Source organism: Companilactobacillus kedongensis (assembly GCF_003946625.1).
Taxonomy (GTDB): Bacteria; Bacillota; Bacilli; order Lactobacillales; family Lactobacillaceae; genus Companilactobacillus; species Companilactobacillus kedongensis.
The window spans coordinates 1-115,343 of the sequence record NZ_RHOR01000001.1 but is presented as its reverse complement, the minus strand read 5'-3'; the positions used below and the strand labels follow the sequence as shown (position 1 = coordinate 115,343).

Here is a 115,343-nt window from a genome sequence, read left to right as displayed (position 1 = left end):
ATGGTACAAAACACTTCCGTGTTTCAACTAACGAATTTGTCGACGAGAGCGACGTTTATGTTTACACACCAGTAAACATGGTCGTTACGACTCACGCCAAAACAACTGCTAGTCTTTATACAGCTAAAGGTGATCTCGTTACAAATAGATCACTTAGTGCTAACAGCAGCTGGAAGACAGACAGTATTACAACTATCAATGGCGAACAATATTATCGTGTTTCAACAAATGAATTTGTTAAAGCTGTAGATGTTGACGTTAATAACTAATGATTAAAAAATAAGCTAAATTCCTTTATGGGATTTAGCTTATTTTTATCTGGCATACAAGAAGGGAGTATCGAAAATTATTCGATACGCCCTTCTTTTAATTTTATTGTTGATTAGGATTCAAGTTACTCAAGACTTGTTCATAAGCAGTTTCATACTTTTGAACATCCCCAGCACCCATGAAGATAATAACAGCATTATGGTAATCCAATAATGGTGACATATCTTCTAGTTCAAGGACTTTTCCACCTTTATGAATCTTATCGCCAAGGTCTTTACTTGTAATATCTCCGTGCTTCTCACGAATTGATCCAAAGATATTTGTTAAGTAAACATCGTCAGCAAGATCCAATGATTTAGCAAAATCATCCATTAAAGCTAGAGTTCTTGTGTAAGTATGTGGTTGGAAAACAGCTACTACTTCGCGTTCAGGATACTTTTGTCTAGCAGCATCAATTGTTGCTTTGATTTCCTGTGGGTGGTGAGCGTAGTCATCGATAATAACCATATCAGCGACTTTCTTTTCGCTGAAACGTCTCTTAACACCACTGAATGTTTGTAATTCTTTGTTGATCAATTCATGGTCAAGATGTTCCATATGACCTACACCGATAACGGCTAGCGAATTGAGAACATTGTGTTCACCATACAATGGGATTTCAAAGTTACCGATATTTTCACCCTTGATAGAAACATCGAATGAAGAACCTTTAACAGTTCTATTGATGTTTGTAGCACGGATGTCATCTGATTCGCTCAATCCATAATAATAGATAGGAACGTCAGCTTTGATAGACTTAGCATGTTCGTCCTCACCCCAGATGAAGATACCCTTCTTAGTCTTACGTGACTCAGACTCAAAGGCATCAACAACGTCGTTGATACCACCAAAGAAGTAATCTGGGTGATCAAAATCGATATTGGTAATGATCAAATAATCTGGTGAGTAATCCAAGAAGTGACGACGATATTCATCGGCTTCAAAGACAAAGAATTTAGCATCCTTAACACCCTTACCAGAACCATCGCCAATCAAATATGATGTCTTAGCAATACCGCTTAGTGTGTGTGCTAGTAAACCGGTTGTACTTGTTTTACCATGTGATCCAGCAATACCGATCGATGTGTAATCTGAAACCAATTTACCAACCATTTGTGGGTATGTAACAACAGGCAAATGCATGTCGTTAGCTTTCTTGATCTCGACTTGATCATCATCAAAAGCGTTACCTTTAACGATTGTTAAACCTTCATGAATATTCTTTTCATCAAAAGGCAAAATCTTGATTCCTGCTTGTTCTAGTCCTCTTTGAGTAAATGTATATTTATCAATATCTGAACCTTGAACTGTATATCCTAAATCTTTCAAAATAAGTGCTAAAGCACTCATTCCTGTACCTTTAATACCAACGAAATGATAGACTGTATTTTCCATAAAATAACTCCTAATCGAACATTTTTGCTGCTTTATCAAAATCGAATGCTTCTCCAGCATTACCTGAATCTAATACTAAAATACCTCTTTTTTGTGGAGCATTAGGAATACCTAGTTCTTTAGCTGAACAAATCATTCCATAACTATCGACTCCACGCAATTGACCTGGCCAAATTTCTGTCCCAGTTGGCATTACAGCCCCTGGCAAGGCAACTACTACTAATTGACCTTGATCGATGTTTGGAGCGCCACAAACGATTTGTACGGGCTTCTCGAGTCCTACATCGGTTTGGGTGATGTGTAAATGATCAGAATCAGGATGTTCTTTCATTTCTTCAACGTGACCGATCACAAATTTAGGGCTTTCGTCAGCAACCAATTCATCACTGAAACCTGCCTTTGCGATAGCATCATTTAAAATTGCTACTTGATCAGAATTTAAAAATACCTGACCTTTTTCAGTCAAATTAAGCTTCTCACCTAGACCAAAAAAATTGAAACCAATGGCTTCATTAGTTTCATCATTAAAAATTCTCACTACGTCATTCTTATTTGCGCTTGATTGTGTAATTCCAGCGTCATCTGCTAGTTCCACGATCAAAATGTCACCTAGGACATCAGGGTTATAAAAGCTTAATAACATTATTTCCTCACTCAATTATTATTTATTTACTACTGAATTAATAAAGGTCTCAACTTCTTGTTTAGTTTTACGATCTTTATTTACTAGTCTACCAATTTCCTGGCCATTTTCAATAATAACAAAGCTAGGAATTCCCATAATATCCAATTCTCTAGCAATATCCATATTATTATCGCGGTTAAAACTTACCCAAGTGAAATCTGAATACTCTGATTCAAGTTCAGGAAGCTTAGGCTCAATAAATTTGCAGTCTGGGCACCAGTCAGCGTGGAAGAATAAAATATACTTTCCTTCTTTAGTTACTTCGTGCCAATCTTTTGTTCCATAATCCTCAAATTCTTTCATATCATTCACCTCTTGTAATTAAGATACTTTTTATTTTTAAATCGGTCAATTAAATGTCCTTGGCTAGTAGAATAATATATAATAGTGTTAATATATGGTTAATCAAACATCAAGGAGTGATTCAAATGAGTAAAAAAGGTTTCGGTTCTTTAATTGCTTGTGGTGCTGTGCTTGTAGCTAGCGCCGCTACTACTGTTTTAGTAAAACATCATTTAGATAGTGCAAAAATTATTGATAAAGTTAAATCAGTTCTTGGCGAAGACAGCAAAGTAATTGGTTCATGGGTTGAACCATTCTACCAACGTGTCGATATTAACGGCCAATCCTCATGGGGAATCGTTGGTGGCGTAACAACTATGGACGAATTCGATGTTGCTCAATACCATTTCATTGCCGATGCAGTATCTGGTGAATTACTAAACATTAAAAAGGTACAATAAATTGCACCCTACATACTTATTTTAAAACGAGGCTTTCAGGTAATTTATCCTGAAGCCTTTTTTTGAGAACTTTTCTTCATATTCAGTTTGAATATTATCCTCATTTAGCTTTTCATCGTTGTGTAAGTCTAAAGATAATTCCTCAAACTTCATACCAAAGTTATTCATGCTGACAAGTGAGTATTCAAATAGGCCTTGATTATCAGTCTTGAATTCAATCTTACCGTCATCTTGAAGGACAAATTTATATTGTTCCAAGAATGATTTATAAGTCAATCTTCTCTTAACATGGCGCGTCTTTGGCCATGGATCGGAAAAGTTTAGATATAATCCTGTCACTTCTCCTTCAGCAAATAAATCTGATAAATTTGAGCCATTAGCGAGCAACAATTGTAAGTTAGGCAATTTGTTCTCAACTTGTTTCTTCAAAATAAGCGCAATAGCACCTTCTTGAACTTCCATCGCAATATAGTTGTTTTGCGGGTTTCTTCTAGCAAGTTCTGTGATAAAAGCACCCTTTCCTGAACCTAGTTCAAGATATAGAGGTTGCTTTTTTTCAAATCTAGCCTGCCATTTGCCTTGCATGTTTTCTGGTTGGATCGAAATCAAGTCCAAATTGTCATTGATCATATCCTTAGCCCAAGGTTTGTTTCGTAATCTCATAAATCTAAATACACTCCACTATTAAAATATTTTTTTAAGTTGTCTAGGGATATAGAAATATCCTACAAAGACTAATACAGCTAATCCTGCTGCCACAATTATCAAGCCATTTACGCTGAAACCAAATTTATATAAGATGGCAAATGCGCTGACTACCCATTGAACGAACAAGACAAACATACTTAATTTGGTAAAATCTTTGATCTTATCCGACTGTTTGACCGGATAAATTCTTTGCATTAAATTCTGCATTGTTTCTTTAAAGTAAGGCTTTAATTGGAATCCAACTAAATATATAAACAACATTTCTACTATTAAAGAGATATAAAAGTTATCGATCAAGCATAACATAATCGCTTGAATGATCGTTAATCTCATAAATAAACCAATGTATTCGTTATTTCTGACGAATCCACGTGCAAATAGATATAGATAAGTATTCCCCTGTTCCTCTTTGATACCCTTGAACAAGAAATCCAACCATTTACGACGTCTGATCTTACTATTAACTCCGGGAACATCTGTAAATAAATTGTAGAAACGCTTAATTCTAAACATTCTCTGATTCTCTTTGGCAATCGCACTCTGCCATTGAAGTTGGCCCGACTCACAGATCGACTGACTTCTTGAAACTGCATATCCTAACAAAATTGCTGCAACAACGATCAAGATAAAGCTGCTTAGATAGGATGACAAAATCAACAACACGACTAAAGCTAAATTTACCCAAATTTTGATTGATAGACCTTTGAAATTCTCTTTACCATAGATACCAAAAATTTCAAAATTAAGCATGGCAAATTTATAAATGACCACACCTATTGTCAACATAATAATTGATAGGACTGACAAGCCAGCTGCCTTAAAAGCAAATGGTGACATTAAAAATCCAACTAAAGCTACTGCTACCACTGGCAACATGCTGCTGTAATTTCTAGCAGCCTTGAAATAGTCATAGAAATCCTTTTCTTTGACCAACAAGAAAGTACTATCAGGCTCCTCTAATAAAGTTGCCACACTTCCCGATTGTGCAATGAACCAGAATAAAATGATCACTACTGGCTTACCAAATACATTCACTTGACTGATAGTATCTAGAAAATTGGAATACCAAAATCCCAAAGCACCAATCAAAACGATAAATGCTAGGACAAAGTTATCATTAAAGATCAATCGCAGATATTTGAATTGATTAAGTTGATGTCTTCTTAATCGTTCTTTCCATAAATCTGTCATTATTGATCTTCGTTTGACATTTTAATGTAGATATCGTCTAAGTTACCATTCTGCATGTCAAACTTCTCCTTTAACTCATCAAGTGTTCCGTCAGCTCTAACTTGTCCATGATTTAATAGAATGAATTTGTCGGCATGATCTTGAACGGTTGCTAAAACGTGAGTAGACATCAATATTGAACAACCCTTTTGTTTCTTTTCTTCGACAATATTCAATAAATCGTTGACCGCTAGTGGGTCCAAACCAGTGAATGGTTCATCAATAATAAATAAGCGTGCATCTGTCATGAAGGCACAGACGATCATAACTTTTTGCTTCATACCTTTTGAAAAGTTCTGTGGGAACCAATCTAGTTTATTATCCAAACGGAATGTTTTTAAAAGTTCATGGGCTTTTTCCCAAGTTTTGTCGTGATCAAGACCATAAGCCATGATCGTCAAATTGATATGTTCTTTCAATGTAAGTTCTGAATAAAGAATTGGCATCTCTGGTACGTAAGCAATTTTCTTACGATACTCTTCGACATTGTCTTGCAAACTCAAACCGTCGATCAAAATTTGACCGCCACGAGGAGTAAGCAAACCAATAATATGTTTAATAGTTGTCGACTTACCAGCACCGTTTAAACCAATTAGTCCAACGACTTGTCCATCTTCAACTGTAAAGGTTTCTTTTTTTAAGACTGATACTTGACCATAACCACCAGTCAGTTCTTTAAGTTCTAGAGTCATAGATAACCACCTATACCTGTTTTAATTACAAAAGCACAATTCTAAGCCGACCTGACTTCGAACTGTGCTTATTATTACTACTTATTATAACCCAAGCGCTAATTAATTTAAATTATTGAAAGTTATTAACTAGATTTCCTAAATTACTTCTATTTTTGTGAATCCGTGAAACAATTTGTTGTTTGCCCTTTTCTGCAATGCTATCTTTATGTTGTTATAAGCATGAATGTCCAATATCTGATGACTAAAAAAGCTGAATATAAAGTGAGATTCATTTCAGGGGGAAGTTATGAAATCTAAAGACAAACGATTTTGTGTCCATTGTGGAAAAGAAATCGAGGAATATGTTGTTTTCTGTCCATACTGTGGCAAAGAACAACCAAAATTTACTATTGCGAAATCAAAACAAGCTCCGGAAAAAACAGAACCTAAGCTTTCTAAAGAAGGCCTTCAAAAAATAAAAAGAAAAAATCGTAATATATTGATCTCAACTGCGGTAATAGCAGTGATTGTTGTTATCATAATGATTGCTTGGATCGCTAGCTTTCATACTAAACCAACAATTTCAGTCGATACTAATCATGTTAAAATAACTGGTAAAAATACAACTGGTGCAGTCAGTGGTAAAACTTCAAAAGATACCAAAGTCACTGCCAGTAATTATGATGGATTTACTGATAACAAAAAGGTTAAATCCGACCACAGTGGACGCTTTACTTTAAAAGATCTTGAACCAGGTACAACTTACAAACTCCGTGCCAAGAATAAGTACGGTAAATCTGATATCAAGAAAATAAAAGTTGGTAACATCCCTAGCAGTGCACATACCAAATTAACTATTAAGGGACAAGACAGATTTGGCGACCTGTACGTTGATAAGCAGACAAAATCAATAAAAGTTTCTGGTACTGCACCCAAAGGATCAACGGTTAAAATCGAAGATAATCAAAAAGAATACAAAGTAGTTAAAAATATTAAAATCGGAAACGATAAGAAATGGTCGATTCAATTGGTCGATGACGGCAAAACAAGTAAGGACCTTATGTACACCACCTTCACTATCACCGCAAAAATCAAGGGTTTACTCGAAAGTGAACTTCACGAAGTCAATTTCACCAATGATAATTACGGCACTGATTACGAAAACGAAGAAAATTCAGATAACACTGCAACAACGGCTGACGATTCAAATCCTACCTCTAACGACAAAGACGCTCTCAAACGAGCCAAGATCTATGCAAAAGATATGAATATATCAAAAACTGGAATTTACGATCAATTAACAGCAAAATCTGGCGACAACCTCTCTACTTCAGTGGCGCAATATGCCGTTGATCATGTCAAAGCCAATTGGAACACGAACGCTTTAGCAACTGCTGAAACATATCGTAATATATCTATGTCAAAACGAGAAATTTATGAACAGCTTATTTCAAAAGATGGAGATAAATTTACATCTGACGAGGCAAACTATGCCACTGAACACTTATCTCACTAAGTTGCACAGAATTGTGTAAACAGTTTCAATCAATTATGATAGCATTAGTATAAATATACTTTTTGAGAGGAGATTTTTTATGGATGATTGTATCTTTTGTAAAATAATCAACAATGAAATTCCAAGTACTACTATATATGAGGATGACGATATCAAAGCTTTCTTTGACATATCTCAAGTTACTCCGGGTCATACTTTGATCGTACCTAAGAAACACGTTAAGAATATCTTTGAATACGACGAAGATCTTGCACAACGTGTCTTCAAGAAAGTACCTATGATTGCTCGTGCCATTAAGGAATCAAATCCTGATATTATTGGTATGAACATCTGCCTAAATAATGGTGAGATCGCCTATCAAAGTGTTATGCACTCACATATTCACTTAGTTCCTAGATATTCTGATAAAGATGGCTTTTCAATGAAATGGGCTGATAATACCGGTGTCGCTTCTGACGAACAAATGCAAGAGCGTGCTGATGCCATCAAGAAAAACTTGGAGGACTAGTCTATGAAGTTTACTACTGGCTTTGTAATTGGAGCTATTTCCGGTGTAGCACTAAACTACTTTCAAAAAGGTACGTTAACTGATGATGCCAACAAAATTTTAGTTAAAGTTTCAGCAATCAAAGATTCTTTAACGGAACTTTCTGACAGCGTCAAAGTGGTCCCTGGTGTCGTTAAAGGACTTCAAAAAGATTTTTCAGACTACACCAATGATATACAACCAGATATCGAGGGTTTACAGTCGACAATTTCTGAGTTACAAGGTAATCTTGAAGATATGAATAGCATAAATAGATAATTTGTGAAGTTTTTATGATTTTTTCCTGATTTATCCGACTTAAACTGCTATTTTATGGTATTCTCTTCAATTGTAGACATATTAAATAAGGATGTGTAAAAGGATGAATAAACGATTTACTAAGTGGATCCTAGCAATTGCTGGTCTTCTAATGATAACCGTTGTTGCTGGATGTTCCGGTAACAAGACCGTTGCTTCTATGAAGGGCGGAAGAATTACTCAACAAGAATATTACGATGAAATGAAGAGTTCTTCTTCTGGTAAGCAAACACTTCAAACAATGATCATCTCTAAGGCTCTTGAAGAACAATATGGAAAACAAGTTAGTGACAAGAAAGTTACTAAAGAATATAACAAGTACAAGTCACAATACGGTTCTTCATTCAGTTCAATTCTTCAACAAAATGGTATGACAGCAAAACAATTTAAGAAGAATATCCGTACTAACCTTCTTACAAAAGTTGCTTTGAAAGATAACAAGAAGATTTCTAACAAGAAACTTCAAAGCGAATGGAAATCATATCAACCAAAAATCACAGTTGCCCAAGTCCTAGTTAAGAAGAAGGCTACTGCTCAAGAAGTTATTGATAAACTCAATAACGGTGAGAAGTTTGCTGATTTAGCTAAAGAATACTCAACTGATTCTGCCACAAAGAACAATGGTGGTAAGATGGCAGCATTCGATAAAGACAGTACAACAATCGATTCAGACTTTAAGACAGCCGCATATAAACTTGACAAGGTTGGCGATGTTACATCAGAACCAGTTAAGACAAGTTACGGTTACTCAGTTATCAAGTTAGTTAAGAAACCTGCTAAGGGTAAGTTAGCTGACCACAAAGCTCTATTGAAATCTAAGATCTATGCAGAATGGATGCAAGATTCAACCGTTATGCAAAAGGTTATTTCTAAAGTCTTGAAGAAGGCTGATGTTTCAATCAAGGATAACGATCTTAAAGATATCCTTTCAGGATATGTTTCAGGTTCAAAAGCAAGTAAATAATTGAATTTAAAAAGGATTCGGAAAATTTCCGAATCCTTTTTTTTGCCCTAATGTTTGTAGAATGATCGATTATCCATACCAAAGATTCTTTCTGAGAACTTACCTTCTTCGGTCTTATCTAACGCCTTACTGATCATATTTATTGATGCATCTAATACGTCAATATCGTGCAACACTTCAGCCTCTAACAGTTTAGGACGCTCCGGAGAACCATATTCTAATAATCCGTGATGTGACAAGACCATGTGACGCAGCATGACCATATCCTCTGAATCAAGGTCGATCTTCATTTCTTGTGCAGCTTTAACGATCTCTTCATCAATAATTGTAATATGCCCCAGCATATTACCTTCAAATGTATATTCAACATCTAAGGTACCAGACAACTCGATCGTTTTACCTAAGTCATGCAAACAAGCTCCGGCAATCAATAGTGCTTTATCAATTTGAGGATATTGGTCTGAGATCTTTTCTGCCAAATGCACCATACTCAATGTATGATAAGCTAAACCACCTTGAAAATCATGATGGTTAACTTTGGCAGCAGCACTCGTAAAGAACTGATTGTGATACTTCTTGAATAGATATCTAACAATTCGATTCCAAGCACCATTAGTTATCTCTAAGAAGATATCCTCAAATTCATTTTCCATATCTTGTCGTTTGATCGGAGCCGTTTGAATAAACTGCGACATATCAACTGTATCTGGATCTAAGGTTCCTAAATGATTGATAATGACTTGAGGCTTACCTTGATAGATGTCTCTTTTACCATCTAATTGAACGACTGTTCCAACACGATACTTCTTGGCGTCTTCTTCACTGGCATCCCAAAACTTACCTGGGATCTGACATGATTTATCTTCAAATACTAATGATAAGAAGTTTTTTCCATTCTTTGCCAAACGATAATCAGATTTCTTGATAATTGCCTCTAAACTCATCTGATCACCATTTTTATAATCAATAATCTTAGGCATGCTTGCTCTCCTTTAATTTCAAAATATGTCCATTATCTATTTCAGATGTCAATCTAGCCGTGACATAAATAATTTGATTATTCTTTGATATATCTTTTACTAATTCCATTATATTTTCCGTTCTATTACTATCAAAGTCAACAAAAGCATCATCAATTAAAATAGGTAAATTTACCAAATCAGAAATTTCAGTAATGAAAGCTAATCTCAATGATAAATATAGTTGAACCGTTGTTGCTTTGGACAATTCGTGAACATCAAAGCTAGTTTTATCAGCTCTAACTAACTTCAATTTTTGATCATTTAATTCAATATTGACGTAATTACCATCAGTTAACACATTGAAATAATGCTTAGCCGTCTGTAACATCTTTGGATAACGATTCTCACTAGCTAAGTTAAGCATCCCCCGGATCCAATCGCTTGCTAATTTGTCAGCTAACCATTCATCATATAATTCGACTAAGTCAGCTTCATTTTGTGTAAGATCTGAAATCAGTCTTCGATAACTGCTGTCGTCAAAGATTTGTTCCTGCTTTTCTTTAAGTGATCCTAATTGGCGATTTGTCTGATTGTTAGCCTGTTCTAACTGTTTAACTTTATTGTTGACCTCATCTACTCTGTTAGACAGTTCAGACAAAGATTGAAATTGACTCAATTGTTTCATATCATCACCGATAAACACTTTATCGGCATTTAATTGATTAACTAAATTACGATTGTTTTTCTGATCTGTACGTAACTTGGTCAACTCATCCATTGTAGAAGCATGGTTACGCTCCAAAATGGCCTTTAGTGAACGTTGTAATGTTGCAATTCGATCCAGATGAGAATTTTCAGATTCAATTTGAGTTGAGTTTATTAAGTCAGCTTTAGCTTGAACAATGTTTAGTTGATCAAAGTAATTTTCTATATTCGTTAGTAACTCATTTTGATCATCCAAATTGAGCCTTTGGAGTCGAACTTGCCATTGTTTTAATTGTGCCTCAGATTCACGCAACGTTTTCTCTAAAGATTTCTGTGATTCACGTATGCGCTGTAATTGAACCAAACTATTCTGTAACTGTTTAACCGTTTGATTAGGAAGACCACTATATCCCTTTTGCTTTAGAAAATCATTTGATGAATTATTTGGTAATGCACGCTGTTGATAAATTGTCGCTATCAAACTAACTAGGAAGACCAATCCAGCCGCAAATCTAAGAAATCCTGACATGAAAAATACCATTAACAAAGCTACAGCAGAAACTGCCAATAATGGTGTATTCAGACTTTGTTTAATTGGTGTATCGTCTAGCTTCAGCATCTCATCTGGTGTTAATGGTTGCATATTCTCATCCATCTGAGGATTCTGTGAAAACAGTTGATCGATCTGATTATCATTATTATTCAGAGATTGATTTGTATCATTAATTTTAAATTGAAGCTGTTGCAGGTCATTTTTATGTTGCTTAATATCATCAAGTTCAAATTTATTATTTCGATAAAAATTTAATTGTGCCTGTTCGTCAGCAGTTAAAGTTGCAGTCTGTTGACTGTTATTTAAGGTGGTTAATTCTTGATTTAATCGCAAACTCTCTTCCCAATCTTCAGTCGTAATTGGGTTGAATTCAGTAACATTTTTTTTAGATAGCTGTTTATATTCTTGATATTTTGGCCATTTCTTCAATAATCCTGACAACAGATTCTGTTCTTCAATTGCCTCTTGGTATTGAAATTGATTTTTTGAGGCAGATGCTTGTAAGTTTTTTACTTGTTCTTTAGTGTCTTTAAAGGCTGTCTGTTGATTATCAAATTGAGTTTTTTGCTTCAGCAACTTTTGATTCTGATCCAATGCCTGAACTAAAGGCTGTTTCCTGCCCCGACTTTTATACAGTTGATCACTATCGTGTTCCAAATCGTCAGCTACTGACAGCCATTCCTTACTGCCAACCGCTCCAACAGACATTATTTCAGTTTCTAATTGTTCCGCTGTCAACTTATAGATAGAAAAAATACTTTTGTCGTTTAAAACATGTGTATTCTCGTACTCTTCCTTACTAAATCCACCGGTGATTTTGGAAATCAAATTGTTAGGTACCTGTTGTCTATCTTTGAATAAACTCAGGTCACCTCCGGATTTACCATCAACTCGAATCACGGTCCAGATTGAATTACCATCAGAAAATTCTAATTCACCACCATATTGCGTGCCGTGTTTCGGTTTGTACTGTTGATATTTATTTTCACCACGATTAGTCGCAAAGCCAAATAGAATACTTTTTATAAACGTCAGTAAAGTGGTCTTACCAGCTTCATTTGGACCAAAGATAACTTGATAATCAGCATTTATGGTAAATTCCTGATCGATCCATTTACCAAATCCATATATTTTTATCTTAGTTAATTTCACGATTATTCTCCGTTGTATTTCTTGTTTACAGTATTTTCAACAAGTTCTTGCATATGCTTGAGAAAATCCGGTTGATTGATATGTTTTCGTATAATTTCATTATTATAGAGCCGACTGTCAAGATCCTTGATATCATCTAAATCAAAGATGTTAGTTTTACTGTCATCCCAATATTTCTGATCTATTGTGGATAAATTGTTTTTTCGATTATATTTCGGATAAATTTTGTAGAGGATCGCTGATTTATTATTTCTAAAATGATGTAAGATTTCACCACGATCGATTGCTTTAACAACGTCATCGGACAATTTTTGAGCATTATTTATCGTTAAAGTCGTCATCGTATTTTTATTTACTAAAACATTGGATATTTTTAAAAGCAGACTATCTAATGTGTCGTCTTCTTCTGCATTGATAGTTTCCTTGTTCCAAACATAAACAGAACTAGGAACAAATTGGGCAGTTGTAATCTTATCTTTGACGGTCAATAAATAAAATCCTTTTTCTCCCAGATCATTTTGATTACGTCCTTGTGTATCTCCCGGATAAATTACATATGGCATTTTATTCAAGATCTCTCGCTTATGAATATGACCCAGCGCCCAATAATCATAACCTTTAGCTAGCAGATCCGTTACTTTAAATGGTGCGTAGTTATTATCCATCACTCCAGCGTGCAAAATACCGATTTGATAATCAAAATCACCACGACTTGGATATCTGGAAATCATATCGTCACTTACGTGCTGTTGATAATAGCTGAATCCTGTTATGCCAATTTTCATACCATCAGCTTCTAGTGTGGCCGTATTAACATCTGAATCAAATACAGTCACATTATCAGGAAAATTGATAACGGAATAATCATTCCGATAATAATCATGATTACCATAAACTAAATAAACTTTGATCCCAGATTTATTCAGTAGCTCAAATTGATCTTTTAAAAACGTCTGTGCTTCCAGTGATCTGTCGGTGTCATCAAAAGTATCACCAGCTAAAATGACAAAATCGACCTTTTGATCGATTGCTGTTTGAAATACCCTTCTAGCAGCTGTATACGTTGATTTTTGAAGTTTTTCTTGTAACTCACCGTAGAAACTATTAATGCTTGAGAATGGCGTATCTAGGTGCAGATCGGCCGCATGTATAAATTTCATATAACAAACTCCCTTTATAGTACAAAAGCCCGATATTTGCTAAGCAAATACCGGACTTTTTGGATAAGTATAATTATTTTTCGCCTTGATAAATTTCAGCAATTGGTTTTGAAATGATTTTATTCAATTCTTCCATCATTGAATTCATCTTTTGTTCTTTTTCCATCAAGTTGTTAATTTCTTTGTAGTTTTGAAGTTGGTCAGTTAATTGACGCATTCCTTCAACATCTTCATTAGTGATTTCTTGACCTGTTGCTTGTTTTTGTTGTAGTTCATATTGTTTGTTTTGAACCTTATCGAATAACTTAAAAGCCAAATCGTTAGCTTTAACAGCCTCAAAAGCAAGTTTTAAGTCGGCAACCTCGGGTGTCTGTCTTAAATCCTCTTCTAATTGATTGGCACTATCATAAATATTAACCATGTTGTCCTCCTACTGACCAAAAAAACTTTTAATATCATTATACCATTCCGAAGCCTTATCTTTAATGGTATTTACGCCATCTTGGAATGAATTTGTAGAATTATTGTTATCGCCACTATCTTCATTAGCAATATTGGCGGCATCTTTAACGTTAAATGACGTGTTATCCGTATCAGGCAAGATATTACTCATTTCATTCTTGAATAATGATGATAATCCAGTTTCACTATATCCATACAAGAAATGATTTTTATCGGTGTTGTCAAATCCGATCCAACTGGCTACTACAATATCCGGTGTATAACCGATCATCCATTGATCTTTAGTCCCAGGATATCCATACGAGTTTGGAACTTCTGTACTACCAGTCTTACCCGCTATCTTATAGCCTGCAGGTCTAGCAGTTTTACCAGTTCCCTCGTTATAGACTCCTAGCATCATACTTGTCATTTCCTTGGCAGTATCTTTACTAATGATCTGTTTATTAGAAGAACTGGTATTGTCGACGACAACCGTTCCTGTTGAATCAACGATTTTAGTAATAAAGTGTGTTTCTGACAATTTACCTTCATTGGCAAAAGCAGTATAAGCTCTAGCCATTTGCATTGGTGATACACCAGTTTCCAAACCACCAAGTGCCAAAGCTAGATTTTGATCATTTTTATGTACGTTGATACCAAAGTTCTCAACTGAATTGACACCTTTTTTAACACCAATTTTGTCCAACAAAGCTACTGCAGGGACATTTTCACTCTGTGCTAAAGCTTGATACATTGGTATTTTATCTTGATACAACCCATCAGCATTAGTAGGCGTATATTTATTTTTACCAAAACTAGTTATTTGATCGGGCAACTCTGAATCATAACTATAACCATTCTCTAATGCAGGTGTATAAACAGCTAATGGCTTAATAGTTGATCCTGGCTGACGCTTCATCTGTGTTGCACGGTTGAACCCTCTAAAGGTATGATCACCACGACCACCTACAACTGCTAAAACTCCGCCATTCTTAGGATCGACTGCGATCGATGCACCCTGAACAGTCGTACCATCACTGGCATTAGCTGGGAAAAGACTACTATTGTCAAAAGAATTCTCCATTGACTTTTGAATATCTGGGTCAAGTGTCGTATAGATCTTATAACCCTTATTCAATACATCGTCTTCCTTTAAGCCATATTTATTGACCGCTTCAGCAATTACCGCATCAAAGAAATAAGGATACTTGTATGAGTTTGCATCATTATAATTATCATTTAAGGTAATTGGTTGATTTTGATAATACTTAGCTTGTGATTCAGATAATTTATTATTTTGAACCATCAAATCTAAGACCAAATTACGTCTTGATTTAGAATTGTCGTAATTATCAATCGGGTTGTACATGTTGGAACCCTTTAAAGTGGCAGCCAAAACAGCGGCCTCACCAGCATTCAATTCACTAGCATTCTTACCAAAATATTTTTCGGAAGCATCTTGAACACCCCAAACACCATTTCCAAAGTAAGTATTATTCAAGTACATCGTCAAAATATTCTTTTTCGAGTAAACTCGATTGATTTCGATCGATAGGAACAATTCCTCACCTTTACGCGATAGTGTTTGCTTCTGAGTAAGTAAAGCATTTTTAGCTAATTGCTGTGTCAAAGTACTACCACCACCGGTAATACCATGATGGATCAAATATCCTAAAGCCGCTCTGGCATATCCTTTGATACTGAAACCAGGGTTAGTCCAAAAAGTTCTATCTTCAGTAGAAATAACTGCATTTTGAATATTTGGAGAAATTTTCTTTAAATTGACATAAGTCCCCTTGCTAGAATATAGTTCTCCAGCATCATGTCCGTCTTTATCTACAACTGTTGTCTTCGTCTGCAAAGATGACTTTAGATTCTCAACATCAGCCGTCTTAGCTTTAAATGTCCAAACAGAACTCAATACTAAAATCAGCGTCAAGAAAAGTAAAATCAGCCAGCGTGTGACTTGGAATCTTTTCCAATATTTTCTTATGAAGGCCCAAACAATGGCTAATTTTGGTTTTAACCATTCCCAAAACCTATTATTCTTATTCATCTTACATACCTCTGTAACAACAAATTTTATCATATAATTGCTTACTTTTTGAATTACAATTAAAATCTTAACCAGAGGTAAATAAATGTATCAAAAAAACATCACTTATAAACAAGCCAGAACAGAGAAATTATCGGTTCGCGAATTACTTCAAAAATGGCTTGTTCCCAAAAAATGGCAGCACTTTTTACGTGTTGAACAAAATATTTTAATCAATGGACAGTATCAAGCTTTCAATACGATCATTAAGAATAATGATTTAGTAACTATGAACTTCGACTTCGATCCGAGAACGAGCCAACACTATCTACCTGGAAGTGGAAAACTGAACGTTGCCTACGAAAATGACGATTTATTAGTCGTCAATAAACCAGCTGGCCAAAAAACTCATCCCAATCTGAATAGCGAGGACAATACCTTATTTAACGATGCTGAGAGCCACTTGAATAAATACGGTCAACATCCCTACATGGTCCATCGCATAGATCAAGAAACTTCTGGTCTAGTCTTGATCTCTAAAACGCCCTATCTGGTGCCGATATTTAATCGCCAACTCAGCAGTAAGACTTTGCAACGAGAGTATCTAGCCATTGTTGATCTGAAGCAGCCAATTGAAAATTCTGGTGTGATCGACCAACCGATCGGCCTTGACCCTGATGACAAAAGAAAACGAATGGTCAGAACTGACGGTCAAAATGCTAAAACCGAATATCACGTAATCAGTAAGAATTCCAAACAAGCACTATTAAACCTCAAACTTTACACTGGACGAACTCATCAATTACGCGTTCACTTGTCACATAATGGTTGGCCGATCGTCAACGATCCACTGTATAATCCACAGCCACAAAATGGACTTCTCAAATTGTTCGCCTATAAATTAATTTACCAGATTCCCTTTACTGATCTGACCAAAACCGTCCAAGTTGATATACCATATTTTATGAAATTAGACAAAGAAACAACCAACTAAAAATTTAGTTGGTTGTTTTTTAAACAGAAAAAATGTCTTTTACATAATTAAGTGCTTCTTCTCTCAATGATTTACTAACATGATCAGCATGTAGTTCATCATTAATTAAATTGAATATCTCTGTTGAAAAATAACTTTTCTACAAAATATTTTCTTTACCGACAGCACTTCCATTATCACCTATGTTAATTTTTTTAATAGCGTTTTTTAAATCATACTCTGGATGTTGCGCAAATAAATTCTTATGCACCGGAACGAAGGAAATAACCCCGTTATCATCCAACATGGGATTAAATTCAACATTTTCACCAATTTTAAATTCAGCTGGAACAGTAATAATCAAAGAATTACCTTGTTTTCTAGTTTTTATAGTCATATATTTGCTCTCCTCCCCATTCAACGTAATTATATAGATGTTCAATTAAGTTGTCTGCTATTCAACCTCAATTCCATCCATACCTTCAACAATTTGATAAACAAACATATAATCATATTCACTTGGCACTACAAACACTGGCACAGCATCCCAAACGGAAACATAAGCGTGTCTTCTCTTGCTCAAGAACTTCAATAATACTAATAAACCTGTCAAACTTGAGATAAATAAACTGATTTTTTGAATCAAAGTATGTTCATACTGCACCTTTACTGTTCCAGAACCAGTCAACATAATTTCAGCAAGGCCCGAATTTGATATTCTTGGTACAGTCGAATTTCCTGATCCATAGACTTCACTTTGATAGCCCTTATAGTAAATTAATGGCAACTGAATATTAGCTGACTTGCCATGAGTATCAAAGTTAAAAGCGATATACTGTCGATTTATAGTAGGATTTTGAATCGAGATATCTGACTGCTTATAATTGATAGTTCTATCTTTATGTTGTCTTATATCGTAGTAGTCAACTTGGCTAGGTAAATACTCGTGTCCTGCACCGATATAATAGCTGTCGATCGTATTAAAGTCAGAATAACTATCTAATCTATCCTTAGATGCGGCTACAGTTTGTTGCGATAAACTCAAGGTTAATAATGTGATAATCCCGACAAGTACATAGGGGAAGTATCTTCGATCCAACAAATGTAAATCATCATTGACCAACAAATATGCCACAATCAAAGAAATAACTGAGAAAAACCGCCATGGAAATTGAATTACCGCAAAAATTGAGTGACTCATAAATTTCCAAGGAAAAATATTTGTACAAGCAAAGAATAGAAATAATGCAATTATTGTTAAATCTAAATTCTTACGTTTAATAAGATTATAAATTGAATAAACTATCAAACTTATAAAAATTACTGTTCCAATATTTACCGTATCGCCGTGAAATACTGAATTTATCAATGAATTATTGATCAAGTCCTTGATAGAAAAAACTTGATTGGTAATGTTGATCAAAGGGTCAGTTGTCAAAGCATACTTCTGACCGCGCATCTGTTCCAGTATGGGCAAATAGATCATAGCCGTTGCACCAATAGTTAATCCCGCTGCTTTGATCAGAGCAATGATCTTTTTCTTATCCCAAAAATATTTAATGTTCAATAGTACATACATTGCTGCAAAAATAATCATCATAAATAGTGAAATCGTATGAGAAAAACCAATGCCAATCATAGCAAACGCTAAAAGGTACCACTGTCTAAAATAACCATTTTTGAAATTGATCAATTCTGATAAAACAAGTGGAAAGAAAATCATACCCAGTAACTCGCCTAGATCCTGTCGACTATACAACGTCTGCAAACGATATGGGTTTAATGTATATATCAATGTGAATAACAGTGCACGTCGTGTTGAAAAAGATGATCTTTTACCAGCAATATATCCGATCCACAGTGTGGCAAAATTTATCAACACTAAAGTAAATAAATAAGTAATCACTGGACTAACTCCAGCCACCCTCAATAATGCTGGAAAATACAAAAATACATCTGGATAAAAAAGGCTTGATGCATAGCCATATCCACCAATAAAATGACCATCGACTTTGGGCCAAAAATCAAAATGTTTAATGGAACTAGCCAAAGTTTCAATTCGATCAAGATGATAGTGATAGTCGCCAGTAGCAAATACGTATCCTACATGCCAATCTACTAAAGCAACTAATACTACACTGATCAAAACGAACAGTAACAGAATGAAATAGTTTTTCTTAATTAATTTACTCATAGCTATTCACATCTTTATCTCTAATTTGTTTAAACAAATTTTATACAAAGTTCCCAAATAATGCCAATATTAGCTACAAATTATTTATTATTCGTATTTGAAAAATAGCTCTGACATCCATATCAGAACGGATATCAGAGCTATTTTTAATTGATTCGATTGCGTTTCTTTAATGCTTTATTAACTTTAACAACACGTACATGTTGGTTGACCATAACTGCGATCCAAATAAAAATATATATTAAAATAAAGGACCACCAAAAGCTACCGGACGTCAACACAAATTTCCAGCCATTGTAAGTCAGCATAGAAATCACCAATACTAAAGTTCCACAAAAATGAATTCCTAAAGCCACGAGAAAAGCCAGTTTGTCATAGTCAAACACCATACTGATAATTCCAAGCAATGCACTCATAATTAAAACACTAAAGATACTACTAGAAGTAACTGCCATCGATTCAAAATCAATAGCTATTAATATTAAATACGTTACCGCTCCGTATCCCATACCGCGCATAGCATAATTAACAACTTTACTCATCACAAACCCCCTATATATTCAAACGTTCCATCAGGATTTTTACATATCTTCGACTGACATCTGTTTTAACATTATTTTTCAAAATTGCTGTCATATTACCTGAAAAGCTATCTTCAAGTGAGGTCAAATAATCTAAATTTAAAATGCCGTGTTTCGAAACCTGAACAAATCTAGAATCTCCCAGACGTTGGTATAAATTATGTAACGTTTCTCGAGTCTTTACTACGCCTGAGTTTGTGTATATCAATAATTCGGATTCCTGAATTTCGGCTAAAATGATTGTGGAAATTTTCGTTATCACAAGTCGATCAGTTGTTTTAATAGAAATGATATCTGAATGAGTATCTTGATAATTATTCAAATACGAAATAAGCGAAGGTACTTGCCCCTCTTTGTCATTTGCCTGAATTGTTAACAACGGATCTGATGAGTCAATTTCAGTGTTTTTCTCAAATTTTTGATGCACTAAAATATCCTCCATTCGTATTATTTTTCTTGTAATAAGTACATTTGTCGTCTGTTCTGCAACCATTGTGACCCAATCAGTAGAATTAACGCACCTACAAAAATTAATACCATTATCAGGTATGTCTCCTTTTGAGTCAACAAGTGCGACCATTCCAATCTTATCCCCATTAACCTATCAAAATGATTACGTGAAGAAACACTGTTTTTAAAAACGTTATTAAGTTTATTACCCATTAAATATTGGCGAAATAATGACGCTACATAGCTACCCGGAGTTATTTTAACTAAATTCTGTGCAAAATTTGGTAACGATCCAATCGGAATGTATGTTCCAACTAAGAATCCTGCACCTGTTCCTACTATTGTTCCTACCTTGTTTAGATTATCTGACTTGTGAATGTATCTAATGATCAATGAATTCACAGCCGTTGCCAAAAGCGAGCTAATTATCATTAATCCAAATATATCTATGAATTGTCCGCCAGTCACCGTTAATTTATCAGTAACATAAAAATATCCAAGCATAATTGCAAACATTATCAGCTGCATAAGAATTCCAATAATCGTAGAACTAAGTAAATAACTCATTTGCAGGCGAAATGGACCTGCATCGGTTAATTCAAGATCCTGAGTAATGTGTTTTTCCTTATCGATCACAGATTGCGACAAACTGCTTAAAGTTGTGGTGATACTCGTAATACTCAACGTCCCACCAATCAACCATAAATCTAATAGTATGGTCGAGTTTGGAACCTGACTCCAGCTAGATTGCATATTCTTCTTGAGAAATACCAAGTAAAGAATAAATGATATTAAAGCACCCATGAGTGAGAAGAACACTCCACTGTGATTTCTAAAATATAACAATAAATTACGTTTGATCATTGATTTCATATTAGTGCACCTCATTACCGGTCAATGCTAAGAAGGCATCATCCATAGTTCCTGGTCTAAATTCAAAATTTGTAATAAGAGATTTATTAGCAGTTAGAATTTCCAATGCATCTTTTGAATTAGACAAACTATAAATTACTTGTGTTGTTGTTTTACGAATCGGCGATATCTTCGAATTTTTACACAATCTATCTACATCACTCGTTGTTATATGAAGAATATCTTCAGCATATTGTTCCTTGATATCAGCCGCTGTCCCTTCAACAATTAACATTCCGTGATCAATTATATAAACGTCATCCGCTGAATCTGCTTCATCCAAGTAATGCGTTGTTAAAATAATCGTCAGTTCCTTTGATTGTTGCAATTCTTGTAATAAGTGCCAAATGGCAGTTCTAGTTTGAATATCTAATGCCGTTGTCGGTTCATCAAGAAACAAAATATCCGGATCATTTAGAAGTGCACGGGCAATATCTACTCGCCGCTTTTGGCCACCCGATAGAGTTCCATAGCGTTGACCTGTAAATTCATTCAAACCAAGTTGTTGAATAACTTCATTCACTTTATTTTTTGAAACATGTCGATATTGCTTAGCTCTGATTTGTAGATTCTCCTGTACCGTTAACATTTCATCCAAAACACTATTTTGAAAGACCACTCCAAGTTTTATTTTATCCGAATAAATCAACTCACCAGACGTAGGTTTACTTAGTCCAATTAACATATTCATAGTGCTGGATTTACCAGCTCCATTAGGTCCCAGCAATGCAGTAAAACTTCCCTTTTTAATTTTTAAATTCAAATCATTTACAGCGACATACTTACCAAAAGTTTTAGTTAAGTGCTTTGCTTCTAATAACATTTTCATCATCTCCAACACTAATATATGATTGGAGAATATCATCATCCGCTAACCGTGTATCAATAATTCAAGTAACTGGTAAATATAGATAGCCAAGTGGTCAAAAATAACTGATGAAAATATAATTAACAAACTAGCATCCGGTCATGAGAAATATAGTCAGCAATGAAGGTGGCGTTAGGACGAGTGCCTTTCTCGTTCTTACACCACGGATGACTTTTGAGATTCGCGTACTCTGCGAAGCTCAAAATCAAGGTCTGAGACCGCACTTCGGCTCAGACCGGTCCCATTGCAGACTATATTTCTCACGACCGGATGCGGCATTCCAATACCAACACAACATAAAAAAACAGAATCTATATCACACCTGAAATAATTCAAGCAGATACAGATTCTATTTAAAACTTAATTACAACTTTACCTTTACTGTGACCATTCGCAACTAAATCAAGTGCTTCATTAATATCGTCTAACTTAAATTCAGTTGGATCAACTGCAGGTCTGATATCATTATCCTCGACGATTTTAGTTATCTTTTTCAATTGTTCTCCACTACTTCTAACAAAAATAAAGTGATATTCTGCACCGGCTTGTTTTGCTTTCTTATCAATACCCTTACCAGCAATTGAAAATAACATTGTCTTCAAAAATGATAAATCATGATCTTTAGCAAAGCGGCGATTAGGCCCCATTCTCAATGATAAGATCTTCCCACCTGGTTTGATAATTTGTAATTCATGATCGTATTCATTTTTACCAATTGTGTCAATTACATAATCGACTGACTTTAAATGTTCCCAATAGTTTTCTTTACGATAGTCGAAATATTTATCGACACCAATTGCGATTGAAGATTCTTTAAAACGAGCATTTCCACTGACAAAAACATCTAATCCCATTTGTTTTGCCAAAGGAATTGCCATTTGTCCAAATGAACCAGAGCCACCGGGGATCATGATACTTTTTCCAGATTGTACTTGTAACTCTTCAGTCAATCCTTGATAAGCGGTTAATCCTGTTAATGGAACAGCAGCACTTTCAACGAAGTCTAAATTTTTAGGTTTAAGAGCAATTGCACGATAGTCGACTGCAACATGTTCCGCAAATGCACCAATTTTATTTAATGGTAAACGAGAATAAATTGCATCCCCCACTTTAAAACCAGATACATTCTTACCAACAGATTCAACTATACCTGATAACTCATTCCCCATGGTTGTTGGCTTATCGTAATCCTGGATCAACTTGACGCTACCAGTACCAATCAACATCTCTAATGGATTGACTGAGGCAACCTTAACCTTAACCAATACCTCATCATCGTTTGGCTTGGGAGTCGGTATATCTCCTACTTCCAATTTAAAATTCTTGTCATACTTTAATAATTGAGCTGCTTTCATTTTAAAGTTCTCCTCTAAATTTCATTAAGTAACTTTATTTGTATTTTGTAACTGATGACAGTTTATATCGTTTAGTTACAAAAGTCAAATAAAGTCACTAATTCTTATTTTGTGTTAGAATAAATAAAATTATAAAAGGAGTTTCTATTAAAAAACATCATGGCAACTACACAAGCTAAAATAATTACTACTGCAGAAAAATTAATCATGACTACTGGAAATTCCGAGGTTACTTTAGATCAAATTGCTAAAGAATTAGGACTTTCGCATGCAGCATTATATAAACATTTCCGTAATAAACAAGCACTTTGGGAGGCCGTTGCTGAATCATGGTTCAAGCGTGAAATCATCAATAGAATTCACGTATCAAGCTCTCTATCAAAAGAAAAAAAACTACATGACTGGTTGTGGGCCTTAGTTAACGCAAAAAAAGAAGCGTTCAATACAAACCCTAAAATGTTTGATTTGAACACTGAATATATTGATAACAACCCCGTTGCTCTGCATAATGTACTCATTAATGCATACCGAGAAATGGACACAATCATGGGTTACAATGACCCTACCTTTGAGAAATCAGAACTAATCTTAGCAGCCTTCTCGATCTTTACACTTCCTAATTTTAAAGACACTTGGAATGAAGCAAACTATGAACACAGATTTGAAGAAATGTGGAATTTAATTAAAAAAGGGGTTTAAAACCATCGAATTACAATGACAAAGACCCACACAAAAGCGGGTGCCTTCTTAAATTTGTACCGCTTTGAATTTCCATTTATCTTAGCAAGCTTTGCCATTGTATTTCTATTTTAATCACAAAAAAATCAGATCTCCTAACGGGAAATCTGATTTTTTTATTCCTATTAATCTTTATAATCTGCCATCATTTCATTAACTACATCCTCAACAGACTGAATTTCACGAATCATAGAAATCCCTGTACCAACAGAAACATAACCATGTTCCAAGTCACCTTCGAGCATACCTATACGCATTCCACTTGTTCCACCCATTAATTTGGCATTAGCATCAAGAACTTCCTGTCCAGATTTTTCCTGATCATTTTTAACCAATTGATTACGCAAAGTAGTTGGCAATGAACGATAATAAGCCGGCGCAACACGAAATAATTTTAAATCTTCTGACGTTGAATCAACGATTAATTTCTTAGTTACTTCAGCTGCAGGATTTTCAACTGTTGGAATCAGGCGAGTACCAACATAAACTCCCTCTGCTCCTAAGGCGAACGCAGCATTAACGGTTCTAACATCGCTGACACCTCCGGCCAATAAAACAGGAATATCAACACTATCGGCAATCATTGGCAAAATGGAAAATGATCCTAGAACTGCTCCAGGTAAAGTACCGCCTTCATCAAAACCTGTTGCTACATACATATCTCCACCCTGTTTTTGTACAGCTTGAGCATCGGCAATTGAAGGCTGCCATGCACGGACGATAATTTTAATATTGTGTTCCTTTAGTGGTGCAAGTAAAGATGTCTCAATTCCATAATCACCACCAGTCAATGCTCCAACTGAATTAACAAGTACAGCTGGTACATGTTCTTCAATTACTACATCCAATGTTTTTAGTGTGAATTCTGATGTTGGTCCACCATTTCCGCCAATTAAAGTTACAGCAAATGGTTTATCTGTTAGAGCTTGAACTTTTTTTATCTCACAACGCATACGTTCAGCTGTTTCAACAGGATCTGGAGTTACCGTATTTTGTCCGGCATTAGGACCTAAAATTCCAAGTCCACCGGCATTACTAACCGCCGCAACAAATTTTGCATTAGTTAGCCAAGACATTGCTCCTTGAATAAATGGATATTTAATACCTAATATTTCTGCTACTCTGTTCATCCTCAGTACCTCATCTCATTAAACTTTCAAAACTCAATATAATAAGTTTAGAAGACCGGTTCAATGGTCAAACGCTTGCCAAATGTGATTTAACTAACACCTACATGGTATAATGTCCTATAAAAAATAAAAAGAGTGATAATTTTGAATAAAAACGATCTAAGGTACCTCAAAACTGAAGACAATTTAAAACAAGCTCTTTTAACATTAATGAAAGATATGGCATTGAAAGATATTACCATCAAAATGATCTGTGAAGTGGCTCGTTGTAGTCGAAATACATTCTATCTGCACTATGAGGTCAAAGAAGATCTTTATAATACACTAGTTTCAAATGTACTAAGTAGTATTGAAGGCGCATTTACCAATCGAGTCGATCATATCGATCAAATAAATGACGCTCAAATTGACGAATATTCTGACAATATCATGGCCGGTGTATCTGCATATGAAGACACATTAAAAGTTTTAATTCTGAAAGATAACGGCTTATTTTTAAATCAGTTTACTAAAACTATTCAAGATACTGTGCTTAAAAGTTCATCCCAAATGTCAAACAACGCATACACCGTAAAAGGACAACTTTATTCGGCTTATCTGGCTGGAGCTATTTCTGGATTTATTTTTAACTGGTTTAAAAATCCTGTTTGTGATTTACAAACTGCGACAAAAGATCTTAAAACGATCCACCATGAAACTATCAAAGTTAGTTTAAAACAATTAAAGAATCAGGATTAACGACTAGTAAATTTTTTCTTTAAGTATAAAAACAATCCCAATATCAAACTGATACGTAGCAACTGAATAAATAAGTAAGAACTAAAAAGTAATATTACTAAATGTTCCATATGACCACCTTCTAATAACTCAACAGGATTCTACCTTGAGAATGTGAGTTTTTCGATTTATATTGAGCTTCTTTAACATCCCGATAATCAAATTCTTCCTGAACGTACGCCTGCAAAGACTTTTCACTAAGCATACTTAGTAGTTTCAGATAATCATTAGGCAAAATATTGGGTTGAATAAATTGTCCGAATCTGTCAGTTGCGATTGAAACTATTTTTACGGTTGGAAATATCTTAGAAATCATTTTTAGTAAATCTATGTTGCCGGCAGTATCGATCACTTTAGTAATGTCTGAAATGCTGGATAACTTTTTTTCAACTTCGTCTGTATAGTCAATAACCTCATCGGCTCCAACATTTTTTAAAAATCCAAGATTAGATTTATGACCCACTGCTACTACGTTCAAATTTTGAAGTTTCAACAATTGAATCAAATAAGTTCCAATCCCACCAGAGGCTCCAGTTATCAAAACTTTATCATGAGAATTAACTTGTGTTTTCTTTACTATCCCTAACGCCGTATCAGCACCTCCGATTATTGTTGTAGCAGCTGATAATTCTACATTGTTAGGAACTCTGAATAATAGTGGTGGAATTTTAGAATCGATCATTGTACTATTTGATCCTGACAATATAGCGCCGATAACCTTTTCTCCGATTAAATTTTTATTTCGAAGGCTGCCGACGCCTTTAACTATCCCGCCAAAACCATAACCGATAATTATTGGTAGTTTCACCGAACGGATATTTTGTAATTCCCCCTCTTCAGTCCGCCAATCATATGGCAACACCGGGGTATATTTGTTCTCTACTAAAACTGATAACGGACTTATTTTAGGATCAGAAACATCTTCAATTTTTAAATCAGAAATACCATTGTATGAATTTTGAATGATTGCTTGCATGATTGTTCTCCTTCTTGATTTAAAAACAATATAACAAGTGGTCATTTGTCTGGATAATAAGAGTTCTTATATTTTGCCGTCAAGTTTAATTCTGGATATACTTTTCTTAAATCAATTACACGTAAGGAAAAAGCATGAGTAATTTAGGTAAAATATTCAAAGAAAAAAGAAAAGCACTACATCTATCCCAAAAAAATACTTGTGAAAATATTTGTTTCCAGCCTATGTTGTCTTCAATTGAACATGGCAAATACATCCCGAATTCTGAAATTATGATACTACTATGTCAAAGATTGCATATAAACATGGATCAATTGAGCTTAGATAGTAACTATCAGATGAGTTCAATTAAGGATTTCAATAAACAGATAGATTCTCTCTGCAACAATCATGACTACGCGAAATTGAAAGACTTCTTATTATCTGAAAAAACAATTGAAAATATCTCTACCGATCGACAAACTCAAGCATATTATTACTACTTAGGTGTTGCTTATCTTCAAACAGATAACAACTTAGATCAGGCAGAATATAACTTCAAACTAGCTTTCTCTTCGCATGATAATTCCAATGTTTTAAATACACTTGATCGACTTATTTTGATATCAATGGCAGCTATTTATGCAAAGAAGAACAACGAAAAAAAGACCTTGGATTACATTACCCAGGCCTTTGATAAATTCACTTCTACCAAATTTGAAACTAATCAAATTGCTCTATTTTATTTAACTGCTTACGCTAATTTAATTTTAGAAAAAAACTTAGATGCCATAAATTGGGTCAATCAAGGTATCGACTTTGCTGCCAAAAATGATTCACATTATATGCTGGCAAACTTGTACTACCTTTTGGCACAATTATTAAACAAAACTGACAAATCAAATCTAGCTCTTGATCCACATAACCGAGCCAAGATCTTTACTGACTTATTCAATGAAAAAATATTCAAACTAGACTAATCAAAAATAGTCTGCCAGTTTTCACTATTATGACATTCAAATGCCATTTCAATATCTTCCGGCAAATTACGATGTAAGGATAATTTTAATTTTAAAGCTTCCTCAAGCGTGAAATACTCGGCATCACTCGTCTCTGAATTATCGACATTATTCAAATTATCATTATCTGGAATACATTCAATGAAATGTTTGTAGATATAATTCAGATTTTTTCTCTCATATGGATGAACTTGGATATCCTTTACTGCAATCAAGCGCTTGGGAGTAACGTGGATATTTGCTTCTTCGTGAGTTTCTTTAATAGCAACTTTACTTGGTGAATAACCGATATCTGCCCAACCACCAGGGATCGACCACGTATCTTCTATCTTTTCATGAACTAATAATATTTTACCTTCATGGTTAAAGGTGACCGCGCGTATATCAACCTTTGGTGTCACATATCCATTATCAGAGTCAAAGAAAATATCCATCTGCTTTGGAGTTGCACCAGTTAATTCTGCAGTTAATTTTTTGGCGACGTTCTCTAATTGATCATATCTTTCATGATCAAAAATATCTTTAGTGTAGTGTTGCCCAGATTGAGCTATTGCTTGTAGCTGTTGTAGTAATAATTCCAAATCGTCCATGCTTTATCTCCTTTATAAATTGCTGTAAAACCACTTACATGTAAAATTATCCTATAAGTAATAGATCAATAGTAGTGTTTAACGTAGATACAAAAATACAGTTATTAATTTTATCGTATCACTAATAAAGGGACCTTCTATCTATTCAGAAGGTCCCTTTTTGTTATTTTGCGTTTGCTAATAAATGGTTGTTATCTAAGTAATAATATCCACTTGAATCGTCAAAGATCATGTGCGAAATATGATCAAATAAGTTGTTAACAGTCACTTTACTGTTTGGTTCAACGACAATAACTTTATGCAGTCCTGAACTTATTTCCAGATCTGAATCATAAGAGTTCATGATAATAAATTTAGTTAAATAAAATCTAACATCTTTTTTAGAATCATTTTTAACAGTCATACTTACTGCGTAATCACTTTTAGATTTAGACTTATGAAACTTAAAATATATGTCCCGTTTTTCACGTTTTGGTAAACTCTGATAATTCACAGCTTGTTCTTTAGTATTTGACTCTTCAGGTGTTTTGGAGGTTGAACATCCAGCTAAAAATAACAACAAGAATATTGATAAAATTCCCGCAGTTTTTTTCATAGTCATTACTCCTGAGTGGCTCGTTATATCTGTCGTTCACATTGAACCACCATATGTTGCAAATAACAATAAATTAGCTGTCTTGTCGTGTAGCAGCAATATCAACTTCGCGGATATTAACTTCTTGAGGCATATCGTACATAAATTTCACTGTTTCAGCGACATGTTTAGGATCAAGTGTGATTCCGCCCATAGACTGCTTCCAATCTTCATATTCACTCAAGGCACTATCATCGGTAACATGTGTCAAAAGTTCCGTTTCAGCAGCGCCCGGTGCAACTAACATTACTCGAACATTCTCATCAGAAACTTCTTGTCTAACTGTTTCACTTAAACCGTGGACACCAAATTTGCTGGCAACATAGGCTGCATGATTTTGAAAAGCCTTGAAACCGGCAATAGATGATACATTGATAATTGTTCCATGATGGCGTTCCTTCATTTCAGGAAGGACTAATTGCATCCCATTTAAGACACCCATAACATTTGTATCTAACATTGTTTGCCATTCTGTTGCTGACTGTTTCCAAATATTACCAAGTAGCATTAATCCAGCATTGTTGATCAAAAGATCAACTGGACCATAAGTTGATTCCGCTTCTTTAATTGCCTTTGAAAGTTCATCTTGATCAGTCACATCAGCATGTCTGATCATAACTTCTCCACTAAGCTTTAGTGCTTCAATTTTTTCAGTGCGACGTCCAAGTAACAATAATGGATAACCATCAGCATTGAATATTTTGGCCATTTCAGCACCGAATCCTGAACTAGCACCTGTAATTACGATTAAATTTTTCATTTATATATCTCCCATATTTATAACTAAGTCTGTTTGACGACTACGAATTAATATTATAAACTGAGATAATTATTTTCCTAGTACGCACTTTTTGGTTACTGGGACGTCAGGAGTTAAAAAATGTACGCAAACGAGTTCGACGCTACAATGCAATTAATCCGAGGAAAGTGGAAAATACATATCCTTTATAAAATAAATTCCGATCCACACACTCGATTTAACGCCCTGCAACGTAATTTAAGTCCAATCACTCATAAAATATTGTCCGAACAGATCCAACAAATGATCAATGATGGATTAGTTAACCGTCATGACTTTCATGAACAACCATTGCACATTGAATATAATCTTACTACTAAAGGAAAGTCACTTATTCCAGTAGTCGATGCAATCTGTGATTGGGGTTTAGCTAATATAGACTCATCTGAGTTAAAACAAACACTTTGTGATAAATAAAAAATACCGTTATCTGAAATTACAGATAACGGTATTTTTAGAAAGAAATCTTAGGAGTGATCTCTTTTTTTACTATTATAAAATCGTTCTAACCAGCTTAATAATTGCCCCGACAGCAATCAAAAAGACATACGTATTGACCAATTTTACAACGGCTTTCATAACTAAAGGATAAGTCTTTTTCTTAACTTGTTCCTTCAAATAAGGATGATAATTATCCCAAATATTTGGGTAAAGTAGCACGGCTATCATTGTAATGTAAGGCACTACTTGTAAAACTACCAGTATCGGTATCAACAGGAATGTTAACCACCAACTAGCCTTGAACAAACTTAAAGCATTAGTTTTACCAATTTTGGAAACTAATGTCTTGCGACCATTTTTCTTATCAGCTTCTAAATCGCAAGTGTCATTGCACAATTGTGCCGAAAACATCGCAAACATATTTGGCAAGCAAACTATGATTGCATTAACGATTACACTAGAAGTCAATCTCCCACTGCTTACAGTCCCAAGATAGACGTAGACAACTGGAATCAAAATGGAAATGGCAATAGCCACCACTGCCGATCCAAACATAGTTGAATTCAATGGCTTTGGCCCTGCTGAATATGCTAAACCAATGACGACACAGATAATCCCGATTAAAAGTGTCCACCAATTAGTTCGATAAATCAGAAATGCACCAATCAATAATGGAAAAATGGTCAAACCGTACATCCATTTTTTGACTATTACCAATAATTCACGGTTTACACCGATAGTACTGATTTCATTTCGATAATTTTCACTCTTAGAATTTCTAAAATCCATATAGTTATTATGAAAGTTAATAATTATATGAATAAAAAACACAGCGACAAATCCTAATATACCGTTGATGAAGTCAAATGTTCCAATACTTAAATAGGAATAGCTTATAGCAAGAATAAACCAAGCCAAATCAAGTATTGTTGTTTTTATTTCAGATAATTCAAGGAAAAGTTTTCGATTCATAATTGTCTGCTACATTTCCTCTGGAGCCTTAACGCCAAGAAGGCCTAAGGAGATTTGCAAAACAGTTGTCACTGATTTAACAAGTGAAAGTCTGGCAACAAGTCCGGCATCCTCTGTCAAAATTTTACTATGTGCATAGTATTGATTAAAACTCTTAGCAAGTTTCAAAGCATATTTAGCAATTACAGATGGTTCATAGATACGTCCAGCACGTGAAAGAACTTCAGGGAATTCTTGGATCAATTTCAAAGTATCCCAAGCTTGTTCATCATCAAGTGATAGATCACCATCAAAGTTAACATCGCCAGCTTTTCTCAAAATGCTCAATGCTCTAGCATTTGTATATTGAACATAAGGACCAGTTTCGCCCTCAAAACGAACAACTTCTTCAAGATTAAAGTCAAAGCTGTCACGTCTTTCGTTCTTCAAATCGTGGAAGACAACAGCGCCGACACCAACAGCTTCGGCGACTTGATCTTTATTCTTCAAATCAGGGTTCTTTTCTTCAATTTGTTTCTTAGCTAAATCAACAGCGTCATTCAAAACATTTTCTAGTAAGATAACGCGGCCCTTACGAGTTGAAAGCTTTTTACCACCATTTGTGATCAAACCAAATTCGATATGGTGAATGTCATCAGACCAGTCATAGCCCATCATCTTCAAAACAGCTTTTAACTTCTTGAAATGTTCGGATTGTTCGCTACCAACTACATAAAGTGATTTAACAAATTTATAAGTATTCTTACGATAAATAGCAGCTGCAAGATCACGAGTAATGTAAAGTGTTGCTCCATCAGTCTTCTTGATCAAAGCAGGTGAAAGATCTAAGTCTGATAGATCGACGATTTCAGCTCCTTGACTCTCTTGAAGTAAGTTCTTCTCTTCAAGTGTGTCAATAACTGCATCCATCTTGTCATTGTAGAAAGCTTCACCGTTAAATGAATCGAATTCTACTCCCAAACGTGTATAGATCTTTTGGAATTCACTTAATGATAAGCTTCTGAACCAAGTCCAAAGAGCAAGAGCTTCCTTGTCGCCATCTTCCATCTTCTTGAACCAAGCACGAGCCTCGTCATCAAGTTCTGGCTTGTCTTCTGCTTCTTTGTGGAAACGAACGTAATATTTCAAAAGATTGTTGATAGGATCTTCTTCAACCTCTTCTTTTGAACCCCACATTTTGTATCCAACGATCAACTTACCAAATTGTGTTCCCCAATCACCCAAGTGATTGATCTTGATTGGTTGATAACCTAATTTAGAAATGATTTTAGCAATCGAATTACCAATTACAGTTGAACGTAAATGTCCCATAGACATTGGTTTAGCAATGTTAGGTGATGACATATCGATTGGCACATTGCCGCCATTACCTTCATTTTGGTTACCATAATTCTCTTGTTCTTTTAAAACGTCTTTTAGAACTGCATCTGAAAATGATGATTTATCTAAGAAAAAGTTGATATATGCACCAGTATTAACGATTTTTTCAAATCCATCTTGATCCATTTGTCCAACTAATTCTTCAGCAATCATCTTAGGTGCCTTGTGCATTGTTTTAGCTAAAATAAATGTTGGAAAAGCATAATCACCCAAATCTGATGTCTTAGGCTTTTCAATTAATTTTGTAATTTGTTCAGCAGTAATTTCTGCTGGTAAAACCTTGGCCAAGGCTTCTACTACTTGTGTCTTTGAATTCATATAGTCCTCCTCAAAATAAAAAAACGCCTCTTCCAAATAAAAAATTTGAAAGAGACGAGAATTCCCGCGGTACCACTCTAATTGATAAATATCCACTCAAAAATAGTATTTAATTGTTTAGAAAGGGTGCGACTTAATCTTTGAGACGACCAGCTCTCACCAACATCTGATCTCGCTTAGAATCATTCGATTAATTAATCCTTCTTTTGCATAAGTATATTAGCACAAAGAAAAATTAATTACAATTTAATTTTAAACTTCTGGAATGAACATGTGGCCTAATGTTGCGGCCATTATGGCTTTGATAGAATGCATTCTGTTCTCAGCTTCTTCAAATTGACGAGCATATTTACTTCTGAATACTTCGTCAGTAACTTCCATTTCAGTTAGACCATATTTTTCGTAAACATCATGAGTCGTAGTTGTCAAAGTGTCATGATAAGCTGGCAAACAGTGCATAAAGATCAATTGATCATCTGGCATCTGAGCCTTCTTCAACATTTCCATGTTTACTTGATAAGGTGTAAGCAATTTAAGTCTTTCATCCCACTTATCTTCTTCACCCATAGATACCCAAACATCAGTATAGATAACGTTTGAACCTTTAACACCTTTGTCGATGTCATCTGTGATCAGAATTTCACTACCGGAATCTTTGGCGAATCCCTTAGCAGTGTCGATAACTGATTGCTCTGGGAACAATTCTTTAGGAGCAAGAATATGAATGTTAACACCTAACATAGCGCTGGCAACTAAGAAACTGTTAGCCATATTGTTACGACCATCGCCGACAAAAGTTAAAGTAGTCCCTTTGATCTTGCCGAATGTTTCTTTAACAGTCATATAATCAGCAATCATCTGTGTTGGATGCCAGTCATCAGTTAATCCATTCCAAACTGGAACACCAGAGAATTTGGCTAAATCTTCAACTGTCTTTTGTTTGAAACCTCTAAATTCGATTCCATCATACATTCTGCCAAGAACTTTAGCTGTATCTTCAACAGTTTCTTTCTTACCTAATTGAATATCATGTGAACCCAAGAATTCTGGATGGGCACCCATATCAACTGCAGCTGTCGTAAATGATGAACGTGTTCTCGTTGAAGTCTTTTCAAAAAGTAAAGCGATATTCTTACCCTCCAAGTAATGATGTGGAATATTCTGCTTCTTTAATGCCTTCAAATGTAATCCCAAATTAATTAAATATTCTAATTCCTTTGGTGTAAAATCTTTTTCCTTCAAAAAGCTTCTGCCTTGAAATACTGATGATTCTTGTCCTTGATAAGCCATGATAAATCCTCCTAAAATTAAAATTAATTTCATAAAGTTAAAATCTGCCTGTAATGATAACGCAAAGATTTTAATAAATCTATATAAAAAAAGAACATTCTAAACTAAGAATGTTCTATAAACCTACTTCTTCAAGGCTTTATCACGCCAAATAAAAATTTCACTCAATACATTTCCACCGATAGTGCCAATTAACGATCCCAATCCAGTTTGTAATTTAAACATCGCGAATTCCCCTCAGTTTCATTAAGATGTTTTCATTGTAAGCGCTAACTGATTAATAATCAATTTATTTCTGCCGTCTCCAGAACTGAAAAATATGCACTGGCCGTGGGAACGAACCGAGTCGTTGTCTCGGTTCTCGGTTTGAAGCCTTGCAAGCAAGTCTTCAAACACGTCCGTGCTGTAAGAACGAGAAAATCACTCGTCCTAACACCACTGTCACTGCCTGTGCATATTTTTTCAGTTCCTCCGACTAGTTCTGTTACAGTTTGAACTAATATAATATTGGAAATATTCATGACTATCAGTAAAGAAATAATTTAAATAGATAATATTAAAGGAAGACATAATTGATGGATTATATCTCCCTTTTTGATTGATCAAAATAACAAAATCACCTAGATAATTTATCAATAATATGAATCTTACCGGCTTGATGACCATTGATGAATTCAGATATTTCTAACATTTTATTTTTGGATATCCGATTGGTCAATTTCACAATACTTCCCGGATAACGATGAAAAATGTGATTTCTTCTAAAATCTATCACTGCCTGATCGTATCCCATTTGATAGTCATCCCTAGGATCATCATCTTTGATATGTTTCTTAATATGGATAAAATCCTCTTGCACATCATCATAAATATTATTTTTAATGTAGTCATGTAAATTTTTAATAGATTTATATAAATGCATAATATCTACACTTCACTCTCTATTTTTTGACTACAGTATAATTCTATCGAGAAATTTGGGGATAAAGATTTGCACAAAAAAAGCAGATTTCATTTTCATGAAATCTGCTCGATCAATTTAATTATTTAGCGTTCTTTTCAACATGCTTTACAACGTTCTTGTGGCTACCTTCGTATAACTTCCACTTTTGACCGTCTGGAGTTTTAATTGTCGTCTTACCAACTTTAGTAAAGTTCCATGAGAAGTCAGGTTCAGCAATAATTCTGAATCCCTTGATCTTGAACTTCTTCTTATTGTCTTTGTTCATAACTAACTTAGACTTTTGAAAATATGTGATTGTCTTCTTTGAGCCATCTTTGTTGACACGGAAATACTTAACATCCTTCTTGTCTTTACCAGTGAAGAAAGTAATGTACTCGGCCTTGTTGTCCTTGCTTACACCAACGTAGTCATGTCCCTTGATCTCTGACTTAGTAATCTTCTTAGCTGAGTGGACATCCTTATTTTGAGTTGTACTTGTGTTTGAACAACCAGTAGCAACAGTTGTGAAGCCACCCATCAAAGTGATGGCAGCCATCAATGTAACTAATGTTTTTTTCATATTATTCTCCTCGATGCTCTTTAAAATCATTCATCATGTTTGATTCTATTGTAATCAGGAATAAAAATCAATTTATATTACAAACTTTCTTACGAAAATTATGAAAACTTTATTATTCTGTAATATTTTGTTGTATAATTAGTAATTGTAGTAAACGCGAACTTAGTTTAATGGTAAAATGCTAGCTTCCCAAGCTGGTGTCGCGAGTTCGATTCTCGTAGTTCGCTTATATATTCTGAATCGTTAGCCAGAAATGGCTAGCGATTTTTTATTGAAAAATATTATAATTATTTTCAACTAACAAAGTAAAACGTTGTTATTGATCTCCCGCTGTCTACGATAGGCAATATTTCCAGCTTAGAGATGAATATAAACAGACAAGAGTTGACTCATCATAAAACGGTCTTACATGTCAATTTCAGGCCTTGCAAACATAATCTATTATGTTGAATAATCCTTTAATTAAGAAATATAGCAGAATCAATTTAAATAATATTATATTAAACACTTTGCAATAGATTAAACACTACTAAATAAGTGGTGTTTTTTCTATCTTTATTTGCTAATTGTATTGGCTTTGTACGTTCGAGAGTGTAACATAATAGATGTAGAGTGGAGGAATAAGAAGAAAAGAAAGGAGGTAAATAATGAAAGGTAGACATAAAAAAAGCCTGATATTAACAAAGCATTAGTCATCTTAGGATTGATCACAGCAATCTTAGATTTAATCGACCACATACTTGATTTAATATCAAGACTTATATATAAAGGTACAAAGTGAGAGGTAAAGCCTCTTGCTTTGTGTACACTAAGTTATATCATACCTTTCATTTCAAATATTATGAAAAAGACACTTATTGTACTTCTAACGATTCTCATAGTCGTATTGCTAATATCAATAATATTAAAGTTAACCATATTATTTAAATGATAATTTACATGTACCTTATAAATAAGGAGTTCTTACTATGACAGAAAAATTAAGTGCTGCAAGAATCAAGGCAAACAAGAAATGGGACGACGAAAATAGAGAACGCAAAAGATACCTAAATAGTAGATCTGCTGCACGAGGCTTCATTAAAAACAAGGCTACCGCAGACGATATTGAGGAACTAACTAAACTGTTAGATGAAAGAAAACAAGAACTAAATTTAAAATAATAAAAACACAAAAAGGCCCCCTGTCAATTAAGACAAGGGGCTTTAAACCTATGAACAATTAATATTGTATCAGTTGAATATCGTTTTCACTATCGCCACAATGGCTAGTGATTCTCCCCGCCAATAGTGTAGTTCGCTTATATATTTTGAATCGTTAGTCAGAAATGGCTAGCGATTTTTTTGTTGAAAAATATTATAATTATTTTTACTAGTATCCCCTGCCTGACATGATCAATCAACTATAATGTAGACATGCTCCAATAATTAGTTGATTATAAAACGACATTACACGGAAAAATAACCTTTAAAAAATCCAAACACATTTATAAAATACTAATAGTAATGTCACTAATATCATCTAATAAATAATACGAAAACGAGGTCTCACCCATGAAATCTAATAAAGAGAAAAAAATTATTGCATTACTTTCCGCTACTATTATTCTTAACGTTTTAAGCATAATTTTTCGAATTATCGAATTAAGAAACGAAAACGATAACTAAACTTATTAATAACAAAAGGACACTTTAAAATGAAAACAGAAACCATTCAAAAAATTTCCCTTTTACTAAGCACCATAACTGTAATTCTATTACTAATTTTACTGTTCAAATAATCTCACCAAAAAATCCACCTACAAATAGTAGATGGATTTTTTAATGTTTACTCAAATTATGACTGTTCAAATATTTCTTCATAAACGACCTAGGCAACTTAACCAGACTGTTAACAGCAGTTCTCGCCCAACTTCGATCAGTTTCATGACCATAACGATCATTGTAATATTGCTTAGTTTGATCATCGTATTTCTTAACAATATCCAACTTATCAGTCTGATATTGGTTTTGATGATAAATTGCCTCAAATGGTAAGCGAGGTTTAATTTTGTTTAACTCACCTTTTGGATATCCAATAACCAATCCATAGACGGGAAATACGTGTTCAGGAATATTAAGTAGTTCTGAAACTTCCGAGATATTGTCACGAACTCCACCAATAAAACAAACACCTAATCCCATAGACTCGGCGGCAATAACCATATTCTGCGCAGCCAAGGTTGCATCGATCGTACCTGCAAGTGTTGCATCTGTCCCCTCAATTGTGTGTGAAACGTCAATACCCAAATTTTGGGCCATTTTATCATTCCTACTTAAATCAGCACAGAAGATAAATAAACGTCCTCCTTGATTCATAAAGCGTTGATTTCTGGATGCTTGTGTTACTTTTTCTCGTAAATTTGCATCAACTACATCAATGATTGAATAGGATTGTTGAAAGCTTGCCGTTGAAGCTGCCTGAGCGGCTGTGACAAGTGTTTTTACAACATCATCTGTTACTGGCTCATCTGTGAAAGAACGCACTGAAACATGCTTTAAAAGCTCATCAATCGTTTTATTATTTACTGAATCCATATCTTCACCCTCTCAATAAATTTAATTGTATCATGATATATTTTTTTACCCAATTACGTAGTATGCTTTAACTAAACTGTCGGAGGAAATGATATGAAGAAGGTAATAAATACTGCACATACACAAATGACTTTTGAAGCACACAAACCAACCAAAGCTTCACAATGGCTGGGATTAGCGGTGATTGCTTCTGGCGGTCTATATTTATTAGTAAAATTATATCAAGAATTACATTGTTTACTCAGCAACAAATGTGATCTATAAAAAAACGGATCAGCTCAAGCTGGTCTGTTTTTATTGTGTAAACTTTTTGATCAAAATATAATCAGTTTGACGATCACTACCCAAATTAAAATCATGCGCACCGATTTTTTTAAATCCTTGTCTCTTGTAGAATCTCTGAGCCTTAAAATTATTCTCCCAAACTCCCAGACAAATGCCATCCCTGTGTAAATCTATCGCTGCATCTTGTGCATATTTCATCAATGAACCGCCAAAACCATGATTCTGGTATTCCTTCAGCAAATAAATTCGTTCAATTTCTAAAATATTCTTTTGCTCGATCATATCTGCTTCCAATTTTATTTTTAAATAACCCATTTTCTTATCATTATCAACTAAGAAATAAAATTTAGAATTAGAGTTCTTTAGTTCCTCCGACAACACTTGGACATTATATGAATTATCCAAAAATGACTTCATATTCTCCTTAGTATTATCTTTTGCAAAAGTTTCTGAAAACGTCTGTACACTCATCTGACTTAATTCTTCCACGTCTGTCATTTTACACTCAACTATTTTCACCATATTAATATTTTCTTTTCCCTCCCTTTTTTACTAAATCCCAATCTGCTTCTACATTTTTTTCTACTTTAAGTAAAAGATCGTGAATCTGCTTTTTCTCATTATCAGTTAATCCAGTTAAGGCCATTTGATTAGAATAATCATTCTCTCGCTTGATCATTGGATAAACTGATCGTCCTTTTTTAGTCAAAAATAGCTTCTTGATTTTCTTGTTAGTTTCATCATTTTTTCGTTCAATAAAATCATTTTTCTCAAGTTTTTGAAGTGCACGTGCAGCTGTAGTCTTGTCAACTTTAATAATATTAGCTAGATTTTCTAAAATTATGCCGGGATTTTCAGCTATTCGGACAACATACAAATATTGACCCTTCGTCAAGTCAAATTCCTTAAATTCAATGTTACTGATCGAGTCTAAGGATCGTACAATAACCCCTAGTGGTCGCAATATTTCTGACATTTAATCACCTCTTTTAAAAGTAAATTTATTATAAAACTGTTTTGTTGCACTTACAACAAAAATATAAATTTGACCATAAGATAATATTAATCTATTATAGAAAGTGAAAACGTTAACATATTTGGAGGGCAATATGAAATTAGGTATGATTTTGGAAACTAAAGAGCACGAAAAGGCTTGGAATGGTTTTAGACTAGCCATTAAGTCACTTGAAATGGGAAATGAAGTTAAGATTTTCTTGATGGGTGAAGGCGTTGAGGTCGAAGATATTCATGACGAAAAACACAATGTTAGTGAAAAGATGCATGAGTATCTCGATAACGGTGGAGTTATCTTAGCTTGCGGTACTTGTATCGAAAGCAGACACCGCGAAGACACAACTGAATGTCCAATTTCAACGATGGTTGACTGTGTAAACATGATCGACTGGGCTGACAAGACTGTTACTATCTAAAACACAAATAAACACGATGATTCGTCTGGGGATCATCGTGTTTTTTTACAAAAAAAGACTGCAAACTTAATGGTTTGCAGTCTTTTACTATTAATTAATACAATTCCATGTATGTATCACGTTCCCATTGAGAAACTGTTTGTTGATATTGTGCCCATTCAGCATTCTTAGCAGCAAAGAAACTATTTGTTAGTCCCTTACCTAGTGATGCTTGAACGTATTCATCTTTACGCAATGCTTTCAATGAATTGTGTAATGTTGAAGGAAGATCGATAATGCCATCAGCAGCACGTTCTTCTTCTGTCATTTGATAGATATTTTCTTTAACTTCTGGTGCCAACTCATAACCGCTAGTAATTCCGTCAAGTCCAGCATCAAGAATGGCAGCAATTGCCAAGTATGGATTTGTTGTTGGGTCCACACTTCTCATCTCAACACGTTTTGACTTACCTTTAGCAGCTGGTACACGGATCAATGGTGATCTGTTCTTACCTGACCAAGCAATGTATGTTGGTGCTTCAAATCCAGGAACCAGTCTCTTATATGAGTTGATAGTTGGATTATTAACGGCAGTTAAAGCACGAGCATGCTTTAAGATACCACTCATAAATTGTTTAGCAACAGGTGATAACTTGTCATTTTCATCATCAAAGATATTTGTGTCACCATCGAATAGTGACATATTAATGTGCATTCCGGAACCATTGATTCCTTGTAGTGGTTTTGGCATAAATGTTGCATATAGTCCATGTTGCTTAGCAATAGTTTTAACAACTAATTTGAACATTTGAATACTATCTGCGGCTGAAAGCGCATCTTCATATTTAAAGTCGATTTCTTGTTGACCAGGTGCAACTTCATGATGGCTTGCTTCAACTTCAAAGCCCATCTTTTCTAATTCAAGAACAATATCACGACGGCAATTCTCGCCAAGATCAACTGGAGAAAAGTCGAAATAACTGCCGTCATCATTTAGATGAAGTGTTGGATTTCCTTTATCATCTGTATTGAATAAGAAGAATTCTGGTTCTGGTCCAATATTAAAGTTACTGTAACCCATACCTTTCATCTTCTTGATGATACGTTGCAAGTTAACTCTTGGGTCACCAGCAAATGGTTCACCATCTGTTGTATAGATATCACAGATCAATCTGGCAACCTTTCCATGTTCTGAACCCCATGGGAAAATCAACCATGTAGAAAGATCAGGATGTAATAGCATGTCACTCTCTTCAATTCTTGTAAAGCCATCGATTGATGAACCATCAAAAGTGATCTTATTAGCAAGAACCTTATCAATTTGAGAAACAGGAACTTCCACGTTCTTAATAATGCCGTTTATGTCTGTAAACATCAAACATAGAAATTCTACATTCTCATCAACAACTAACTTTTTAATATCCTCAGCAGAATACTTATGCACTTTTACCACTCCTATTTGTATATACCAGTTTTTAGCGAGTTATTAACCAGCGCCATTCTCATGGTGTTTTTTAATAATAGAACGATAATACCAATTTGACATTGGACTGTCAAATATATCATTGGAATTTTTAAAACTAATTTAATCTCACTAATAAATTGTACTAAAGATTCAACAATCTGAACAATCTTTTTTAACCAATTTAATTGACAATAAAGCAATTACCAGTTAAATTATAAACATACGAACGAAATCAAAAATAAAAATAATTATTGTTCGTTATTATGGAGTGATTGAGCAAATGCAAGTATTTGACTACGAAGATATCCAATTAGTTCCGAATAAATGTATTGTTGATAGCCGTTCAGAATGCGACACAAGTGTCAAATTTGGACCAAGAACATTCAAAATTCCGGTCGTCCCTGCCAATATGCAGACTGTTATTGACGAAAATCTTGCTGAATTACTAGCAAGTAACGATTATTTTTATGTAATGCACCGTTTTGAACCTGAAAAGAGAATTAAATTTATTCGAGATATGGAAGAAAAAAATCTCTACACTTCTATTAGTGTAGGTATCAAACAAGAAGAATTTGATTTTATCGACTCTTTAGTAGAACAAAAAATTATTCCCGACTATCTTACGATCGATATTGCTCATGGTCACAGTGATCGTGTCGTTAATATGATCAAATATATCAAAGAAAAGCTGCCTGAATCATTTTTAATTGCTGGTAATGTCGGTACGGCTGAAGCTGTCCGCGAGCTTGAGCACGCTGGTGCTGACGCTACTAAAGTCGGTATTGGTCCTGGTAAAGCCTGCATCACTAAATTAAAGACTGGTTTTGGTACTGGTGGTTGGCAACTAGCCGCTATCAGATTGTGTGCCAAAGCAGCAACTAAACCTATTATTGCTGACGGTGGCATTAGAACCGATGGTGACATCACAAAGTCGATCCGCTTTGGAGCTGACATGGTTATGATCGGTTCAATGCTGGCTGGTCATGAAGAATCTCCCGGTTCAGTCTATGTTCAAGATGGTAAAACCTATAAGGAGTATTTTGGGTCAGCATCTGAATACCAAAAAGGTGAATATAGAAACGTTGAAGGTAAAAGAATGTTGCTACCGGCCAAAGGTTCGATCATGGATACCTTAAAGGAAATGCAACAAGACCTGCAATCATCAATCTCTTATGCTGGTGGTAAAGATTTAATGTCACTACGTAAAGTCGATTATGTGATTGTTAAAAACTCGATCTACAATGGTGATTTACATTAGAATATAAAAAAAAGAAGCTGACGACTGGGTGTTCGTCAGCTTCTTTAAATGAATGGGATAGTTCATATTCAATTTGACAAAAGTTGCAACTCCTATCAAATTTACCATTACTGTACCATATTGCTCAAACTTTAAAAAGCATCTTACCCTTACTTTTCAAAATTTTACTAAGTTAATTAGGAGAATCAGATCTCACCTCCTTTTTTTGTCATTAGAATTGGTATCACTTGGCAATATCAACAGTCCTAAAGATATGAATAACGCTGAAATCATTAACCAGCTTTTTAAAATCATGGTCTCTATCTCCCTAGCTTTGTGACTGTCGGGCATGCAAATGATGTATGCCTTTATTTCGTTCCTGAAAACCTTCTGTCTCACTGACAATAAACCTTGGACGATCGTTAACCTGATCTAGAACCCGGCCTAGATAACTTCCCAATATTCCAACAGATAAAAGTAATAATCCTAAGGTAAATAAAAGAACAGTCACTCCTACAGAAGCTAAACTATAACTCCCGCTGATCAGTAAATATCCTAAACTAAAGATCCCACTGACTATCGGAACGACTGAGAAAATATTTGCCAATTGCAGAGGTTTCATAGAGAAAGAAGTAATTCCATCAATGGCTAATTTGATCATCTTAGATAGTGGATATTTAGTTTCACCGGCGATTCTCTCTTGACGATGGTACATTACACTCGTCTGTTTAAAACCGATCCAGGTCACTTGTCCACGAACGAAAGGATCCTGTTCATGCAGCTTACGAAGTTGTATGACAGCCCTTCGATCCATCAAGCGAAAATCACCTGTATCAAGTGGCATATCGATCGTCGCCATTTTTCTAAATATACGATAAAAAGCTGAAGCAGTGAATTTCTTAAATAAAGTTTCACCATCCCTTTGTATTCTTTTACCATAAACGATGTCATATTCTTCGTGCCATTTTTGAATCATCTTGGGTATTACCTCTGGAGGATCCTGCAAGTCAGCATCCATTACTACCACAGCATCACCTGTGGCATACTGCAGTCCAGCGGTTATAGCCAACTGATGTCCAAAGTTTCTTGAAAACTTAACTAATTTAATATTTTCGTGTTGTTCCATAGAGGTTTCAATAATTTTAACAGAACGGTCCTTTGATCCATCATCAACAAAGATAAATTCGTAACGTTCTTTTTGTTGTTCAACATAATTTAATAAAGTATCAATTGTTGTTTGAATTCCTGCTTCTTCATTAAAGACTGGCAAGATAATGGAAATTAATTGATCCATGTTTACCATTCCTTTCTAATCATAAATATTTGATAGATCATAAAGTGTTCCGGATTGACCACCAGGTCCACCTGACATACCTTCTGACATTCCACCGGGTGCATTATTACCTGATGGTTTCTTAGAAGGTTTTTTCATTTTCTTTTTGGAACTTGGTTTCTTCATTCCTTTAGGAGCACCGCCAGATCCAGATGGAGGTGTGCTGCCAGGTTGTGATCCACTTGGTGCACTAGCCGAACTATCAGTCTTGGTACTTGTTGTTATAGAGGAAACAGCAGATTCACTACTATTCTTTAAAGTTATTTTTTTAGCATGTTTCTTGATCCAGCTAACTATTTCAGAATTACTGCTACCAGTCTTACCTGCGGCGTAATAATACTTAAGTTTGCCTTCTTTAACTAATTTCTTGAACTGCTTCAATGTAATAGCTTTATCAGTACCATTAAAACCGCCCATCGCCATGACTGACTTACCAGTTTGAATGATATAGGGTGCAGCTGTACTTGAATCATCAGTAGCAAATAAGTATTCCGCACTACCTTGATGTTTTTCAAGATATTTTAATAAGGTATTGTTGACTGATCCACTGCCGACACCACCGCCGCCCATAGCACCAGAACTAAGTAATGACGGACCAGCACTAGGAATACCATCACTGGAACCGGCGATAGTTGGTGTTAATGACCACCAAGTAGGTGCTATCAACACTAAGATGACTTCCGCAATTGCCAAAGTTCTCTTAGATTTGAACTTGATCGAGATCCAAGGCAATACGAACAATGGTATTGATATTAAGACTCCTAAAGCTAATAAGATCCAAGCCAATATCTTATAGTCGTCATAGATATACCAAACTTGTAAAATTGAGGTTCCTAAAATAGCAATTGGCAAAAACATTGACCATTCTGATTTTTCTTTCCATTGCTTGATCATTGTGAAAACACCTATACCAGCTAAAACTGAAATGGCCGGTGCCAACATGATCGTATAATAAGGATGGAAGAAACTAGCAACTGAGAAGAAACCAAAGACTGGGACTAACCAACCAGTCCAAAGCCAAAGTTCTTTTCTCTGTGGTGTTAATGAATACCAGCGCTTCATCTTGGAACCACGATAATAGAAGTAACTGGAGATCAAACCTAACAAAGCTATAATAAGTAACCAACTGATCTGTGGCCCTAATTCTTTTTGGAACAAACGTAAGGGCCCAGCAGTACCAATGTTAAAGGCACCGCCTCCAGCACCACCAGTACCTGGTCCTCCACCTTGTTTAGCATTACCACCCGGCTTACCTCCTGGTGCATTACCTTTTTTACTACCACTTGGAGGAGTTGGTGCATTTTTAGAAGATTTTTTAGATGACGTTGTTGGAGGTGTACCAGCCGCACTCTTTTTAGATGAGCTAGAGCCCATGCCCGGAAAAGCACCACCAGTACCAGTTGTTTGTCCCAACAATCTTTGGGTCCCGTTATAGCCAAAGGCTAATTCCAAAGCCGAATTAGTTTCGGACCCACCTTCATAAGGACGACTTGATGAATTGGTCATATCAACTGACAATGGCCAAATTAACGTAAAAATTGTTAAAAATATCGTTGCGGCAGTCAAATGTATCAATTTCTTTTTCCAGCTTATTTTAGTAGCTAGCCAATAATACAAATATAAGGCTGGTAAAATCATAAATGCTTGCAACATCTTGACATTAAAAGCGATACCCATTAATGAAAAACAGATCCAGAGATATCGCTGCTGGTTTTTCAACACGGCTTTTTGAACAAAGTAAACTGACAATAATAAGAAGAATACTAAAGTAGCATCCATATTATTAGTTCTTGAGTCAGCAACTACGATTGGTGTTAAAGTCATAAACAGTGCGGCCAATCTTGCGGGAACTTTACCGAATCTCTTATGAACTAAGTTATAAATCAGATAAACTGATCCAATACCAAACAGAATTGAAGGTAAAACAACACTCCAGCCATGCACACCAAAAATTTTGGCACTGATGGTCATAAACCATAAGGCAACTGGAGGTTTATCGACCGTAATAAATCCTGCCGGATCAAAACTAGCAAACCAAAAATTCTTAAAACTCTTAGTCATACTTACTATGGCAGCAGTGTAAAAGTTATTAGCTTCCCCTGCTTCCCAAATATTCCACGCATACAGAATCGCGGCTAAAATCAAAATGGCAATCAACCAATAATCATATCTAATATTTTTAAATCTGGTTAAAAGTCCTGCCCTCTTGTTCTTAGTTAAACGCGTCGGTTCTTTTTGTTCCATCATTTATCAATCTCCAATTCCTAAAAAGTAATATTAATTAAGAAACAAATGATTGAATAAATAAGGAGTGAAAATATTATGGTTCTTGACTTCATCAACTTATCTTTCATTTGTTTAACATCCTTTCTTTACGACGAATCTAGATTATCCAAACTAACTTAAATTAAGCTTAAATTGGATTAATTGATTTATAATGAGAACATTGATCAAAGGAGTTAATTATGCAAAATAATATAAAAATTCTCGTCGTTGAAGATGACGAGAATTTAGCTAATAATGTTGCTACATTTCTTTCTGATTTTGCTCAAGTTGATATTGAAAACGATGGGCTTAGTGGAAAGTTTGCAGCAACTGAAGATGTTCATGATTTGATAATATTAGATTTGATGTTACCAGGAATAAATGGCTATGATATTTTAAAAAGTATCCGTGAGGATCAGATCAATACACCTGTATTGATTTTGACTGCAAAAGCTGAATTGGACGATAAAGTTCACGGATTTAATTTAGGTGCTGACGATTACTTAACAAAACCTTTCCATCGTGAAGAATTACAGGCACGTGTCAAAGCACTTTTAAAGCGCAGTGGAATCTCAGCCGATGAATCAATTTTGAAACTGCATAATATAGAAGTAAATTTAAATAATCACGAAGTATCGATCGACAATGATTCAGTTTCTTTGAACGGAAAAGAATACGATTTATTAGTCTATCTTTTGCAAAATAAAAACATTATTCTAACAAAAGATCAGATATTTGAACGTATCTGGGGCTTTGATTCTGATACTTCTATTACCGTCGTGGAAGTTTATATGAGTAATTTACGTAAGAAGTTACGCCCTTCTAAAAATGATTATTTCATAAAAACTATTAGAAATGTTGGGTACATTTGCCAGGATGAATAATAAAACTAAACAAAATAAAATCACTCGGCGGCAGCAATTAAGGCTATTTCTTTCGATAATGGCCACATTTGCCATTCTATTTTTGACATTAGGAATAATCATCTTCAATCGATTTCAAACTTCCACCTATCGCAGTATTGATCAGGATATTAAAAGCCAAGTCAGTACGATACGAAAACAGCCCGACATGCATCCAGTAGACAATGGCGGACCTCACGGACCAGACGATAATAAAGCCGTCAAACAACCTGAACCTAGAGCACCCTTTCAAACTTCTGTTTTAGTATTCAATGCTAAAGGAACTCTGCTAAATAAATCCAGCCTTGGTAATCGATATTCAGTTCTAAAAAAGGTCAAATTAAATAGGAAAAATCTCAATACTAAACAAACTCTGACCGTTAAAAAAATGAGTTTTAGAGCCTTATTGATCAAAGTTTCAAAAAAGAACAATAATCCTATGTATGCTGGGAATTACGTTTTGATCATGCAAAATATAGATACGCAGATCCAATCTATGGAAAACTTCCAAAAAATATTGATCATGACCTTCTTTATTTTCTGGATCATTGCCTTGATTTTGTCATACGTATTGACCCGCATAACCATGTTTCCAATCATCAAGTCATGGAAACAACAAAGTGAATTTGTTAATGATGCCGCTCACGAATTACGTACACCACTGACGATCATACAAGGAAAACTCGAGTATATGCTGACACGTCCAAAAAGCACAGTTATGGATGAAGCAGAATCTATTTCAGTATCTTTAGATGAAGTAAATCGCCTAAATTCACTGACTAATAATTTATTGATCCTAGCTCGAGCCGACCAATCGACAACTAAATTCAATTTTGAATTAACAACACCTGACTATTTCATCAAAGACCCGATCATGCCATTCAAAGACATCATCAATTCTCAATCAAAGGTCTTCCAAGAAAATATTAAACACCATGCAACGTTACTAGTTGATCGGGATAAAATAAAACAAGTTCTGATCATTTTATTGGATAATGCAACGAAATACACGCCAGAAAATGGTACGATCAGAATTTATGACAACCTGGAAGGATCAAAATATCAAATAATAATTTCTGACACCGGAGTTGGAATAAAGGATACCGACAAAAAGAAAATATTTGGTCGTTTCTATCGTGTGGATAAGTCAAGAAACCGCAACAGCGGTGGACATGGATTAGGCCTAGCTATTGCTCAACAAATTATGAATGAACATCACGGTAAAATTTTCGTTCGTGATAACCTACCACAAGGAAGCGAGTTCGTTATTGAACTTCCTATAAAACATAGTCATTAAAAAAGCACGATAAATCATTGATCTGATTTATCGTGCTTTTGCTATTTTACTGTCTCCAGAGATGAGAAATATTCGTAGCTGTGCGGGACGGCGCAAGCCGAAGTCTTGCTTCTCGGTTTTAAGCCTTGCAAAACCAGCAAGTCTCAAAACTCGCACGGTGCTGTAAGAACGGGAAGTTCACCCGTCCTAACACCACTTTCACTGCCACAAATATTTCTCATCTCTTCCGACTAATTAGTTTTGACAATTAGTTTAAATATATTGAAATCCTATTCCAATACCATTAGTAATACCTTTGAGGAAATAAATTATATTAATAATACCGTTATACAAAACGGAGATTATGAGTAATGGAACCAGTTGTGCAAGTGGCGTAGAACGGCGATTTTCCGTTCGTACACCACCGACGATTCTGAGATTTGCGAAAGCAAAGCTCAAAATCGAGACAGGAGACCTTGGCCCCTGTCGGTCGCATAACAGGAGGAATTACTCATAATCGTAGTGAAAACCTACATATTAAGTTCATATGCCAATCGACGATCGTCTTCTTTATCACCAACATAAATAATTCCACGATATTCAAAACCAAACTTCAAAGAAATATGCTGCATCCCTTTATTCATAGCATGTGTATCGATCCGGAAATTTCTGAATCCTTTTTCATAAGCGATGGTAAACAAATTAGAAATCATAAAGTCACTTAAATGCTTACCACGATAACCGTCAGCAATTGATACTCGATGTAGTGTCGCATACTTATCAGTTGTATTTACCCAACTGCCATCTTGAATAACATCATAATGTGGATCATCCGTTTGCATCAAAGCTGTATAACCAGCGACCTCACCATTTACGATCAAGACATATCCACGGCCTACTCTTAAATCTTCTTCCAAAACTGACTTACTTGGTTCCCCGTCTTGCCATTGTGGACTACCGGTACCTTTGATCAAATTTTTTGCATCATTTATCACCTTAATAATTTTAGGTAAATCATCATTTAAGGCCTTTCTAACGAACACATTAAACACAGTTTCCACTCCCCCTTATTTATCATAGAAAAAATATTATTTATAATGATAGACTTACCAGATAGATTGTCAACCTCGTTTGACCCTTATAACATGGGCTTTTATCGTAATAAAAACTATTCACTAATTTATATTTTAATCGCCAAAAATGGTAAGGCAAGCTATCAAATATCGAATCTGTTTAATCAAATAATCATGATACTATATCATGAGGTTAAATTTGAGGAGGATTTTTTTTAGATGAAAAAGAGCATTATCATAAGCTTATTCCTAGCTGCAATTGTGGGAATATTTTTTTTACTCTTTAACGGATATATTGGTCACGCAACTACCACTGAAAACAATAGTGAACCTACTGAATCAAACTTAGAAGAAGTAATAGATCAAGAAAATAAAATTGCCGAATCATTAGTCGAGCCAAAAGAAGAAAATGACGAACCACTTATTGAGGACGATAACGATGATACAGCAGATGAGGATTCTGATACAGATGAACCAGATACTGAAGAACTTACTTGGACTAGAAGTGACAGTTTACGAGTGAGTAAAGGACCTACTTTAAGACATGCTGATGGCACTTTAGCGGTACCATTCTTATACTTTGGTGACTACACTTATGCCTCTGCCGGTATGAAAATTAAGGCCGCCTTTGCTAAAGATGTACATAATGGTTATGCTCATGGCCGTTTCGACAGCTTGACGGCTCCAAATTCACTAGTGATCACTGTACCTCGAGGTGGAGATATTGATAACGGGCCAATTGACGGCGGTAACCACATTTATGGTAATGCCTATGGTGATGTCCATTCTTTAGATGGATCTTTGGGATCCAAAGGTGACTTTGTCACAACTGATATTTATGAATTAGAAGTACCTTCAGATAGATCTAATCGTCCTTCCGTAGCCGGACCTGGTGTTTTAGAAAAAAAGTACAGTATGGCTGAAGCACCTACTTTTTCTTACCGGATAGATCCTAAAACTGGCTTTGAAGAACAAAGAATGGTCTTCTTTCAACAAGTAAAACGTGGTCGTAATTTCTACGAAGTCGAAGTAAAAATCGTACAGAGTTTTGAAAAAAATGGCCGTGTTTTGACAAAAATAAACTATACAAATACTGGAAAATATCCAATTCAACGGTTCATGGGATTTGCCTTCAAAGACTTTTCACTAACTAAAGACTTTGCTGAGATCCGCGATGAAAAAGGAAAAAAAGCTGGTGACTTTGTTCCGATCAGAGCACTAGGAAATAATCGTGGGATTTACCTACAATCTAATATAACTGTTTCCAGATACAACCTATTCACCAACTTACCGAATGGACCATCAAGCTGGGCTGGACGTTCAATCAGTAAAGCCCATGATCAGCAAAAAGGTTATATAAATGGATTTTTGCTAGGCATAGGTGGTGGTGGACGTTTCCCTTGGGCCAATGGTGAAGGTTACACATCACATGGAAATTATGAATCCCCAGATGTTCCTAAAGGATTAAAAAATAGTTTTGCCGATATGAACGATCTTGGGGATGCCGGTTTGAATCTTAACGCCGGAGCAAGATTGGGTAATGTTAAAGAAAGTGAACGCCCTTGGGATTCAGGTTTTGCGATGCATACTAAAGTTCAAACATTAGAAGTAGATAAATCGGTTTCCATGCACTACGCCTCACAAATAGATATTATTGGAGCAAGATTTGCTCCTGCTATTGAACTGGATCAAAAAGGTACTGAAACATCACCTGATATTATTCAAGATGGTGCTCAAAATTATCGTGTAACTGGAACATGGTATGATTTTGACAGTACCGATGCCGAGTTATACTATACCGTCGATACCGATGACACTCATCAAGGTAAACTCATTAAGAAACTAAAACAATCCGAAAAGAATTCTAAAGCAGGTAAACCTCAAGAATGGTCCGATGCTATTTCAATAAAGGATTTAGAGGAAGGACCACATTACCTTCGACTTTGGGTAAAAGATAGTGATGGCAATCTGTCAGAAATTGCACAGACGGTTATTAAAATCAATCCACCACCAACAATCGTCCCGTCAATTGAGATCCTTAGTCCGGAATCGTCCGAGTTAAATCCTTTCGAACCAACTACCCACAATTTATCTCTGACTGGAACTTGGTCTGATAAAGATAGTAAAAGAATTAAAAATGCCACTTATAAAATCGACGATAATGAAGAAGAAATATTGTTCGAGGATATCGAAAATAAGCATCCTGGATCAACCTATTTCTGGGAATTGCCTGAACTTTCAATCAGTAAATTTAACGATGTAAAGCTTCACAAAATTGTTCTGACAATTACTGATTATGACGGCAACAGTGACAGCGATACTCTCTACTTTCAGCACAAGGATGGAACCTTTCAATTAGTAGCACCACACTCGATCGATTTTGGGGTCGAACAAACCTCTGAAGATAAAAGCACCAAAAAGATCAAGCCTGATATCAGTGGCTCTTTGCAAGTTCATGACTTTCGATCAAACAATCAATGTCCGCTAAAAGTTACATTATCGGTTAACGATTTTACTCACGATGATGAACAAACTCACAGTCTTGATCATAGATTCTATTGGAATGATCAACCAATGCAAGATACTGAATTGTTTGTTGGTAAGACACCTAGAGCTAGTAGTGAAGTATGGCTAACCACAACTAATATGACCGATATTATCAAAGATAATATTAAACTGGATTTTAAAAACAATAATTCTACTGTTCCTGGTAATTACACCAGCACATGGACATGGAAAGCTGTTGAGTCTGTCTAGGGTTTCCGCCTCCGATTTTGAGCAATGGGACCTGTTACGCGACCGTCTTCAGCCAAGGTCTGAAGACTCGATTATGAGCTTTGCTTACGCAAATCTCATAATCGTCGGTGGTGTACGAACGGAAAATCGCCGTTCTACTCCACTTGCGCAACTGGCCCATTACTCAAAATCTCCGGCTCATTATACTATGTAATATGATATAAAACAGACTAAGACTAGTGAGTAATTAAATCTCCAACGGAAGATTTAATTACTCACTTTTTTATTAACTCTCATACGATATTACTTTGGAGTAATCCTGCAAAGAAAATGCGTTCCATTACGCCAGATGATGATTTGTTTTACGACAATAAAAAAATCCCAGCAAATATAAGTGAAAGATATTTATAGAAAAAGGCGTAATTACGACATTTCTGTCGGAATTACGCCTTTTTTTTAATAGCATTCTATTTTAACTGTACACTTGAAGGAATATAGTTTTTATCCTACTGAAAATTTTAACCATTGTAATCTTCAACCATCCCAACAATTTGATTAATTTTATTTTGTAGACGTACCCCCGAAATTTTCTCTTTATGTGGGAAAGTTTTATCAAATTTATCAACAGCATCCATTTCAAAGAAATAGATCGAATCTTCAATATATCTTCCAGTGACACCTTTTAATGCTGTTTTCGAAAGAACAACGATTTGTTGGGCAGCCGCATATTTATTATCAACCGTCCGAATGCTGTATTGTTTTGAAGGAACAAAACCTTTGCGAGAATAAAAATCAGGATCACCTTGTAATAAGATTGCAGAATAGCCCATCTGAATTGCTAAATCACGCGTGTAATTGATAAGTTTCTCACCGATCCCATTTCCCTCGTATTCCGTCGCCACACAGATTGGTCCAATTCCAATTACAGGATATTTGATTCCGTCATCACCTTGAATATAGTTTTCCATATAAGCAATCTGACCAACGGTTTTACCTTGATATTTAGCTATTATATCTAATTTGGAAATGAATCTATCAGCATCACGCATGACATGAATCAAATAGTGTTCGATTGCTCCAGGTTGAAACTGATTCCAAAACGCATTCCTAACCAGGGTCTCAGTTTCACGGTAATCTGCAGGTGTTTCTTGTCTTAATGTAACTTCTTTTAAATCAATTTTTTTCAATTGTATTCTCCTAATTATTTGCAAAATGCCTTTCAGAATACAAAAAAAGTGCAGTATCAAACTGCACCAAGGATTATATCGAAGGAGTTCTAATATCGATATCTTCTGCAAGGCAGTTTGAGCGAGTCAAATAAACTAGTCTCCCAGCCAAAATTGCTCAAATTATTGTCCTTACATAGATACTGACACCAGTCATCCCTCCTTTATTTATTAACAAATTATCATGTTCTGAAACTACCGTCAAACTCGATTACATTTTCATGCCCTTTTTACGAAAAGAATCCATTCCTAACATTTTTAAGCAAAACAAAAGAACATTACTATTCTCATATTAGGATTTAAGCGACTAACCCCAATCCAAGGAGAGAATAATAATGTCCTAAAGCAATTTTATACATTCTTCACTAAACATAAAAGACAATAACCTTGTACACGTATGCGGCACTACCTAAATAATACCGAATCCTCACGAACGAACTCATCAGTTGACACTCGATAATATGTCACTTGACCAATATGAATAATTCTATCAGTCTTATAATCTGTATCTGGGTTCAACGTATGACCAACACTATTACCACGCTCATCATAAAGTTGTGTTGCTCGTTCAGAATGGACGATTTGATTTGTATCTTGATATTCATACACTTTATTAACAGGAACAAACTCATCGGTTGATACTCGATAATACTTTTGACCATTAAAAATCACATAACGGTCCGTCTTCCAATCAGTTGATACAGGCAATTTTCCATCAACTTTCATATGTACATCTTCCAATTGAGCAACTTCATCTTTATAAACTCTGACTTTTGAAATATGCTCCACATATACATATGCATCATCGGACTTGATCCATTCATCTGTCGATACCCGGTAGTAAGTTTGACCATTCAAAGTCATTATCTGATCATTCTTCCAATCACTATTAGGATCAAGTGTTTTTCCGAAGACTTCATTCCCGTTATAATCATAAACTTGAATTGCTGGTCCATCACTAAATGTTGCAATTGTTTGAGCTACACTTCTAACAGTACGGTAATCTGTTGTACCAGTTGTACTACCCGTTGAAGATCCACCGGTATTTTGATTAGCCGCATAAACTACATTTATAGGTAAAGTTACTGATTGTGTCACTACTTTACCATTACCTCCTCCTAAAATATTAATAATATCAAAAACCAATCCTTTAACCGTTTTACTTGGTGAATAGTTAGTTTGATAACTTTGATTAATCAAATTATAAAGATCTGTTTCTGAATAAAGTGTTCCAATACCAATATCTATTGTCGTTTTATCAGGATCAAGTTGTTTAACATTATCCAAACTACTTAAAACTGTATTTTCAGCAATCGCATCAGGATCATTGACTTCTAATTCAATCGGATCTTTTACATCACTTATTATTATTTTGAATGGTTCTATTTTTTTAACTTTTACAATATAAACAGTTGGCGTTTTGGCAGTTTCATCCGAATATGCGGGGAAAGTTGCTTTAACTGATCCAGAATAAGGAGAACCATTATAATAAATAGTTCCCGTATCGTATCCTGGTAATGAAAGATTTTGTTGCGCTAATGTTTCAATATCAAAACTCAGCCCTTCACGGCCTGTACCACTAATGTCATACGTATCTCCAAGATCAGCATCGGTATCATAATCTTCATATTTAACTACATATGGAACAAGTTTACGTTCAACAATTACCCATGTTTCGCTAGGACCCTTATCATTATTGTATAGCGCCATCATATCTGAACCCTTAAATAAGGAATCATTATCTTGATTAAGAATATCCGCCTCAGGATCATCAACGGTACCTGTACCAACATTACTCCAGCCTTTATAGATATCACTGTATGACAATTCAGTCCCATTAAGATTAGACTTACTATTTAAAACAAGCGTCTTAATATTATCAGAATTTCTTAACATTGCACTCCTGTTAGCATCAATTGGAACTACAAAATTAGTTAAATCTAGTTTAGATAAGTTGTTACAGTCAGAAATCATATTATTCATATTTAAGTAATCGGAAGCACTCTTGTTCTCAAATTTTGGCAACTTCAAATCTGTTAAGCTATCGCATTCACTAAACATGGTACTAAAGTCTAGTGCAGCTGATGCATCCCAGTTAGACAAATCTAATGAAGTCATATTTTGACAATTATTAAACATCCCACTAAAGTCTGTTACTTTGGATGTTTTAAATCTATCTAAAAATTTAAAAGAGTCTGTCGTCATAGATGTATCCCAACTAAACATACTACTAAGATCAGTGGCACTATCAGTATCTATATTGGGCCAGATTATTGTGGTCAATGCTTTATCATAATGGAATAAATTATTAAACGATTTTATTTTGGAACCACTAAAGGACGATAGATCAACAGACGTAAGAGCTGTACAATTTGCAAAGGCTTCTTTAATAGAATCACTAATATAGTATTGGTTATTATGTGTATCATTCATCATAGTTGATTTCAAATTTTTTAAATTAATTTTAGTTATTAATGATGCACCATTAAACATCCCAGATATAGATTGAAGGCTATCACCTGTAAAATTAGATAGGTCAAGTTCACCTTCAATTTTAGAATTCTGAAACATCGTCATCATTGAAATAACATTTGAGGTATCCCACGTACTTAACCCTGCTGGAGAAAAATTTACACCATCGAACATATTGTCCATTGACTTGACGTTGCTTACATCCCAGTTCTCAAGACCAATAATATCAACCTTACCCACATCAGAGCCAAAATTGTTAAACATACTGGACATATTAGTTACATGAGATGTATTAAAGTTTGAAACATCTAATTTTTGCAAACTTTGGTCACCCGAAAACATATCTACCATAGTTGTGGCACTACTAGTATCTAAACCTGATACGTCCAAATTTTTTAGTGCTAAAGCGCCCCAAAACATACCATAAAAATCAGTTACTTTTGAGGTATCAACCGTTTTACCAGAATCATCCTTCATCTTAACGTCAGTTAAATCAGCACAACCATTAAATATATTTCTCACAGTTGTGGCGTGGCTCATATCAAGTTTTGATAAGTCTACGGATTTTAAACTAGAATCACTAAAAAAGTTGTTAAAATTAGTAACATCCGATGTATCTAATTTTTCGATATTCTCAATACTGGTTGCTGGAACACCCATAAAGAAATTAGAAGCATCTCCGTGTAGAGTCACTTCTCCATCAAAAACAACTTTATCGTAATCTCTAGATACACCAATATTAAACGGACTAGTATTTACTGCGCCCGTTTCACTATACATGTGATAGGTGGATTCACTAATGTCCCCAGCGGTAACATGTAATGTCCTACTATCATCTATATAATACTTAACTTCTGGTCCTAATGAATGTGTATCATATGGTATATCATCAGGATCAGCTGAAGAGGCCTGTTGAACTTGGTTTGTATTAGTTTGTGTTGGGACAGGTGCTTGTGCACTTGCCTGCGCGACTGAACGCGTATTATTTTGTGGCGTCGTCACTTGAACAGATTGATTCGTCTGAACATTACTCTGACTATTTGCTACACCAGAACTTTTTTGTGCATTATCAGTTGTTGGTGTAACAACTGAGTTGTCTACGTTTTTTTCATTATTGCTATCTGTATTAACAACTTGTCTGTCTGTTGTCGCAGTAGAATCAGTATCTGTCGTTTGACTTGCCGATGCTGGTTGAATTTGACTATTCGTATTATCAGAATTTTCCTGTGTAGTTTGTGTTGGGTCTGTTGTTTCTGCTTTAACATTAACGACTTGTGTTGCTCCAAAAATCATTAATCCTCCAGCAAAACTTAAACTGGATTTTATGACCCAATTTTTCCCTGATTTATATAATTTCTTCTTTAATATAGCATTGGATCTACGTTTTAATTGTTGAAACCGCATACCAATCACTTACCCTTCCACCACCTATAATAGTCCCTTTACATAAATTAATTAATAAAAAAAGACGGAATATCCGTCTTTTTTTATTTAATCTATATCATTAGTTTTAACGAATTCATTTGACGAAACTCGATAATAAGGTTCACGGCCAATTTCAACAGACTTATCAGTCTTATAATCCGTATCAGGTGCTAAGGTAGATCCAACACCATTACCGTGTTCATCATATACCGGTGTAGCACGTTTTGAATGAATCACTCTATCACTATCTTGATATTCGTATACTTTATCATCTGGGATAAATTCATTAGTTGATACACGATAATACTTTTGACCATTAAATATCGCATAACGATCGGTCTTCCAATCAGTGGCTGGTGCCAATTTACGTGCATTATTTACATGTGCATCTTTCAATTGCACTTCACTACCTTGATAAGTTCTAACTTTAGAAATGTGTTCCACGTATACATACACATCATCAGATTTGACCCACTCATCTGTGGATACCCGATAATAAGTCTGACCATTTAAGGTCATTTCTTGATCATTATGCCAATCGGTATTGGTCCCTAATAATTTATTTTTAATGAGATTACCGTCAAAATCATACAATTGAACCTCTGGTCGATCACTGAACGTGGCGCTAGTTTGGTCGATATCCTGAACGATACGATTTACTGGTTCACTGTCTGAATTACCGGAACTGCTACTATTATTGCCTGTATTAGGTGCATACGAAACATTGATTGTTAGGGTACCAGATATTTGCACTTCTCCATCAGATACCAATCCAGAAAATTTAATAAATTGATCTACTAAATCTTTTACGTTTTTACTTATTGGAATGGATGTAGGCAGCACTCTGTTAAGACGATCAAAAAACTGCTGTTCAGTGTAATTCATCTCACCGCCGGTCATTTCAATACTAAGAGCTGTTTTATCTGGATCCAATTGCTTAGTCGTATCAAGATTTTTAAGTCCTACACTATCTTTAATTGCATTAGGATCTCCAGCATTTAAAACAATCGGCTTCGAGACATCACTTATTTTAATAATAAATGGAGCCTTACTCTTTACCCTGACCGTATAAACTAAATTCTTGGCTGCGGCTGTCCCGTAGCCTGGAATTTGAACTTCCAAATCGTATCCATCCGAATAATCTGTTCCATCGTCGCCATAATAATAAGTATCTAATTCATATCCTGGTATTGAAATGCCACGCTCACTAAATGTAGGAATACTAACATTCCAACCTTCACGAGTTTCATCGCTCAAATCATAAGCTGGGTTTAGGTCTTTGCCAGTATCATAGTCGACATACTTTACTTGATAATCAACATATTTACGTTCAGCGATGACCCATGTCTCATCAGGTCCATCATTATTACTGTATGTCTTCATCATTTCATTACCATCATGAAGGATCAAATTACCTTGTGGGTCTTCATCAGTACCATTACCGACGTTATACCAGCCTTTATAAATATCAAAATAACTTAGGCTAGAACCATTCAAATTTACTTTATCATTCAAAACCAATTTATAAAGATGTTGAGCACCACCAAACATACCATCTTTATCAGCAGTAGTCGGAATATTAAAATTAGAGAAATCTAGTAAATGTAATTTATCACACTGTGCAAATATTTCTTCCATACTTAAGCTAGGATCTTGAGGATCATCAAACTTTGGTAACTTTAAATTTGATAATGAAGTGTCAAGTGCAAATAAATTATTTAGAATTTTTGCATTATTAATACTCCACTTAGATAAATCCAAACTTGTTAGGGAAGTATCATTATTAAACATGTAAGAAAAATCTGAACCTGAATCAACATTCCAAGATTCCACAGGATGAAGTGTCGTTATACCTTGACATCCAGAAAACATGGATCTAAATATTTTAACATTTGAAGTATTAAACTTATTCAAGAAAGCTAAATTATCTGAAGTTAAGCTACTATCACCCGCAAACATAGAATCAAAATCATTTGCGTACTCTGTAGACACTTCGGGCCAAATGATCGTAGTCAAATTAGGACATTTTTGAAAAGCATCCGAATATCTTTTTACGTCATTAGTATTAAGTTTAGATAGATCGACCTTTACCAGATCGTGACAACCTTCAAAGGCACGCATAAATCCATATTTATTAAAACCGTTACTATCTATAGTATCTTTTAATTTAGCATTCAAATTGCTTAAATCTATTTCTGTTAACTTGGTTGCACCATCAAACATAGATGACATAGAAATAAGACTATCACCTACAAAATTTGATAGATCTAGTTTTCCTTTAAGATTAGAGTACAAAAACATACTGCTCATATCCTGAACTTTTGAAGTATTCCATTTTTGTAATTTAGAACTGTCAAAATCATCCTGTACAAACATAAACGACATATCAGTTACATTTGAAGTATCGAATTTCTCTAATCCAGCAATATCGGCAAAACCATTCCCCGAAGAACCAATTGCATGAAACATATTTGACATATCAGTTACATTTGAGGTATTAAAACTAGAAACATCTAGATAATGCAGGTTACTATTACTAGCAAACATACTATCCATATTAGTAGCTTTACGTGTATCCATTCCTATAAGATCTAATGAACTTAAATTTGTATTATAGAACATATCGGAAAAATCAATAACATTTGAAGTATTAAATATCTGACCATCAGCGTTCCTAGTATTCAAGCTAGTCAAACTGGTACAATTTTGAAACATACCTTTCATTGAAGTAGCCTTACTTGTATCTAGTTTTCCTAAATCAAATGATTGTATATGGCTATTTGCTAAAAAGTTAGTAAAATTAGTCACATCTGAAGTATCAAGATTTTCTATATTGTCAATCTCTGTAGCTTGTGAAAATTCAAAAAAGCTTGAGATATCTCCATGTGCTATAACTTTTCCATCAAAGGATATTTTGTTAAACGATTTATCGGTACCAGTGAAAATTGAGTTATTTGTATTATTTTTTTCATTTATTCGTTTAAAAGCTGCGTCATAATCTGACTGAGTGAATTCACCACCAGTAATGTGTAAAACTTGATTATCATCAACATAATAATAACAACTGCCCAAGGATATAGAACCTGCGGGAACTGTTTTGGGATCAGTCTCCTGTGTTACTTGAGTCTGATTTTGTGGTGCAATATTATTGTCTGTATTACTGACTGGTGACTGTGCACTTGCCTGTGCAACTGGTGTTGAAGTCTTAATATCATAATTAACTTTTACTTGAGGTGTAGAATTATTCGATCCTGTCTCCACAACTTGATTATTATTTTGACTACTGTTCTTGGTCACGGTTGTTGGATCAGTATTATCTGTATTTTGTTGAATATTTGTCGTATCTGGAGTCAGTGTACTAGTCTGCTCAGAAGTTGAATTTTGAGTTTCAGTACTATTCTCTGTATCAACTGGCTTGGCTGCTCCTTGTTGTGCTCCTGTATCGACACTTTGAGTTTGAACAGTTGGAACTGTATCAGCTGAAACATTGATAGCTTGTGTTGCACCGAAAAGAATCAACCCTCCGGCAAAACTTAAACTGGATTTTATCACCCAATTTTTCCCTGATTTGTATAATTTCTTTTTTAAAATAACATTTGACCTACGCTTTAATTGTTGAAATCGCATTCCAGTCACTTACCCTTCTACCATCTATAATAGTCCTTTAAATAAATTAATTAATAAAAAAAAGACGGAATCTCCGTCTTTTTTAAAATTAATCTATGTCATTAGTTTTAACGAATTCATTAGTGGAAACTCGATAATAGGGTTCATTGCCAATTTCAACATACTTATCAGTCTTATAATCTGTATCAGGATTTAAAGTACGTCCAATACTATTACCATGTTCATCATAAAGCGGTGTAGCACGTCTAGAATGAATGACTTTATTACTATCTTCATACTTATATACTTTATTAACAGGAACAAATTCATTAGTCGATACTCGATAATACTTTTGACCATTAAATATTGCATAGCGATCAGTCTTCCAATCAGAAGCAGGCGCTAATCCACGTGCATTATTTACATGCGCATTCTTCATTTGAACGGCACCACCTTGATAAGTTCTGACTCTTGATAGGGATGCTACATATACATAGACATCATTAGCCTTGACCCATTCGTCAGTCGAAACTCGATAATATTTTTGACCATTCAAAGTCATTTCTTGATCATTGTACCAATCTGTATTGACACCTAATTTCCTATTTGCAATGACATTACCATCAAAATCATAAAGTTGAACCGCTGGCCTATCACTGAAAGTAGCACTGGTTTGGTCGATATCTTGAACAGCACGATCCACTGTTCCATTACCTGAATTGCCATTATTGTTATTAGTATTAGGAACATAAGCTACATCAACTGATAAATTACCACCCGACAATACTTCTCCATTATTTAAAATACCATTCAAATCAAAAAACAGATCGATTAGATTTTTAATATTTGTAGGTGCTTTCTTTTGGTATCTATCAAAGTACTGTGTTTCAGTATAATCTCTATCAATATCACCTGACATTTGGACATGCAGCATTGTTTTATCAGGATCCAATTGCTTAGTGCTATTTAAACCTTGCAATCCTTTATTATCTTTAACGACTTCATTAACGTATAGAACAATTGGATTTGATACGTCACTGATTTTAATAGTAAATGGATCTACTTTAGGAACTCCAACTGTATAAACTAGATTCTTAGCAGCAGCAGTTCCATAATCTGGGATCGTTTCAGTTAGATTATTCCCATCCCAGTACGAGATACCCTTATCATCATAATATGTTTCTGCATCATAACCTGGTAACAAGATCCCATTTTGCTTAAGCGTTGGGATAGATAAATCCAACCCCTCACGGTATTGGCCACTTATATCATAATCCGGATTCAAATCTTTTTTCGTATCGTTATCAACATATTTAATCTGATAATCAACTATCTTACGTTCAGCAATAACCCAAGTATCATCAGGTCCACTGTTGTTACTGTACGTTGACATCATCATATTAGCATCATGCAGACCCAGATTACTCTCAGGTTCATCGTCAGTATCAGTGCCAACATTATTCCAGCCTTTGTAAATATCAAAATAGCTTAAATCAGTACCATCTAAGTTTACCTTTTTACTCAAAACCAACTTATAAAGGTGTTTAACATTGCTAAGCATTCCCTCTTTTTTAGCATCTTCTGGAATAATAAACTTTGAGAGATCTAGCAGATTCAACTTATCGTCAGCTTCTAACATATATTCCATATTTACATCGGAATTTTTAGGATCAAAGTTCGGCAATTTCAGATTGGTTAAGGAAACACAATTTCTTATGAAACGTTTTAAAATAATTGCATTATTAATATTCCAGTTTGATAAATCTAACTTCGTCAACAAAGAATCACCCTGAAACATGGATGAAAAGTCTGTTCCAGAACTAACGTCCCAAGACTCCACAGGTTCAAGAGTAGTTATACTAGTACAGCCATTAAACATATTATTAAATATAGTTACATTTGAAGTAACAAAGTTTTTCAAAAAATCTAACTCATCTGTCGTTAAACTACTGTCTCCACTAAACATTTGACTAAAATTAGTTGCCTTATCTGTCGTTTCATAAGGCCATTTAATTGTAGTTAATTTGGGACAGCCAGCAAAAAGTGTCGTGTAATCATTTACATTCTTACTATTAAAATTATCTAAATCGACTTCTTGTAAATTGGAACAATTATAAAATGCACTCGTAAGCGCCGTTTCAATATTACTTTCAGTCGGAACATCAACTAACTTTGAACCATCCAAATTACTTAAATTTATCTTAGTTAAGTATTTTGCTCCTGAAAACATATCTCTCATACTAGTAAGACTCTCACCAACAATATTGGGTAGATTCAATTCCCCTTTAAGAGTAGAGTCCTGAAACATTCCATTCATATTTTCTACTTTTGATGTATCCCAGTGTTGTATTTTAGCTGTATCAAAATTATCATTTGCAAACATGTTTGACATATCAGTAACTTTGGACGTATCCCATTTATCTAATCCTTTGATATCAACAAAACCATCTCCAGAAATTCCGATTGAATGAAATACATTACCCATATTAGTAACATTGGAAGTATCCAAGCCAGAAACATCAATTGTTTTCATTTTAGAGTTTTGAGCAAACATACCATTGATATTATTTGCACTACTAGTATCTAATCCTGTTAAATCTATTGATGTTAAATTTGTTTGATTAAACATATTGGAAAAATCGGTAACTTTTGAAGCATCAAATATTTTATTAGTTGAACTATTTATAGTATTCAAACTATTCAAATCAGTACATCCAGAAAACATACCTGACATTGATGTAGCCTTACTTGTATCCAATTTTCCCAAATCAAATGATTGTATTTTACTATTTGCCAAAAAGTTACTAAAATCGGTTACATCTGATGTATCAAAATTATCTATATTGTCTATTTCGGTTGCCTTTACACTGTTAAAGAAGTTTGCAATACTGCCATGTGCTATAACCTTTCCATCAAAAGAAATTTTATTATAAGGCTTAGCGATGCTATTAAAAATTGAACTAACATTTTTACTCGTAGATCCATGTATCCGGTCATACTCTGCATCATATTGCTCTTGGGTAAACTCACCAGCGGTAATATGTAAAACTTCGTTATCATCAATATAATAATAACAACTACCCAGCGAACTTTTATCAGCAGGAAGTGTTGCTTCCGTAACCTGAGTAGTTACTTGATTATTGTCAGTTTGTTCTTGTACTGGTGATTCTGCATTAGCTTGTGCTATTGGTGTTCTAGTCTGCACACTATAATTAGATTTTACTTGAGGTGTAATATTGTTAGATCTTGAATCAATAACCTGATTATTACTTTGGTTAGTATCCTTTGTGACAGTTGTTGGATCAGTATTATTTGTATTTTGTTGAGTATTTGAACTTACCTCAGACGGATCTGGAGTTGGCGTATTTATTTGTTCTGTAGTTGGATTTTGAGTCCCAGATTTGCTTTCATAATTCGGTTTAGAAGCAGTCTGTGGTACTTCAGTATCTACACTCTGGCTTTGATCTACGGGAACTGTATCAGCCGAAACATTGATAACTTGTGTTGCGCCGAAAAGAATTAATCCCCCTGCAAAACTTAAACTGGATTTTACTATCCAGTTTTTACCAGACTTATATAATTTCTTCCTTAAAATAGAATTTGATCTATGTTTCAATTGTTGAAATCGCATATCAGTCACGTCCCCCTCTTATACCCTTTATAATAGTTCTAATTTAGGACTGAAAACAAAAAAAGACGGAAATTTCCGTCTTTTTTTACTCTAATATACCTCATTAATCTTTACAAATTCATTTGTTAAAACAAGATAATAATTAATCCCAATTATCTTGATCAACGAATTCTTCAGATTATTTTATTATGCAAATTTAGCTTTACTAGTAATTTTAGCTTTATTTAATAACATTGAACTTGTCACAACAGACAAGGAACTAAAGGCCATTGCTAAACCGGCTAATTCTGGACTCAGGGTTAAACCGATTCCATAAAAGATACCCGCAGCAACTGGAATTCCTAGAATGTTATAAATGAATGCCCAGAACAAATTGAGTTTGATTCGATTAAAGGTTTTCTTACTCAATGCTAAAGCACGATCAACATCGCGTAAATCATTCTTAACCAAGACGATTCCACCAGATTCAATAGCAATATCGGTACCTGAACCCATGGCAATACCAACATCTGCGACGGTCAAGGCTGGAGCATCATTGATACCATCACCGACAAAGGCAACTTTACCATCTTGTTGTAGTGCTTTAACATGATCAGCTTTGTCACTTGGCAACACGTCAGCAATAACTGAATCAATTCCAACCTGTTTGGCAACTGCATCGGCTACACGTTTGTTGTCACCAGTTAACATAACGGTCTTTAATCCACGAGCCTTTAAATCGGCGATTGCTTCTTTAGACGTTTCTTTAGGAGCATCTTGAATGGCGATCAAACCAATAATTTTATTTTCAACTCCGACAAAGACAACTGTTTTGGCCTCTTCTTGAAGTTTGATAACTTGTTGCTCTAATTTAGCGTCAATTTTGACATCGTCTAACAATTTATCATTTCCAACAAATGATTCCTTATCATCGATCAAGGCTGAGACACCTTTTCCTTCAATTGCTTTGAATTGACTGACCTTAGGTACGGAAACGTTATTTTCTTCAGCTTTTTTAACAATTGCTGAAGCTAAAGGATGCTCTGAAGATTGTTCCAAACCAGTAGCCACCTTAAGAACAGCTTTTTCATTTCCAACAATATCTGTAACTTCAGGTTTACCAACTGTGATAGTCCCTGTCTTATCAAATACAACTGATTTGATGTCGTTAACAGCCTCAAGGACTTCACCATTTTTGATCAAAATACCCATCTTGGCAGAACGTCCAGTTCCAACCATTAGAGCTGTTGGAGTGGCTAATCCCAATGCACATGGACAGGCGATCACAACAACTGCTACAGCAAAGATCAATGAACTAGCAACGCTGGCACCCAAGAGAACGTACCAAACTACAAACGTTAAAATAGCGATGATCAATACTGCAGGAACAAAAATATCTGAAACTTTATCGGTTAAATTTTGAATTGGAGCATGACTGTTTTGAGCCTTCTTAACAAGTTCAACGATTTGTGAAAGCATCGTATCATCGCCGACTTTTTCAGCTTTAAACATGAAGGTACCATTGCTATTGATAGTCGAACCAATAACTTTATCCCCAGTTTTTTTAGAAACCGGCATGCTTTCACCAGTGACCATAGATTCATCAATAGTTGATGTTCCTTCAGTAATCATCCCATCAACGGCAATCTTTTGACCAGGCTTTACACGGATGATATCTCCTACAACAACATCTGAAAGTGGAATCTTAACCAATTTACCATCACGCATAACCTCAGCGTCCTTAGCCTGAAGATCAACCAACTTCTCAACTGCATTAGAAGCATTATTTCTCATTCGTTCCTCAAAAACTTGTCCTAATAAAACAAAAGTCGTTACAAAAGCAGCACTCTCAAAGAAAACCGGCTGTTTTGTTACCATAGCGTAAATACTGTACACATAGGCTGTAACAGTACCAATGGCAACTAATGTATCCATATTTGAATGATGCTTAGTAAAAGAAGCCCAAGCACTCTGCCAAAAAGGTCTAGCTGAAATAACCATGATAACTGTCGTTAAAATTAATTGTGTCCAATTACCACCCGGTAACATCCAACCAAATGGCATTAAAATCATATTGGCCAACATTGGTAATGAAAATATTAATGATATCCAAAAACGTTTTGTAATTGACATACTATGATCCCCTAACTATTTGATGATCAACTTGCCATGGAACATATCCATTCCACAAGCCCATTGATATTCTCCAGCTTTGGTAGTATCAATTTTGATCTCTTGCTTTTCATTAATAGGTAAAGCTTGATTGATTCCAAAATCTGAGAAAACTACACGATCCAAACAACTGGATTTATCTTTTCTCGTAAAATTAAGTGTGGCTGGAACGCCTTTCTTTAAAACAACAGTTTCAGGTGAATAGCCACCATTGACCTCAACATCAATACTTTGACCCTTATCAGAAACATCTGCAGATATTTCTGCGACTTCATGCTTACCAAAGAACCACCAACCTATAAATCCTATAATTGCTAAACCAACGATCAAAACTAAAATTTTTACCATAATGATTTCCTCTTTCCCTTGTTTACATTTGTAATCCTTGGTTATATATTATTCTTTGAGTTTACAAATGTCAACAACTAAGATGGATGTTTTGGTTGCCGCCTACGAGTTTGAGTAATTCCACCTGTTACGCGACCGTCTTCAGCCAAGGTCTGAAGACTCGATTTTGAGCTTTGCTACCGCAAATCTCAGAATCGTCGGTGATGTACGAACGGAAAATCACCGTTCTACATCACTTGCGCAACTGTTTTCATTACTCAAATTCTTCGGCTATACAGACTGGAAAATAAAATCCTTAGATACACAGAATTCATAAAAGTTTCTGTATAATTAAGGATTATTTATTTTTAATTTATCCGTGCAGAACGAGCCGGAGGAAGAGCGATAGTTGACCCGCAGTGACAATGGCGTTGAACGGCGTAGCCGTTCTTACGGCATCGGTGATTCTGAGATTTGCGAAGGCAAAGCTCAAAATTGAGATTCCAGACCTTGGCTGGAATCGGCCGCACAGCGGGTCAACTATCGCTCTCCCGTAGGCAGCAAAAAAGGAGCCTCTATTCGAGGACTCCTCTATTTTTCTGCCAACTCTAGTTTGGCTTGTTGGATTTGTTTCTTTACCTGTTCAAAACCTGTTCCGCCATATGAATTTCTTCTAGCTACAGCAACTTCCGGTTGCAGGACCGGATAGACATCTTCTTCAATCAATGGAGAAATTTTCTTAAACTCTTCCATTGTGATGTCTTGCAAGTTTCGATGCTCTTCAAGACCTTTCAATACCAATTGGCCAACTATCCCGTGGGCTTCTCTAAATGGAATACCTTTGGTAGCTAAATAATCAGCCAATTCTGTTGCATTAGAAAAATCATTAATAGTAGCGTGATACATCTTGTCTTTATTAACTTTCATAGTGGAGATCATTCCATTGAAGACTTTCAAGGCTGGCAAAAGAGTTTTGACTGTATCAAATGTACCTTCTTTGTCTTCTTGAAGATCCTTATTATATGCCAATGGTAATGATTTCATTGTCGAAAGCAATCCTAAAAGATGTCCGTATACACGTCCGCTTTTACCACGGATAAGTTCAGCCATATCTGGATTCTTCTTTTGAGGCATAATTGAGCTTCCGGTTGTATATTGATCACTCAATTCTAGATACTTAAATTCATAACTGACCCACATACTGATCTCTTCACAAAAACGTGATAAATGCATCATTAAAATTGACGCATTACTCAAGAATTCCAATGCAAAGTCACGATCAGATACGGCATCTAATGAATTAGTATAAATACTACTGAATCCTAATTCGTCGGCTGTGAATTGACGGTCGATCGGGAAAGTAGTTCCTGCTAAAGCTGCAGCACCTAATGGTGAAATATCTGCGTGTTTCATATTGAATTCAAATCTTTCAACATCACGTTTTAGCATTGAATAGTAAGCCATCAAATAATGACCGTATGAAATTGGTTGAGCATGTTGCAAATGAGTATATCCCGGCATAACTGTTTCAACGTTTTTATCCGCTAAATCAACTAAGCTACTCTGGATAGTTTTGATTTCTTCAATGATCTTAGGCAAACGATTCTTTACATAGAGATGGAAATCAGTTGCAACTTGATCATTCCGTGATCGGCCGGTATGAAGTTTACCTGCAACTGGTCCGATTTCATCAGTCAAAATACTTTCGAGATTCATATGAATATCTTCGTTTTCAACTGTAAAGTGAAGTTTACCTGCATGTAATTCTTCTTGAAGGTTTTCAAGTCCAGCGATAATTTGATCACTATCGGATTCATTCAAAATCTTCGTTTTCTTAAGCATTTTAACGTGTGCCAAAGAACCCTCAAGATCCTCATCAGCCATTAACTGATCGAATCCAATGGAAGCGCCAAATTCATCGACCCAAGTTTCAGCTTGAGCCTGGAAACGTCCACCCCAGAGTTTTTTAGTACCCATTATTTTACCTCGTCTTTATTCTTATCAGCATTTTTGGCAGCTACTTGAGCAGCAACTTCTGTTGGAAGACCCCATAATTTGATGAATCCTTCAGCGGCCTTTTGGTCAAATGAATCAGCTGATGTATATGTAGCAAGGTCAAGATCATATAGTGAATTCTCTGATTTACGTCCTTGAATCCAAATATTACCTTTAAATAATTGTAATTTGATAACACCGTTAACATACTTTTGACTTTCGTCTAAGAATGCTAGAAGTGATTTCATTAATGGTGAGAACCAAAGACCATTGTAAATGATCTCACTTAATTCTTTTTCAATAACTGGTTTGAAATGACCAAGGTCACGTTCAAGAGTTAGATCTTCAAGTTCTTTATGAGCTTTGATCAAGATCATAGCTGCTGGTGCTTCGTAAACTTCACGAGATTTGATACCAACTAATCTGTTTTCGATGTGGTCAATTCTTCCGACACCATTTTCACCACCAACTGTGTTGATTTCTTTGATGATATCAGCAAATTTCATTTCAACGCCATCTAGAGCAACTGGAACACCTTTATCAAAGGTAATTTCAATACTTGTTGGTGTATCTGGTGTTTCAGCGATTGGTTTTGTAATACCAAAGGCATCTTCTGGAGCTTCTGCCCATGGATCTTCAAGAACTCCACATTCATTAGCACGTCCCCAAATGTTGGCGTCAATTGAGTATGGTGAGTCCAAATTGATAGGAATAGGAATATTGTTTTCCTTAGCGTAATCAATTTCTTCTTCACGTGACCAGTGCCAGTCACGAACAGGTCCAAGAACATCAAGCTCAGGTGCTAAAGCGTGGATTGCTAGTTCAAAACGAACTTGATCATTACCCTTACCGGTACAACCATGAGCAATGGTGTCAGCTCCTTCTTGATGTGCAATTTCTACTAACTTTTTACTAATCAGAGGTCGGGATAGAGCGGAGAGCAAAGGATATGTTCCTTCATAAAGGGTATGTCCTTGTAATGCTACTAAAGCATATTCGTCGGCGAATTCGTCTAGGGCGTCGATTGAGAAAGCATCAACCGCACCCACCTGAATCGCTTTATTTTTAATAAATTCAGGGTCTTTACCCTCTCCTACATTAATACAGCAAGCAATAACATCGTATCCTTTGTTCTTAAGCCAAGGAATAGCAACTGATGTATCTAAACCTCCTGAATAAGCTAAAACTACTTTCTTTGTTTCTGTCATAATATTGTTCCCTCCGTTGATTAGAAAAAAATTAATTTTGTAAAAACACCCTAACATTAAATTGTTATGATTACAACCTTCTGAAGTAGTCATTTTTTGCAAGCGGTACCGAACCCCGTGGTATCAACGACTTCAAAAAAATATTTTTTTAGATATTTTACGAAATTGAAATCATTATAAAGTAGAAGAAGCAAATCTTCAAGTGAATACTAAGAAAATAAATTAGAAATAAATTAAGTAAAACCCTTGAAATCTAATTTTCTTGTGAATATAATATGAGCCATAAACAAAAACAAACGTTGAAGAAAAAAGTAGAAATCTCAACTACGCCCAGTGAGTCATGGTTAGTGTGAAGTGACCGTTAAGAGAATTTTGAAAATCATTTCTGAGTTCGATGTCGATAATGTAGATCATCGTGGTTGCCACCAATATCAGGCTAGCGGATAAGTTTGTCCGTTATTTAAAGTGAGTAGTTTTTTTGACTACTCAAAAAAGGTGGTACCGTTCTACTTGAGCCCTTTTCCTTAGTTGGAGAAGGGCTCTTTTTTTTCTTATAAATTTGAAAGAGGTGGTTGTTTTGGATTCTGATATTAGTGGCATTACGCAGATTAGGCTTTATAACATTAGGAGGGTTTGTTATGCAGAACGATTTAGTAGAAAAGAAATCAAACAAGAGTAAGTTTTTTCAATTATTAGTAGTTAGTTCCCTTATTTTCGGAATGTTTTTTGGATCAGGTAATTTGATTTTTCCAGTCCACTTAGGACAAATGGCTGGGAACAATTGGTTCTCAGCCGCAGTTGGCTTTGCAGTTTCAGGTTCACTCTTTCCATTATTGGCTATCTTGGCCGTTGTTGTCACCAAGAGTGATGGCCTATATGATTTGGCCAAACCAGTCGGCAGACATTATGCTGCCTTATTCTTAGTCCTAGTACATTTGACTATCGGACCATTCTTCGGTACTCCACGTACCGCTGCTACAGCTTACGAGATGGCCGTTAAACCATTTTTACCAGCACAATTTGATCGTGTCAGTATGTTAGTTTTCACCGCACTATTCTTTGGAGTTGCATATTTATTAACCGTTCATCAAAGTAGTTTATTGAAGTATGTCGGTAAATATCTGAATACAATTTTCTTGGTATTATTAGCTATCGTCTTCTTAGTAGCATTTTTGAATCCCATGGGTGGATTGAATCATATGCCTACTACCGCTTATCAAACAACCTCTACTGTCAGTGGTATGTTAGAAGGTTACAACACAGTTGATGCCGTTGCTCTATTGGCTCTAAGTGTCACTTTCGTGCATGCTGTTCGTAGTCTTGGTTATCGTGATAAAGAATTATCAAAAGTTACTGCTAAAGCTGGTACTTTAAGTATCGTTCTTGAAGTTTTGATCTATCTAGGTTTAGTTTTGTTAGGTGCTTTCAGTTTGAATAAAATGAAATTATCTGCCAATGGTGGTAATGCATTATCATCAATCGTTAATTTATACTTTGGCAATTTTGGAGCCGCATTACTTGGTGTCCTAGTTACACTGGGCGTCTTCACAACTGCAATGGGCCTTGTCGCATCATTTGCCCAAGACTTCCATAAATTATTCCCTAAGGTTAGCTACCTAGTTTGGCTACGTGTTACATGTTTTGTATCATTTGCTGTTGCTAATGCCGGACTAGATACTATCATCAGCTGGTCATTACCAGTTTTGATGTTACTATATCCTCTATCACTTGCTTTGATCTTAGTTTCATTAACGGTCCACGCTAAACCATACGCTGGAGTCGTTTATAAAATGACCATCGCCTTCACAGTTGTACCTGCAGTCCTTGATATGTTGAATTCATCACCTGCTGTTGTTACTAACTTGAGTTTCGTAAAATACTTATTAGGTGTTTACCATCAATATCTACCATTTGCCAGCTTAGGTCTCGGTTGGGTCACACCAACATTATTAGGATTTGCTGTTGGATTATTGTTAGGTAAGATGGGAGTATTTGTTACTAATAATAAACGCGTTACACAGGAGTCTAAGTATTAATTCCGACTCCGGTTATGAGTAATTCCACCTGTTACGCGACCGATTCGAGCCAAGATCTCTCATCTCCATTTTGAGCTTTGCTTCGAAAATCTCAGAATTGTCGGTGGTGTACGAACGTCTACGCCGTTCTACACCACTTGCGCAACTGGTTCCATTACTCATAACCTACGGCTCAATATCACTGATTTATAAAATATCTCTCTTTAGTTGTATGGAATGTTTAGATCATACTTCTATAGAGGGATTTTTTTATTCGTCTACAAAAATGAGAACATTCACCTACACAAAAATAGGATCTGTATCACAATTTAAATTAAAATGTGACACAGGTCCTATTTGAAAAGCCTTAAAATTTTTATTAACTATTACTAATTTTAAAATCAAACAAAACGGAGCGAGTGAGGATACTGGCCAGCAGTGACAATGGCGTTGAACGTCGCAGACGTTCTTACGGCATCGACGATTCTGAGATTTGCGCAAGCAAAGCTCAAAATCGAGATTCCAGACCTTGGCTGGAATCGTTCGCACAGCAGACCAGCATCCTCACTCGCGGAGGCGTAATCGGACAGACTACTTCAATACAACTCTCAACACTCCTAGAATCATATCATCCAAAACCTGACCATAATCATCGGTTTCAATCTCTTTTTTATGAAAGTTAATCACGATCAAAGAATCAAATAAACCGATAATTCTGGTCTTAGTCATATTAGGATTTAGTTTATCCTCAAGAAACCAGCGATCGATCAGTTTGCTCAAAATTGAATAAATCAAACTATCTTGTACGGCCATCTCATTCTGTGATGAAATATTTTTTTGATTTGCAAACCAATCTTTTAAGATAGCATTATTACTAGATAACTTGAAAATTTGATCAATTACTTCATGAATTAATCTAACTGGATCATCATCTAAATTAACCTTTTCCAAAATCAAGCGTTTGATCTCTTCGTTTTCACGATTATAAACTTGAGAAAAAACATCTTCTTTAGATTGGAAATATAAGTAAAATGACCCTACTGCAACATCGGCTAATCCTGAAATATCCGAGATACCGGTATCTTTAAATCCACGTTCCAAGAATAAAACATGTGCTGCATCGAATAATCTTTTTTTCTTATCATCCATTAAATCCACCGCCCTCTTTACTATTCAGTGAAGGTTTGGAAACAAACTAATTGGTCAGTTGAAATTTGCTGATACAATTCATTACCAACTTCACGACTAAACTTATTTGAAGCAACTTGCTCTTGAATGAAATTATGTTCATGTTGAAAAGCTCTAATCAACAGCTCATTTTGAGAGTTTTCCATATCTCTAGTACCAGACAAACGACGATGTGTTTGATCATAAGCACGACGCACAATACCTGTTTCTACCTCATTATCATCAGTCATCTGATTACTTAAATAAGAAGTTATTTCTTTATATGGTTCCACTTCTATCTCTTTAATACGTCCCCATACTTGACGATTCTGTCTCATAGCTTGTTCTCTTGTATGATTTTGTTTTCGATAATCACGTCTAATTTTTCTCAATTCACTACGACGATGACGGGATTTTTTACTCAATGACAATTTTGCCACAAAAACAAATTTAAGAATTAAAATAGCCTTCTTACCAAAGCGTTTCTGGTTATGGATCAGCATATGTTCGGCAACACGCATATACATACCGTATTCTTGATCTGTTACTTTACCTTCAACCAACATTTTATCTAACATAGAACGTTCAATATCATAGGTTTTATGAAACAGTTCATCGAGTTTTTCTCGATCGAGATTCCAACGTCCTGCATAGGTTCGTTGACCTTCTAAGGTACGAATAACTTCACCACATTCAGACGAATCATTAAATTCTCTTTGGATCATCTGAACAGCACTGTGAACCATTTCAGACTTAGCCTTTGACAACTCGTTTTCAGTGATATTTGGTACCTTTTTAGGTAACAAGAATGGCAATACCAAAGTTGGTACGATCAAACTGGTTAAGATGACCACTGCCGCTACGAAAATTATATCGTTTCGATAAGTAAAGTCATGACCTGATAATGTAAGCGGCAAAGAAAAAGCCATCGCTAAAGTAATAGTACCATGAACACCGCTTAATGCCATGATAGCACTATTCAGGATCTTATCCCGTGAACTCCAAGCTCTGATTTCTGCAAAGCCTAATTGCGTCCACAAAAATCTCATTAAAGTCATAATAATATACAAAATAATTCCTAATCCTACTAAAATGCCGACTGAACCGGTATCACGCTCATTTAAATGAATAATAACTTCTGGCAGTGATGCGCCTAATAATACGAAAACGATTCCGTTCAAAATACTAGCTATGATCGACCACGTAGTTCCCATAACGATCTGTAACCTTGAGGTAGTCAAGCGCAAACGATCTTGCTGCATTCCATGAATAAGCCCTGTAGCAACTACTGCTAAAATACCGGATACTCCGACCATTTCCGCTAATAAATAAACAATGAATGGCGTTAACAATGTATAAGGCACAATAACAGAAGGAGTATCAACACGCATATTGATCAACATGATCCTAATAGCAACAATAATATATCCCAAAACTAATCCCAAAATAATCCCGCCAACAAACACATATAAAAAGTTGCTTATCCCATCAGCAACTGAAAATCTTCCAGTAACTAATGCGGCAATTGATAAATTAAAAGCCACGATACCGGATGCATCGTTAAAAAGCGACTCATTTTCCAATGTATTCATCGCATCTTTAGGTACTAATACTTTACTAGTAATTGAAGATACCGCCACCGCATCTGTCGGTGTGATAATAGCACCTAAGGCTAAAGCTAATGGTAATGAAAATTGTGGGATCAATTGATGTGTGACCGTCCCCACCACTAGAACTGTCAATATCGCCAGAACAACTGACATTGACAACGTAGTACCCATTTGACGCATCAATTTTCTAATATTAGTATTCTGCCCATCATTGAACATCAAAACAGAAATAATCACCAACAAAAAAATCTCCGGTTCCAGCTCAAAATGCTTATAAATCGGTAAAAATGACAAAATATAGCCACCAGCCATTTGTAAAAATGCCACTGGTATTAAATCAAAACGCGAATAAATAGCATTGGCTCCAACTACCGCTGCTATCAATAATAAAATTATAAAAACAGTCTCCATATCAATTACCCTCCCTGGTAATTTTTAATCTGTTTAAGTTTAACGCAACAATTAATTTAATGGCATAAAAAAATAGGATTAGATGTTGCCGACTACGGTCGAGAGGTGGATGGTCTGCTGTCGGACCATCCACCTCTCGACCTCCGTCTCATTATAATTAGTATAAAGACACAAAAAGCATGATCCTCCGCAAAAATGGGATCATGCTTTATCTATAAATATTCTAATTAGCTAATATAATAAAAAGGTTCAAGTAACAGAGCCAGTTATGAACTGGACAGCTTTTGAATCTAGCAATCTGTTCTAAGTCCAAAATCACCATAAACATTCATATCTTACCACTTAAAACAAACCAATATCAGCCGAGGATCTAAAGTAATGGAACCAGTTGTGCGCGTAATGTAGAACGGCGGTCTCCCGTTCGTACATTACGGACAATTTGAAGACTTGCAAAAGCAAGGCTTCAAATTGAGGTCCCAGACCAAGGCTGGGACCGGTCCACACAACAGGTGGAATTACTTTAGAGCCTCGCGACAATTTACAACAACAAATTTTATTTCTTATCCAAAGATTCAGAAATTTTCTTAAGATATTCGATCATTTCATCCTCTTTAGTTGACTCTTCTTCTGTTTCTTCTTCACGTTTATTGATCAACTTGTTCATGATCTTAACCAAGAAGAATACTACCAAAGCAATAATCAAGAAGTTGATGATAGATTCAATAAAGGTACCATATTTAAATGTAGCATCCCCAACAGCAAAGGTCAGATTTGACAGATCAACTTTTCCCAAAAATAACCCGATCAAAGGATTTACTAAATTACTTACTAAAGATTGAACGATCGACGTAAAAGCAGCCCCCATGATAACACCAACTGCCAAGTCCATTACATTACCACGACTAATAAAATCTTTAAATTCCTTTAACATACAATAATCTCCTATCTAATTAATATCTGCTTGATTAATAGTCCAACGACTAGGTTTTGAAGCCGTCAGCATCAAAATGAACAACCAGATAATGCCGATCAGTGGTACAAATTCAATCAGCATCCACCAGTTGCTCTTATTAATATCGTGCAATCTTCGTGCACGCACCGTAAAATTGGCTAACCACAACAATGCCGTAATGATCACAAACATGATCGAGTTAAGCGTTAAATGCATTTGATATGTTTCGTTAACCACATACTGTGCTTGATTTGTCAGTGCATAATAAATTGCTAAAAGAAAATAGTTGGCGATGGTTGGTATCCAATACTGACTTCTTGTAGCAGTCGCATTAAATACGCCCATCTTCTTCCAAAAATCTAAATATTTTGACATATACCCCTCCTGATAAAACTATATAAATAATCTTATCCTTTTTACCAGTCAGCGCGCAATAAATAACGATTTCTCAACACGAATAATAAGCCATTTTTATTTAAAATCAATCTAATTGCTTAAAAAAGCTAGCCAATATCGGCTAGCTGATTTTCTTTAAATATTCATTATGTCCGGTATAGTTTTTTAAATAATTTACATATGAATTATATACTCGATCATCAAAACAAGTTAACAGTATCTCCATCTGATAATCAGAATTATTTACCAACCATTGCGAAGTGGTTTCAAGTGCGATCATCGCTGCTTCATCAAATGGATATCCATAGACACCCGTCGAAATGGCTGAAAAAGCAATACTATGTAGATTTCTACTCCTTGCTAAATCAAGTGAATTCTTGTAACAACTCGTCAAATTCAAAACATCACTGTCACTGCCAGAATAAACTGGACCAACTGTGTGGATAACGTGTTTTGCTGGCAGATCATAACCATTCGTTATCTTAGCTTGACCAGTTTTACAACCATTTAAAGTCCGACATTCTTGTAATAGCTCCGGACCGGCGGCACGATGAATTGCTCCATCAACTCCGCCACCACCTAAAAGGGTTCGATTGGCAGCATTCACGATACAGTCACTTTCAATTGTAGTAATATCAACCGTTTCAAATTCCAACTTACTCTTATACATAGGCGCAACCTCCTATATCCAATATACATTTTAGACAATAAAAAAACTAGTAAATCGGAATTTACTAGTTTAAAGATATTCTATGAGTGGCTTGTTACGTATGTATCCATGACCCATTCGTTCGTAGAAACACGATAATATGCATGACCATCAAAGTCTTTTTGTTGATCATATTGCCATGGAGTATTATTTGCTAAACCACGATTCTTAATATCTGTCTTATTGTTAGATTCATCAAATGCCACTAAAGGAACAAAGATAGCTTTGTCGTTGTTAACTGAAAGTACTGTTGCCTGAGGAACATTAGCATTACTACTATCTCTACCATAAAGTAGACCAGAGTCTTTCAAATTGTTGTAATAATATGAGATCAAATCGTTAAACTGATTCATATCATAACCCCATTTTGCAAAGTAACCATCAGGATCAACATGTGTTGTTTCTCTATACATGTTACTTACTTGGTGATGTGAAACAACCGTTTGACCAGGAATATCCGGCAAATTATATTGGATCAAACGTGTAGCAATGTAGTATGCATCATTGGATAGTGAACGTGCAAAAGCATCATAATCGTGAACTTCACACAACTCAACTTGAATGAATTTATAATTAGCAGTATGTCCAGCACCCCAGACACCGTAATCCGCACTGTGAATATTAATAGATTCTTTATCATCGACAAACGCATGTACATAAGTTTGAAGACTTGGCCACTTGTTATTAAAATATGAAACCTCATTTTCAGCGGTGGCATTTGGATCAGCCGTCTCATGAACTACAACACCCTCAGGCTTTCCAACACCGTTTTCATAACCAAACCAGTGTGAAAATGTACCTTCACGATATTGAATCTCTGCTGGTTGAATCTTATTCCCTAAAATATAGCTGTTAACTGTATCAGCTTTAATATTTAAGCCACCAAGTGAAATAAACAATACTCCTAATAGTATTGCCATTACACTCGATAACAGAACTTTCCCCTTTTTCATTACGAGCCCCCTATTTAATTTTCATTTCAATTTTACCAAAATTGGTACGACCATACATAAATATGTAATAAATGAAAACTAAATGTAACAAAAGCCATGCAAAACGTTTTTAAAAACTCTTGATCATCGTAAAATCAAAAAAGCAGGAAAGCCGATATAACAGCTTTCCTACTTCAATTTATATGAACTTTCGTTCTCTTTAATTCTTAAAATGCCGCCGACAAGAGTCGAACTTGCACATGGAAAACCATACAGCGACCTGAACACTGCGCGTCTGCCAATTCCGCCACGGCGGCATAAGTTAATACAATATCTTTTGTAATAAGATTACAATAATAAATGATACTACAAAAAGGAGCACTTGTAATGCAAAAAATTGATGAATCAATTCTTTCAGAAGTAATCCACAGGAGACCAGACATTTCATACAAGGGAAATTATGGTCGTGTTTTGATAATTGCCGGATCGATCCATTTCGGTGGAGCAGCTTTAATGTCAGCCCGTGCAGCAGTCAATACTGGGGCTGGCTTGGTCACCGTTGCTACTGTGCCAGAGAAGTTCACAGCTATTAACATTGATATTCCCGAAGCTATGACGATCGACTATCATCAAGAAAATGACCTAAGGGATGCCATTTCAAAAAATGAAGTCATTGTGATCGGACCAGGATTAGGTTCATCTGAAAGCACTCTTCATCTGATAAAAATTGTTATTGAAAATATCAGTGAGCAAATAATCATCATGGATGCATCAGCTTTAACGGTCGCAGCTGAAAAAAATATTGATTTAAAAGCTATCAAAAACTTAATTTTGACTCCCCATCAAGGTGAATGGCAGCGTTTATCGGGTCTAAAAATACCCGATCAGACCTCAAAAAATAATCTTGAAAAAATAAACTCATTGGCACCAAACAGTTTATTAATTGTCAAAAAACATTTATCTGAAGTTTACTATCAAGAAAAAGTTTATCAACTGCTAAGTGGAAACCCTGGTATGGCAACAGGAGGTATGGGTGATACCTTGACTGGGATCATCGCCGGATTCGTTGGACAATTTGGTTATTCTCTAAAATCTGTAAGCGCTGCATTGTACTTACACAGCCACATTGCTGATAAAATTTATCAAAAAGATTATGTGGTTTTACCAACAAAGTTAGCTAGTAAAATCCCCGAAACTATGCAAGAATTTGCATGTAGTCAAAATTAATAATTATTAGGAGTCGGGGCAATGAAAAAAGAAATTGAAGTTCCAATAACACGTGACGGACTTTGGCTTGATAGTGACATCACTTATGCACAAGTACCTGGTTGGTTGGGCAACTCTACTCGTGACTTGAAGTTATCTGTCATTCGCCACTTCCCTACTGATGATGAGAATACCAAGTATCCGGTTATTTTTTGGTTTGCTGGTGGCGGTTGGATGGATGTTGATCATAATATCCATCTACCTAACTTAGTTGATTTAGCAAGAAAAGGTTACGTTATTGTTAGTGTCGAATACCGTGACAGTAACAAAATAAACTTTCCGGGACAATTAAATGATGCCAAAGCTGCTATTCGCTACATGAGAAAGAATGCCTGCAAATTTCAAATTGATCCTGAAAGATTTGTAGCAATGGGTGAATCAGCAGGAGGACACTTAGCAAGCATGCTCGGTGTCACAAATGATGTTGATAAATTCGACGTTGGTGACAACTTGGAATTTATGAGCGATGTTCAAGTGACAATTCCTTTGTACGGCGTGGTTGATCCATTAACTGCCAAAGAAGGAAGTTTGAGTAACGATTTCGACTTTGTTTATCGCAACCTATTGGGAGCTGAACCTGAAGAAAACGCTGAACTGGATGCGGCTGCTAATCCTTTAACATATATTAATGATAAAACCGTGCCATTCTTGATTTTCCATGGTGATCAAGATGTAGTCGTTCCTATTGAAGATGGTGAGAGACTTTACGATACTCTAATAAAAAATAACGCTAAAGCTGATTTTTATAAATTAAAAGGCGCCGGACATATGGACATTAGATATTGGCAACCTGAAATAATTGATATTATCAGTGATTTCCTAGAAAAATACCTATAAAAAAAACACTTCCAATTTTGGAGGTGTTTTTTAGCATTCGCCAGAATTTGTGACCTTCTCATTAACGGCATCCCAATCAATAATATTAACGGCGCCGTCAACCAGTTCACGTGCATTCTTAAAGATGATCATCTGTGTTTTAGGATTTACTTCCAGTTTCATATCCTTTTGAATATAATCGTCAGCGATCTTCTTAAAATAAATAGGTCCTATATCACTATCCAAAGTGATTTCATAGTCAGACTTAGGTGCATCTGCATCAATTGCAATAAGTCTAAACTTTGTAACGAGAGCTCAATTGCCTTCTGCTGAATATGGTCCTAAACCATTATCTAAATCCAGTAATATCACTTTACCAGCATCAGTATATGGCTTCAATTTTTGTTTAACTTCATTTGTTATTTCAATTTTCATTATAGTTCCAATCTAGGCGTTAGCCTTAACAACATCGTAATCAATGATATTTACACTATTATCAATAATCTCATTTGCATTCTTTAGTACTAAAAGCTGTGTCTTAGGATTTACTTCTAGTTTTAAACTATCGTCAAGAAAATCTTCCGCACTTTGCTTGTAGTAGATTTTTCCTAAATCACTATCCAAAGTTATCTTGTAATCAGATAAGTCTTCATCGGCACTGACAGCAATAATTCTAAATTTAGTGATCAAGGCACAGTCACCTTCACCAGAAAAACGTCCTAAACCGTCATCAAGATCAAGAATAATTTTCTTGCCTGCATCAACGTATGATTGTAATTTACTCTTAGCATCATTTGTAAGTTCAATTTTCATTATATATGCACCCTCTCTACTTTATTTATGCTCATAGATATTACCTAAACTATCCTAAAATAAATAATTTAAATATATTTGATATAGTTTAGGAATATCTTTCACTGTTAGTATACATAAATCGGAAAGTTTTGTACTCATATTTGCTCAAGGATACTTGTCCATCTCTAGAAATAAGAATGCTTATACAAAAATAGGAGCTGTAACACACCTGAGATAAAGTGTGATACAACTCTTATTTATTAACTCTTAAAATTTTATTTGATTTTAACTAATCGTCTAATTCTACCTACTCTGGTACCCATGATCTTATCGGCTAGTTTAGTCTTCAAAACTAAATATCCATAGATCAATGAACCAACAACAGCTTCAACTATCAAGATCACGACACTGACGATACGGTCAGAATTGCCGATAAACTTGAAGGCTACACTGTTGATAAAGAAGATAGCGATAAACATTACCAATGAAAAGACAATAATCCCACTGATACGCCGAGATATTCTATTGGTATCGAATGGATACAGACTGTGCAATTTGCGCATCATCAAGAAACAAACTACCCCCATACCAATACTTGTAGCAACCAATGGTCCAAATTCATGGAATAATCCGATCATTGGTACCTGTACAACGATTTTAACTATCAAGCCAACTATAAAGTATTGAATAGCTAGCTTGTTACAATATAGCGCCTGCAAAACTGCTGACAAAACGGTAAACATCCCCAACAGAATTGAGATAATAGATGAAAATTGTAACATCCAAATTCCTAATTGATCATAACGATAAAAGGTCGTCCACAATGGTTGTGAGACAGCATACATTCCCAATGAGGCAGGAATCATAATAAAGAAGAATAATTCCAACGTATTAGAGATTTGGTTCTCAATATCCTTTTTGACACCCTTTGAGAAAAGCCCTGACAAAATAGGAATCGCTGTAACAGACATCGCTGTGGATAGAGAAACGATGATCATAATCAGTTTATTAGCTTGGAATCCAAACAATGAATAATAATTATCTAACTGAGCGTTCGTTGCTTTAACAAACATTCTCATAATTTGATTAAAGGTAGACTGATCGAACAAATTAAATAATGTAATACCAGCGCCCAGAATAATAAAGGGAATTGCCTGTTCAAATATTTCTTTAGTAAAGTTCTTATTCAACTTCTCCGGTGCTTTACCGTTTCTGGACAAAGATCGAAGTTTTGGCAGCTTTCTAGCGAAAGCTATCAATAGTATAGCAATACCAACTCCAGCACCGATAAATGCCGCGAAAGTCGATTGCACAACAGCTGAAATATAACCGCCACCTTGAACTTTCATAATAAAGTACGTAGCAGCCAACATGTAAAGTACACGAGCTATCTGTTCAACAAACTGTGAGATAGCTGATGGAGCCATATCGGAGTATCCTTGCATGTAACCACGAAGAATACTCAAGATTGGAATGATCAGAACCGCAATTGCTAATGATTGAATGACCGGCACACTTCTGGGATCACCGTCAGCAAATATCGCCGCCATAAACGATGCACCAAAGTACATTACAGCACCAAAAATTATTCCCATCAGGATCATGATCTTTAGACCCTGTTTAAATAATTTATTACCAGTAGAATACTCATCAAGCGCATTATAATGGGAAATCTGCTTAGAGATTGCTCCAGGAATACCCGCAGTAGAAATAATTATAAAAAGACTATAAATATTATAACCCTTAGCATAAAGTGCATTAGCCGCAGGATAAGACGCACCCATCCAAGCCATCCAAGGAATAATATAAATAGCACCTAAAATACGTGAAAAAATACTACCAGCCGTCATCCAAGCAGAACCCTTAAGCATTGTATCTTGAGTATTAGACTCAGGATTAATAACCGGCATAACCTCTTCACCATTCTGGTTGTTATTTTCGTTCAAGTTTTGCACCACCTTAAAAACATCTCTTCAATTATAGCAAAGTTCTAATCTCAGAAACTTTAAAATACTCTTAAATTCTACAAAATGCAAGAGCGCTAAGAACAGCGCTTAAGCTTCGAGCATAGCCTAGATACCTAAATGATGCGGTTTTAGCATCCTTTAGGTATCGTAGCTGTGCGGAAAAGCTTGCTGTTCTTAGCGCGTTTCCACCAAAGTTATACAACATAAATAACAATTAACCAAGGAAAGAAAAATATAAAACAGAAATCATCTTTCAAATATTCAGTGAATGAATCTAAGACATTCCCACCGAATCAACCATAATATCAATATATTTAGATAATCTTTTAAACGACATTTATTTTATTTCCGAAAACCATCCTATCTATTCATCCAATTTACTGCTATACTTAACCCATACAGCTTTTATGGGTGACCTTCACAGTCACTTTGTATGAAGAGATAGGCAGGTGTGGTCACTTGTCTATTTTTTTACGCTTTTTTTATTAATTTACAAAATCATATAGGATCTGTCTCATGTCTGATTTATTTCAGACATGAGACAGATCCTATTTTTGCTATAGAAAATTGTTAATACTAGTCGGAAGGACTGAGAATAATCATACAAAAAAAGCCCAATCATATTTAAATGATCAGGCGTAAAACATTATCTTTATTTAACAACGATATTAACGATCTTGTTAGGGATAACAATAACTTTAACGATATTCTTACCTTCAACAAACTTTTGGATCTTCTCGTCAGTCTTAGCTAATTTCTCAACCTCAGACTTATCCATATCAACTGGTAATTCGATCTTATCACGTAATTTACCATTAACTTGGATAATAACTTCAACAGTATCAGAAACTAACTTGCTTTCATCAAACTTTGGCCATGCAGCATATGACAATGATTCATTATGGCCTAACTTATTCCATAATTCTTCCATCATATGTGGGGCAATTGGAGCTAGAATTTTGATAAATCCTTCGGCATAATCCTTTGGCATTGTATCAACTTTATGAGCTTCATTAACGAAGACCATCATTTGTGAGATAGCTGTATTGAAGTGTAATTGATCAAAATCTTCAGTTACTTTCTTAACTGTTTCATTGTAAACTTTATCCAATTTACCGTCATTCTTGTCAGTTAAGAAACCTTCTCTAACAGTGCTGTAATCATCATCATTAATGAATAATCTCCAAACACGGTCCAAGAATTTGTGTGCTCCTGAAAGTCCATTTTCTGACCAAGGAATTGATGCATCCAAAGGACCCATGAACATTTCATAGACTCTTAACGTATCAGCACCGTATGATTCAACCACATCATCTGGATTAACTACATTACCTTTTGATTTAGACATTTTTTCGTGATTATCACCGAGGATCATACCTTGGTTGAATAATTTTTGGAAAGGTTCTTTAGTTGGAACAACGCCCAAATCATATAATACTTTGTGCCAAAATCTTGCATACAACAAGTGAAGAACGGCATGTTCAGCACCACCAATGTAAAGATCAACTGGTAACCATTGTTTCAATAAATCGTAGTCAGCTAATTTTTCATCGTTATGTGGATCAATATATCTTAAGTAGTACCATGAACTACCAGCCCACTGTGGCATTGTATTAGTTTCACGACGACCTTTACGGCCATTTTTATCAACAACATTTACCCAGTCTGTCAAGTTAGCAAGTGGTGATTCACCAGTACCTGAAGGTTTGATGTCAGCTTCAGCAGGCAACTTCAATGGTAATTCATCTTCAGGAACTAAAGTTGTTTCGCCATCTTCCCAGTGGATAACAGGAATTGGTTCACCCCAGTATCTTTGACGTGAGAATAACCAGTCACGAAGTTTGTAGTTAACAAATTTCTTACCATAACCTTTATCTTCAAGAAATTCGATCATCTTATCGATAGCTTCTTTTTGATGAAGTCCATCTAAGAAGTCAGAATTAATATGTGCGCCATCACCGCCAAAGGCTTCTTTAGAAATATCTCCACCTTCAACAACTTGCTTGATCGGTAAATTAAATTTATTAGCGAAAGCATAATCACGTTCATCATGGGCAGGAACAGCCATAACTGCACCAGTTCCATATGTTGCCAAAACATAATCAGAAATCCAAATTTGAACCTTTTCACCGTTTACCGGATTAATTGCGTATGCACCTGTAAAGGTACCGGTCTTATCATGATTCAAATCAGTTCTATCAAGATCTGATTTTCTTGAAGCTTCTTCTTTATATGCTTCAACGGCGGCACGTTGTTCATCCGTCGTAATAACATCAACTAAATCATTTTCAGGTGCCAAAACAACATATGAAACACCAAATACAGTATCAGCACGTGTTGTAAAGACAGTGATCTTCTTATCATCATATCCATCAATTGGGAAGCTGATGTGAGCACCAATCGAACGACCGATCCAGTTACGTTGCATTTCTTTGATACTTTCTGGCCAGTCGATCAAATCGAGATCATCAAGTAATCTGTCAGCATAAGCAGTGATTTTTAGCATCCATTGACGCATTGGTTTTCTAACAACTGGGAAACCACCGCGTTCTGTCTTACCATCAATAACTTCCTCGTTGGCAACAACTGTACCAAGATCTGGACTCCAGTTAACCGGAACTTCAGCTTCATAAGCTAGACCCTTTTTGTACATTTGTTCAAAGATCCATTGTGTCCACTTGTAATATTTAGGATCTGTCGTTTGAACTTCGCGGTCCCAATCATATGAAAAGCCAAGTGAATTAATCTGACGTTTAAAGTTGTTGATATTCTTTTCAGTGAAGTCTGCTGGATTGTGACCAGTATCCATCGCATATTGTTCAGCTGGTAATCCAAAAGCATCAAAACCCATTGGATGCAAAACATTATAGCCTTGAGCACGTTTCATACGAGCTAAAATATCAGTAGCTGTATAACCTTCAGGATGTCCAACATGTAGACCTTGCCCTGATGGGTATGGAAACATATCTAGTGCATAGAAGTTATCCTTATTCTTGTCATTAGTTGTTTTAAAAGTTTGGTTCTCTTTCCAATACTTTTGCCATTTTTTCTCAACAGCGTTGTGATTATACATATAATTCCTCCAATATTTATGAGTGCAATAAAAAAGTCCTATGATTATAAAATCATAGGACGAATTATCGCGTTACCACCTAAGTTCCGCCAATTGGCGACTCTCGATATCTTTAACGCAGAATGTACGTGATCACTTACTATTAGTTCAGTGATCAAACTTAAGTGGACGAGTTCAGTTTAACAAGTTACACGTTCACATTGACCACGTGCTTTCTGAAATTCTTCTTAAACTTACTACTTCCGTTTGTTGTAATATACTATACCATTAATTTCTGTCCGACAACTAATAAATCTGAATTTAAATTGTTATCTTGTCTGATTTGATCAACCGTTGTACCAGCTTGACTAGCGATAGAATCAATTGTATCACCGGATTGAACTGTTACCGAACTAGATTGGTTTGATGATGAACTTGCTGAATTATCAGATAATGTATTATCGACACTGATACTCTTAGTATGTTTCTTAACTCCGTTAGTTTCATCTTTTACAATGATCGGAGCTTGATTTGCACCATAGGCATCTTTAGTCGTATCATCCAAAGTATTCGTTACATTGATAGCATCAGTTGTATCTTGTGGTTGAGCTTGACTTGTAACTGTCAGAGTTTTACCAGGATAAACGTAACTATCAGAATTAACATTGTTCAAAGTCTTTAATGAATTAACATCCATATTGAATTTAGTAGCAACTGACTGTAAAGTATCTCCTTGAGCAACAACATATGATTGATCTTGGACAGAATCATCAGCTTGATCAAATTGCGTTAAGTTATATTTTTCAATAACACTATTTAATTTGTCAGCATAACTTGTATCAGTAGCGTAAAGACCTGTTAAATATGACGTAGCATCTTTGTATGATGAGGTATTGCTCTTCCATGCCCCAGAATAAATCTGAGGATCACCAGAAACTCCACCTCTGATCAAATAAACATAATCTTCAAGTGACTCTTTATATGAAGGATATTTCTTAAAGTCAGAATTGATCGAATAAAGACTACCAGTTCCATCATCTTCTTGTGTACCCATATTAACTGAGTCACCTTTATATGATCCCTTGATACCAAACAAATTATAGTTTGGAGCACTAGCTAGACCACTAGTTCCCCAACCACTTTCTACCATGGCTTGGGCAATCATAACCGAAGCATAAATATCATTATTTTGAGCTAATTTACGAGCTGAATTACCAATATAATCAATAAATTCTTGATCACCGACTCCACGAGGGGTAATGATTGGACTTGAATCAGTTGATGCTTGGGTATCATCAGTTGCATCGTTATTACTATAACTATCAGCATGAACAATTGGTAAAGTGGCATTGCTGACTTCAGCAACTGTTCCACCAACAAATAGACCGGCACCCAAAACGGTCATTTTCTTTTTTTAGTTTGCTCTTTTAGTTTTTTTATTATTTAATCTAGTCAATCGACCCTCTTCAGCCATACGTTGACGACGTGTAATTGTCATAATAATCTGTACCCCCGTATATCGAACTGCAAAATAAATAGATACCAAAGGACTCTATCAATGAAAACTTCCCAAAAAGTAACTTTTAACATTTTTTTGCTAATTGCATTCATAATTTGGAGTATCAACGTAATACTTCAAACATCCCCTATCAAACTGTTTGATAGCTCTATAATTTCAGAGATATATCATCATTCAGTTTGGTCCCTGAAATTCTTTAAGGGGATAACCTTCCTCGGAGATACTAATCAAACAATCGCGATTGTGATCATTTTTGTTTTTATCTTACTTTGGAAGCGTTATTATTATGCAGCAACTTTTTTGATCATTAATAAAATACTCGTAACATCTACTAACACTATTATAAAACATTTAGTTGAACGTGAACGTCCCAGCCATCATCACTTTGTTTACGCTGGAGGATTTAGCTATCCCAGTGGACATTCAGCTAGTGCATTCGCATTGTATATAACGCTCTTTATTATAGCATGGTTTGTTTTTAAAAATCTAAAATTACGGGTACTAATTGGAATAAGTTGCCTTGCTATGACGGTGCTGATCGGATACAGCAGAATCTTTTTAGGTGTGCACTATCCCAGTGACGTTATTGGTGGTTACTTACTAGCTGCTACCATCGTCACTTTTACTACGTTATTTCTCTTCTCCCAAAATTTGCTTGTTTTTAAGTTCAAACATATTAATAAGCAAAGCGATGAGTAATAAAACAATTGAAGCAATATAAATATTATGTAGACCTGAGAACAGAATCTGTCTCATCTTAGGCAATAACTCAACTGGCAACTGACTGGCGGTTTGTGGATCAATTAATTGATTCATCATATCGACGGTTATTTTTTTATTCTCAGCCGCGCCTTTAGCTAAAGCGGTATTCAAAACCACTCCACAGATAGAAACCATCATTGATTGTCCGATAGTTCTAAGTAACGTGTTAAAACTAGTTGCTACACCAACATTTTCAGGTGGCACAACTGTCTGTGCGGTAACAGTCGTAGTCGTGATAGTTAATCCAAAACCTAAACCTGCAACTGCTGCCAAAGCACAGAAGTAAGCAAATGGTGAAGTTACAGTAGCCATTATCAAAGCACTACCTGCTATTAATAGGAAGAATAAACTAATGTAAATGATCCGATTGGGTGCCATTTTTTTGATCAAATGACCAGCCCAGAATGATCCAAATATCCAAACAATTGAACTTGGCGTAACGGCAAATCCACCCATTGATGGACTCAAGCCTAATATTCCCTGCATCCAAGTTGGAATATAAGCTTCAAAACCGATCAAGAACCCACTAACTAACAAGGCAATAACATTTTGAATAACAAAGGTCTTATTAGTAAATAAATTCAGTGGCAAAATCGGGTCTGCAACACGTTTTTCAATCACGATAAATAAAATTACGGCAATAATTGAAATTGCAGTCAAGCCTAATGGAATAAAGGCTGATCCAGTTCCGATATTTTGAAGAGCAAGCATCAATGGCAGCAAAACAGCAACTAATAATATTGTTCCGGTATAGTCGATCTTAATTTTGTCATGCTCTTTCTTTTCTTCTTTAAAGAATAACCAGATCAAAGTAATCGTGATCAATCCAACTGGCAAGTTGATCAAAAAGACCCAATGCCAGCTTAATTTTTCAACAATGAATCCACCTAATAACGGTGCAATAACAGCAGCTATTCCCCAAGATGAACCGTTCAATCCTAAAACACGGGCTCTTTTTTCCAAAGGATAAATATCAGCAATAATTGTAAAGGTCAAAGGTTGAATAGCACCAGACCCAATACCTTGTACAGCACGAGCTAGAATTAAAGTCAGCATTGAATTAGATACACTACAAAGTGTTGATCCAACAACAAATATAATAAGTCCCAAAATAAAGATGGGTTTTCGTCCAACGATATCTGACAATTTCCCATAAATTGGTGTTGCCACAGCCGTCATCAATAAATAAATTGAGAAAACCCAATTCATCAAGCTAACACCATGCAGACTTCCAATAATTGTCGGCATGGCTGTAGATACGATAGTTCCCTCGATTGCTGTCATAAATGTCGCTATAAAGACAGCAATTGTAACTACTAAAACATGCGATTGTTTCTTTTCCATTAATTTCCTCCAAAAAAAAAGAGGATTCTTTAAAGAGAATATCTTTAAAGAACGCCTCTGTAATCACCGACTAATCCTGTAGAAAACTCTTGATATCATCAATCTTATCAAGTTTTTCCCATGGAAGGTCAATATCTGTACGTCCGAAGTGACCGTATGCGGCCGTCTTCTTATAAATTGGTCTTTGTAAATCAAGCATCTTAATGATACCTAATGGTCTTAAATCGAAATTCTTATTGATACATGCAACAATTTGCTCTTCAGCATAATCACTTGTTCCAAAAGTATCAACGTGAATTGAAACTGGTCTAGCAACACCGATAGCATAAGCAATTTGAATCTCACACTTTTCAGCAATACCAGCAGCAACTAAGTTTTTGGCAATGTATCTTGCCGCATAACTTGCCGAACGGTCAACCTTAGTAGCATCTTTACCTGAAAAGGCACCACCACCGTGACGAGCAAAGCCACCGTAAGTATCAACGATAACTTTTCTACCAGTTAAACCAGAATCTCCTTCTGGTCCACCAATAACAAAACGTCCTGTTGGGTTGATCAAAAACTTAGTATTATCGTCGATCAAGTTCTTTGGTACGACTTCATCGATAACGTATTTTTTGATATCCTTTTGAACTTGTTCAAGAGTTGCCTCTTCTTTGTGTTGAGTACTCAAAACGATTGTATCAACACGAACTGGCTTATCGTTTTCATCATATTCGATCGTTACTTGTGACTTAGCGTCAGGCATCAAGTAATCGATCGTATTATTTTTTCTAACTTCAGCTGTTTTACGCATTAACTTGTGTGCTAAAGAAATTGGTAATGGCATGTATTCTTTAGTTTCGTTTGTAGCAAAACCGAATACAAAACCTTGATCTCCGGCACCAATTTGATCCAATGGATCGTAATCTGTATCATTTCCACGCTTTTCAAGCGCATCATCAACACCTTGGGCGATATCAGGAGATTGCTCATCTAAAGCAACAAGGACGGCACAACTATTACCGTCAAAGCCTGGATTTGTTCCGTCGTAACCAATTTCTTTGATTGTATTACGAACGACACTCTGAATATCAACGTAAGCGCTAGTTGATATTTCACCAACAACCAATACTAAACCAGTAGTAACAGTCGTTTCGCAGGCCACACGAGCGTTTTTATCCTTTTCTAGGATAGCATCGAGAATTGAATCACTGATTTGATCAGCAACTTTATCAGGATGTCCTTCTGAAACTGATTCAGAAGTAAATAAGTAATTCTTTGACATATTTTTTCCACCTTTCGGTTACAGGGCTTCTCCTTTTATCCAGTTTCCCAGAAATAAAAAAAGGATCCCATCAGGAACCTCTTAATAGGTTAACACATCTTTTCCACACTTTCAGGAAAAAGTTGAATTGACGTGAAAGTTTTTCTACACTAATATGTCTTTATACGTAAAGGAGTCTCTATGAATAATCGCAAATTAATCGTTGCTCTGCTGGAGTTTATCAGCTATCATATTTTCCCCATCAGCTTTTTATTTACACATAGTTTGAATAACTATTCAATTAACTTTTACCTGTTAGTTATGGTCGCCATGATTGCCTTCTACAAAGAATATGTTCGTACATTGAAACCGAATTTCTATTTTAATGGCCTCTATAGTGTCTGCTTCTTTATTCTGGCATTCATTTCGTATCGGACCTTAAATATCAATGTGATCATTTTGGTATTTGTACAATTGGTCTTCTTATATTTGACCAAATACATTTCCAAGAGATATCAGATTTTAGAAACATTGATCGACAATTTCATAATTCCAAGTTTCACTTCGATTGCTATTGCCTATACATATGCACATTTTATTTCCGTAAATTTCGTAGTGCCATTACTATTAGTTAATATTGCTACTATCTTAATTGCCTACTTTGAAGGTGAAACCGCTGATTTCATTCAACTAATAACCTTAGCAGGATTAACATTGATTCTCTTCCTACTGGGATATATCAATATCATCACCGCCGTAACGATCGTCATTTTTGTCATTGCTGCAACATTATTAAAAGAATTCAGGCACATTTCATTTTCAAACTTAGTTTATCGCTTGATTGGAAATATTCTTCTATTAATATAGAAACAAACGGGTGTTGGATGCGATCCAGCTCCCGTTTTTATATATCCAAAAACATTGTCGTAGTAATTAACATAGTATTGTGGATCAAGTCATACTTTATTTAGAGCACAAAAAAAGCTAGGAACACGTCCTAGCTAAAATGTTTTATTTGATGGAGGATACAGGGATCGAACCTGTGACCTCCTGCTTGTAAGGCAGATGCTCTCCCAGCTGAGCTAATCCTCCAAATAAAAGTGACCCGTACGGGATTTGAACCCATGTTACCGCCGTGAAAGGGCGGTGTCTTAACCACTTGACCAACGGGTCATTTAATTATGTCTTTCTCAAGCACAAAAAATATTATATATTAACTATAAAGGTGTGGCAAGCCCTTTTTAAAGTTTTTGTAAAAAAGTTAGTGGAGGCAGATATTGAATATAAAGGATTTTTTTGAAAATGGAGAAACAATGGATATTGCAAAAGAGATGCTGGGACATACTTTTACATACAATTCAGAACAAGGAAAATTTTCAGGAATCATCGTGGAAACAGAAGCCTATTTGGGAGAAATAGACAAGGCAGCCCATTCCTACAACGGTCGGCACACTCCTGCAAATGACCCACTTTACCAAGATGGTGGTACGATTTATATTTATTCGATCCATAGTTGGCTCGATATGGATATCAGTATTCAGAAAAAAGGCGTTCCAAATGGTATCTTGATTCGTGGATTACAACCCATTGAAGGCATAGATTTGATGGAAAAAAATCGTAAAAAAACTGGCTTCGATGTTTCAAATGGACCGGCTAAATGGATCAGAGCTTTTGGAATTCGTGACAAAACTTTATCTGGTACCTTATTAAATTCGGATAACTTTGTTTTTTCCAAAGAAAAAGTCCAGACTCCTCAAAATATTTTGGCCACACCAAGGATCGGTGTCCCAAATAAAGAGCCATGGACTTCTAAAGAAATGCGTTTTATTGTTGAAGGAAACCCTTATGTTTCCAAAATGTATAAACGTGATATGAATCTTGATACCTATGGTTGGTTATAGTCGATCACTTCTAGCTCTCAAAGCATAGAGGATCGTAACTGTATCAACCACTTCTTGAAGTAATGCTCCGATAATGGTTGGTATAAGCCCAAATCCGGCAATGACCATCAGCACGATACAGATAAAGATACCGATCAAAACTGCTTCTTTAGCTACCTTCAACGTATCACGTGAGATTTTAACGACCTGTGCCACTTTACCAAAATCATCTTGCAGAATAACTGCATCAGCTGACTCACTGGCGGCATTTGCACCTTGGTACCCCATCGCGATACCAGCATCAGCTAAAGCTAGTGCTGGAGCATCATTTACACCATCACCAACCATTATAGTTGGATGTTCCTTAATACCTTTAATGATTTTAACTTTATCATTAGGTAAACTTTCTGGATAAGTTTGTGTTATACCCACTTGAGAGGCAACCTTTGCGGTTGTCTCTTTTTTGTCACCCGTTATTAAGAGAATATTTTTTAGGCCAAAATCCTTTAACTTTTGAATAGTTGAAGCGGCTTCTGGTCTAACTTGATCGAGCAAACTAAACACTCCAGCATATTTGCTATCAATTGAAACATATACGCCAGACCCTTTGACCTGATCTACTTCTTCTTCAGTGACAAACTTTTCTTGACCAACTTTAACATAATGTCCATCAATAAATCCGACGATACCTTGAGCAGTATATTCTTTGATCTTATCAGCTTTTTTAAGTTTCAATCCTCTTTCTATTGCATAATTGACAACCGTTTGCGCCATAATATGACTGGAATTTTCTTCTAGCGAAGCTGCATAAGTTAAAACCGTAGTTTCATCGAAGTCAGGCTTAATGATTGCATCATCAACTACTAATTTACCTTTGGTGATCGTTCCTGTTTTATCAAATGCAATTGTTTTAGCTGAAGATATTTTTTCTAAAGCCGTACCTGATTTAACGATGATACCATTTCTACTTGTGCGACTCATCCCTGATACAAAGGCAATTGGAGCCGCCAATATCAATGGACATGGCGACGCAACAACTAATACTTGGGCTATTCTGATTGGATCTTTAGACAAGTACCAAGCGAGTCCCGCAATCACATAGGCAATGATTGTAAACGGCAAAGCATAACGATCGGCTAATCTAACAAAGTGTGCTGGATTAGATTCTGACTCTTTAACTAATTTAACGATAGCCTGATATTCACTGTCAGCAGCAATTTTCTTAGCTTCCATTTTAAATGGATATTCGCCATTGATCGAACCTGACATGACCTCTGAGCCAACACCAATATCAACTGGTACCGATTCACCTGTCAAAGAAGACTCATCAACGTTTGACTTACCATCATATACTGCACCATCAACGGGAACTTGCTCTTTAGAACGAATCAACAATTTATCCCCAACTTGAACATCATCTATATCGACATCTTGAATCCCTTGTGAAGTTATTTTGTGTGCAAATGAAGGAGCATTATCTAAAAGCGATTTTAGCTCACTTTTAGCCTTATTAGCAGCATATTCTTCCAAACTATCTCCACCTGTGAGCATCAGTAAAATGACCCAACCAGCCCAATATTGGCCGAGAACGATTGTAGCGACAATTGCAGTAATTGCTAAAAGATCGACACCGAAATCTCCATTTTTCAATACCTTAAACATATCAATTAACATGATCAAGGCTAAAATCAACCCTAAAATACTGATGATCCATTGCGAATAGATTGGCAGTTTAAACAAGAACTCCAATACAAACGCTACCGCCCCTATGGTTAAAGTTCCATAGAGCTTGATCTTATCTGAATTCATAGTTAACCTCCTGATGACCCTACTCCCGATTATACCTAAAAAAACAGTCTTGAGCTCAATACTCAAGACCGTTTTTCCTTTTATTTAACTAAATTTTTCCAAATAATAACTTTATCTTCTGCTAAGGATTCTTGAACATCAATTATGCGCTGATTAGAACTTCCACGAAATTGTAATGTTAAATCTTTTTTAGCTTGTAAGAATCTACCGTCAATCAAAATATCTACTAAAGATAATAATTCTAGCTTGTCGTCGGATTCCTTCATTAATTCATCCCATGAATATCCTGTCCATGACCAAATATCCTTACTGTGTCCAAATTCTTTTCTAACTCTTTTACACAGCGACAGACACACTTGTGTGTTAACAAATGGTTCCCCACCCAATAGAGTAAGTCCTTGAACATAGCTTTGACTTAGATCCTCAATGATCCGATCTTCCAATTCCTTGGTATATGGCTTGCCATATCTAAAATCCTGGGCGGCTACATTATAACAACCGGGACATCTAAATAGACAACCACTCACATAAAGACTACAGCGAACACCTTCTCCATCAACAAAATTGAACGGCTTATAATCAGCAATTCGCTTCTGACTTAAATCTTTAGCCATCCACTCTTTGGGTGTCGGATTGTTTGGTTCTCTGGTAGTTCGCGGCATTCTTGATCATCTCCGGTGTCATATTTTTTCTTCTTGAAGCAATTTCTACGTGACGTCCATGGATCATTGGACGCTGTTGAGGATTTCCTAAATATCCACAAGTTCTTTTAACAACATCACAAAACTTAGGATCATGATTTCCACATTCAGGGCAAACAAAACCCCTAGCTGTTGCCTTGAATTCACCTTTAAATCCACATTTGAAACACTGGTCGATGGAAGTATTCGTTCCCAAATATCCAACATGGTCATAGGCCCAATCCCATACGGATTCTAGTGCCTTAGGATTTTGTTTAAGATTTGGATATTCGCAGTAATGGATAAAACCTCCAGAAGCATATTTAGGAAATACTTCTTCAAATGATAATTTCTCAAATGGTGATGGATGTTTTCTAACATCATAGTGGAAACTATTTGTGTAATATTCTTTATCAGTGATATCAGGAATGCGACCGAATTTTTTAATATCATCTCGACAAAATGTATCAGTCAAAGATTCAGCTGGTGTTGAATACAGGCTGTAATGATAACCGCTCTCTTCTGCCCAAACACTACATTTATCATGTAGTGCTTTAACAATACTTTCCGCAAAATCATGTGCTTCTTGATTATGTTCCCAATCTTTACCAAAAAATTCTGTACAAACCTCGTAAATACCAATATATCCTAGTGAGACCGTGGCCCGTTGTTCTTTAAATAGTTCATCTACACTGTCATTTTCTTTTAGACGTTTACCAAAAGCCCCATACATGTACAATAGTGGCGCATTTTCTGGCTTAGCTTCTTTAGTACGTTCAATCCGATACTCTAGAGCTTCATGACATAGAGCCATTTTCTCTTCAAAAATATCCCAGAATAAATCTTTATTTCCAGCTGATTCCAGAGCAATCCTTGGTAAATTAACCGTAACAACACCTAGATTCATCCGTCCAGAATTAACTTCTTTGCCAGTTTCATCTTCCCAACCTTGTAAGAATGAACGACATCCCATTGGGGTTTTAAAACTACCCGTCAATTCAACAATCTTGTCATACATCAACAAATCAGGATACATTCTCTTAGTTGAACACTCTAAGGCTAGTTCTTTAATATCGTAATTAGGATCTGTTGGAGCTAAATTCAAGCCTCTTTTAACTGTAAAAGTTAACTTGGGAAAAATTGCCGTACGATGTTCCTTTCCCAATCCTTTGATACGGATCTTCAAAATTGATTTTTGAATTTCACGTTCGATCCAACTAGTTCCTAAACCAAAATTAATTGTTGTAAAAGGTGTCTGACCTTGTGATGAATACAAAGTATTGATTTCATATTCCAAGGCTTGCATGGCATCGTAAATATCTTTTTTAGTTTTCTCGCGAGCAAATTCATCCTGCTTATCATCTTTGACCCATTTCTTAGCATCAGCAAGATGTTTTTCATAATTGATCTGTGCATAGGGCGCTAATAATTGGTCGATCCTATTAGCTGAACAACCACCGTATTGCAATGAAGCAACATTAGCAATTATCTGTGACATCTGAGCTGTTGCCGTTTGAATAGAACGCGGTGAAGACACCCAAGCATTACCGATCTTGAAGCCATTTGTCAGCATTTCATCAAAGTCGATCAAACAGCAATTTGTCTCCGGCGTAACTGGTGAATAATCTAAATCATGCCAATGAAGATCTCCCCTTAAATGGGCTTTGGCAACTAGATCCGGCAACATCTTTAACCCGATGGCCCGACTGGCCACACCAGCTTCAAGATCACGTTGCGTATTAAAAACTTTACTATCCTTGTTGGCATTTTCATGAACAATGGCCTCATTGTTACCAAAGAGTTTATTAATATTCTTCTCTACGTTTGTGGCGTCAGAAAAAGACTCTCTTTCACGCGCAAAATAAGCCTGATATAAGTCAACTTGAGTCGTCAACTTATATTTATTCATCAGGTCAACAATCAATTGATGCAATTCAGCTGTTTCGATCAATGTTGAATCTTGGTATTCGGTGACGATATCTTGTTTTATTTGATTGACCAAACTTGCATCATCGATCAATTTATTTAAGACAAAATCGATTTTGTAAGCATAAAATTTTGTCTTCTCTCCAGATCTTTTTTCGACTGGAATTTCGTTTAATGTATCCAGTACATTTTCTCTAATATCTAACATACACACACAACCCTCTATTGAATAAATAATATTATATGGGGTTATTTTGAGTAAATCAATATCTAGTGGTAGTGCCATTTTGTTTCACGCTATATCTGGTATGTGCTTCCTAGATAATAAATTATTTTCTCTGATAATGTTTCATAAAAAATCCAAATTTCACTCAAAAAATCAAGGAATTTTTTTAGTTAATTTATTTATCATTTTTTAAATTTTATTCAATTTATATATATATGTGGTTATTTTTCTTCTATCAGAAATTATTCTCTTTAGGTTGACACGGTGTCATTTTTTAATCTATACTTGCATCACAGTTAAAGATGACACGGTGTCACTTAGGAGGCTATTATGGTTTCAAATACATTTGAAAATTTAGATAATGACAAAAAAGCAAGAATAATAGATGCACTACTAAACGAGTTCTCTAATCACACATTGAATTCGGCACAGGTTTCTCGAATCGTTAAAGAATCTGATATTGCCCGAGGTGCCTTCTATAAATATTTCGACGATTTAAAAGATGCTTATAGCTATCTATACGGAATAGCTATGAGAGAGATCCATCAAAATATCACAACTGAGCGCACTGAATCCCCATCCGCATATGTTCAACAAACGCGTGAATTCGTTGAAAAAAGTAAAGACAGCCGTTTTTATACATTAGTTAAAATGCACATTTTGCATAATGAATCGGATTTTGTTTCCACTTTTGATGATCATCTGATAACCGAAAGTGAATATTATTGGGCCACTCAAGTGATGATCCACGAAACCATCAAACAAATTATGCTAGAACCTAACGCCAAAGAAATTCTATTGAAGAAACTTGCTAATGTCTTAGATACTTTAGCAAAAGAGGAAAAATAAATGTTCTTATCACTAAAAGAAATTAAGAAAGAAAAGTTCAGATATGGTTTGATCGTAGCCATGATTGTCATGATCTGTTATCTGATTTTTATTTTAACCAGTTTGGCCATGGGGCTATCAAGTCAAAATACCGATGCAATTGATTCATGGAACATGAAAAGTATCGTTTTGGATAAGGATTCCAACACTAGCCTATCCCAATCATTAATTACTAAAGATCAAAGGAAAAACATCAAACTAACTAAAAATGAGGCCTTGATCGGACAAGCCTCAGTAGTTGCTAAGAAATCTGGGTATGCTAAAGAGTCATCACAATTTTTGGGATTAAGTAAGAAACAATTCATTTCCAAAAATCTAGTTTTAACTTCGGGACACAAGATCAACAGCAATCATCAAATCGTCGTTGATGAAAAGTTTAAAACTGACGGTTATAAACTTGGGGATAAATTAAACCTCAACTCTGACAAAACTAAGTACACAATCGTTGGTTTCGTAAAAAATGCCAAATTAAATATTGCTCCCGTCATTTACGGCGACATAACAGCTTGGCAAAGTATCAAAAACTTAAACGGACAATTTACTGGTAGTGCCATTGTTTCCAAAAATGCAAATTTCAAAGCTAATAATGAACAATTGGAAACCTACTCAACATCTACTTTTATCTCTAAATTACCCGGATATTCAGCTCAAAACTCAACATTTATCTTTATGATCGGCTTTTTAATGGTCATTTCCTTAATAGTTATCGCCGTTTTTCTATACATTTTAACAATTCAAAAACTTCAAAATTATGCAGTTCTCAGAGCACAGGGTATTCCCGCAAAAACTCTGGTTGGCGCTACAATATCTCAATCGATCATTCTCGTGATCGGTGGTCTGTTAATTGGAACCATCTTAACAGCGGCAACAGCTCTTATTATTCCCACATCGATTCCTATGAGCTTTGACATCCCCATCCTATCCAGTGTTGGTATCGGTTTAATTTTAACAGGACTGATCGGTGCCCTAATACCTATTAAATTAATTCTAAACGTTGATCCTGTCAGCGTGATCGGTGGTTAATATGACAACTTTACAACTTAAAAATATCAATAAATATTTCGGCTCTGGCAGCAGTCGTGTACATGTTTTAAAAGATATAAATTTTACCGCCAAAAAAGGTGAAGTCAATCTAGTTCTAGGACCATCCGGATCTGGAAAAAGTACCTTTCTGACCATTGCCGGTGGATTACAGACACCAACCGAAGGTTCAGTGGAACTAGAAGGACAAGCATTAAAATCACTCTCAAATAAGCAAAGAGATGCTTTAAGACTAAATAAAATTGGATTTGTATTACAGGCTTATAATCTTATCCCTTACCTAACCGTGAAAGAACAATTCAAATTAGTCACAAAAGTAAAAAAGGAACACAATCTTGATGACAAAACATTAGATAGTCTGATGGATCAACTAGGCATTACTGATTTGGAAAATAAATATCCCGGCGAACTATCTGGTGGTCAAAACCAACGAGTAGCAATTGCTAGAGCGCTTTTCACTAAGCCTGATATTATCTTAGCTGATGAACCGACAGCTGCTTTAGATAGTGAACGTGTAGCAGAGGTAGGAAAAATTTTTCAAACTTTAGCTAAAGAACAAAATACCGCTGTTGTGGTAGTGACACATGATCTACGACTAATAAACTTTGCTGACAATGTTTACGAAATCATGGATGGTAATATGAGCCTTAATAACAGTTTGAAAGCTGGGTAGGGTTTTCCCGCCGAAGGTATCTAGTAATTCCACCTGTTACGGGAACATCTTCAGCCAAGGTATGAAGATTCGATTTTGAGCTTTGTTATCGAAAATCTCAGAATCGTCCGTGGTGTAAGAACGGTGTACCACCGTCCTAACGCCACAACCGCAACTGGTTCCATTACTAGATACCTTCGGCTATATTCATCAAAAAATAATCCCTTTATAATTTGTCCGATGTAACATCTGACTTTTTATAAAGGGATTTTTAATTTTGCATATTTAATTGAACTAAGATACCCGAGCCGGAGAGCGAGATGGTGCTGGTCAGCTGTGAAAATTCTGTTAGAACGGCGCAGCCGTACTTACAGAATGGACGTATTTCGAGATTTGCGAAAGCAAAGCTCAAAATCGAGGCTTCAGACCTTGGCTGAAGCCGTTCCCAAAGCAGACCAGTACCATCTCGCTCGTAGGCATACCACTATTCAGTTTTTTCCCCTCGAACAAAATAATAAGTAATAACCACCGACAATAATACAGTCAGAGTTACTGGTATCCGAACTGCTAATAATAAAGAACCAGGAACTTTTGCACCTGTACTGAAGAATTTCAAAACCCCAGTATGACTACAAAAACTTACTAAGTAGACAACGACCATATAAAACAATTGTTGAGAAATATTACCGACCGCCGATAGCTGATATTTAACTAAAAATGCACGCTCAGTTTCAATCTTTGGGTGACTGTATAATGAATTATTCAAAATTGAATTATCTGATCCAACAAATAATGCACAACATAAAATACCAACGAAATAAGTGAAATTAAACAACGATAGTATCAACCCTAATATCACTAATGGATAACGTAATCCTAAGTGACTTTTTAATATAAAAGGACCAATTTCAAACCCTAACAAGTACAACAGATATACGATCAATAAGGTACTGAAACCCAATCTCAAGCTACTGTCAAAAATTGTATATAGTAAAACAAAATTCATCACAACTCCTCGATTGATCGAAGCCAAGCTTAATGGAAAGAGCATTCTATGAATTTTCAATTGATAGAACCATAGGATCACTAATGCTACAACAGCAATTCCACCTATGTAGATATCTCCAACACGCATGATATTTTCTAACCTTGTATAACGAATCATAAAGATTAGCATGATTAGTATCACAATAAATATCAGACCGATTGCTGAATAATTGCGACTGTGCCTACTAAATTCATGATCACGATAGAAATCAATTTTGGAATTCATTTTCCAGCTTCCCCACATTGAGATAGCAAATAGAACTGCCAAAATGACGAATGAGATCCAATATTGCGAAGTTTTAATAGCTAATAATTCAACAATTATCAAAAGAATCATTGAGAGAAGTGATCCTAACCAATGCAATTTGGTTAGATGAAAATCATTGGTTATTTTCCCTTTAGTACGGACTGTTAAGAAGTACGGCCAAACCCAACTAGAAGCCAATCCTAGTAATATTCCCCCTACTATTCCAAACCAAATATTTCGAGCAAATATCAGGCACAACGAACCAATAACGCCAAATAAATTAGATATGATCAACATAAGTGATGCCGAGTATCTGATGTAAACTGTGATCAACATTCCTATCGAACGAAAAGTATATAACATCAAGAACGGCAAGACATAGGCGGCCACACTTTTATTATGATTATAGAGTGATAAACAGAAAAAATATGGAATAACAACTCCCACATTGGCAAATAAGTTCAATACTCCCTCTGAAAAGGTTTCAAAGAATTTTTTCAAAATAAACTCCCTTGAATAATTTATATACACATATAGTAAAAGAAAAGAAGCTGGATTGAAATATCAATCTAGCTTCTTAATAATATTTACCATTATCGTAATGACTACATAACCAAACGAACTAAGGCCATAGCAACAATCCCAACAATAACTGTCTTCATTAGATCTTTTAACCAAACAGCCGTTATAACGGTTGGCACCAAAGCAATAACTATATCCCATTTAGGAACAGCTAAATGGCCTGTTTTCGCATTAAAAACAGTCTCCAATAATAAAGCAAACAATATTGAAAGTGGTAAATATTCCAAGAACCGTGTCACCACAGCTGGAAATTTAACCATCTTTCCCAAAATAAATGGCGTTATTCTGGGGATCCATGTAACTAAAGCACTTCCGACTAATATTAACAGGATACTTTTACTTATTATCATGAATGATCCCCCCAACAAAACATCCGACCAAAGCGGAAATAATAACAGCAACAGATGAACTAACGAAAAATAGCAATAAATATAAACTTACACCGACGAATACCACCACCGAAACGGATTTCTTTTGACTCTTTGTCAATTCCCACTGAAATTGGGTAATAAATAATCCGGCAAACATTGCTGTCAAAGCAAAGTCGAGCCCAAATTGTTCTGGATTAGTAATAAAATTGCCAACCACTCCCCCTAGAATAGTTGCAACGATCCAAGTAATATATGCAGTTACGTTCAAGCCCTCCATCCAGCGCAAAGAAAAGTGTTTCTCTTGTGCGACCGTAGTAGAAAAAACTGCAAAGGATTCATCCGTCAGTAGAGAACCTATCGAAATGTTTTTCAACAGTGACTCTTCCCTAAAATGTGGACTGGCAGTCATACTCATCAATAAATGTCTTAAATTAACCAAAAACACCGTCATAACGATACCAGTAATAGATGTGTTAGCTAACAATAAGCCACACATAACAAATTGTGAGCTCCCACCATAAACAATGGCTGACATCAATGCAATTTCAAACAAATTAAGATGTGAGTTGATCCCCACAATACCAAAGGAAAAACCAATACCCAAATATCCTAAAACTGTAGGTAAACAGCTCCTAACTCCATCCCGGAAAGTTGTATAGCCTGGATCAGTTTGTACTTCTTCCATAAAATCACCTCAAAAAAATATAAAAATCCCGTCATTGTTTAATGAATGACGGGAATTAATAACTAAAAAATTATTTTACCTCAACAAGGCCATCAGCAACAAGTCTCTCAGCAATTTGAACAGTATTCCAAGCAGCACCCTTTAGCAAGTTGTCGGAAACGACCCACATATTGAAGGCTCCTTTGTTCTCAAGATCAGGACGAATTCTACCAACATATGTATCACGCTTACCAGTTGCATTAATTGGCTGTGGATAAACTTGATGTGCAGGATCATCTTGAAGAACTGCACCAGGTGCATTTTCGATAGCTTCACGAATCTTTTCTACTGAAGCTTCATCTTTCTTTTCAACTTCAATATAAATTGATTCACCATGACTGATAGGAACTGGTACTCTGACACAAGTTGCTGTTACTTTGATTTCTGGTGAATCCATATCATCTAACATAATCTTTTTAGTCTCGTGGATCATCTTCCACTCTTCATGTGAATAAAGGTTATCTTCTAGGACATCAATTTGTGGTAACAAGTTGAATGCCAAAGGATAGTGTTCTTTATCACCTTTAGTTGGGAAGATATCAGCTGACATTTCTTTGCCGTCAAGAAAGTCTTGAGCTTCACTATATAATTCATTCAAAGCTGATTGACCAGCACCAGAAGCGGCTTGATAAGTTGAAACAATAATCTGTTTCAAACCAAAAGCTTTTCTGATCGGTTCAAGTGCAACCATCATTTGAATTGTTGAACAGTTAGGGTTGGCAATAATACCATGATGCTTATAAAGAGCTTTTTCATTAACTTCTGGTACGACTAGAGGTACGTCAGGGTCCATTCTAAAGGCACTAGTATTATCAACACAAACGGCACCGCGTTTAACAGCTTCTGGCAACAATTTCTTTGATACCGAACCACCTGCAGATGCCAAAACAATATCTACACCTTCGAATGATTCTGGTTTAGCTTCTTCAACAGTCACTGGTTGACCTTTAAAATGTAAAGTTTTGCCAGCTGATCGACTTGATGCTAATAATCTTACCTTTGAAACAGGAATTGTTGATTCCTCTAATTGTTGAATTAAACGTGTACCTACTGCACCTGTAGCTCCTAAAATAGCAACTTCATAACCTTCACTCATTATTTTTCCATCCCTTTAATAAATTTTTACTGTAAACTCTTTGTAAATTTCTCTAAACGATTCATAGCTTCTTTGATATCTTCCATTGAAGAAGCGTAAGACATTCTGAAGTATCCTTCTCCACCTTCACCAAAGGCCATTCCTGGTGTTACACCAAGTTTTGCTTCTTCAGCTAGACGTGTACAAAACTCAACTGAACTTAAACCAAATTTAGCTGGGATCTTTGAAAATGTATAGAATGCTCCTTCTGGTAGAAGTGTGTCATAACCTAGATCATTTAATTTACCAACGATATAGTCACGACGTTCTTGATAGACAACTCTCATCTCTGATGCGTCATCGATACCATTTTCCAGTGCTTCTTGTGCGGCATATTGAGCAGGATTTGATGGTGCAGTTACCATAAAGGCGTGCATCTTCAAAGCATTCTTAACAAATCCTTCTGGTCCAGCAAGGTATCCGATACGATATCCTGTCATGGCATGTGATTTAGAAAGTCCGTTGATCAAAATTGTCTTACCAGGCAATAATTTAGCAAATGAAACATGCTTTCTGCCATATATTAATTCAGCGTAAATTTCATCTGAAATAACAAACATTTCTTTATCTTTAACAACATCAACGATTTCTTCTAATTGTTCTTTAGAATATACAAAACCAGTTGGGTTACCAGGATAATTGATCAAAACGGCCTTAACTTTATCTTCACCTTCACGTTCGATTACTTCAGCTAACTTCTTACCAGTTAATCTGAAGCCATCGGCAGTTGTATCGACTTGCACAGGAATTCCACCTAATACTTTGATAATAGGAATATACAAGGCAAATGTTGGTGTAGGAATAATCACCTTATCACCAGGATTGATCATGGCTGCAAAAGTCGCATAAACTGCTTCAGTAGCTCCGATAGTTACAACGATTTCTGATTCAGGATCGTAGTCTAAGTCGAAACGTACATTTAAGTAATTAGCAATAGCTTTTCGCAAACCAATAATCCCAGCTTGTTCTGAATAGTGTGAGTCATTTTCTTTAATACTTTCAATTGCTGCCTGTTTAACGTGTTCTGGCACATTAAAATCTGGTTCGCCTAAAGTCATTTTGATAATGCCAGGAATTTGTGAAAATTTCTTAGCAAAATATCTTATTTGAGAAACTCCAATGGGGTCAACAACTTTATTAACAACGTGTTCAACACTAGAATCTAGTTTTGGCATATAACTTTCTCCTAAAATTAATTTGTTACTAATCTTAATTCTATAATAGTTTGGCCGTGAATGCTTTTAATCGTTTCATAGCTTCTTGAATATTGTCCATTGAAGTAGCGTAAGAAACTCTAAAGAATCCTTCGCCTGCTTCACCAAAGGCATCACCAGGAACAACTCCAACTTTACCTTCTTTAGCAAGTTTGCGACAGAATTCTTCTGAAGTTAATCCAAATTTCTTAGGAATAGCCGGGAAGACGTAGAAAGCGCCCTCTGGTTTAACTGTCTTGTAGCCTAGATCATTCATTTCTTTAACTACATAATCACGACGTTCTTCGTAAGTCTTACGCATTTCGATTGGATCATCCAAACCATTTTCCAAAGCTTCTTGTGCAGCAAATTGAGCTGGGTTAGAAGGACAAGTAACAGTAAATGAATGTACTTTACTTGCTTGATCGACAAATTCCTTAGGAGCAGCGATATAACCGATTCTGTAACCAGTCATAGCATGTGATTTTGAAAGTCCATTGATCAAAACTGTTTGCTCTGGCAATACTTTGGCAAATGAAACATGTTTTTCTCCATAAACTAATTGACTGTATATTTCATCAGAAATTACATACAATGACTGGTCACGGATAACGTCTGCTAAAGCATTTAATTCTTCTTCTGTATAGACAATACCAGTTGGATTGCTTGGGTAGTTGATAATAATTGCTTTAGCATCTGGTTCTTTAGCTAAAACTTCTTTCAACTTAGCTGGTGTTAACTTGAAGTTATCTTTTGATGTATCAATCTCAACAGGTTCTCCACCTAATAATTCAATATCATCCATGTAAATTGAGAAAGCTGGTGTTGGAACTAAAATCTTATCACCGTGATTCATAATAGTTGAAAGTGAAGTATAGATTGCCTCTGTAGCACCGATGGTAACAATTACTTCTGTTTCAGGATCATAATGCACATCATAATCTTTAGCTAAGTAATTGCTGATTGCTTTACGCAAACCAGGAATACCTTTTTGTGGTGTGTAATGTGATTGATTATCTTCAATACTCTTAATGGCAGCCTGTTTTACATGTTCTGGAACGTTAAAATCTGGTTCACCAAGAGTTAATCTGACGATCCCGGGAATATTGGCAATTTCTGAATTAAACATCAGAATTTTGTCATCTCCGATTGGTCGTGTTAATTTGTTACCAACTTCTGCTACGCTTTTTGCTAATTTAGGCATAGAATTCATCTCCACTTTAAATAATTTTTTCTAATCCAATTACCAATTCATTTCTCTTCATTACTTCTTTAACTGCCAACTCGACACCCTTCATAAAAGAAGTACGGTCAGTTGTACTTTGCTTGACTGTCAAACTTTCACCATCACTACCAAAGATGACTTCTTCATCAGCGATAAATCCGGGTAATCTGATAGCATGAATTTTTATGCCATGATAATCTCCACCACGCGTCCCTAATGGATCTGATTCGTTAGGATTTTCTGGTTCATCTTTTTGTTGAACTTCATGGATCAAACGAGCTGTATTTAGAGCAGTTCCTGACGGAGCATCAAGTTTGTCTTCATGATGTGTTTCCACTATTTCAGCTTGGTCAAAATACTTGGCAGCTGTTTGTGCAAATTTCATCATCAATACGGCTGAAATTCCAAAGTTAGATGCAATAATTCCACCTAATTTTTCTGAATCGGCCAATGACTTCAATTCACTAGTTTGTACCTCTGAAAGACCACTTGTACCAATGACTGGACGAATATTCTTACTGATAGCGAATTTAGTATTTTCAAAAACAGCGCTGGGAATACTAAAATCGATCCAAATGTCAGCTGGAATATTGATCTGTGAAAACTCATTAAAGACTTTGATATCGGGATCTAATCCGTAATCGGCTGGATCTAAGCTGTCGATAATGGGATTAAAAACTCCTACTAACTGAAAATCAGTATTTTCATTAACCATAGCAACGGCTTTTTGACCCATAGATCCGTTAAAACCTGAAACAATAACTTTAATCACAAGTAATCCTCCTACAAACCTAATTTATCAAACAAGATTTTTTGTTCTGAATCATTTAATGAAAGAATGGGTAACCTGCATCCGCCGACATGATAACCTTTAGCATTTAAAACGGCTTTAACAGGTGATGGTGATGGATACATGAATAATGCACTCATCTTAGGTGTCAATTCTCTTTGTAATGCTCCGGCATCAGCGACATCCCCACTAGCCAATTTATGATACATTGAAGACATTTCGTCGCCATAAATATGAGCTGCAACTGAAATAACTCCGTTTGCACCAAGAACTCTTGCGTACAATGCTTGACCATCTTCACCACTGTAAACTAGAAAATCATCAGCAGTATGTTCAACGATATATTCCAAATCGTCTAAGGAATTACATTGTTTGATACCTTGAATGTTAGGATTCTTTGACAATTCGACAACTGTTTCTTTGTCCATCAAAACTCCAGTTCTACCAGGAATGTTATAGATCATAACTGGTATTGGTGAAGCTTCAGCGACAGCTGCGAAGTGGGCCTTCATACCGCGTTGATTTGGTTTGTTGTAATAGGGAACAACAACTAATGCCATATCGATACCTTTGATTTGACCAACTTTTTTAACAAAATCGATCGTACCTTGAGTATTATTACTACCGACACCGGCAATTATTGGCACACGTCCAGAAACAATTTCAGAAAACTTTTCATATAATGATAATTTTTCAGCCTCAGTTAAAGTTGGTGTCTCACCAGTAGTTCCACCAATAACAAATCCTTGACTACCATGTTCTAACAAGTGATTTGTTAATTTTTCCAAAGCGTCAAAATCGATTTCTGTAGCTTCATCATTAAACGGTGTTATGATTGCTGTCATTAATTCTGCATTCTCAAACATTATTCTTCCTCCAAATTCATACGGTAATTTAAAAATCCTGTAAAGGCTTTAACACCAGCCATAATTGCCTCTTCATGTGGCAAAAAGTCAACTGAATGTAATGATCCTGGACTGGATACACCTAACCAAAACATTGTTCCAGGGATTTTATTTAATAGATAACCAAAATCCTCTCCTGTCATTGCTGGCTTAGTTTCTTGGAATCTTACTTGGTCATCTTGTTTCATATATTTAATAAATCGCTTAGCAAGTTTAGGATCATTCTCCACTGGATAATAACCGCCTTGATGATACTCAACCGTTATCTTTGCGTTAAATGAGATCTCTAATCCTTTAGCTATCTCAGCAACGCGATTACGGATAAATTCGATCATATCTTGCGTCAATCCACGAATCGTACCTTCTAGTCGAGCAGTTCCAGCAATCACATTTCTGATTGTTCCTGCTTCAACTTTTCCAAAAGTGATCACACCGCATTTAACGGGATCAATATTTCTAGAGATGACTGTTTGAACTTGATTAATAAAGTTTGCGGCAATAATAACAGCATCATTGGCATTATGTGGAAAAGCAGCGTGACCGCTCTTTCCCTGAATAATAACGTTGACTTCAGTCGTACCAGCGAATAGAGTTTCCGCATTAGTTCCGATAACGCCTGTTGCTAAATCCGCGTTATCATGCAATCCATAAAATTCATCAATAGCATATTTCCCTTGAAATACTCCGAGGTCATAAGCTTTTTGACCACCACTGTCACTTTCTTCAGCAGGCTGAAAGAAAACTACTAAGTTGTCTTTAGGTTGATGTGTAGCAAAGTAACTCAAGATTCCTAAAGCGACTGTCATATGAATATCATGTCCACAAGCATGCATAACACCTTTATTCTTTGAAGCATATGACAAATTATTTTCTTCAGTCACTGGTAAAGCATCCATGTCAGCACGATAACCGATCGTACGTTTAGGATCACTACCTTGGACATGTACTAGTAAGGCGGTTGGTAATTCTCTTATTTCTTTTAATTCCAAATAATTTTGAGGAAATGTTGCAATAACTTTTTTTATATAAGTATGTGTTTGGAATTCATCTAAAGCTAATTCAGGAATTTGATGTAATTTTCTTCTAATATCAATTAATTGATGTTCGTCTAGGATCATAATTACAACTTCCTTAAAGTATTTTCGATGTGTGTTTTGTCAGTTGTTTGTTGATCCTTGATCTTCAAAACTTTGGCAGGAACACCAGCCATTACGGCTCCCGGCTCAACATCTTTAGTAACAACAGCACCGGCACCGATAACTGCATTATCGCCAACTTGAACACCTTCCAAAACAACTGCATTAGCACCAACAGTTACGTTATCACCAATTCTTACTGGATCGGCAGAAGCTGGTTCAATAACTCCAGCTAAGACTGCATTAGCACCAATATGAGAATTCTTACCGACGATAGCACGTCCACCAAGAACAGCTCCCATATCGATCATTGTTCCATCACCGATCTCTGAACCAATATTGATAACTGCTCCCATCATTACAACCGCATTGTCACCGATCGTAACTTGATCACGGATAATGGCACCCGGTTCAATTCTGGCATTGATATTTTTAATATCCAACATAGGAACAGCTGAATTTTGAGCACTTGTTTCTAAGTAATAATCGCTGATACCATCATTACTCAATAGAGGAGCAATTTCTTTATAGTCCCCAATTAAAATTCCCATTGAACCAGTATTAAAAAATTTAACTGAGTCTGGAATTTTCAATGAAGATAAGTCACCTTGTAAATAGACTTTAACGGGAGTGACCTTCTTAGAATTTCCAATATAATTAATAATTTCTTCTGCATCCATCTTACTCATGAAAAAACTCCTCCTATTATATGTAACCGTTTAAATGTAATTACGATCTAACTTAACTAAATCTTCATATGATTCACGTTCAACAACTAATTTATCATGCCCACCTTCGGCAAAGACAACTGCTGGACGAGGATTTCTATTATAGTTAGAAGCCATTGAATACCCATAAGCTCCTGCATCAAGTACTGCTAAGACATCCCCTGCTTTTGTATCAGGAAGTTTTTGATGGTCAATCAAGATATCTCCGGATTCACAATACTTACCAGCAATGTGAACATCTTGGGTCAACTTTTCATCCATCTTATTAGCGACAACCGCTTCATACTTAGCTTGATAAAGTGCTGGACGAATATTATCACCCATACCACCATCAACATTTACGTAAGAAGTTAAGTCAGGAACATCTTTTCTTGAACCGATCGTATAAAGACTATAACCGGCAGGTCCAACGATTGAACGTCCTGGTTCGATCCAAATCTCTGGTAATGCCAAATTCTTTGTTTCAGCTTGTTGCTTTACTGTTTCAGCAATCTTTTGGATAAAGACATCTGGTCCAATAGCTTCATCTTGGTCATTGTAGCTAATACCAAAACCACCGCCCAAATTGATCACTTGCGGTACATAGTTAAATTTCTTTTGCCAATCTTCAGCAATCTCAAACATCTTTTTAACTAACATAACGAAACCTTCAACACCGAAGATTTGTGAACCAATATGTGCATGGATACCGATTAAATTCATCCGTTTGTTGTTGAGAACTTTTTGAAGTGCCTCAGATGCCTGACCAGAACCAACGTCAAATCCAAATTTGCTATCAACTTGACCAGTTTGATCATATTTATGAGTATGTGCTGAAATTCCTGGTGTTAACCTCAACATAACATCTATTTTTGCATCCTTAGTTTCAAGAACTTTTTCTAATAAACCAATTTCATAAAAATTATCTAGAATAATTACACCAACATGATTATCAACTGCCATCTCTAATTCTTCTTGTGACTTGTTGTTACCATGAAAGCTGATCTTATTTGCAGGAAAACCTGCCTTTAAGGCTGTGAATAGTTCACCACCAGAAACAACATCCGTATGAACATCTTCTTGGTTTAGAACTTGATAAATTCCGACAGCAGCGAATGCTTTACTAGCATAGCTAACTTGATACTTCAGTCCGCTCTTTTCAAAACTATCCTTAAAACGACGAACTTGATTTCTAATTTCTTCTACATCATAAACAACTAAAGGTGTTTGATATTTGGAAGCAAGCTCCACGCTATCAACGCCTCCAATCATCAAATGTCCGTTCTTACTAGTTAATTCACTACTTATCATTTTATAATCTACCTTTCTTAGAGGTCAGGTTGGATAAAAAAAGACCCCTTTGCTTAAACAAAGAGATCCAAAATTCACGTAATTCCGCATCATTTTGTCATAAGCGCAACGCAGCGACATTTTGCTGCGACAGTTCGTACTATATTGTTAGTACGTCCCAGCGAACTGAGCTTTGCAACACCCAGCGCTTCGGCGACATCCCCTTTGGACAAGTTCACTGTTCTTGCAAGAACTCCCTTGCTTAATAATGTCAGTCGCGACCTCTTTTTGTTTTGTTGCTTAAAAGATTATAACAACTCTAATAATACGTCAACCCTAATTAAGGAATTTGAATATATTTTCTAACTTTTCAACTTTAAGCTTGTTTTAATGAGTGAAAATGCTAAACTCTTCATTAAAAAAGTATTAACTTTTTAATTAAAAATTGGAGTGATACATGTGAAAGTCGTCAAGTTCGGCGGTAGTTCCCTAGCAAATGGTGAACAGTTTGATAAAGTTATTAATATTGTAACAAGTGATGATGATCGAAAGGTCATCGTTACTTCTGCCCCCGGTAAACGTTTCAAGGGTGATGTTAAAGTTACTGACCTATTAATAAAGTACGCAAATTTAGTTCTAGAAAATAAAGATTATCAAGAGGTTTACAACAAAATAGTTGATCGATATCAAGAAATAACTGATTATTATCATTTAACTGATGATACGATCAATAAAATAAAAACCAAACTGACCGACTTGGCTAAAGCAACCTATAAAGATGACGATCATATTATGGCAGCCTTTAAAGCACATGGTGAATTTCTAAATGCCATCACTCTAGCTGATGTCCTCAACCATAAAGGAATAAAAGCTAAGTTTTTGAATCCTAAAGAAGCTGGATTTTTGGTCGGTGGTGAACCTAATAATGCTGATGTTTTACCAGAAACTTACAGTAATTTGGCAAAAATTCAATTCGATGATACTAAGATCGTTTTTCCAGGATTCTTCGGTTACAGTAAAGATGGAGATATCTTTACTTTCTCACGTGGTGGCTCAGACATCACAGGTGCCATTTTAAGCCGCGGCTTTAATGCGGACTTATATGAGAACTTTACCGACGTAGACGCTATCTATGTGGCAAATAACCATATCGTTGACCATCCAGTAGCAATCAAGAAGATGTCATATCGTGAAATGCGAGAATTATCATATGCTGGTTTCTCAGTTTTCCAAGATGAAGCCATCATTCCTGCCGTTGAAGGACAAGTACCAGTAAATGTTAAAAATACAAATAATCCCCAAAAACCAGGAACCCTGATCGTACCTTCACAATTCTTATTCAATCCAGCAAACCCTATTACAGGTATTGCTAGTTCTGACCGCTTTTCAGCTTTATATCTTCACAGATACCTATTAAATAAAGAAGTTGGTTTTACACTAAAATTACTACAGATCTTTTATAAATACGGAATCCCCTATGAACATATGCCATCAGGAATTGATGATTTAACAGTAATTTTTGATAAAAGTAAACTAGACCCAGAAACAATCAAGAATCTCTGCAACGATGTTAAAAAGACTCTAAATCCTGACTATCTTGAATGGATCGATGACTATGCTATTATCATGGTTGTTGGTGAAGGATTGGCTCATACCGTTGACACTGTAAGCAAAATTATCGATTCTTTAACTGAAAATAATATTGCGATCGACATGATCAACCAAGGTGCATCACGAATTTCTATCATGATCGGAACACAAGTCAAAGATGCCAAAGCAGCTGTTCAAAATATTTACGAAACATTCTTTGAATAAATTTTGAGGTGAAAATAATGGTCCAAATTTTAAAAGTACATGGCTCCGAAAATCAATTTTTCATTTTAGATCAAACTAAATTGAAACAACAATTATCAGACGACGAATTGAAACAACTGGCCATTAAGATTTGTAGTCCTAAAACCGGTTTATTGCACGGTTCAGATGGATTATTAGTAGTAAATGATTCAAAGTATGACGACTGTCTTGGACAAATGAGAGTTATCAATGCTGATGGCAGTGAAGCCAAGATGTGCGGTAATGGATTAAGAACCGTTAGTCGCTACCTATCAGAGAAATTTGATAAAACTGAATTTAAAGTCGAAACCTTTGAAAACAACCTATCAGTTAAAAAGTCACAAGATCTTGCTGAGGGATTGCCTGCATTTAGTGTCGAGATCTCACCGATTTCATTCGCAAAAATGGACCTACCCTTTAGTTACAAGGATAAGTCCCAATTAATTGATGATGAAGTCCCTGAATTTATCAATGGACAAACTTTTACAGCCATTGCCGTCCCTAATCCTCACCTCATCAGCTTCGTTAATGAAGTCAAAGAGGACGACTTAGGTAAATTAGGTAAACTACTCAACGGTCCTAATGAATACTTCCCAGAAGGCGTAAATGTTAGTTTTGCCAAGATTTTAGACAATAACAAGTTATTCGTTCAAACATATGAACGTGGAGTCGGCTTCACTAATGCATGTGGTACAGGAATGTCCGCTACTAGTTTGGCTTTTGCCATGATCCACGGTGATAAATTTGACCATACTAAAGATATCGAAGTATTTAATCCTGGTGGCATGGTTAAAACTAATATTCAATTAAATGCAGTACCTGAAAAGAGCCAAATTCGTTTGATTGGAAATGCTACCTTCACTCATACAATTGAGATCAGTGAAAATGATTTACATGTTGCTAAATTATCTAAGGTTGATGTTCAAATCACCGGTGAAGAAGATCATTATCAGGCTTTTGTAAAATCATTAAATAAATAATTATACGAAGAATCACCTCACGGTGGTTCTTTTTTTTAACAAATCAAAATAAATATCCAGATACCAAAAAAGGCGCCGTATCATAGATACGACGCCCTTTTACACAAATATACATGGATGTACATTAATCGGAATTAAGTACAACGGAGAGTAGGGGATTTGAACCCCTGATACAGGCAAAACCCGTATACATGATTTCCAATCATGCTCCTTCAGCCACTCGGACAACTCTCCAAAATAAAAAGCCTAAAAAAATACATCTAATTCATATGAACTAGATGTATTAATTTGGCACACCTAGGTGTTCCTAAGTATTATTTTAACTCCGGATGTCAGACTCGAACTGACGACACCCTGATTAACAGTCAGATGCTCTACCAACTGAGCTAATCCGGAATAACAGCGTGGCAACTACCTATCCTCGCGGGTAGTTTCCCACCAACTACTTTCGGCGTTAAGAAGCTTAACTTCTGTGTTCGGCATGGGAACAGGTGTATCCTTCTTGCTATCGCCACCACACTATTCTTACTCGTACCTTCAAAACTAG

The 115,343-nt window shown here is 35.6% G+C and carries 98 protein-coding genes, 6 tRNA genes, 1 rRNA gene, 2 pseudogenes, 2 riboswitches and 2 other annotated features (1 of these 111 running past the window's edge); of the genes and pseudogenes, 31 read left to right on the top strand and 76 right to left on the bottom strand.

The window, feature by feature from the left end:
* Nucleotides 1–269, top strand: the 3' portion of a protein-coding gene (locus EKM60_RS00530; protein WP_125711590.1) for an SLAP domain-containing protein. 3,427 nt of this gene lie to the left of the window's left edge; only the last 269 of its 3,696 coding nucleotides appear in the window; the start codon falls outside the window, past its left edge; the stop codon is at nt 267–269.
* 103 nt (nt 270–372) lie between these two features.
* On the opposite strand, the gene murC is transcribed toward EKM60_RS00530, so the two are convergent.
* From murC to EKM60_RS00515, 3 genes are read right to left on the bottom strand one after another with little or no spacing between them, the layout of a single operon-like run.
* On the bottom strand, nt 373–1,704 hold the full coding sequence (gene murC / locus EKM60_RS00525; RefSeq protein ID WP_125711589.1) for a UDP-N-acetylmuramate--L-alanine ligase: 1,332 nt from the start codon (nt 1,702–1,704) through the stop codon (nt 373–375).
* 10 nt (nt 1,705–1,714) lie between these two features.
* The gene (gene ytpR, locus EKM60_RS00520; protein ID WP_125711588.1) at nt 1,715–2,347 is read right to left on the bottom strand and encodes a YtpR family tRNA-binding protein; all 633 of its coding nucleotides are present in this window, start codon (nt 2,345–2,347) and stop codon (nt 1,715–1,717) included.
* A gap of 18 nt (nt 2,348–2,365) precedes the next feature.
* Entirely contained in the window at nt 2,366–2,692 is a 327-nt protein-coding gene (locus tag EKM60_RS00515; protein WP_125711587.1) for a thioredoxin family protein, read from the bottom strand.
* 125 nt (nt 2,693–2,817) lie between these two features.
* Between EKM60_RS00515 and EKM60_RS00510 the strand changes: the two genes are divergently transcribed.
* Nucleotides 2,818–3,132: a hypothetical protein gene (locus EKM60_RS00510; RefSeq protein WP_057763493.1), complete on the top strand. Its 315-nt coding sequence runs from the start codon at nt 2,818–2,820 to the stop codon at nt 3,130–3,132.
* Nucleotides 3,133–3,153: 21 nt separating this feature from the next.
* Here the strand turns inward: EKM60_RS00510 and trmB are convergent, their stop codons facing one another.
* Genes trmB through EKM60_RS00495 form a run of 3 tightly spaced genes read right to left on the bottom strand, consistent with a single transcriptional unit; the run spans nt 3,154 to nt 5,762 of the window.
* Entirely contained in the window at nt 3,154–3,795 is a 642-nt protein-coding gene (gene trmB, locus EKM60_RS00505; RefSeq protein ID WP_125711586.1) for a tRNA (guanosine(46)-N7)-methyltransferase TrmB, read from the bottom strand.
* Nucleotides 3,796–3,816: 21 nt separating this feature from the next.
* Nucleotides 3,817–5,031, bottom strand: a complete 1,215-nt coding sequence (locus EKM60_RS00500; RefSeq protein ID WP_125711585.1) for an ABC transporter permease — start codon at nt 5,029–5,031, stop codon at nt 3,817–3,819.
* On the bottom strand, nt 5,031–5,762 hold the full coding sequence (locus tag EKM60_RS00495) for an ABC transporter ATP-binding protein (RefSeq protein ID WP_125711584.1): 732 nt from the start codon (nt 5,760–5,762) through the stop codon (nt 5,031–5,033). The genes EKM60_RS00500 and EKM60_RS00495 overlap by 1 nt, the downstream gene beginning before the upstream one ends.
* A gap of 289 nt (nt 5,763–6,051) precedes the next feature.
* On the opposite strand from EKM60_RS00495, the gene EKM60_RS00490 reads away from it, so the two are divergent.
* From EKM60_RS00490 to EKM60_RS00475, 4 genes are all read left to right on the top strand, one after another.
* Nucleotides 6,052–7,260 carry an Ltp family lipoprotein gene (locus EKM60_RS00490; protein ID WP_125711583.1) on the top strand — a complete coding sequence of 403 codons (1,209 nt, stop codon included), beginning with the start codon at nt 6,052–6,054 and terminating at the stop codon, nt 7,258–7,260.
* Nucleotides 7,261–7,339: 79 nt separating this feature from the next.
* Nucleotides 7,340–7,768, top strand: a complete 429-nt coding sequence (locus EKM60_RS00485) for an HIT family protein (protein ID WP_125711582.1) — start codon at nt 7,340–7,342, stop codon at nt 7,766–7,768.
* Between the two features lie 3 nt (nt 7,769–7,771).
* Nucleotides 7,772–8,065 carry a hypothetical protein gene (locus tag EKM60_RS00480; RefSeq protein WP_125711581.1) on the top strand — a complete coding sequence of 98 codons (294 nt, stop codon included), beginning with the start codon at nt 7,772–7,774 and terminating at the stop codon, nt 8,063–8,065.
* Between the two features lie 103 nt (nt 8,066–8,168).
* The gene (locus tag EKM60_RS00475; protein ID WP_125711580.1) at nt 8,169–9,068 is read left to right on the top strand and encodes a peptidylprolyl isomerase PrsA; all 900 of its coding nucleotides are present in this window, start codon (nt 8,169–8,171) and stop codon (nt 9,066–9,068) included.
* Between the two features lie 47 nt (nt 9,069–9,115).
* On the opposite strand, the gene EKM60_RS00470 is transcribed toward EKM60_RS00475, so the two are convergent.
* The 5 genes from EKM60_RS00470 to EKM60_RS00450 all read right to left on the bottom strand — a co-directional run bounded on the left by EKM60_RS00470 (nt 9,116) and on the right by EKM60_RS00450 (nt 16,097).
* Complete coding sequence (locus EKM60_RS00470) at nt 9,116–10,048, bottom strand: 3'-5' exoribonuclease YhaM family protein (RefSeq protein ID WP_125711579.1); 933 nt, start codon at nt 10,046–10,048, stop codon at nt 9,116–9,118.
* Nucleotides 10,041–12,440, bottom strand: a complete 2,400-nt coding sequence (locus tag EKM60_RS00465; RefSeq protein WP_164508281.1) for an ATP-binding protein — start codon at nt 12,438–12,440, stop codon at nt 10,041–10,043. The genes EKM60_RS00470 and EKM60_RS00465 overlap by 8 nt, the downstream gene beginning before the upstream one ends.
* 2 nt (nt 12,441–12,442) lie before the next feature.
* On the bottom strand, nt 12,443–13,600 hold the full coding sequence (locus EKM60_RS00460) for a metallophosphoesterase family protein (RefSeq protein WP_125711577.1): 1,158 nt from the start codon (nt 13,598–13,600) through the stop codon (nt 12,443–12,445).
* A 73-nt stretch (nt 13,601–13,673) separates the two neighbouring features.
* Complete coding sequence (locus EKM60_RS00455) at nt 13,674–14,021, bottom strand: YlbF family regulator (protein WP_125711576.1); 348 nt, start codon at nt 14,019–14,021, stop codon at nt 13,674–13,676.
* A 9-nt stretch (nt 14,022–14,030) separates the two neighbouring features.
* Nucleotides 14,031–16,097 carry a PBP1A family penicillin-binding protein gene (locus EKM60_RS00450; protein ID WP_125711575.1) on the bottom strand — a complete coding sequence of 689 codons (2,067 nt, stop codon included), beginning with the start codon at nt 16,095–16,097 and terminating at the stop codon, nt 14,031–14,033.
* Nucleotides 16,098–16,182: 85 nt separating this feature from the next.
* Here EKM60_RS00450 and EKM60_RS00445 point away from each other — a divergent pair, with 85 nt between their 5' ends.
* Nucleotides 16,183–17,070 carry an RluA family pseudouridine synthase gene (locus tag EKM60_RS00445; protein WP_125711574.1) on the top strand — a complete coding sequence of 296 codons (888 nt, stop codon included), beginning with the start codon at nt 16,183–16,185 and terminating at the stop codon, nt 17,068–17,070.
* Between the two features lie 139 nt (nt 17,071–17,209).
* On the opposite strand, the gene mazE is transcribed toward EKM60_RS00445, so the two are convergent.
* From mazE to EKM60_RS00410, 7 genes are all read right to left on the bottom strand, one after another.
* A complete protein-coding gene (gene mazE, locus EKM60_RS00440; protein WP_125711573.1) occupies nt 17,210–17,446 on the bottom strand; it encodes a type II toxin-antitoxin system PemI/MazE family antitoxin in 237 nt (78 codons plus the stop codon).
* A 57-nt stretch (nt 17,447–17,503) separates the two neighbouring features.
* Nucleotides 17,504–19,243, bottom strand: a complete 1,740-nt coding sequence (locus tag EKM60_RS00435; protein WP_125711572.1) for a hypothetical protein — start codon at nt 19,241–19,243, stop codon at nt 17,504–17,506.
* Between the two features lie 146 nt (nt 19,244–19,389).
* Nucleotides 19,390–19,785 carry a DUF3021 domain-containing protein gene (locus EKM60_RS00430; protein ID WP_125711571.1) on the bottom strand — a complete coding sequence of 132 codons (396 nt, stop codon included), beginning with the start codon at nt 19,783–19,785 and terminating at the stop codon, nt 19,390–19,392.
* 10 nt (nt 19,786–19,795) lie between these two features.
* Nucleotides 19,796–20,266: a LytTR family DNA-binding domain-containing protein gene (locus EKM60_RS00425; protein WP_225426967.1), complete on the bottom strand. Its 471-nt coding sequence runs from the start codon at nt 20,264–20,266 to the stop codon at nt 19,796–19,798.
* A gap of 5 nt (nt 20,267–20,271) precedes the next feature.
* Nucleotides 20,272–21,147 carry an ABC transporter permease gene (locus EKM60_RS00420; RefSeq protein ID WP_125711569.1) on the bottom strand — a complete coding sequence of 292 codons (876 nt, stop codon included), beginning with the start codon at nt 21,145–21,147 and terminating at the stop codon, nt 20,272–20,274.
* A gap of 1 nt (nt 21,148) precedes the next feature.
* Nucleotides 21,149–22,009 (bottom strand): ABC transporter ATP-binding protein, encoded by an 861-nt coding sequence (locus EKM60_RS00415; RefSeq protein ID WP_125711568.1) that lies wholly within the window; start codon nt 22,007–22,009, stop codon nt 21,149–21,151.
* 398 nt (nt 22,010–22,407) lie between these two features.
* Nucleotides 22,408–23,409, bottom strand: coding sequence for an NADP-dependent oxidoreductase (locus tag EKM60_RS00410; RefSeq protein WP_125711567.1), 1,002 nt, complete (start codon nt 23,407–23,409; stop codon nt 22,408–22,410).
* A 159-nt stretch (nt 23,410–23,568) separates the two neighbouring features.
* Between EKM60_RS00410 and EKM60_RS00405 the strand changes: the two genes are divergently transcribed.
* On the top strand, nt 23,569–24,108 hold the full coding sequence (locus EKM60_RS00405; RefSeq protein ID WP_225426966.1) for a TetR/AcrR family transcriptional regulator: 540 nt from the start codon (nt 23,569–23,571) through the stop codon (nt 24,106–24,108).
* Nucleotides 24,109–24,272: 164 nt separating this feature from the next.
* On the opposite strand, the gene EKM60_RS00400 is transcribed toward EKM60_RS00405, so the two are convergent.
* Nucleotides 24,273–25,277 carry an NAD(P)H-dependent flavin oxidoreductase gene (locus EKM60_RS00400; protein ID WP_125711565.1) on the bottom strand — a complete coding sequence of 335 codons (1,005 nt, stop codon included), beginning with the start codon at nt 25,275–25,277 and terminating at the stop codon, nt 24,273–24,275.
* Between the two features lie 144 nt (nt 25,278–25,421).
* Between EKM60_RS00400 and EKM60_RS00395 the strand changes: the two genes are divergently transcribed.
* On the top strand, nt 25,422–26,015 hold the full coding sequence (locus tag EKM60_RS00395; RefSeq protein WP_164508280.1) for a TetR/AcrR family transcriptional regulator: 594 nt from the start codon (nt 25,422–25,424) through the stop codon (nt 26,013–26,015).
* Between the two features lie 121 nt (nt 26,016–26,136).
* On the opposite strand, the gene EKM60_RS00390 is transcribed toward EKM60_RS00395, so the two are convergent.
* Nucleotides 26,137–27,030: a zinc-binding dehydrogenase gene (locus EKM60_RS00390; protein WP_125711563.1), complete on the bottom strand. Its 894-nt coding sequence runs from the start codon at nt 27,028–27,030 to the stop codon at nt 26,137–26,139.
* A 134-nt stretch (nt 27,031–27,164) separates the two neighbouring features.
* On the opposite strand from EKM60_RS00390, the pseudogene EKM60_RS11335 reads away from it, so the two are divergent.
* Both EKM60_RS11335 and EKM60_RS00385 read left to right on the top strand, forming a co-directional pair.
* Nucleotides 27,165–27,332 (top strand): annotated as a pseudogene (locus EKM60_RS11335) (helix-turn-helix domain-containing protein); the annotation flags it as partial.
* 3 nt (nt 27,333–27,335) lie between these two features.
* Nucleotides 27,336–27,989, top strand: coding sequence for a DUF2225 domain-containing protein (locus EKM60_RS00385; RefSeq protein ID WP_125711562.1), 654 nt, complete (start codon nt 27,336–27,338; stop codon nt 27,987–27,989).
* Here the strand turns inward: EKM60_RS00385 and EKM60_RS00380 are convergent.
* The 3 genes from EKM60_RS00380 to EKM60_RS00370 all read right to left on the bottom strand — a co-directional run bounded on the left by EKM60_RS00380 (nt 27,986) and on the right by EKM60_RS00370 (nt 30,012).
* On the bottom strand, nt 27,986–28,618 hold the full coding sequence (locus EKM60_RS00380) for an NUDIX hydrolase N-terminal domain-containing protein (RefSeq protein ID WP_125711561.1): 633 nt from the start codon (nt 28,616–28,618) through the stop codon (nt 27,986–27,988). The genes EKM60_RS00385 and EKM60_RS00380 overlap by 4 nt on opposite strands.
* A gap of 163 nt (nt 28,619–28,781) precedes the next feature.
* Nucleotides 28,782–29,213: a hypothetical protein gene (locus tag EKM60_RS00375; protein ID WP_125711560.1), complete on the bottom strand. Its 432-nt coding sequence runs from the start codon at nt 29,211–29,213 to the stop codon at nt 28,782–28,784.
* A gap of 73 nt (nt 29,214–29,286) precedes the next feature.
* Entirely contained in the window at nt 29,287–30,012 is a 726-nt protein-coding gene (locus EKM60_RS00370; protein WP_125711559.1) for an SDR family oxidoreductase, read from the bottom strand.
* Nucleotides 30,013–30,132: 120 nt separating this feature from the next.
* Here EKM60_RS00370 and EKM60_RS00365 point away from each other — a divergent pair, with 120 nt between their 5' ends.
* Entirely contained in the window at nt 30,133–30,468 is a 336-nt protein-coding gene (locus tag EKM60_RS00365; protein ID WP_125711558.1) for a winged helix-turn-helix transcriptional regulator, read from the top strand.
* A 75-nt stretch (nt 30,469–30,543) separates the two neighbouring features.
* Here EKM60_RS00365 and EKM60_RS00360 read toward each other — a convergent pair whose 3' ends face one another.
* From EKM60_RS00360 to EKM60_RS00340, 5 genes are all read right to left on the bottom strand, one after another.
* Entirely contained in the window at nt 30,544–31,464 is a 921-nt protein-coding gene (locus EKM60_RS00360; protein ID WP_125711557.1) for a prenyltransferase, read from the bottom strand.
* A gap of 9 nt (nt 31,465–31,473) precedes the next feature.
* The gene (gene argS, locus EKM60_RS00355) at nt 31,474–33,162 is read right to left on the bottom strand and encodes an arginine--tRNA ligase (protein ID WP_125711556.1); all 1,689 of its coding nucleotides are present in this window, start codon (nt 33,160–33,162) and stop codon (nt 31,474–31,476) included.
* A gap of 252 nt (nt 33,163–33,414) precedes the next feature.
* Nucleotides 33,415–34,452, bottom strand: a complete 1,038-nt coding sequence (gene argF, locus EKM60_RS00350; protein ID WP_125711855.1) for an ornithine carbamoyltransferase — start codon at nt 34,450–34,452, stop codon at nt 33,415–33,417.
* A 616-nt stretch (nt 34,453–35,068) separates the two neighbouring features.
* The gene (locus EKM60_RS00345; RefSeq protein ID WP_125711555.1) at nt 35,069–35,374 is read right to left on the bottom strand and encodes a hypothetical protein; all 306 of its coding nucleotides are present in this window, start codon (nt 35,372–35,374) and stop codon (nt 35,069–35,071) included.
* A gap of 121 nt (nt 35,375–35,495) precedes the next feature.
* Nucleotides 35,496–35,975: a hypothetical protein gene (locus EKM60_RS00340; RefSeq protein ID WP_125711554.1), complete on the bottom strand. Its 480-nt coding sequence runs from the start codon at nt 35,973–35,975 to the stop codon at nt 35,496–35,498.
* Between the two features lie 156 nt (nt 35,976–36,131).
* Between EKM60_RS00340 and EKM60_RS00335 the strand changes: the two genes are divergently transcribed.
* Nucleotides 36,132–36,202, top strand: a tRNA-Gly gene (locus tag EKM60_RS00335).
* 741 nt (nt 36,203–36,943) lie between these two features.
* A complete protein-coding gene (locus tag EKM60_RS00330) occupies nt 36,944–37,135 on the top strand; it encodes a hypothetical protein (protein ID WP_125711553.1) in 192 nt (63 codons plus the stop codon).
* 657 nt (nt 37,136–37,792) lie between these two features.
* On the opposite strand, the gene nfsA is transcribed toward EKM60_RS00330, so the two are convergent.
* Complete coding sequence (gene nfsA, locus EKM60_RS00325) at nt 37,793–38,548, bottom strand: oxygen-insensitive NADPH nitroreductase (protein ID WP_125711552.1); 756 nt, start codon at nt 38,546–38,548, stop codon at nt 37,793–37,795.
* A gap of 93 nt (nt 38,549–38,641) precedes the next feature.
* Between nfsA and EKM60_RS11075 the strand changes: the two genes are divergently transcribed.
* Nucleotides 38,642–38,812: a hypothetical protein gene (locus EKM60_RS11075; protein ID WP_164508279.1), complete on the top strand. Its 171-nt coding sequence runs from the start codon at nt 38,642–38,644 to the stop codon at nt 38,810–38,812.
* 30 nt (nt 38,813–38,842) lie between these two features.
* On the opposite strand, the gene EKM60_RS00320 is transcribed toward EKM60_RS11075, so the two are convergent.
* Together EKM60_RS00320 and EKM60_RS00315 are read right to left on the bottom strand one after the other, a co-directional pair.
* Complete coding sequence (locus EKM60_RS00320) at nt 38,843–39,355, bottom strand: GNAT family N-acetyltransferase (protein ID WP_125711551.1); 513 nt, start codon at nt 39,353–39,355, stop codon at nt 38,843–38,845.
* 1 nt (nt 39,356) lies between these two features.
* Nucleotides 39,357–39,809, bottom strand: coding sequence for a MarR family winged helix-turn-helix transcriptional regulator (locus EKM60_RS00315; RefSeq protein WP_125711550.1), 453 nt, complete (start codon nt 39,807–39,809; stop codon nt 39,357–39,359).
* A 133-nt stretch (nt 39,810–39,942) separates the two neighbouring features.
* Between EKM60_RS00315 and EKM60_RS00310 the strand changes: the two genes are divergently transcribed.
* Nucleotides 39,943–40,263, top strand: a complete 321-nt coding sequence (locus tag EKM60_RS00310) for a DsrE family protein (protein WP_125711549.1) — start codon at nt 39,943–39,945, stop codon at nt 40,261–40,263.
* Nucleotides 40,264–40,357: 94 nt separating this feature from the next.
* Here the strand turns inward: EKM60_RS00310 and glnA are convergent, their stop codons facing one another.
* Nucleotides 40,358–41,686: a type I glutamate--ammonia ligase gene (gene glnA / locus EKM60_RS00305; RefSeq protein WP_125711548.1), complete on the bottom strand. Its 1,329-nt coding sequence runs from the start codon at nt 41,684–41,686 to the stop codon at nt 40,358–40,360.
* Between the two features lie 301 nt (nt 41,687–41,987).
* Here glnA and EKM60_RS00300 point away from each other — a divergent pair, with 301 nt between their 5' ends.
* On the top strand, nt 41,988–42,965 hold the full coding sequence (locus EKM60_RS00300) for a GMP reductase (RefSeq protein WP_125711547.1): 978 nt from the start codon (nt 41,988–41,990) through the stop codon (nt 42,963–42,965).
* A gap of 307 nt (nt 42,966–43,272) precedes the next feature.
* On the opposite strand, the gene EKM60_RS00295 is transcribed toward EKM60_RS00300, so the two are convergent.
* Nucleotides 43,273–44,238 carry a glycosyltransferase family 2 protein gene (locus tag EKM60_RS00295; protein WP_125711546.1) on the bottom strand — a complete coding sequence of 322 codons (966 nt, stop codon included), beginning with the start codon at nt 44,236–44,238 and terminating at the stop codon, nt 43,273–43,275.
* Nucleotides 44,239–44,253: 15 nt separating this feature from the next.
* On the bottom strand, nt 44,254–46,521 hold the full coding sequence (locus EKM60_RS00290) for a glycosyltransferase family 39 protein (protein WP_125711852.1): 2,268 nt from the start codon (nt 46,519–46,521) through the stop codon (nt 44,254–44,256).
* A gap of 221 nt (nt 46,522–46,742) precedes the next feature.
* On the opposite strand from EKM60_RS00290, the gene EKM60_RS00285 reads away from it, so the two are divergent.
* Together EKM60_RS00285 and EKM60_RS00280 are read left to right on the top strand one after the other, a co-directional pair.
* Entirely contained in the window at nt 46,743–47,426 is a 684-nt protein-coding gene (locus EKM60_RS00285) for a response regulator transcription factor (protein WP_125711545.1), read from the top strand.
* Between the two features lie 58 nt (nt 47,427–47,484).
* Nucleotides 47,485–48,741 (top strand): sensor histidine kinase, encoded by a 1,257-nt coding sequence (locus EKM60_RS00280; RefSeq protein WP_164508277.1) that lies wholly within the window; start codon nt 47,485–47,487, stop codon nt 48,739–48,741.
* Nucleotides 48,742–49,250: 509 nt separating this feature from the next.
* Here the strand turns inward: EKM60_RS00280 and EKM60_RS00275 are convergent.
* Complete coding sequence (locus EKM60_RS00275; RefSeq protein ID WP_225426965.1) at nt 49,251–49,763, bottom strand: GNAT family N-acetyltransferase; 513 nt, start codon at nt 49,761–49,763, stop codon at nt 49,251–49,253.
* A gap of 249 nt (nt 49,764–50,012) precedes the next feature.
* On the opposite strand from EKM60_RS00275, the gene EKM60_RS00270 reads away from it, so the two are divergent.
* Nucleotides 50,013–52,550 (top strand): hypothetical protein, encoded by a 2,538-nt coding sequence (locus EKM60_RS00270; RefSeq protein ID WP_125711542.1) that lies wholly within the window; start codon nt 50,013–50,015, stop codon nt 52,548–52,550.
* A 497-nt stretch (nt 52,551–53,047) separates the two neighbouring features.
* On the opposite strand, the gene EKM60_RS00265 is transcribed toward EKM60_RS00270, so the two are convergent.
* The 8 genes from EKM60_RS00265 to EKM60_RS00230 all read right to left on the bottom strand — a co-directional run bounded on the left by EKM60_RS00265 (nt 53,048) and on the right by EKM60_RS00230 (nt 70,570).
* Entirely contained in the window at nt 53,048–53,716 is a 669-nt protein-coding gene (locus EKM60_RS00265; protein ID WP_225426964.1) for a GNAT family N-acetyltransferase, read from the bottom strand.
* A gap of 444 nt (nt 53,717–54,160) precedes the next feature.
* Entirely contained in the window at nt 54,161–57,631 is a 3,471-nt protein-coding gene (locus EKM60_RS00260) for a BspA family leucine-rich repeat surface protein (RefSeq protein ID WP_225426980.1), read from the bottom strand.
* An 87-nt stretch (nt 57,632–57,718) separates the two neighbouring features.
* Nucleotides 57,719–61,279, bottom strand: a complete 3,561-nt coding sequence (locus tag EKM60_RS00255; RefSeq protein WP_164508276.1) for a BspA family leucine-rich repeat surface protein — start codon at nt 61,277–61,279, stop codon at nt 57,719–57,721.
* Nucleotides 61,280–61,367: 88 nt separating this feature from the next.
* Entirely contained in the window at nt 61,368–64,889 is a 3,522-nt protein-coding gene (locus EKM60_RS00250) for a BspA family leucine-rich repeat surface protein (protein WP_125711539.1), read from the bottom strand.
* Nucleotides 64,890–65,075: 186 nt separating this feature from the next.
* On the bottom strand, nt 65,076–67,001 hold the full coding sequence (locus EKM60_RS00245; protein WP_125711538.1) for a copper-translocating P-type ATPase: 1,926 nt from the start codon (nt 66,999–67,001) through the stop codon (nt 65,076–65,078).
* A gap of 15 nt (nt 67,002–67,016) precedes the next feature.
* Entirely contained in the window at nt 67,017–67,388 is a 372-nt protein-coding gene (locus EKM60_RS00240; RefSeq protein ID WP_125711537.1) for a cupredoxin domain-containing protein, read from the bottom strand.
* 570 nt (nt 67,389–67,958) lie between these two features.
* On the bottom strand, nt 67,959–69,344 hold the full coding sequence (gene argH, locus EKM60_RS00235; RefSeq protein ID WP_125711536.1) for an argininosuccinate lyase: 1,386 nt from the start codon (nt 69,342–69,344) through the stop codon (nt 67,959–67,961).
* Nucleotides 69,344–70,570, bottom strand: a complete 1,227-nt coding sequence (locus tag EKM60_RS00230; RefSeq protein ID WP_125711535.1) for an argininosuccinate synthase — start codon at nt 70,568–70,570, stop codon at nt 69,344–69,346. The genes argH and EKM60_RS00230 overlap by 1 nt, the downstream gene beginning before the upstream one ends.
* Nucleotides 70,571–70,860: 290 nt before the next feature.
* Nucleotides 70,861–71,093 (top strand) — a binding site (T-box leader).
* Between the two features lie 115 nt (nt 71,094–71,208).
* Here EKM60_RS00230 and brnQ point away from each other — a divergent pair.
* A complete protein-coding gene (brnQ, locus tag EKM60_RS00225; RefSeq protein ID WP_125711534.1) occupies nt 71,209–72,606 on the top strand; it encodes a branched-chain amino acid transport system II carrier protein in 1,398 nt (465 codons plus the stop codon).
* A gap of 570 nt (nt 72,607–73,176) precedes the next feature.
* Here the strand turns inward: brnQ and EKM60_RS00220 are convergent.
* The 7 genes from EKM60_RS00220 to EKM60_RS00190 all read right to left on the bottom strand — a co-directional run bounded on the left by EKM60_RS00220 (nt 73,177) and on the right by EKM60_RS00190 (nt 79,079).
* Nucleotides 73,177–73,734, bottom strand: coding sequence for a TetR/AcrR family transcriptional regulator (locus EKM60_RS00220; RefSeq protein ID WP_125711533.1), 558 nt, complete (start codon nt 73,732–73,734; stop codon nt 73,177–73,179).
* Between the two features lie 20 nt (nt 73,735–73,754).
* A complete protein-coding gene (locus EKM60_RS00215; RefSeq protein WP_125711532.1) occupies nt 73,755–75,773 on the bottom strand; it encodes a cation:proton antiporter in 2,019 nt (672 codons plus the stop codon).
* A gap of 553 nt (nt 75,774–76,326) precedes the next feature.
* Nucleotides 76,327–76,704, bottom strand: a complete 378-nt coding sequence (gene mscL, locus EKM60_RS00210; protein WP_125711531.1) for a large-conductance mechanosensitive channel protein MscL — start codon at nt 76,702–76,704, stop codon at nt 76,327–76,329.
* 15 nt (nt 76,705–76,719) lie between these two features.
* The gene (locus EKM60_RS00205; protein ID WP_125711530.1) at nt 76,720–77,100 is read right to left on the bottom strand and encodes a DUF805 domain-containing protein; all 381 of its coding nucleotides are present in this window, start codon (nt 77,098–77,100) and stop codon (nt 76,720–76,722) included.
* 142 nt (nt 77,101–77,242) lie between these two features.
* Nucleotides 77,243–77,791 carry an O-acetyl-ADP-ribose deacetylase gene (locus EKM60_RS00200; protein WP_125711529.1) on the bottom strand — a complete coding sequence of 183 codons (549 nt, stop codon included), beginning with the start codon at nt 77,789–77,791 and terminating at the stop codon, nt 77,243–77,245.
* 80 nt (nt 77,792–77,871) lie between these two features.
* A complete protein-coding gene (locus EKM60_RS00195; protein ID WP_125711528.1) occupies nt 77,872–78,783 on the bottom strand; it encodes a peptidoglycan recognition protein family protein in 912 nt (303 codons plus the stop codon).
* Nucleotides 78,784–78,995: 212 nt separating this feature from the next.
* Nucleotides 78,996–79,079, bottom strand: a tRNA-Leu gene (locus EKM60_RS00190).
* Between the two features lie 70 nt (nt 79,080–79,149).
* Between EKM60_RS00190 and EKM60_RS00185 the strand changes: the two genes are divergently transcribed.
* Together EKM60_RS00185 and EKM60_RS00180 are read left to right on the top strand one after the other, a co-directional pair.
* Nucleotides 79,150–79,989: an NAD(P)H-hydrate dehydratase gene (locus EKM60_RS00185; protein ID WP_125711527.1), complete on the top strand. Its 840-nt coding sequence runs from the start codon at nt 79,150–79,152 to the stop codon at nt 79,987–79,989.
* 21 nt (nt 79,990–80,010) lie between these two features.
* Nucleotides 80,011–80,865, top strand: a complete 855-nt coding sequence (locus tag EKM60_RS00180; protein ID WP_125711526.1) for an alpha/beta hydrolase — start codon at nt 80,011–80,013, stop codon at nt 80,863–80,865.
* Between the two features lie 30 nt (nt 80,866–80,895).
* Here the strand turns inward: EKM60_RS00180 and EKM60_RS11150 are convergent.
* The 5 genes and pseudogenes from EKM60_RS11150 to EKM60_RS00150 form a co-directional block, all read right to left on the bottom strand.
* Nucleotides 80,896–81,279: pseudogene (locus tag EKM60_RS11150) on the bottom strand (iron-sulfur cluster biosynthesis family protein).
* A gap of 12 nt (nt 81,280–81,291) precedes the next feature.
* Nucleotides 81,292–81,657 (bottom strand): iron-sulfur cluster biosynthesis family protein, encoded by a 366-nt coding sequence (locus EKM60_RS00165; RefSeq protein ID WP_125711523.1) that lies wholly within the window; start codon nt 81,655–81,657, stop codon nt 81,292–81,294.
* A gap of 257 nt (nt 81,658–81,914) precedes the next feature.
* Nucleotides 81,915–83,549 (bottom strand): putative polysaccharide biosynthesis protein, encoded by a 1,635-nt coding sequence (locus tag EKM60_RS00160; RefSeq protein ID WP_125711848.1) that lies wholly within the window; start codon nt 83,547–83,549, stop codon nt 81,915–81,917.
* Between the two features lie 709 nt (nt 83,550–84,258).
* Nucleotides 84,259–86,679, bottom strand: coding sequence for a leucine--tRNA ligase (gene leuS / locus EKM60_RS00155; RefSeq protein ID WP_125711522.1), 2,421 nt, complete (start codon nt 86,677–86,679; stop codon nt 84,259–84,261).
* Between the two features lie 52 nt (nt 86,680–86,731).
* Nucleotides 86,732–86,938, bottom strand: a binding site (T-box leader).
* On the bottom strand, nt 86,939–88,063 hold the full coding sequence (locus EKM60_RS00150; RefSeq protein ID WP_125711521.1) for a glucosaminidase domain-containing protein: 1,125 nt from the start codon (nt 88,061–88,063) through the stop codon (nt 86,939–86,941).
* A 153-nt stretch (nt 88,064–88,216) separates the two neighbouring features.
* Here EKM60_RS00150 and EKM60_RS11330 point away from each other — a divergent pair, with 153 nt between their 5' ends.
* Nucleotides 88,217–88,876: a phosphatase PAP2 family protein gene (locus tag EKM60_RS11330; RefSeq protein WP_125711520.1), complete on the top strand. Its 660-nt coding sequence runs from the start codon at nt 88,217–88,219 to the stop codon at nt 88,874–88,876.
* On the opposite strand, the gene EKM60_RS00140 is transcribed toward EKM60_RS11330, so the two are convergent.
* Nucleotides 88,808–90,283: an MDR family MFS transporter gene (locus tag EKM60_RS00140; RefSeq protein ID WP_125711519.1), complete on the bottom strand. Its 1,476-nt coding sequence runs from the start codon at nt 90,281–90,283 to the stop codon at nt 88,808–88,810. The genes EKM60_RS11330 and EKM60_RS00140 overlap by 69 nt on opposite strands.
* Nucleotides 90,284–90,353: 70 nt before the next feature.
* A complete protein-coding gene (metK, locus tag EKM60_RS00135) occupies nt 90,354–91,550 on the bottom strand; it encodes a methionine adenosyltransferase (protein WP_125711518.1) in 1,197 nt (398 codons plus the stop codon).
* A riboswitch (SMK box riboswitch) is annotated at nt 91,548–91,640 on the bottom strand. (Overlaps the previous gene by 3 nt.)
* A 90-nt stretch (nt 91,641–91,730) precedes the next feature.
* Here metK and EKM60_RS00130 point away from each other — a divergent pair.
* Nucleotides 91,731–92,396 (top strand): hypothetical protein, encoded by a 666-nt coding sequence (locus EKM60_RS00130; protein ID WP_125711517.1) that lies wholly within the window; start codon nt 91,731–91,733, stop codon nt 92,394–92,396.
* Between the two features lie 152 nt (nt 92,397–92,548).
* Here the strand turns inward: EKM60_RS00130 and EKM60_RS00125 are convergent.
* Nucleotides 92,549–92,621 (bottom strand) — tRNA-Val (locus tag EKM60_RS00125).
* Nucleotides 92,622–92,630: 9 nt separating this feature from the next.
* Nucleotides 92,631–92,702, bottom strand: a tRNA-Glu gene (locus tag EKM60_RS00120).
* Between the two features lie 104 nt (nt 92,703–92,806).
* On the opposite strand from EKM60_RS00120, the gene EKM60_RS00115 reads away from it, so the two are divergent.
* Nucleotides 92,807–93,430: a DNA-3-methyladenine glycosylase gene (locus EKM60_RS00115; protein WP_125711516.1), complete on the top strand. Its 624-nt coding sequence runs from the start codon at nt 92,807–92,809 to the stop codon at nt 93,428–93,430.
* Here EKM60_RS00115 and EKM60_RS00110 read toward each other — a convergent pair.
* From EKM60_RS00110 to nrdD, 3 genes are all read right to left on the bottom strand, one after another.
* A complete protein-coding gene (locus tag EKM60_RS00110) occupies nt 93,425–95,218 on the bottom strand; it encodes a heavy metal translocating P-type ATPase (RefSeq protein ID WP_125711515.1) in 1,794 nt (597 codons plus the stop codon). The two genes, EKM60_RS00115 and EKM60_RS00110, sit on opposite strands and share 6 nt — an antisense overlap.
* Before the next feature lie 80 nt (nt 95,219–95,298).
* Nucleotides 95,299–95,880: an anaerobic ribonucleoside-triphosphate reductase activating protein gene (gene nrdG, locus EKM60_RS00105; protein ID WP_125711514.1), complete on the bottom strand. Its 582-nt coding sequence runs from the start codon at nt 95,878–95,880 to the stop codon at nt 95,299–95,301.
* Nucleotides 95,825–98,032 (bottom strand): anaerobic ribonucleoside-triphosphate reductase, encoded by a 2,208-nt coding sequence (gene nrdD / locus EKM60_RS00100; protein ID WP_125711513.1) that lies wholly within the window; start codon nt 98,030–98,032, stop codon nt 95,825–95,827. Before nrdD ends, nrdG begins: the two co-directional genes overlap by 56 nt.
* 348 nt (nt 98,033–98,380) lie before the next feature.
* Here nrdD and EKM60_RS00095 point away from each other — a divergent pair, with 348 nt between their 5' ends.
* From EKM60_RS00095 to EKM60_RS00085, 3 genes are read left to right on the top strand one after another with little or no spacing between them, the layout of a single operon-like run.
* Complete coding sequence (locus EKM60_RS00095; RefSeq protein WP_125711512.1) at nt 98,381–98,899, top strand: TetR/AcrR family transcriptional regulator; 519 nt, start codon at nt 98,381–98,383, stop codon at nt 98,897–98,899.
* Entirely contained in the window at nt 98,900–99,961 is a 1,062-nt protein-coding gene (locus EKM60_RS00090) for an ABC transporter permease (protein ID WP_125711511.1), read from the top strand.
* Nucleotide 99,962: 1 nt separating this feature from the next.
* Nucleotides 99,963–100,652 (top strand): ABC transporter ATP-binding protein, encoded by a 690-nt coding sequence (locus EKM60_RS00085; protein ID WP_125711510.1) that lies wholly within the window; start codon nt 99,963–99,965, stop codon nt 100,650–100,652.
* A gap of 463 nt (nt 100,653–101,115) precedes the next feature.
* Here the strand turns inward: EKM60_RS00085 and EKM60_RS00080 are convergent, their stop codons facing one another.
* The 11 genes from EKM60_RS00080 to lysA all read right to left on the bottom strand — a co-directional run bounded on the left by EKM60_RS00080 (nt 101,116) and on the right by lysA (nt 112,004).
* On the bottom strand, nt 101,116–102,426 hold the full coding sequence (locus tag EKM60_RS00080) for a hypothetical protein (RefSeq protein WP_125711509.1): 1,311 nt from the start codon (nt 102,424–102,426) through the stop codon (nt 101,116–101,118).
* Between the two features lie 104 nt (nt 102,427–102,530).
* Nucleotides 102,531–102,857: an AzlD domain-containing protein gene (locus EKM60_RS00075; RefSeq protein ID WP_318530680.1), complete on the bottom strand. Its 327-nt coding sequence runs from the start codon at nt 102,855–102,857 to the stop codon at nt 102,531–102,533.
* Nucleotides 102,844–103,563, bottom strand: coding sequence for an AzlC family ABC transporter permease (locus EKM60_RS00070; RefSeq protein WP_125711508.1), 720 nt, complete (start codon nt 103,561–103,563; stop codon nt 102,844–102,846). Before EKM60_RS00070 ends, EKM60_RS00075 begins: the two co-directional genes overlap by 14 nt.
* Before the next feature lie 70 nt (nt 103,564–103,633).
* Nucleotides 103,634–104,698 (bottom strand): aspartate-semialdehyde dehydrogenase, encoded by a 1,065-nt coding sequence (locus EKM60_RS00065; protein ID WP_125711507.1) that lies wholly within the window; start codon nt 104,696–104,698, stop codon nt 103,634–103,636.
* A gap of 26 nt (nt 104,699–104,724) precedes the next feature.
* Nucleotides 104,725–105,912, bottom strand: a complete 1,188-nt coding sequence (locus tag EKM60_RS00060; RefSeq protein ID WP_125711506.1) for an aminotransferase class I/II-fold pyridoxal phosphate-dependent enzyme — start codon at nt 105,910–105,912, stop codon at nt 104,725–104,727.
* A gap of 40 nt (nt 105,913–105,952) precedes the next feature.
* The gene (locus EKM60_RS00055) at nt 105,953–107,134 is read right to left on the bottom strand and encodes an aminotransferase class I/II-fold pyridoxal phosphate-dependent enzyme (RefSeq protein ID WP_125711505.1); all 1,182 of its coding nucleotides are present in this window, start codon (nt 107,132–107,134) and stop codon (nt 105,953–105,955) included.
* A 16-nt stretch (nt 107,135–107,150) separates the two neighbouring features.
* Complete coding sequence (gene dapB, locus EKM60_RS00050) at nt 107,151–107,927, bottom strand: 4-hydroxy-tetrahydrodipicolinate reductase (protein ID WP_125711504.1); 777 nt, start codon at nt 107,925–107,927, stop codon at nt 107,151–107,153.
* An 11-nt stretch (nt 107,928–107,938) separates the two neighbouring features.
* The gene (gene dapA, locus EKM60_RS00045) at nt 107,939–108,811 is read right to left on the bottom strand and encodes a 4-hydroxy-tetrahydrodipicolinate synthase (protein ID WP_125711503.1); all 873 of its coding nucleotides are present in this window, start codon (nt 108,809–108,811) and stop codon (nt 107,939–107,941) included.
* Entirely contained in the window at nt 108,811–109,971 is a 1,161-nt protein-coding gene (locus tag EKM60_RS00040) for an N-acetyldiaminopimelate deacetylase (protein WP_125711502.1), read from the bottom strand. Before EKM60_RS00040 ends, dapA begins: the two co-directional genes overlap by 1 nt.
* Complete coding sequence (gene dapD / locus EKM60_RS00035) at nt 109,971–110,675, bottom strand: 2,3,4,5-tetrahydropyridine-2,6-dicarboxylate N-acetyltransferase (RefSeq protein WP_125711501.1); 705 nt, start codon at nt 110,673–110,675, stop codon at nt 109,971–109,973. The genes EKM60_RS00040 and dapD overlap by 1 nt, the downstream gene beginning before the upstream one ends.
* Before the next feature lie 30 nt (nt 110,676–110,705).
* On the bottom strand, nt 110,706–112,004 hold the full coding sequence (lysA, locus tag EKM60_RS00030) for a diaminopimelate decarboxylase (protein WP_125711500.1): 1,299 nt from the start codon (nt 112,002–112,004) through the stop codon (nt 110,706–110,708).
* Between the two features lie 93 nt (nt 112,005–112,097).
* A riboswitch (Lysine riboswitch) is annotated at nt 112,098–112,278 on the bottom strand.
* A 164-nt stretch (nt 112,279–112,442) separates the two neighbouring features.
* Here lysA and EKM60_RS00025 point away from each other — a divergent pair.
* Together EKM60_RS00025 and dapF are read left to right on the top strand one after the other, a co-directional pair.
* Complete coding sequence (locus tag EKM60_RS00025) at nt 112,443–113,798, top strand: aspartate kinase (RefSeq protein WP_125711499.1); 1,356 nt, start codon at nt 112,443–112,445, stop codon at nt 113,796–113,798.
* Between the two features lie 17 nt (nt 113,799–113,815).
* Nucleotides 113,816–114,796, top strand: coding sequence for a diaminopimelate epimerase (dapF, locus tag EKM60_RS00020; RefSeq protein WP_125711498.1), 981 nt, complete (start codon nt 113,816–113,818; stop codon nt 114,794–114,796).
* 144 nt (nt 114,797–114,940) lie between these two features.
* On the opposite strand, the gene EKM60_RS00015 is transcribed toward dapF, so the two are convergent.
* The 3 genes from EKM60_RS00015 to rrf all read right to left on the bottom strand — a co-directional run bounded on the left by EKM60_RS00015 (nt 114,941) and on the right by rrf (nt 115,315).
* A tRNA-Ser gene (locus EKM60_RS00015) sits at nt 114,941–115,030 on the bottom strand.
* Nucleotides 115,031–115,119: 89 nt separating this feature from the next.
* A tRNA-Asn gene (locus EKM60_RS00010) sits at nt 115,120–115,192 on the bottom strand.
* A gap of 6 nt (nt 115,193–115,198) precedes the next feature.
* A 5S ribosomal RNA gene (gene rrf, locus EKM60_RS00005) occupies nt 115,199–115,315 on the bottom strand.
* Nucleotides 115,316–115,343: the final 28 nt, after the last annotated feature.

Bases quoted from the DNA above. Each gene is read 5' to 3' on its own strand.
- EKM60_RS00215 (WP_125711532.1), bottom strand. From the start codon at position 75,773: ATGGAGACTGTTTTTATAATTTTATTATTGATAGCAGCGGTAGTTGGA.
- EKM60_RS00065 (WP_125711507.1), bottom strand. From the start codon at position 104,698: ATGAGTGAAGGTTATGAAGTTGCTATTTTAGGAGCTACAGGTGCAGTA.
- EKM60_RS00475 (WP_125711580.1), top strand. From the start codon at position 8,169: ATGAATAAACGATTTACTAAGTGGATCCTAGCAATTGCTGGTCTTCTA.
- EKM60_RS00330 (WP_125711553.1), top strand. From the start codon at position 36,944: ATGACAGAAAAATTAAGTGCTGCAAGAATCAAGGCAAACAAGAAATGG.
- EKM60_RS00250 (WP_125711539.1), bottom strand. From the start codon at position 64,889: ATGCGATTTCAACAATTGAAACATAGATCAAATTCTATTTTAAGGAAG.
- EKM60_RS00255 (WP_164508276.1), bottom strand. From the start codon at position 61,279: ATGCGATTTCAACAATTAAAGCGTAGGTCAAATGTTATTTTAAAAAAG.
- EKM60_RS00070 (WP_125711508.1), bottom strand. From the start codon at position 103,563: ATGGAAGAAGTACAAACTGATCCAGGCTATACAACTTTCCGGGATGGA.
- EKM60_RS00340 (WP_125711554.1), bottom strand. From the start codon at position 35,975: ATGAAAAAAACATTAGTTACATTGATGGCTGCCATCACTTTGATGGGT.
- EKM60_RS00310 (WP_125711549.1), top strand. From the start codon at position 39,943: ATGAAATTAGGTATGATTTTGGAAACTAAAGAGCACGAAAAGGCTTGG.
- EKM60_RS00295 (WP_125711546.1), bottom strand. From the start codon at position 44,238: ATGGATCAATTAATTTCCATTATCTTGCCAGTCTTTAATGAAGAAGCA.
- EKM60_RS00095 (WP_125711512.1), top strand. From the start codon at position 98,381: ATGGTTTCAAATACATTTGAAAATTTAGATAATGACAAAAAAGCAAGA.
- EKM60_RS00385 (WP_125711562.1), top strand. From the start codon at position 27,336: ATGGATCAATTGAGCTTAGATAGTAACTATCAGATGAGTTCAATTAAG.
- EKM60_RS00220 (WP_125711533.1), bottom strand. From the start codon at position 73,734: ATGGATGATAAGAAAAAAAGATTATTCGATGCAGCACATGTTTTATTC.
- EKM60_RS00270 (WP_125711542.1), top strand. From the start codon at position 50,013: ATGAAAAAGAGCATTATCATAAGCTTATTCCTAGCTGCAATTGTGGGA.
- EKM60_RS00480 (WP_125711581.1), top strand. From the start codon at position 7,772: ATGAAGTTTACTACTGGCTTTGTAATTGGAGCTATTTCCGGTGTAGCA.
- dapF (WP_125711498.1), top strand. From the start codon at position 113,816: ATGGTCCAAATTTTAAAAGTACATGGCTCCGAAAATCAATTTTTCATT.
- EKM60_RS00205 (WP_125711530.1), bottom strand. From the start codon at position 77,100: ATGTCAAAATATTTAGATTTTTGGAAGAAGATGGGCGTATTTAATGCG.
- EKM60_RS00110 (WP_125711515.1), bottom strand. From the start codon at position 95,218: ATGAATTCAGATAAGATCAAGCTCTATGGAACTTTAACCATAGGGGCG.
- EKM60_RS00165 (WP_125711523.1), bottom strand. From the start codon at position 81,657: ATGAAAATTGAACTTACAAATGATGCTAAGAGTAAATTACAATCATAC.
- EKM60_RS00150 (WP_125711521.1), bottom strand. From the start codon at position 88,063: ATGACCGTTTTGGGTGCCGGTCTATTTGTTGGTGGAACAGTTGCTGAA.
- EKM60_RS00230 (WP_125711535.1), bottom strand. From the start codon at position 70,570: ATGACAGAAACAAAGAAAGTAGTTTTAGCTTATTCAGGAGGTTTAGAT.
- EKM60_RS00455 (WP_125711576.1), bottom strand. From the start codon at position 14,021: ATGGTTAATATTTATGATAGTGCCAATCAATTAGAAGAGGATTTAAGA.
- EKM60_RS11075 (WP_164508279.1), top strand. From the start codon at position 38,642: ATGAAGAAGGTAATAAATACTGCACATACACAAATGACTTTTGAAGCA.
- EKM60_RS00140 (WP_125711519.1), bottom strand. From the start codon at position 90,283: ATGGAAAAGAAACAATCGCATGTTTTAGTAGTTACAATTGCTGTCTTT.
- nfsA (WP_125711552.1), bottom strand. From the start codon at position 38,548: ATGGATTCAGTAAATAATAAAACGATTGATGAGCTTTTAAAGCATGTT.
- dapA (WP_125711503.1), bottom strand. From the start codon at position 108,811: ATGTTTGAGAATGCAGAATTAATGACAGCAATCATAACACCGTTTAAT.
- EKM60_RS00445 (WP_125711574.1), top strand. From the start codon at position 16,183: ATGTATCAAAAAAACATCACTTATAAACAAGCCAGAACAGAGAAATTA.
- EKM60_RS00500 (WP_125711585.1), bottom strand. From the start codon at position 5,031: ATGACAGATTTATGGAAAGAACGATTAAGAAGACATCAACTTAATCAA.
- nrdG (WP_125711514.1), bottom strand. From the start codon at position 95,880: ATGCCGCGAACTACCAGAGAACCAAACAATCCGACACCCAAAGAGTGG.
- EKM60_RS00315 (WP_125711550.1), bottom strand. From the start codon at position 39,809: ATGTCAGAAATATTGCGACCACTAGGGGTTATTGTACGATCCTTAGAC.
- EKM60_RS00365 (WP_125711558.1), top strand. From the start codon at position 30,133: ATGTACGCAAACGAGTTCGACGCTACAATGCAATTAATCCGAGGAAAG.
- EKM60_RS00130 (WP_125711517.1), top strand. From the start codon at position 91,731: ATGAATAATCGCAAATTAATCGTTGCTCTGCTGGAGTTTATCAGCTAT.
- EKM60_RS00200 (WP_125711529.1), bottom strand. From the start codon at position 77,791: ATGTATAAGAGTAAGTTGGAATTTGAAACGGTTGATATTACTACAATT.
- EKM60_RS00370 (WP_125711559.1), bottom strand. From the start codon at position 30,012: ATGAAAAATTTAATCGTAATTACAGGTGCTAGTTCAGGATTCGGTGCT.
- EKM60_RS00450 (WP_125711575.1), bottom strand. From the start codon at position 16,097: ATGAATAAGAATAATAGGTTTTGGGAATGGTTAAAACCAAAATTAGCC.
- EKM60_RS00090 (WP_125711511.1), top strand. From the start codon at position 98,900: ATGTTCTTATCACTAAAAGAAATTAAGAAAGAAAAGTTCAGATATGGT.
- EKM60_RS00185 (WP_125711527.1), top strand. From the start codon at position 79,150: ATGCAAAAAATTGATGAATCAATTCTTTCAGAAGTAATCCACAGGAGA.
- EKM60_RS00075 (WP_318530680.1), bottom strand. From the start codon at position 102,857: ATGATAATAAGTAAAAGTATCCTGTTAATATTAGTCGGAAGTGCTTTA.
- EKM60_RS00290 (WP_125711852.1), bottom strand. From the start codon at position 46,521: ATGGAACAAAAAGAACCGACGCGTTTAACTAAGAACAAGAGGGCAGGA.
- EKM60_RS00085 (WP_125711510.1), top strand. From the start codon at position 99,963: ATGACAACTTTACAACTTAAAAATATCAATAAATATTTCGGCTCTGGC.
- EKM60_RS00240 (WP_125711537.1), bottom strand. From the start codon at position 67,388: ATGGTAAAAATTTTAGTTTTGATCGTTGGTTTAGCAATTATAGGATTT.
- EKM60_RS00300 (WP_125711547.1), top strand. From the start codon at position 41,988: ATGCAAGTATTTGACTACGAAGATATCCAATTAGTTCCGAATAAATGT.
- EKM60_RS00415 (WP_125711568.1), bottom strand. From the start codon at position 22,009: ATGTTATTAGAAGCAAAGCACTTAACTAAAACTTTTGGTAAGTATGTC.
- EKM60_RS00245 (WP_125711538.1), bottom strand. From the start codon at position 67,001: ATGTCAATTACAAAACGTTTTTGGATATCATTAATATTTTCATTACCA.
- EKM60_RS00430 (WP_125711571.1), bottom strand. From the start codon at position 19,785: ATGAGTAAAGTTGTTAATTATGCTATGCGCGGTATGGGATACGGAGCG.
- mazE (WP_125711573.1), bottom strand. From the start codon at position 17,446: ATGACTATAAAAACTAGAAAACAAGGTAATTCTTTGATTATTACTGTT.
- EKM60_RS00285 (WP_125711545.1), top strand. From the start codon at position 46,743: ATGCAAAATAATATAAAAATTCTCGTCGTTGAAGATGACGAGAATTTA.
- EKM60_RS00435 (WP_125711572.1), bottom strand. From the start codon at position 19,243: ATGAGTAAATTAATTAAGAAAAACTATTTCATTCTGTTACTGTTCGTT.
- EKM60_RS00345 (WP_125711555.1), bottom strand. From the start codon at position 35,374: ATGCATTTATATAAATCTATTAAAAATTTACATGACTACATTAAAAAT.
- EKM60_RS00470 (WP_125711579.1), bottom strand. From the start codon at position 10,048: ATGCCTAAGATTATTGATTATAAAAATGGTGATCAGATGAGTTTAGAG.
- argS (WP_125711556.1), bottom strand. From the start codon at position 33,162: ATGAATTCAAAGACACAAGTAGTAGAAGCCTTGGCCAAGGTTTTACCA.
- EKM60_RS00375 (WP_125711560.1), bottom strand. From the start codon at position 29,213: ATGAAAAAAACTGCGGGAATTTTATCAATATTCTTGTTGTTATTTTTA.
- EKM60_RS00390 (WP_125711563.1), bottom strand. From the start codon at position 27,030: ATGCAAGCAATCATTCAAAATTCATACAATGGTATTTCTGATTTAAAA.
- dapD (WP_125711501.1), bottom strand. From the start codon at position 110,675: ATGAGTAAGATGGATGCAGAAGAAATTATTAATTATATTGGAAATTCT.
- mscL (WP_125711531.1), bottom strand. From the start codon at position 76,704: ATGTTAAAGGAATTTAAAGATTTTATTAGTCGTGGTAATGTAATGGAC.
- lysA (WP_125711500.1), bottom strand. From the start codon at position 112,004: ATGATAAGTAGTGAATTAACTAGTAAGAACGGACATTTGATGATTGGA.
- ytpR (WP_125711588.1), bottom strand. From the start codon at position 2,347: ATGTTATTAAGCTTTTATAACCCTGATGTCCTAGGTGACATTTTGATC.
- EKM60_RS00380 (WP_125711561.1), bottom strand. From the start codon at position 28,618: ATGGACGATTTGGAATTATTACTACAACAGCTACAAGCAATAGCTCAA.
- nrdD (WP_125711513.1), bottom strand. From the start codon at position 98,032: ATGTTAGATATTAGAGAAAATGTACTGGATACATTAAACGAAATTCCA.
- EKM60_RS00280 (WP_164508277.1), top strand. From the start codon at position 47,485: ATGGCCACATTTGCCATTCTATTTTTGACATTAGGAATAATCATCTTC.
- trmB (WP_125711586.1), bottom strand. From the start codon at position 3,795: ATGAGATTACGAAACAAACCTTGGGCTAAGGATATGATCAATGACAAT.
- EKM60_RS00180 (WP_125711526.1), top strand. From the start codon at position 80,011: ATGAAAAAAGAAATTGAAGTTCCAATAACACGTGACGGACTTTGGCTT.
- EKM60_RS00405 (WP_225426966.1), top strand. From the start codon at position 23,569: ATGGCAACTACACAAGCTAAAATAATTACTACTGCAGAAAAATTAATC.
- EKM60_RS00360 (WP_125711557.1), bottom strand. From the start codon at position 31,464: ATGAATCGAAAACTTTTCCTTGAATTATCTGAAATAAAAACAACAATA.
- EKM60_RS11330 (WP_125711520.1), top strand. From the start codon at position 88,217: ATGAAAACTTCCCAAAAAGTAACTTTTAACATTTTTTTGCTAATTGCA.
- argH (WP_125711536.1), bottom strand. From the start codon at position 69,344: ATGGGTACTAAAAAACTCTGGGGTGGACGTTTCCAGGCTCAAGCTGAA.
- EKM60_RS00055 (WP_125711505.1), bottom strand. From the start codon at position 107,134: ATGCCTAAATTAGCAAAAAGCGTAGCAGAAGTTGGTAACAAATTAACA.
- EKM60_RS00410 (WP_125711567.1), bottom strand. From the start codon at position 23,409: ATGAAAGCAGCTCAATTATTAAAGTATGACAAGAATTTTAAATTGGAA.
- EKM60_RS00260 (WP_225426980.1), bottom strand. From the start codon at position 57,631: ATGCGGTTTCAACAATTAAAACGTAGATCCAATGCTATATTAAAGAAG.
- EKM60_RS00510 (WP_057763493.1), top strand. From the start codon at position 2,818: ATGAGTAAAAAAGGTTTCGGTTCTTTAATTGCTTGTGGTGCTGTGCTT.
- EKM60_RS00320 (WP_125711551.1), bottom strand. From the start codon at position 39,355: ATGGTGAAAATAGTTGAGTGTAAAATGACAGACGTGGAAGAATTAAGT.
- EKM60_RS00195 (WP_125711528.1), bottom strand. From the start codon at position 78,783: ATGAAAAAGGGGAAAGTTCTGTTATCGAGTGTAATGGCAATACTATTA.
- EKM60_RS00160 (WP_125711848.1), bottom strand. From the start codon at position 83,549: ATGCCGGTTATTAATCCTGAGTCTAATACTCAAGATACAATGCTTAAG.
- EKM60_RS00490 (WP_125711583.1), top strand. From the start codon at position 6,052: ATGAAATCTAAAGACAAACGATTTTGTGTCCATTGTGGAAAAGAAATC.
- brnQ (WP_125711534.1), top strand. From the start codon at position 71,209: ATGCAGAACGATTTAGTAGAAAAGAAATCAAACAAGAGTAAGTTTTTT.
- EKM60_RS00400 (WP_125711565.1), bottom strand. From the start codon at position 25,277: ATGAACAGAGTAGCAGAAATATTAGGTATTAAATATCCATTTATTCAA.
- murC (WP_125711589.1), bottom strand. From the start codon at position 1,704: ATGGAAAATACAGTCTATCATTTCGTTGGTATTAAAGGTACAGGAATG.
- metK (WP_125711518.1), bottom strand. From the start codon at position 91,550: ATGTCAAAGAATTACTTATTTACTTCTGAATCAGTTTCAGAAGGACAT.
- EKM60_RS00495 (WP_125711584.1), bottom strand. From the start codon at position 5,762: ATGACTCTAGAACTTAAAGAACTGACTGGTGGTTATGGTCAAGTATCA.
- EKM60_RS00060 (WP_125711506.1), bottom strand. From the start codon at position 105,912: ATGCCAAAACTAGATTCTAGTGTTGAACACGTTGTTAATAAAGTTGTT.
- EKM60_RS00460 (WP_125711577.1), bottom strand. From the start codon at position 13,600: ATGAAATTTATACATGCGGCCGATCTGCACCTAGATACGCCATTCTCA.
- EKM60_RS00420 (WP_125711569.1), bottom strand. From the start codon at position 21,147: ATGAAATCAATGATCAAACGTAATTTATTGTTATATTTTAGAAATCAC.
- EKM60_RS00485 (WP_125711582.1), top strand. From the start codon at position 7,340: ATGGATGATTGTATCTTTTGTAAAATAATCAACAATGAAATTCCAAGT.
- leuS (WP_125711522.1), bottom strand. From the start codon at position 86,679: ATGTATAATCACAACGCTGTTGAGAAAAAATGGCAAAAGTATTGGAAA.
- EKM60_RS00425 (WP_225426967.1), bottom strand. From the start codon at position 20,266: ATGGAGGATATTTTAGTGCATCAAAAATTTGAGAAAAACACTGAAATT.
- argF (WP_125711855.1), bottom strand. From the start codon at position 34,452: ATGGCTTATCAAGGACAAGAATCATCAGTATTTCAAGGCAGAAGCTTT.
- EKM60_RS00515 (WP_125711587.1), bottom strand. From the start codon at position 2,692: ATGAAAGAATTTGAGGATTATGGAACAAAAGATTGGCACGAAGTAACT.